This window comes from Streptomyces sp. NPDC079141 (assembly GCF_040686775.1).
Classification (GTDB): Bacteria; Actinomycetota; Actinomycetes; order Streptomycetales; family Streptomycetaceae; genus Streptomyces.
This window is the reverse complement of record NZ_JBFBLP010000002.1, coordinates 891,327-990,266: the sequence shown is the minus strand read 5'-3', so window position 1 is coordinate 990,266 and position 98,940 is coordinate 891,327. Positions and strand designations below refer to the sequence as shown.

At 71.5% G+C, this 98,940-nt stretch carries 92 protein-coding genes, 3 pseudogenes and 1 riboswitch (1 of these 96 cut by a window edge); of the genes and pseudogenes, 50 read left to right on the top strand and 45 right to left on the bottom strand.

All coding sequences use genetic code 11. The features are described from left to right. Window positions 1-368: 368 nt before the first annotated feature. A complete protein-coding gene (locus AB0Q90_RS09635; RefSeq protein WP_363164743.1) occupies window positions 369-1,019 on the bottom strand; it encodes a DNA-3-methyladenine glycosylase in 651 nt (216 codons plus the stop codon). A 138-nt stretch (window positions 1,020-1,157) separates the two neighbouring features. Between AB0Q90_RS09635 and AB0Q90_RS09630 the strand changes: the two genes are divergently transcribed. From AB0Q90_RS09630 to AB0Q90_RS09620, 3 genes are all read left to right on the top strand, one after another. Then, on the top strand, window positions 1,158-1,940 hold the full coding sequence (locus AB0Q90_RS09630) for a sporulation protein (RefSeq protein ID WP_363164744.1): 783 nt from the start codon (window positions 1,158-1,160) through the stop codon (window positions 1,938-1,940). A 41-nt stretch (window positions 1,941-1,981) separates the two neighbouring features. Further along, entirely contained in the window at window positions 1,982-2,521 is a 540-nt protein-coding gene (locus AB0Q90_RS09625) for a YbhB/YbcL family Raf kinase inhibitor-like protein (RefSeq protein ID WP_363164745.1), read from the top strand. A gap of 145 nt (window positions 2,522-2,666) precedes the next feature. Then, complete coding sequence (locus tag AB0Q90_RS09620; RefSeq protein ID WP_363164746.1) at window positions 2,667-3,173, top strand: HNH endonuclease; 507 nt, start codon at window positions 2,667-2,669, stop codon at window positions 3,171-3,173. Window positions 3,174-3,238: 65 nt separating this feature from the next. Here AB0Q90_RS09620 and AB0Q90_RS09615 read toward each other — a convergent pair whose 3' ends face one another. The 3 genes from AB0Q90_RS09615 to AB0Q90_RS09605 form a co-directional block, all read right to left on the bottom strand. Next, complete coding sequence (locus AB0Q90_RS09615) at window positions 3,239-4,183, bottom strand: SPFH domain-containing protein (protein ID WP_363164747.1); 945 nt, start codon at window positions 4,181-4,183, stop codon at window positions 3,239-3,241. A 156-nt stretch (window positions 4,184-4,339) separates the two neighbouring features. Beyond that, window positions 4,340-4,771 (bottom strand): NfeD family protein, encoded by a 432-nt coding sequence (locus AB0Q90_RS09610; protein ID WP_363164748.1) that lies wholly within the window; start codon window positions 4,769-4,771, stop codon window positions 4,340-4,342. A gap of 108 nt (window positions 4,772-4,879) precedes the next feature. After that, window positions 4,880-5,671, bottom strand: coding sequence for an ABC transporter ATP-binding protein (locus tag AB0Q90_RS09605; protein ID WP_363164749.1), 792 nt, complete (start codon window positions 5,669-5,671; stop codon window positions 4,880-4,882). Between the two features lie 138 nt (window positions 5,672-5,809). Here AB0Q90_RS09605 and AB0Q90_RS09600 point away from each other — a divergent pair, with 138 nt between their 5' ends. Beyond that, window positions 5,810-6,622: a hypothetical protein gene (locus AB0Q90_RS09600; protein WP_363164750.1), complete on the top strand. Its 813-nt coding sequence runs from the start codon at window positions 5,810-5,812 to the stop codon at window positions 6,620-6,622. A gap of 306 nt (window positions 6,623-6,928) precedes the next feature. On the opposite strand, the gene AB0Q90_RS09595 is transcribed toward AB0Q90_RS09600, so the two are convergent. From AB0Q90_RS09595 to AB0Q90_RS09580, 4 genes are all read right to left on the bottom strand, one after another. Further along, window positions 6,929-7,168 (bottom strand): chaplin family protein, encoded by a 240-nt coding sequence (locus AB0Q90_RS09595; protein WP_363164751.1) that lies wholly within the window; start codon window positions 7,166-7,168, stop codon window positions 6,929-6,931. A gap of 189 nt (window positions 7,169-7,357) precedes the next feature. Beyond that, window positions 7,358-7,606 carry a chaplin ChpE gene (chpE, locus tag AB0Q90_RS09590; protein ID WP_363164752.1) on the bottom strand — a complete coding sequence of 83 codons (249 nt, stop codon included), beginning with the start codon at window positions 7,604-7,606 and terminating at the stop codon, window positions 7,358-7,360. 156 nt (window positions 7,607-7,762) lie between these two features. Continuing rightward, window positions 7,763-8,404 carry a response regulator transcription factor gene (locus AB0Q90_RS09585; protein ID WP_363164753.1) on the bottom strand — a complete coding sequence of 214 codons (642 nt, stop codon included), beginning with the start codon at window positions 8,402-8,404 and terminating at the stop codon, window positions 7,763-7,765. Next, window positions 8,397-9,542 carry a GAF domain-containing sensor histidine kinase gene (locus AB0Q90_RS09580; RefSeq protein WP_363164754.1) on the bottom strand — a complete coding sequence of 382 codons (1,146 nt, stop codon included), beginning with the start codon at window positions 9,540-9,542 and terminating at the stop codon, window positions 8,397-8,399. Before AB0Q90_RS09580 ends, AB0Q90_RS09585 begins: the two co-directional genes overlap by 8 nt. A gap of 188 nt (window positions 9,543-9,730) precedes the next feature. Between AB0Q90_RS09580 and AB0Q90_RS09575 the strand changes: the two genes are divergently transcribed. The 3 genes from AB0Q90_RS09575 to AB0Q90_RS09565 all read left to right on the top strand — a co-directional run bounded on the left by AB0Q90_RS09575 (window position 9,731) and on the right by AB0Q90_RS09565 (window position 12,520). Further along, window positions 9,731-10,426, top strand: a complete 696-nt coding sequence (locus AB0Q90_RS09575; RefSeq protein ID WP_363164755.1) for an SDR family NAD(P)-dependent oxidoreductase — start codon at window positions 9,731-9,733, stop codon at window positions 10,424-10,426. Further along, a complete protein-coding gene (locus AB0Q90_RS09570) occupies window positions 10,423-11,499 on the top strand; it encodes an S-adenosylmethionine:tRNA ribosyltransferase-isomerase (RefSeq protein ID WP_363164756.1) in 1,077 nt (358 codons plus the stop codon). The genes AB0Q90_RS09575 and AB0Q90_RS09570 overlap by 4 nt, the downstream gene beginning before the upstream one ends. A gap of 298 nt (window positions 11,500-11,797) precedes the next feature. After that, on the top strand, window positions 11,798-12,520 hold the full coding sequence (locus AB0Q90_RS09565) for a transglycosylase SLT domain-containing protein (protein ID WP_363164757.1): 723 nt from the start codon (window positions 11,798-11,800) through the stop codon (window positions 12,518-12,520). 81 nt (window positions 12,521-12,601) lie between these two features. On the opposite strand, the gene AB0Q90_RS09560 is transcribed toward AB0Q90_RS09565, so the two are convergent. Next, window positions 12,602-15,109 (bottom strand): FHA domain-containing protein, encoded by a 2,508-nt coding sequence (locus AB0Q90_RS09560; RefSeq protein ID WP_363164758.1) that lies wholly within the window; start codon window positions 15,107-15,109, stop codon window positions 12,602-12,604. 250 nt (window positions 15,110-15,359) lie between these two features. Here AB0Q90_RS09560 and AB0Q90_RS09555 point away from each other — a divergent pair, with 250 nt between their 5' ends. After that, window positions 15,360-17,732 (top strand): streptophobe family protein, encoded by a 2,373-nt coding sequence (locus AB0Q90_RS09555; protein WP_363164759.1) that lies wholly within the window; start codon window positions 15,360-15,362, stop codon window positions 17,730-17,732. A 124-nt stretch (window positions 17,733-17,856) separates the two neighbouring features. Then, window positions 17,857-19,065 carry a phosphoserine phosphatase SerB gene (serB, locus tag AB0Q90_RS09550; protein ID WP_363164760.1) on the top strand — a complete coding sequence of 403 codons (1,209 nt, stop codon included), beginning with the start codon at window positions 17,857-17,859 and terminating at the stop codon, window positions 19,063-19,065. Between the two features lie 565 nt (window positions 19,066-19,630). Here the strand turns inward: serB and AB0Q90_RS09545 are convergent. From AB0Q90_RS09545 to AB0Q90_RS09530, 4 genes are all read right to left on the bottom strand, one after another. Next, window positions 19,631-20,149 carry a histidine phosphatase family protein gene (locus AB0Q90_RS09545; RefSeq protein WP_363164761.1) on the bottom strand — a complete coding sequence of 173 codons (519 nt, stop codon included), beginning with the start codon at window positions 20,147-20,149 and terminating at the stop codon, window positions 19,631-19,633. A gap of 65 nt (window positions 20,150-20,214) precedes the next feature. Next, window positions 20,215-20,421 carry a hypothetical protein gene (locus AB0Q90_RS09540; RefSeq protein ID WP_363164762.1) on the bottom strand — a complete coding sequence of 69 codons (207 nt, stop codon included), beginning with the start codon at window positions 20,419-20,421 and terminating at the stop codon, window positions 20,215-20,217. A gap of 180 nt (window positions 20,422-20,601) precedes the next feature. Continuing rightward, window positions 20,602-20,721: an SGM_5486 family transporter-associated protein gene (locus AB0Q90_RS09535; RefSeq protein WP_284048361.1), complete on the bottom strand. Its 120-nt coding sequence runs from the start codon at window positions 20,719-20,721 to the stop codon at window positions 20,602-20,604. Window positions 20,722-20,818: 97 nt separating this feature from the next. Further along, the gene (locus AB0Q90_RS09530) at window positions 20,819-22,084 is read right to left on the bottom strand and encodes a CynX/NimT family MFS transporter (protein ID WP_363164763.1); all 1,266 of its coding nucleotides are present in this window, start codon (window positions 22,082-22,084) and stop codon (window positions 20,819-20,821) included. An 82-nt stretch (window positions 22,085-22,166) separates the two neighbouring features. Between AB0Q90_RS09530 and AB0Q90_RS09525 the strand changes: the two genes are divergently transcribed. Further along, on the top strand, window positions 22,167-22,856 hold the full coding sequence (locus tag AB0Q90_RS09525; RefSeq protein WP_363164764.1) for a FadR/GntR family transcriptional regulator: 690 nt from the start codon (window positions 22,167-22,169) through the stop codon (window positions 22,854-22,856). On the opposite strand, the gene AB0Q90_RS09520 is transcribed toward AB0Q90_RS09525, so the two are convergent. The 3 genes from AB0Q90_RS09520 to fabG all read right to left on the bottom strand — a co-directional run bounded on the left by AB0Q90_RS09520 (window position 22,837) and on the right by fabG (window position 24,802). Further along, the gene (locus tag AB0Q90_RS09520) at window positions 22,837-23,175 is read right to left on the bottom strand and encodes a hypothetical protein (protein ID WP_363164765.1); all 339 of its coding nucleotides are present in this window, start codon (window positions 23,173-23,175) and stop codon (window positions 22,837-22,839) included. The two genes, AB0Q90_RS09525 and AB0Q90_RS09520, sit on opposite strands and share 20 nt — an antisense overlap. Window positions 23,176-23,324: 149 nt before the next feature. After that, on the bottom strand, window positions 23,325-24,092 hold the full coding sequence (fabI, locus tag AB0Q90_RS09515) for an enoyl-ACP reductase FabI (protein ID WP_363164766.1): 768 nt from the start codon (window positions 24,090-24,092) through the stop codon (window positions 23,325-23,327). 5 nt (window positions 24,093-24,097) lie between these two features. Beyond that, window positions 24,098-24,802 carry a 3-oxoacyl-[acyl-carrier-protein] reductase gene (gene fabG / locus AB0Q90_RS09510; protein ID WP_363164767.1) on the bottom strand — a complete coding sequence of 235 codons (705 nt, stop codon included), beginning with the start codon at window positions 24,800-24,802 and terminating at the stop codon, window positions 24,098-24,100. A gap of 244 nt (window positions 24,803-25,046) precedes the next feature. Between fabG and AB0Q90_RS09505 the strand changes: the two genes are divergently transcribed. The 3 genes from AB0Q90_RS09505 to tyrS are packed head-to-tail and all read left to right on the top strand — an operon-like array spanning window position 25,047 to window position 29,273. After that, entirely contained in the window at window positions 25,047-26,570 is a 1,524-nt protein-coding gene (locus AB0Q90_RS09505; protein ID WP_363164768.1) for a TldD/PmbA family protein, read from the top strand. Beyond that, entirely contained in the window at window positions 26,567-27,961 is a 1,395-nt protein-coding gene (locus AB0Q90_RS09500) for a metallopeptidase TldD-related protein (RefSeq protein ID WP_363164769.1), read from the top strand. The genes AB0Q90_RS09505 and AB0Q90_RS09500 overlap by 4 nt, the downstream gene beginning before the upstream one ends. Window positions 27,962-28,004: 43 nt before the next feature. Beyond that, a complete protein-coding gene (tyrS, locus tag AB0Q90_RS09495; RefSeq protein ID WP_363164770.1) occupies window positions 28,005-29,273 on the top strand; it encodes a tyrosine--tRNA ligase in 1,269 nt (422 codons plus the stop codon). A gap of 58 nt (window positions 29,274-29,331) precedes the next feature. Here the strand turns inward: tyrS and AB0Q90_RS09490 are convergent, their stop codons facing one another. Beyond that, a complete protein-coding gene (locus tag AB0Q90_RS09490) occupies window positions 29,332-29,610 on the bottom strand; it encodes a GlsB/YeaQ/YmgE family stress response membrane protein (protein ID WP_363164771.1) in 279 nt (92 codons plus the stop codon). A gap of 245 nt (window positions 29,611-29,855) precedes the next feature. Here AB0Q90_RS09490 and AB0Q90_RS09485 point away from each other — a divergent pair, with 245 nt between their 5' ends. Next, window positions 29,856-30,251: a DUF3099 domain-containing protein gene (locus tag AB0Q90_RS09485; RefSeq protein ID WP_363164772.1), complete on the top strand. Its 396-nt coding sequence runs from the start codon at window positions 29,856-29,858 to the stop codon at window positions 30,249-30,251. A gap of 223 nt (window positions 30,252-30,474) precedes the next feature. Next, window positions 30,475-30,693 (top strand): hypothetical protein, encoded by a 219-nt coding sequence (locus tag AB0Q90_RS09480; protein ID WP_363164773.1) that lies wholly within the window; start codon window positions 30,475-30,477, stop codon window positions 30,691-30,693. Here AB0Q90_RS09480 and moaA read toward each other — a convergent pair. The 3 genes from moaA to AB0Q90_RS09465 form a co-directional block, all read right to left on the bottom strand. After that, on the bottom strand, window positions 30,690-31,679 hold the full coding sequence (gene moaA / locus AB0Q90_RS09475; RefSeq protein WP_363164774.1) for a GTP 3',8-cyclase MoaA: 990 nt from the start codon (window positions 31,677-31,679) through the stop codon (window positions 30,690-30,692). The genes AB0Q90_RS09480 and moaA overlap by 4 nt on opposite strands. 146 nt (window positions 31,680-31,825) lie before the next feature. Then, window positions 31,826-33,448: a cation acetate symporter gene (locus AB0Q90_RS09470; protein ID WP_363164775.1), complete on the bottom strand. Its 1,623-nt coding sequence runs from the start codon at window positions 33,446-33,448 to the stop codon at window positions 31,826-31,828. Beyond that, window positions 33,445-33,801 carry a DUF485 domain-containing protein gene (locus AB0Q90_RS09465; protein ID WP_363164776.1) on the bottom strand — a complete coding sequence of 119 codons (357 nt, stop codon included), beginning with the start codon at window positions 33,799-33,801 and terminating at the stop codon, window positions 33,445-33,447. Before AB0Q90_RS09465 ends, AB0Q90_RS09470 begins: the two co-directional genes overlap by 4 nt. Before the next feature lie 332 nt (window positions 33,802-34,133). Between AB0Q90_RS09465 and AB0Q90_RS09460 the strand changes: the two genes are divergently transcribed. The 5 genes from AB0Q90_RS09460 to AB0Q90_RS09440 all read left to right on the top strand — a co-directional run bounded on the left by AB0Q90_RS09460 (window position 34,134) and on the right by AB0Q90_RS09440 (window position 40,197). Continuing rightward, window positions 34,134-35,663, top strand: a complete 1,530-nt coding sequence (locus AB0Q90_RS09460; protein WP_363164777.1) for a S8 family serine peptidase — start codon at window positions 34,134-34,136, stop codon at window positions 35,661-35,663. A gap of 25 nt (window positions 35,664-35,688) precedes the next feature. Further along, entirely contained in the window at window positions 35,689-37,197 is a 1,509-nt protein-coding gene (locus AB0Q90_RS09455; RefSeq protein WP_363164778.1) for a S8 family serine peptidase, read from the top strand. Window positions 37,198-37,276: 79 nt separating this feature from the next. Continuing rightward, window positions 37,277-37,792, top strand: a complete 516-nt coding sequence (locus tag AB0Q90_RS09450) for a hypothetical protein (RefSeq protein ID WP_363164779.1) — start codon at window positions 37,277-37,279, stop codon at window positions 37,790-37,792. A gap of 7 nt (window positions 37,793-37,799) precedes the next feature. Further along, the gene (locus tag AB0Q90_RS09445; protein ID WP_363164780.1) at window positions 37,800-39,095 is read left to right on the top strand and encodes a CoA transferase; all 1,296 of its coding nucleotides are present in this window, start codon (window positions 37,800-37,802) and stop codon (window positions 39,093-39,095) included. 100 nt (window positions 39,096-39,195) lie between these two features. Then, a complete protein-coding gene (locus AB0Q90_RS09440) occupies window positions 39,196-40,197 on the top strand; it encodes a CopD family protein (RefSeq protein ID WP_363164781.1) in 1,002 nt (333 codons plus the stop codon). A 20-nt stretch (window positions 40,198-40,217) separates the two neighbouring features. On the opposite strand, the gene AB0Q90_RS09435 is transcribed toward AB0Q90_RS09440, so the two are convergent. Genes AB0Q90_RS09435 through AB0Q90_RS09425 form a run of 3 tightly spaced genes read right to left on the bottom strand, consistent with a single transcriptional unit; the run spans window position 40,218 to window position 42,828 of the window. Continuing rightward, window positions 40,218-41,261 carry a zinc-dependent alcohol dehydrogenase family protein gene (locus tag AB0Q90_RS09435; protein WP_363164782.1) on the bottom strand — a complete coding sequence of 348 codons (1,044 nt, stop codon included), beginning with the start codon at window positions 41,259-41,261 and terminating at the stop codon, window positions 40,218-40,220. Between the two features lie 35 nt (window positions 41,262-41,296). Further along, complete coding sequence (locus AB0Q90_RS09430) at window positions 41,297-41,971, bottom strand: lysoplasmalogenase (protein ID WP_363164783.1); 675 nt, start codon at window positions 41,969-41,971, stop codon at window positions 41,297-41,299. Then, a complete protein-coding gene (locus AB0Q90_RS09425; RefSeq protein WP_363164784.1) occupies window positions 41,968-42,828 on the bottom strand; it encodes a sterol desaturase family protein in 861 nt (286 codons plus the stop codon). Before AB0Q90_RS09425 ends, AB0Q90_RS09430 begins: the two co-directional genes overlap by 4 nt. Before the next feature lie 222 nt (window positions 42,829-43,050). On the opposite strand from AB0Q90_RS09425, the gene AB0Q90_RS09420 reads away from it, so the two are divergent. From AB0Q90_RS09420 to AB0Q90_RS09400, 5 genes are all read left to right on the top strand, one after another. Then, window positions 43,051-44,034 (top strand): DEDDh family exonuclease, encoded by a 984-nt coding sequence (locus tag AB0Q90_RS09420; protein ID WP_363164785.1) that lies wholly within the window; start codon window positions 43,051-43,053, stop codon window positions 44,032-44,034. A 79-nt stretch (window positions 44,035-44,113) separates the two neighbouring features. Next, window positions 44,114-44,347: a hypothetical protein gene (locus tag AB0Q90_RS09415; protein WP_363164786.1), complete on the top strand. Its 234-nt coding sequence runs from the start codon at window positions 44,114-44,116 to the stop codon at window positions 44,345-44,347. Window positions 44,348-44,395: 48 nt separating this feature from the next. After that, window positions 44,396-45,190 carry an SURF1 family protein gene (locus AB0Q90_RS09410; protein WP_363164787.1) on the top strand — a complete coding sequence of 265 codons (795 nt, stop codon included), beginning with the start codon at window positions 44,396-44,398 and terminating at the stop codon, window positions 45,188-45,190. 47 nt (window positions 45,191-45,237) lie between these two features. Next, the gene (locus AB0Q90_RS09405; RefSeq protein ID WP_363164788.1) at window positions 45,238-47,022 is read left to right on the top strand and encodes a glycoside hydrolase family 15 protein; all 1,785 of its coding nucleotides are present in this window, start codon (window positions 45,238-45,240) and stop codon (window positions 47,020-47,022) included. A 5-nt stretch (window positions 47,023-47,027) separates the two neighbouring features. After that, window positions 47,028-47,783, top strand: a complete 756-nt coding sequence (locus AB0Q90_RS09400; RefSeq protein ID WP_363164789.1) for an SDR family oxidoreductase — start codon at window positions 47,028-47,030, stop codon at window positions 47,781-47,783. Window positions 47,784-47,873: 90 nt separating this feature from the next. Here AB0Q90_RS09400 and amaP read toward each other — a convergent pair whose 3' ends face one another. From amaP to AB0Q90_RS09375, 5 genes are read right to left on the bottom strand one after another with little or no spacing between them, the layout of a single operon-like run. Continuing rightward, window positions 47,874-48,461: an alkaline shock response membrane anchor protein AmaP gene (gene amaP / locus AB0Q90_RS09395; protein ID WP_363164790.1), complete on the bottom strand. Its 588-nt coding sequence runs from the start codon at window positions 48,459-48,461 to the stop codon at window positions 47,874-47,876. Continuing rightward, entirely contained in the window at window positions 48,458-49,138 is a 681-nt protein-coding gene (locus AB0Q90_RS09390) for a DUF6286 domain-containing protein (RefSeq protein ID WP_363164791.1), read from the bottom strand. The genes amaP and AB0Q90_RS09390 overlap by 4 nt, the downstream gene beginning before the upstream one ends. Beyond that, a complete protein-coding gene (locus tag AB0Q90_RS09385; protein WP_363164792.1) occupies window positions 49,135-49,500 on the bottom strand; it encodes a hypothetical protein in 366 nt (121 codons plus the stop codon). Before AB0Q90_RS09385 ends, AB0Q90_RS09390 begins: the two co-directional genes overlap by 4 nt. Window positions 49,501-49,505: 5 nt before the next feature. After that, window positions 49,506-49,697, bottom strand: coding sequence for a hypothetical protein (locus AB0Q90_RS09380; protein WP_363164793.1), 192 nt, complete (start codon window positions 49,695-49,697; stop codon window positions 49,506-49,508). Between the two features lie 20 nt (window positions 49,698-49,717). Then, complete coding sequence (locus AB0Q90_RS09375) at window positions 49,718-50,188, bottom strand: Asp23/Gls24 family envelope stress response protein (RefSeq protein ID WP_363164794.1); 471 nt, start codon at window positions 50,186-50,188, stop codon at window positions 49,718-49,720. A gap of 88 nt (window positions 50,189-50,276) precedes the next feature. Here AB0Q90_RS09375 and AB0Q90_RS09370 point away from each other — a divergent pair, with 88 nt between their 5' ends. Then, window positions 50,277-50,999: a nucleopolyhedrovirus P10 family protein gene (locus AB0Q90_RS09370; RefSeq protein WP_363164795.1), complete on the top strand. Its 723-nt coding sequence runs from the start codon at window positions 50,277-50,279 to the stop codon at window positions 50,997-50,999. Window positions 51,000-51,017: 18 nt separating this feature from the next. Here the strand turns inward: AB0Q90_RS09370 and AB0Q90_RS09365 are convergent, their stop codons facing one another. The 3 genes from AB0Q90_RS09365 to AB0Q90_RS09355 form a co-directional block, all read right to left on the bottom strand. After that, window positions 51,018-51,809, bottom strand: a complete 792-nt coding sequence (locus tag AB0Q90_RS09365) for an enoyl-CoA hydratase/isomerase family protein (protein ID WP_363164796.1) — start codon at window positions 51,807-51,809, stop codon at window positions 51,018-51,020. A gap of 107 nt (window positions 51,810-51,916) precedes the next feature. Then, window positions 51,917-52,138 (bottom strand): helix-turn-helix domain-containing protein, encoded by a 222-nt coding sequence (locus AB0Q90_RS09360; RefSeq protein WP_004002281.1) that lies wholly within the window; start codon window positions 52,136-52,138, stop codon window positions 51,917-51,919. 335 nt (window positions 52,139-52,473) lie between these two features. Next, a complete protein-coding gene (locus tag AB0Q90_RS09355; protein WP_363164797.1) occupies window positions 52,474-54,072 on the bottom strand; it encodes an ABC-F family ATP-binding cassette domain-containing protein in 1,599 nt (532 codons plus the stop codon). 270 nt (window positions 54,073-54,342) lie between these two features. Here AB0Q90_RS09355 and AB0Q90_RS09350 point away from each other — a divergent pair. Both AB0Q90_RS09350 and AB0Q90_RS09345 read left to right on the top strand, forming a co-directional pair. Then, window positions 54,343-54,480: pseudogene (locus AB0Q90_RS09350) on the top strand (neutral zinc metallopeptidase); the annotation flags it as partial. 127 nt (window positions 54,481-54,607) lie between these two features. Further along, window positions 54,608-55,021, top strand: coding sequence for a VOC family protein (locus AB0Q90_RS09345; RefSeq protein ID WP_363164798.1), 414 nt, complete (start codon window positions 54,608-54,610; stop codon window positions 55,019-55,021). Here the strand turns inward: AB0Q90_RS09345 and AB0Q90_RS09340 are convergent. The 3 genes from AB0Q90_RS09340 to AB0Q90_RS09330 all read right to left on the bottom strand — a co-directional run bounded on the left by AB0Q90_RS09340 (window position 55,018) and on the right by AB0Q90_RS09330 (window position 58,574). Further along, window positions 55,018-56,427 carry a hypothetical protein gene (locus tag AB0Q90_RS09340; protein ID WP_363164799.1) on the bottom strand — a complete coding sequence of 470 codons (1,410 nt, stop codon included), beginning with the start codon at window positions 56,425-56,427 and terminating at the stop codon, window positions 55,018-55,020. The two genes, AB0Q90_RS09345 and AB0Q90_RS09340, sit on opposite strands and share 4 nt — an antisense overlap. A gap of 160 nt (window positions 56,428-56,587) precedes the next feature. Further along, window positions 56,588-57,715, bottom strand: a complete 1,128-nt coding sequence (locus tag AB0Q90_RS09335) for an alpha/beta fold hydrolase (RefSeq protein WP_363164800.1) — start codon at window positions 57,713-57,715, stop codon at window positions 56,588-56,590. A 127-nt stretch (window positions 57,716-57,842) separates the two neighbouring features. Beyond that, window positions 57,843-58,574 carry a class II aldolase/adducin family protein gene (locus AB0Q90_RS09330; RefSeq protein ID WP_363164801.1) on the bottom strand — a complete coding sequence of 244 codons (732 nt, stop codon included), beginning with the start codon at window positions 58,572-58,574 and terminating at the stop codon, window positions 57,843-57,845. A 196-nt stretch (window positions 58,575-58,770) separates the two neighbouring features. On the opposite strand from AB0Q90_RS09330, the gene AB0Q90_RS09325 reads away from it, so the two are divergent. From AB0Q90_RS09325 to AB0Q90_RS09315, 3 genes are all read left to right on the top strand, one after another. Next, window positions 58,771-59,523, top strand: a complete 753-nt coding sequence (locus AB0Q90_RS09325; protein WP_363164802.1) for a lysozyme — start codon at window positions 58,771-58,773, stop codon at window positions 59,521-59,523. A gap of 154 nt (window positions 59,524-59,677) precedes the next feature. Continuing rightward, window positions 59,678-60,910: an inorganic phosphate transporter gene (locus tag AB0Q90_RS09320; RefSeq protein ID WP_363164803.1), complete on the top strand. Its 1,233-nt coding sequence runs from the start codon at window positions 59,678-59,680 to the stop codon at window positions 60,908-60,910. A gap of 28 nt (window positions 60,911-60,938) precedes the next feature. After that, entirely contained in the window at window positions 60,939-61,160 is a 222-nt protein-coding gene (locus AB0Q90_RS09315; RefSeq protein ID WP_363164804.1) for a hypothetical protein, read from the top strand. 8 nt (window positions 61,161-61,168) lie between these two features. On the opposite strand, the gene AB0Q90_RS09310 is transcribed toward AB0Q90_RS09315, so the two are convergent. Together AB0Q90_RS09310 and AB0Q90_RS09305 are read right to left on the bottom strand one after the other, a co-directional pair. Continuing rightward, entirely contained in the window at window positions 61,169-65,419 is a 4,251-nt protein-coding gene (locus tag AB0Q90_RS09310) for a serine protease (RefSeq protein ID WP_363164805.1), read from the bottom strand. Then, window positions 65,403-65,747 carry a CU044_2847 family protein gene (locus AB0Q90_RS09305; protein WP_363164855.1) on the bottom strand — a complete coding sequence of 115 codons (345 nt, stop codon included), beginning with the start codon at window positions 65,745-65,747 and terminating at the stop codon, window positions 65,403-65,405. Before AB0Q90_RS09305 ends, AB0Q90_RS09310 begins: the two co-directional genes overlap by 17 nt. A 223-nt stretch (window positions 65,748-65,970) precedes the next feature. Next, a riboswitch (cobalamin riboswitch) is annotated at window positions 65,971-66,111 on the top strand. Between the two features lie 103 nt (window positions 66,112-66,214). On the opposite strand from AB0Q90_RS09305, the gene AB0Q90_RS09300 reads away from it, so the two are divergent. The 8 genes and pseudogenes from AB0Q90_RS09300 (at window position 66,215) to cobI (ending at window position 77,389) form a co-directional block, all read left to right on the top strand. Next, a complete protein-coding gene (locus AB0Q90_RS09300; protein WP_363164806.1) occupies window positions 66,215-67,156 on the top strand; it encodes a cobalamin biosynthesis protein in 942 nt (313 codons plus the stop codon). Next, window positions 67,153-68,664: a cobyric acid synthase gene (locus tag AB0Q90_RS09295; protein ID WP_363164807.1), complete on the top strand. Its 1,512-nt coding sequence runs from the start codon at window positions 67,153-67,155 to the stop codon at window positions 68,662-68,664. Before AB0Q90_RS09300 ends, AB0Q90_RS09295 begins: the two co-directional genes overlap by 4 nt. Beyond that, entirely contained in the window at window positions 68,661-72,314 is a 3,654-nt protein-coding gene (gene cobN, locus AB0Q90_RS09290; protein WP_363164808.1) for a cobaltochelatase subunit CobN, read from the top strand. Before AB0Q90_RS09295 ends, cobN begins: the two co-directional genes overlap by 4 nt. After that, entirely contained in the window at window positions 72,311-74,302 is a 1,992-nt protein-coding gene (locus tag AB0Q90_RS09285; RefSeq protein ID WP_363164809.1) for a putative cobaltochelatase, read from the top strand. The genes cobN and AB0Q90_RS09285 overlap by 4 nt, the downstream gene beginning before the upstream one ends. After that, entirely contained in the window at window positions 74,302-74,901 is a 600-nt protein-coding gene (gene cobO, locus AB0Q90_RS09280) for a cob(I)yrinic acid a,c-diamide adenosyltransferase (protein WP_363164810.1), read from the top strand. Before AB0Q90_RS09285 ends, cobO begins: the two co-directional genes overlap by 1 nt. Next, window positions 74,895-75,741: pseudogene (locus AB0Q90_RS09275) on the top strand (cobyrinate a,c-diamide synthase); the annotation flags it as partial. The gene cobO and the pseudogene AB0Q90_RS09275, both read left to right, overlap by 7 nt. A 261-nt stretch (window positions 75,742-76,002) precedes the next feature. After that, window positions 76,003-76,658, top strand: a pseudogene (locus AB0Q90_RS09270) (cobyrinic acid a,c-diamide synthase); the annotation flags it as partial. After that, window positions 76,643-77,389: a precorrin-2 C(20)-methyltransferase gene (cobI, locus tag AB0Q90_RS09265; protein ID WP_363164811.1), complete on the top strand. Its 747-nt coding sequence runs from the start codon at window positions 76,643-76,645 to the stop codon at window positions 77,387-77,389. The pseudogene AB0Q90_RS09270 and the gene cobI, both read left to right, overlap by 16 nt. Window positions 77,390-77,406: 17 nt before the next feature. Here cobI and AB0Q90_RS09260 read toward each other — a convergent pair whose 3' ends face one another. Further along, the gene (locus AB0Q90_RS09260) at window positions 77,407-78,135 is read right to left on the bottom strand and encodes a ZIP family metal transporter (RefSeq protein ID WP_363164812.1); all 729 of its coding nucleotides are present in this window, start codon (window positions 78,133-78,135) and stop codon (window positions 77,407-77,409) included. Window positions 78,136-78,215: 80 nt separating this feature from the next. On the opposite strand from AB0Q90_RS09260, the gene cobM reads away from it, so the two are divergent. From cobM to cobC, 6 genes are read left to right on the top strand one after another with little or no spacing between them, the layout of a single operon-like run. After that, window positions 78,216-79,034 (top strand): precorrin-4 C(11)-methyltransferase, encoded by an 819-nt coding sequence (gene cobM, locus AB0Q90_RS09255; RefSeq protein WP_363164813.1) that lies wholly within the window; start codon window positions 78,216-78,218, stop codon window positions 79,032-79,034. Beyond that, the gene (gene cbiE / locus AB0Q90_RS09250; protein ID WP_363164814.1) at window positions 79,031-80,263 is read left to right on the top strand and encodes a precorrin-6y C5,15-methyltransferase (decarboxylating) subunit CbiE; all 1,233 of its coding nucleotides are present in this window, start codon (window positions 79,031-79,033) and stop codon (window positions 80,261-80,263) included. The genes cobM and cbiE overlap by 4 nt, the downstream gene beginning before the upstream one ends. After that, a complete protein-coding gene (gene cobJ / locus AB0Q90_RS09245) occupies window positions 80,260-81,942 on the top strand; it encodes a precorrin-3B C(17)-methyltransferase (protein ID WP_363164815.1) in 1,683 nt (560 codons plus the stop codon). Before cbiE ends, cobJ begins: the two co-directional genes overlap by 4 nt. After that, window positions 81,939-82,526 (top strand): precorrin-8X methylmutase, encoded by a 588-nt coding sequence (locus AB0Q90_RS09240; protein ID WP_363164816.1) that lies wholly within the window; start codon window positions 81,939-81,941, stop codon window positions 82,524-82,526. The genes cobJ and AB0Q90_RS09240 overlap by 4 nt, the downstream gene beginning before the upstream one ends. Beyond that, window positions 82,523-83,446 (top strand): sirohydrochlorin chelatase, encoded by a 924-nt coding sequence (locus AB0Q90_RS09235; protein ID WP_363164817.1) that lies wholly within the window; start codon window positions 82,523-82,525, stop codon window positions 83,444-83,446. The genes AB0Q90_RS09240 and AB0Q90_RS09235 overlap by 4 nt, the downstream gene beginning before the upstream one ends. Beyond that, window positions 83,436-84,497, top strand: a complete 1,062-nt coding sequence (gene cobC, locus AB0Q90_RS09230) for an Rv2231c family pyridoxal phosphate-dependent protein CobC (RefSeq protein WP_363164818.1) — start codon at window positions 83,436-83,438, stop codon at window positions 84,495-84,497. The genes AB0Q90_RS09235 and cobC overlap by 11 nt, the downstream gene beginning before the upstream one ends. A 230-nt stretch (window positions 84,498-84,727) precedes the next feature. Here cobC and AB0Q90_RS09225 read toward each other — a convergent pair whose 3' ends face one another. After that, window positions 84,728-88,294 carry a serine/threonine-protein kinase gene (locus tag AB0Q90_RS09225; protein ID WP_363164819.1) on the bottom strand — a complete coding sequence of 1,189 codons (3,567 nt, stop codon included), beginning with the start codon at window positions 88,292-88,294 and terminating at the stop codon, window positions 84,728-84,730. Between the two features lie 23 nt (window positions 88,295-88,317). Beyond that, entirely contained in the window at window positions 88,318-89,211 is an 894-nt protein-coding gene (locus tag AB0Q90_RS09220) for a serine/threonine-protein kinase (protein WP_363164820.1), read from the bottom strand. Window positions 89,212-89,347: 136 nt separating this feature from the next. Here AB0Q90_RS09220 and AB0Q90_RS09215 point away from each other — a divergent pair, with 136 nt between their 5' ends. Both AB0Q90_RS09215 and AB0Q90_RS09210 read left to right on the top strand, forming a co-directional pair. Beyond that, complete coding sequence (locus tag AB0Q90_RS09215) at window positions 89,348-89,701, top strand: hypothetical protein (protein ID WP_363164821.1); 354 nt, start codon at window positions 89,348-89,350, stop codon at window positions 89,699-89,701. 48 nt (window positions 89,702-89,749) lie between these two features. Next, entirely contained in the window at window positions 89,750-90,439 is a 690-nt protein-coding gene (locus AB0Q90_RS09210; RefSeq protein ID WP_363164822.1) for a hypothetical protein, read from the top strand. Window position 90,440: 1 nt separating this feature from the next. Here the strand turns inward: AB0Q90_RS09210 and AB0Q90_RS09205 are convergent, their stop codons facing one another. From AB0Q90_RS09205 to AB0Q90_RS09180, 6 genes are all read right to left on the bottom strand, one after another. Further along, a complete protein-coding gene (locus AB0Q90_RS09205; RefSeq protein WP_363164823.1) occupies window positions 90,441-91,340 on the bottom strand; it encodes an SCO1860 family LAETG-anchored protein in 900 nt (299 codons plus the stop codon). Window positions 91,341-91,573: 233 nt separating this feature from the next. Beyond that, window positions 91,574-92,665 (bottom strand): amidohydrolase family protein, encoded by a 1,092-nt coding sequence (locus AB0Q90_RS09200; protein ID WP_363164824.1) that lies wholly within the window; start codon window positions 92,663-92,665, stop codon window positions 91,574-91,576. A 30-nt stretch (window positions 92,666-92,695) separates the two neighbouring features. Further along, window positions 92,696-93,487, bottom strand: coding sequence for a PIG-L deacetylase family protein (locus AB0Q90_RS09195; protein WP_363164825.1), 792 nt, complete (start codon window positions 93,485-93,487; stop codon window positions 92,696-92,698). Window positions 93,488-93,529: 42 nt separating this feature from the next. Beyond that, the gene (locus AB0Q90_RS09190; RefSeq protein WP_363164826.1) at window positions 93,530-94,351 is read right to left on the bottom strand and encodes an amino acid ABC transporter ATP-binding protein; all 822 of its coding nucleotides are present in this window, start codon (window positions 94,349-94,351) and stop codon (window positions 93,530-93,532) included. Next, the gene (locus AB0Q90_RS09185; RefSeq protein WP_363164827.1) at window positions 94,348-95,181 is read right to left on the bottom strand and encodes an amino acid ABC transporter permease; all 834 of its coding nucleotides are present in this window, start codon (window positions 95,179-95,181) and stop codon (window positions 94,348-94,350) included. The genes AB0Q90_RS09190 and AB0Q90_RS09185 overlap by 4 nt, the downstream gene beginning before the upstream one ends. Before the next feature lie 4 nt (window positions 95,182-95,185). Beyond that, window positions 95,186-96,034 (bottom strand): basic amino acid ABC transporter substrate-binding protein, encoded by an 849-nt coding sequence (locus tag AB0Q90_RS09180; RefSeq protein WP_363164828.1) that lies wholly within the window; start codon window positions 96,032-96,034, stop codon window positions 95,186-95,188. 166 nt (window positions 96,035-96,200) lie between these two features. Here AB0Q90_RS09180 and AB0Q90_RS09175 point away from each other — a divergent pair, with 166 nt between their 5' ends. The 3 genes from AB0Q90_RS09175 to ectB all read left to right on the top strand — a co-directional run. Continuing rightward, window positions 96,201-97,295 (top strand): aminotransferase class V-fold PLP-dependent enzyme, encoded by a 1,095-nt coding sequence (locus tag AB0Q90_RS09175; protein WP_363164829.1) that lies wholly within the window; start codon window positions 96,201-96,203, stop codon window positions 97,293-97,295. Window positions 97,296-97,956: 661 nt separating this feature from the next. Next, window positions 97,957-98,463, top strand: coding sequence for a diaminobutyrate acetyltransferase (gene ectA, locus AB0Q90_RS09170; RefSeq protein WP_363164830.1), 507 nt, complete (start codon window positions 97,957-97,959; stop codon window positions 98,461-98,463). A gap of 42 nt (window positions 98,464-98,505) precedes the next feature. Beyond that, a protein-coding gene (gene ectB / locus AB0Q90_RS09165; RefSeq protein ID WP_363164831.1) for a diaminobutyrate--2-oxoglutarate transaminase crosses the window boundary here: on the top strand, window positions 98,506-98,940 show its start. It continues 837 nt past the right edge of the window; the window shows 435 of its 1,272 coding nt (coding positions 1-435); it begins with the start codon at window positions 98,506-98,508; its stop codon lies off the right edge, out of view.

Genomic DNA, 98,940 nt, shown 5'->3' with positions numbered 1-98,940 from the left:
TGCGTTTCCGACTCTATCAGATCTTTTCTCGATCCGATTTCCTCGGTGCTTTCCAGGTTCTCGCTTTCGCGTTTCCCTTTCCGGCGGTTCCGACTCTATCAGATCCTTTCGGGCCTGATTCCCTGTCGGCGGGATTCGCCGGAAGACTTTGGGCTTTCGCTCGTCGGCCTTTCGACATTCACTACGCTAGCCGATTCCCCGTCCAGCTCATAATCGAGCTCTGCGGTTCTGAATTCAGGCATGCGGGCACACCGAATTCGACCCCGCCAAGGGGATGTCGTAGGTAGTGGGTTGGCCGCTCCGGCTGCTGGCGATTGCCGTACCCGGTTCAGCGGCTCGGGCTACGTTACGCGCCTCCCCATGGCGAGTCAACTTGGGCGGCGCCTCGGGGCATGGGCCCTATAAGGGCTGACTGTCGGGTCGTTGGCGACCCAGAAGCGCCAGGGGTGGATGTCGCCGTTGCCCCCGTCGCCGGCCACGCCGGTGCGTGGTCCGTTTCGTACCTGGTCAGATGTGGCCGGGGTGCCGGCCAGCATCCTCAACGGTGTCTCGCCGGAGGCGCAGGCGTCCGTGCCGTCCAGGGCCCGGTCCACGCCGAGGGCGGTCGCCAGGCGAGCCGGTCCTTTGGCCAGTTCCTTGTCATTTCGGGCCGAGAGTCGACGTTTGCGAGCGAGCTCGGCACCCTCGATGATCTCTCCGCCGCGCAGCAGGACCGCGCTCGCGGTGCCGTCGGGACCGCACACCAGGTTCATGCAGTGCCACATGCCGTACGTGAAGTAGACGTACACGTGTCCGGGCGGACCGAACATCACGTCGTTGCGGGGCGTGCGGCCGCGATAGGCGTGGGAGCCGGGATCGTTCTGGCCGTCGTAGGCCTCCACCTCTGTGAGGCGGAGGGAGATCGGACCGTCCGGGGTGGAGCGAACGAGGATGCGGCCGAGGAGGTCGGGGGCGACTTCCAGTACGGGCCGGTCGAAGAAGCTCCTGGAAAGAGGCGTACGGTCGGGGGTCGCGATCATGCCGTCCGAGGGTAGTGCAGACGGGTGGCGGTCACGGGGTGGTCAGCGGGCTCGCACCTTGCGAGGGTGAGGGCGCGGAACCGGCCACGGCCGGATCGCGTTTGTAGGGATCAAGAGTGCACTCGTAGAGGGAGAGACATGGCGTTCAAGAAGCTGCTCGCGAGTCTGGGTTCCGGTGGTGCCTCGGTCGAGACCGTGCTGACCGAGGTCAACGTCGTGCCGGGCGGTGTGGTGCAGGGTGAGGTGCGGATCCAGGGTGGGTCCGTCAACCAGCAGATCGAGGGGCTGTCGGTCGGTCTGCAGGCAAAGGTCGAGGTCGAGAGCGGCGACCAGGAGTACAAGCAGGACATCGAGTTCGCCAAGGTGCGGCTCGGTGGCGCCTTCGAGCTCCAGGCCAATGCGGTGCACGCGGTGCCGTTCGGCATTGAGATCCCGTGGGAGACGCCGATCACGATGATCGACGGGCAGTCGCTGCGCGGGATGGACATCGGGGTGACCACGGAGCTGGAGATCGCCCGTGCGGTGGACTCCGGTGACCTGGACCCGATCAATGTGCACCCGCTGCCGGCGCAGAAGGCGATCCTGGACGCGTTCGTCCAGCTGGGCTTCCGGTTCAAGAACGCGGACATGGAGCGCGGTCACATCCGGGGTACGCGGCAGAAGCTGCCCTTCTACCAGGAGATCGAGTTCCTGCCGCCGCAGCAGTACCGGGGTATCAACCAGGTCGAGTTGAGCTTCGTCGCGGACCAGGACGCGATGGACGTCGTTCTGGAGATGGACAAGAAGCCCGGTCTGTTCAGTGAGGGCAGTGACACCTACCGGTCCTTCAAGGTGGGGCTCAACGACTTCCAGGGCACCGACTGGACCGCGTACCTGAACCAGTGGCTGTCCGAAGTCGGCAGCAAGCGCAACTGGTTCTAGGCTCGGAACCCACTGAACCGTCCGATCAGGAGGTACCCGAGGTGACCGAGCTCAAGAGGCGGCCGCTCCCCCACGACTTCCATCCGCCCGTGCCGTCGTTCGCGGTGACGAGCGAGGACGTCGAGGAGGGGACGACCCTCAAGGACGCTCAGGTCCACGCGGCCGGCAACACCTCGCCGCAGCTGCGGTGGGAGGGCTTCCCGCCCGAGACCAAGAGCTTCGCCGTGACCTGCTACGACCCGGACGCCCCTACGGGGAGCGGGTTCTGGCACTGGGTCGTGTTCGACATTCCGGCCTCGGTGACCGAGTTGCCGGTGGGTGCGGGCAGCGGCAAGTTCGAGGGGCTGCCCGAGGGTGCGGTGCAGGCGCGCAACGACTACGGGTCGAAGGACTTCGGCGGTGCGGCGCCGCCGGCCGGGGACGGGCCGCACCGGTATGTGTTCACGGTGTACGCCGTGGACCAGGAGAAGCTCGGTCCGGACGCGGACGCCTCGCCCGCCGCCGTGGGCTTCAATCTGCGGTTCCGCACGATCGCGCGCGCCCAGCTGATCGGTGAGTACGAGGTGCCCGCCGAAGACTGACGTTCACGGAACGTTTGCCCGCCTCTGGTCTTGGAAGTGATCAGAGGCGGGCATTTTTTATTTCGTTGTCCATCTCGGCGTGCCCGGCCAGAGTTGATCCCAGCCCGCCATGGGGTGGGCCGGTGCACACAGGAGGTGGGCTGGTATGCGGGACACGCTGGTACTGAACGCGAGCTTCGAGCCGCTGTCGACGGTGACGTTGAACCGTGCCGTCGTTCTGGTGCTTCAGGACAAGGCCGTTGTCGAGCAGTCCCACCCCGAGCTGCGCATGCGCGGAGCCGCGGTCGACATACCGGCGCCCCGGGTGATCCGGCTGTGCAGGTACGTACGGGTGCCCTTCCGAAGACAAGCGCCGTGGTCGAGGCGGGGTGTCCTGGTACGTGACCGGCACAGGTGCGCGTACTGCGGCAGGCGGGCGACGACCGTGGACCACGTGGTGCCGCGGTCGCAGGGTGGTCGGGACACCTGGCTGAACACGGTGGCCTCGTGCGCGGAGGACAACCACCGCAAGGCCAATCGGACCCCGGACGAGGCGGGGATGCCGTTGCTGCGGGAGCCGTTCGAGCCGACTCCGGCGGACGCGATGCTGTTGTCGTTGGGTCACGAGGACTTCCGGGCGCTGCCGGAGTGGCTGGGCCGTTCCGCCGCCTAGTCGATGCGTGAGGGGGTCCGCCTTCGGAAGAAGGCGGACCCCTTTGTCGTACGGCCGTGTCGGCGTCAGTCGATGCTCGGCTTCTCCCGGCGTTCCGTGCCGCTGCCGGAGTTGCCTCCGCCCGAACCGCCGCCCAGGGGGCCGAAGTTGCCCATGGCGCCGGAGAGGCCCTTGAGGGCGTCGCCGATCTCGCTGGGCACGATCCAGAGCTTGTTGGCGTCGCCCTCGGCGATCTTCGGGAGCATCTGGAGGTACTGGTAGGAGAGAAGCTTCTGGTCGGGGTCGCCGGCGTGGATCGCCTCGAATACCGTGCGGACGGCCTGGGCCTCGCCCTCGGCACGCAGGGCGGCGGCCTTGGCCTCACCTTCGGCGCGCAGGATCTGGGACTGCTTCTCGCCTTCCGCGGTGAGGATGGCGGCCTGGCGCGTACCTTCGGCGGTGAGGATCGCGGCGCGCTTGTCGCGGTCGGCGCGCATCTGCTTCTCCATCGAGTCCTGGATGGAGGTGGGCGGCTCGATCGCCTTGAGCTCGACACGGTTGACGCGGATGCCCCACTTGCCGGTGGCCTCGTCGAGGACGCCGCGCAGGGCCGCGTTGATCTCCTCGCGGGAGGTCAGGGTGCGTTCCAGGTCCATGCCGCCGATGATGTTGCGCAGCGTGGTGACGGTGAGCTGCTCGATCGCCTGGATGTAGCTGGCGACTTCGTAGGTGGCGGCCCGGGCGTCGGTCACCTGGTAGTAGATGACGGTGTCGATGTTGACGACCAGGTTGTCCTGGGTGATCACCGGCTGCGGCGGGAACGGCACGACCTGTTCGCGCAGGTCGATGCGGTTGCGGATGGTGTCGATGAACGGGACGACGATGTTGAGGCCCGCGTTCAGTGTCCGCGTGTAGCGGCCGAAGCGCTCGACGATGGCGGCGCTGGCCTGTGGGATGACTTGGATCGTCTTGATCAGGGCGATGAAGACCAACACCACCAGAATGATCAAGACGATGATGACCGGTTCCATCGTCGGCTCCCCGTACCCTTCTCCGCCTCGGCGCTGTCGCAGATCCTGCGGATCCTAATTGGTGCAGATCTTATGCTTGTTGAAGATCTTGCCGGTCGAGTCTGACAGACCGTCGCGTGGCCCGTGGGGTGTTCTCCCCAGTTGCGTCGTGCGAGGTCACATGACGATCGCCGTGGCTCCCTCGATGTCCACGACGTCCACTTCCTGCCCTACCTCGTAGGCGCGTTCGCCGTCGAGGGAGCGGGCCGACCAGACCTCCCCGGCGAGCTTGATCCGGCCACCGGTGGCGTCGACCCGTTCCAGTACGACCGCCTGCTTGCCCTTCAACGCCTCGACACCGGAGACGAGTTGGGGCCGCTCGTTGCGGTGCCGTGCGGCGACGGGCCGTACGGCGGCGGCCAGGGCCACGGAGACGGCGACGAAGACGACGACCTGGAGGACGATGCCGCCGCCGAGGCCGGCCACGCCCGCGGCGGCCACCGCGCCCAGGGCGAGCATGCCGAGTTCGGGCATGGCGGTGATCACGAGCGGAATTCCGAGCGCGGCCGCGCCGATGAGCCACCACACCCATGCGTCGATGTCGTTCACATGGTCATGGTAGGACCGCACAACCTGCCGCCGACAGGGCGCAGATCAGGTTGACACGGCCTTCTTACCCGTGATTTCGCGGGGAGTTCACGTATGCGGCGCGTGAGGTCAGGACAGCGGGAGGCCCTGGGCGGTCCAGCGCTCGCCGACCTGCTCGACGACGAGCGGGAGGCCGAAGCAGTGAGAGAGGTTGCGGGAGGTGAGTTCGAGCTCCAGCGGGCCGGCGGCGAGCACCTTGCCCTGACGGATCATCAGGACGTGGGTGAAGCCGGGGGCGATTTCCTCGACATGGTGGGTCACCATGATCATCGAGGGGGCGATGGGGTCGCGGGCGAGACGGCCGAGGCGGCGTACGAGGTCCTCACGGCCGCCGAGGTCGAGACCGGCGGCGGGTTCGTCGAGGAGGAGCAGCTCGGGGTCGGTCATCAGGGCGCGGGCGATGAGGGTGCGCTTGCGCTCGCCCTCGGAGAGCGTGCCGAACCTGCGCTCCAGGAAGTCGCTCATGCCGAGGCGGTCGAGAAAGGCGCGGGCGCGCTGCTCGTCGACCTCGTCGTAGTCCTCGTGCCAGGTCGCCGTCATGCCGTACGCGGCCGTCAGCACGGTCTCCAGGACGGTCTGGCGCTTGGGGAGCTTGTCGGCCATGGCGATGCCGGCCATGCCGATGCGCGGGCGCAGGTCGAAGACGTCGACCTTGCCGAGGGTGTCGCCGAGGATGGTGGCGGTGCCCTTGCTGGGGAAGAGGTAGCTGGACGCGACATTGAGGAGGGTGGTCTTGCCGGCGCCGTTGGGGCCGAGGATCACCCAGCGCTCGCCCTCCTTGACCGACCAGGAGACCTGGTCCACCAGAGCCCGGCCCTCACGGACCACGGATACGTCCTGAAGCTCCAGAACATCGCTCATGAGCGCGTTGTCTCCCCTTGCAGTGTGACCGGTCTCGGCGTCTCGGCTGGCGCGTGCTCCTGTGGGCGCAGCCCTCAAGGAAATCTACGCCACCGGTCGCCCGCTCCATTCCATCGGTCCGGTCCTTAGGGTGGGGGCATGCTCTCGGAACCACGTTCAGGACGCCTTGCCTCTTGGGGAAATGCCCTCTTGGCCGGACTTGTCTCTCCGGATGACGCCGTACTCGCGATCGTCGGCGACGACGCCGTGCACCGGGTGGAGGGCCTGCCGGGCGAGTCCGCGCCCGTCGGGCTGACTCTGGCCCTGGGACGGCTGCGGACGCTCGGCGCGACCGGGCTGCGGGTCGCGCTGCCCGCGCCGGGGCATCCGCTGGGGCTGAGCGGGCCGCCGGAGTTCAACGCGCGGGCGCTGGACGCCGAGGAGGCGGTGATCTGTCACGGCACCGCGTTCGGGCTGGTGCCGGAGGTGTACGAGGCCGGGCCCGACGGCGATGTGCATGTCGAGGTGGTGTGGCATGTGCTGCCGGTGCGGGAGGCGCCGCCCGCGGATGTGCCGTCACTGGGCGAGGCGGAACGGGAGCTCGCGGAGGCCTTGCGGGAGGCGACGGAGGTGCTGTCGCGGTTGGACGTCGCCGGGTCGGGGCCGGTGGCCGAGGCGGCGATCGACGCGTATCGGGCGCGGGCCGAGCAATTGGGCGGTGGTCGGGCGGCGGACGGGAGGGAGATTCTGGCACCGGGGTATCCGCCGCGGGCGGTGCGGGTGCTGGAGCTGGCGCAGCGGGTGGGAGTGCTGGTCGCCGTGGCGTATGAGAGCGGGCACGGGGGTGCGGTGAGCGCGAGTGAGATGTCCGCGCGGGCGGTGGCTCTGCGGCCGGTTGAGCGGACGGCTCGGCGGGCGCAGGTCGCCGCGTACAACTCCGTTGTGGAGGAGCGGGAGCGGGGGGTGCGGTGAGCGGGGTTCGACGGTGACCGGGGTTGGGGCTGCTGGGGTGGGTTGCGCAGCCCGGCGCTGACGGGGTGCCGCCTCTCTTTGGCAGCGGGGCCGCCCCAGGCGGCACTCATGCCCGCAGGATCAGCGGCTGTATCGGCACCGCCTGCCGGGGTGGGCATGGGGCAGCGCCCCGAAGGGGCGCGGGGAACTGCGCGACCAGCCCCCACCGGCCCGCAGCCGAAGGGCCGCCGCGTCTGTCGCACGCATGCCAAGGGCCCCGCGAGTCATCGTTGACTTGCGGGGCCCTTGGCCGGCTCGGACCCGACGTCAGTCGTTCGCGCCCGTGTTGCCGAACGCCGGGTTCAGGCCGGCGATGCCGTTGACCGTGTTGCCGACGACGTTGACGGGGACGTGGACGGGAACCTGGATGAGGTTGCCCGAGCCGACGCCCGGCGACTTCACGGCCGCGCCGTCGGCACCCGCGTCAGCGACAGCGGCACCGGCGGAAGCGCCAGCGGCGGCGCCGGCGACGGCGAGGGCCACGGCGGCCTTCTTGGCGATGTTCATGGGAAGCGTTCCTCCTGCGTTTGCGTGTCCGACCCGGCCGCGGGTCTTAGGCTGATCAACGCCCGGCACGTCATGAACGGCACGGAACACCGCCGTGAACTGCCCGTTCGGATCATTGAGCGGACAAGCTGACCGGCCCCCCGGGAAGACCCGGAAGGCCGGAGGTCACCACCGCCGGTGCGGCGCAGCTCAGTGGTTGACGCCGAGGTTGCCGAACGCCGGGTTCAGCACGCCGATGACGTTCACGCTGTTGCCGACCGCGTTCACCGGGATGTGCACCGGGGCCTGGACGACGTTGCCCGAACCGACGCCCGGGGAGCCCACGGCCTTGCCGTCGGCAAAGGAGCCGCCGTCGGTGGCCGAGGCCATGCCGGCACCGGCGGCGACCAGCCCGCCGGCCACCATCGTCACGGCCGCTACCTTCTTCAGGTTCTTCACTTCTGAGCCCTCCTTGCGATTGCCGCGACAGGCGCCGCAGCACGCCTTGGAGAACGGCGGAGATCCATGAAGGGTGCGCCATCCGGGGGACATTCCCACGACGGTATGAATCTCAGTCCGGAGCGGAACCCTCCGTATTGCCGTGCGGAGGGCCTTTCACCCGGTCACGCCATGGCGTACGGCCCACAGTGCCGCCTGGGTGCGGTCCGCCAGGTCGAGTTTCATCAGGATGTTCGAGACGTGCGTCTTGACCGTCTTCTCGGACAGCACGAGCGCGCGGGCGATCTCCCGGTTGGAGCGGCCGTCGGCTATCAGACCGAGCACCTCGCGCTCCCGTTCCGTCAGGGAGCCGGCTCTGCCCTGGCCGGAGCCGGTGTCCTCCTGGGACAGCAGGGCGCCCGCGACCTCGGGCTGGAGCAGGATGTGCCCGGCGTGGACCGAGCGGATGGCGCCGGCCAGCGCGTCGGGGTCGACGTCCTTGTAGACGTAACCGGCGGCGCCCGCCCGCAGCGCCGGGACCACCGTGCGCTGCTCGGTGAAGCTGGTGACGATCAGCACGCGCGCGGGGTTGTTCAGCTCGCGGAGCTTGCGCAGGGCGTCGACGCCGTCCATGCCCGGCATCTTGACGTCCATGAGGACGACGTCGGGCTTCAGTTCCTCGGCGCGGGCGACTCCTTCGGCGCCGTCGGCGGCCTCGCCGACGACCTCGATGTCGTCCTGCACCTCAAGGAAGGTCCGCAGGCCCCGGCGGACCACCTGGTGGTCGTCGACCAGCAGCACCTTGATTGGGTCAGCCACCGGGGACCTCCATCTCGATCGTGGTGCCCTTGCCGGGCGCCGATTCCACCGTCAGTGTGCCGCCGACCCCGCTCGCCCGGTCCCGCATGGAGACCAGGCCCAGGTGACGGCCGGCCCTGCGCACGGACTGCGGGTCGAAACCGCCGCCGTCGTCCATGACCCGCAGCACGGCACCGCTGCCGCGCCGGTCCAGGGTCACGTCGACGGCCTGCCCGCCCGAGTGGCGCAAGGCGTTGTGCAGGGCCTCCTGGGCGACGCGCAGCAGCGCTTCCTCCTGGGCCGCGGGCAGGGCGCGTATGCCGTTGCCGGCGAAGGTCACGCGCGCGCTGTGGGCGCGGTCGAGCACCTGGACGTGGGTGCGCAGGGTGGCGACGAGGCCGTCCTCGTCGAGCGCGGCGGGGCGCAGCTCGACGACGGCGGCGCGCAGTTCGTCGGCGGCCTCCGCGGCGAGCACGGCCACCTGCTGCAGTTCGCCCTTGGCGCGGGAGGGGTCGCGGTCGACGAGGCGGGCGGCGGCCTGTGCGGTCAGGCGCAGGGAGAACAGTTTCTGGCTGACTGCGTCGTGCAGTTCGTGGGCGAGGCGCGAGCGTTCCTCGGCGATGGTCAGTTCGCGGCTGCGTTCGTACAGGCGGGCGTTGGTCAGGGCGATGGCCGCGTGCTGGGCGAGGATGGAGAGCAGTTCCTCGTCCTCCTCGGTGAAGCCGCAGGCGCCCTGTGGCTTGGCGCAGTTCTTGTTGGCGAGGAACAGCGCGCCGATGACCTCGTCGCCGTCGCGGATCGGCAGGCCCAGGAAGTCGGACATGTCCGGGTGGGCGGAGGGCCAGCCCTCGAAGCGGGGGTCCTTGCGGACGTCGGCGAGGCGCTCCGGCCTGGCCTGGTGGAGCATCGCCGCGAGGATGCCGTGCTGGCGCGGGAGGGGGCCGATGGCCTTCCACTGCGCGTCGCTGACACCGTCGACCACGAACTGGGCGAAGCCGCCGTGGTCGTCCGGGACGCCGAGCGCGGCGTACTGGGCGTCCAGCAGTTCGCGGGCCGAGGCGACGATCGTCTTGAGGACGTCGCGCACCTCCAGATGCCTGCTCATGGCCAGCAGCGCGGAGCTCACCGCGGCGAGGCCGGACCCGGGACCTTGACTCATGTCCTCACGGTACCGGCGGGGTGTGACAGCGCGGATCGGACCTGTGACGGCGGCCGCCTACGTCTGTGGGCCTAGGGCCGCGGTCCCCGGCCGAAAGGCCCCGCCCTGTTGCGGCTCGCGTCCGAGGCGGTGCGGGCGGGCCCGTTCCTACGTTGAAGGCACTTCGATCTGTGACGAGGGGACATGTCATGCCGGTAGCGATCATCACGGGGGCCTCGAAGGGTCTGGGGCGGGCGCTCGCCGAGGCGCTGGCCGCGCGCGGCTGGGATCTGGTGCTCGACGCGAGGACCGCGGAGGTGTTGAAGGAGACCGCGGCGGCCGTCGCCGTGCACGGCACGCGCGTGGAGGCGCTGCCGGGCGATGTCATGGACGCCGGGCACCGGTCCGGTCTTGTGGCGGCCGCCCGGCGGCTCGGCGGTGTCGATCTGCTGGTGAACAACGCGAGCGCGCTGGGCGCCGAGCCGCTCGTACGGCTGGAGGAGCTGCCGCTGGAGGGGCTGCGGCGGGCACTGGAGGTGAATGTGGTGGCGCCGGTGGCCCTGGTCCAGGAGGCGCTGCCGCTGCTGCGGGCGTCCGCGGCGGGCACGGTCGTCACGGTCAGCTCGGACGCCGCCGCCGAGGCCTACGAGACGTGGGGCGGCTACGGGGCGTCCAAGGCGGCCCTGGACCATGTCGCGGCGGTGCTCGGTGAGGAGGAGCCCGGGCTGCGGGTCTGGGCGGTGGACCCGGGGGACATGGCCACCGATCTGTACGCGGCGGCCGTACCGGACGACGACGAACCGCGGCCGGTGCCGGCCGGGGTGGTGCCGGGGTTCCTGCGGCTGCTGGAGGAGCGGCCGGCGAGCGGGCGCTACAGCGCGCCCTCTTTGGTGGAGGGGCGATGACGCTGGCGGTACAGGTGCCGGAGGAGCTGTCGGCGCGGGTGCCGGCCGAGCAGCGGGGGCCGGGGCTGGACCGGGATGCCGTACGGCTGCTCGTGTCGCGGGGTGCCGAGGTGTCGCATCACGCGTTCGTGGAGCTGCCGGGGCTGCTCCGGGCCGGGGATCTGCTGGTGGTCAACACCTCGCAGACGCTGGCGGCCGCGGTGGACGGGGAGGTCGGGCACGCGCGCGTGGTGGTGCATTTCTCCACGCGCGGGGACGACGGGCGCTGGGTGGTCGAGCTGCGGGATCCCGATGGCAGGGGCACCACACGCGCGCGTGCGGGCGGGCCTGCGGGGACGGAGGTGCGGCTGCCGGGGGGTTCGGTGCTGGTTCTGGAGGAGGCCGCAAGCGACCGGCTGTGGTGGGCCCGGGTGTCCGGCGGGGAGGTCCTCGGGCTGCTCCGGAAGCACGGGCGGCCCATTCGCTACTCCTATACGGAGCGCGACCAGCCGCTGTCCGTCTACCAGACGGTGTTCGCGCTGCCGTCGCCCGACGGGGCGGGCAGTGCGGAGATGCCGAGTGCCGCGCGGCCCTTCACCGCGCGGATGGTGGCGGAGCTGGTGAGCCGTGGGGTGCAGTTCGCGCCGGTCACGCTGCACACGGGGGTGGCCTCGGCCGAGGCGCACGAGCCGCCGTATCCGGAGCGGTACGCGGTGCCGGAGGCGTCGGCGCGGCTGATCAGCGCGGTGCGGGCGGGCGACGGGCGGGTGATCGCGGTGGGGACGACGGCGGTACGGGCCGTGGAGTCGGCGGCGGGCGCCGACGGGGTCGTACGCGCGCGTGCGGGGTGGACGGATCTCGTGGTCACTCCGGAGCGCGGGGTGCGGGTGGTGGACGGGCTGCTGACCGGGCTGCACGAGCCGGAGGCCTCGCATCTGCTGATGCTGGAGGCGGTCGCGGGGCGGGCGGCGATCGACCGCGGGTACGAGGAGGCTCTGCGCGGGCTCTACCTGTGGCACGAGTTCGGGGACGTGCATCTCCTCCTGCCGACGGACAACCCTCACTCAGAGCATTGCTCCCGCAACTGCTGGTGAGACTGTTACCCGGCCGATGTGAGGCCGCGCATAGGACCCAGATCACGTACGAAGGTGCATAGGAGATAAAGGTCCCCTGTGTGAGCGGGAAAGACCTTCCCGTCTGTCCTGATTTGCCCTTCCCCGATCAACTACCCGGGATCGTACGTCACATCTTTGCCTGGCAATTTTGCGGCCGCTAAGAATGGCTGCCGTCGCTCAGCGCCGCGGGTTCCGCCCGCGGCGTTTGTGCCGGAAGCACCCGTGTCCCCCGCCGGACAGCGAGCGACCTCCGCGCTATTCGAAGAGGTCCATCCGCATGCCCAAGAACACCTCCACCCCTGGTCATCGCCTTGCCCTGACCAAGCGGCACAAGATCGCGATCGCGGGTGTCGCCACGCTCGGCGCCGCCGCCCTCGCGTTCTCCGCGGTTCCGGGCAACGCTCAGACGACCACGGCCGAGGCTCCCGCGGGCACGGTGGCGTACAGCTCCGAGAAGATCCAGGACGTCAAGGCCGGCATCACCGACCAGCTTGCGGGTGCCAGCCTCAAGGCCGAGGCCGTAGCGGCCAAGAAGAAGGCCGAGGCCGAGGCGGCGGCGAAGAAGAAGGCCGCTGCCGAGGCCGCCAAGAAGAAGGCCGAGGCGGAGCGCAAGGCGAAGGAGGCCGCGAGCCGGTCCGCCGCCCGCGCCCAGGTCAAGCCGGTCGCCGCGAAGACCTACGCCAACAACCTCGACGGCTGGATCAAGCACGCGCTCGACATCATGGACGAGCACAACATCCCGGGCACCTACAACGGCCTGTACCGCAACATCATGCGGGAGTCCTCGGGCAACCCGAACGCCATCAACAACTGGGACATCAACGCCATCAACGGCACCCCGTCGATCGGTCTGCTCCAGATCATCAAGCCGACCTTCGACGCGTACCACGTCCCCGGCACCGCCTGGAGCCAGTACGACCCGGTCGCCAACCTCACCGCCGCCGCCAACTACGCGGCCGACCGGTACGGCTCGATCGACAACGTCAACAGCGCGTACTGAGGCCGGCGCGGACCTCTGTACGGAACGCCGAAGGGCGGCACCTCCTGACGGGTGCCGCCCTTCGGCGTCGTACGGGGACCGCTACTTGCGCATGACCTCGGGCTCGTGGCGGCGCAGGAAGCGGGCCACGAAGATGCCGCAGATCACGCCGAGGACGATCAGGGCGGCCATGTCCATGCCCCAGGCGCCGACGGTGTGCTCCCACAGCGGGTCGTCGCTGTCGCCCTTGGCGGGCGGGCTGATCTTGTTGAAGTCGAGCGTGGCGCCCGCGGCGGCGACCGCCCAGCGCGACGGCATCAGGTACGACAGCTCGTTGACGCCGACCGAGTTGGCCAGCGGGAACAGACAGCCGGTGAAGACGACCTGGACGATCGCGAACATGACCAGCAGCGGCATGGTCTTCTCGGCGGTCTTCACCAGGGCCGAGATGATCAGGCCGAACATCATCGCGGTGAAGCCCAGCGCCATGATCGGAATGCACAGCTCCAGCAGGATCTGGCTGCCGAGGATCAGGCCCTCGTCCGGGATGGTGCGGCTGGAGAAGCCGATGACGCCGACCATCAGGCCCTGCAGCACGGTGATCAGGCCGAGCACGAACACCTTGGACATCAGGTACGCGGACCGGGACAGGCCGGTCGCGCGCTCCCGCTCGTAGATGACCCGTTCCTTGATCAGCTCACGGACGGAGTTCGCGGCGCCGGCGAAGCAGGCACCCACCGCGAGGATCAGCAGGACCGTGAGGGCCGTGCCGTTGGCGACGGGCTTGCCGGTGTTCGGGTTGATCTCCGTGTTGACCAGGAGGTCCTTGCCGGAGTCGATGAGCAGGCTCACCGAGCCGAGGACGAGCGGCAGGATGATCGACAGGGCCAGGAAGCCCTTGTCGGACGCGATGACCGAGACATAGCGGCGCACCAGCGTGCCGAACTGACTCATCCAGCCCTGCGGCTTGGGCGGCTTCATCGCCTGCATCGGCGGCATCTGTACGGACTGCGGCGCAACGGCGTCGATGTCCGCGGCGTACATCTGGTAGTGCTGCGAGCCCTTCCAGCGGCCCGCCCAGTCGTAGTCGCGGTAGTTCTCGAAGGCGGAGAAGACATCGGCCCAGGTGTCGTAGCCGAAGAAGTTCAGTGCCTCCTCCGGCGGGCCGAAGTAGGCGACCGCGCCGCCCGGCGCCATCACGAGCAGCTTGTCGCAGATCGCGAGCTCGGCCACCGAGTGGGTGACCACGAGGACCGTACGGCCGTCGTCGGCGAGGCCGCGCAGCAGCTGCATGACGTCGCGGTCCATGCCCGGGTCGAGGCCGGAGGTCGGCTCGTCCAGGAAGATCAGCGACGGCTTGGTCAGCAGCTCAAGGGCGACCGAGACACGCTTGCGCTGGCCACCGGAGAGGGAGGTGACCTTCTTCTCCTTGTGGATGTCCAGCTTCAGCTCGCGCAGGACCTCGTCGATGCGGGCCTCGCGCTCGGCGCCGGTGGTGTCGGCCGGGAAGCGGAGCTTGGCCGCGTACTTGAGGGCCTTCTTGACGGTCAGTTCCTTGTGCAGGATGTCGTCCTGCGGAACCAGACCGATGCGCTGACGCAGCTCGGCGAACTGCTTGTACAGGTTCCGGTTGTCGTAGAGGACGTCGCCCTGGTTGGCGGGGCGGTAGCCGGTGAGCGCCTTGAGCAGGGTCGACTTGCCGGAGCCGGAGGGGCCGATGACCGCGATCAGCGACTTCTCCGGGACGCCGAAGGAGACGTCCTTGAGGATCTGCTTGCCGCCGTCGACCGTGACGGTCAGATGGCGGGCCGAGAAGGAGACCTCACCGGTGTCGACGAACTCCTCAAGACGGTCGCCGACGATACGGAACGTCGAGTGACCGACACCGACGATGTCCGCCGGTCCGAGCAGCTGCGAGCCGCCCTTGGCGATCGGCTGACCGTTGACGTACGTGCCGTTGTGCGAGCCCAGGTCGCGGATCTCCATGCGACCGTCGGGCGTCGAGTGGAACTCGGCGTGGTGCCGGGAGACCTGGAGGTCGGAGACGACCAGCTCGTTCTCCAGGGCACGGCCGATGCGCATCACGCGGCCGATGGAGAACTGGTGGAACGTGGTGGGGCTGCGGTCGCCGTAGACCGGCGGCGCCCCCGCGCCGACGCCGGGACCCTGCTGCTGCGGGATGTTCGGCGCGCCCTGCTGGGGCTGCTGCCAACCGGCCTGCGGGGCCTGCTGCTGCGGCGTCTGGGCCCAGCCCGGGTTGGCGCCCTGGGCGGCGTACGGTTGCTGCGGCTGGGCCTGCGGCACGGCCACGCCCTGCGCGGCGCCGGACAGGTTCAGCCGCGGTCCGTCGGTCGCGTTGCCCAGGTGTACGGACGTGCCGGCGCCGAGCTCCATCTGGTGGATCCGCTGGCCCTGCACGAACGTGCCGTTGGTGCTGCCATGGTCCTCGATGGCCCAACTGCGGCCGCTCCAGCTGATCGTGGCGTGGCGCCAGGAGACCCTGGCGTCGTCCAGCACGACGTCTCCCTGCGGATCGCGTCCGAGGGTGTATGTCCTGGACGGATCGAGCGTCCAGGTTTGTCCGTTGAATTCCAGTACGAGTTCCGGCACTCCATGCCCCACTGAGTAGTCCCCCGAGTTACCCCCATCACAGGGAGTCTAGGGATGTCGAACATCGTCGGGAACTATTTCAGGCTCGGCCCCCTGACCGAAAGTCGGGCCTTGTGAAGACCACGCGCATACGCATCGACTGGTTCCGTTGACGGGGGTTGAAACCGACCCGGAGAGTGGTAATCCACGCGAGGGGGACATGCGCGGCGACTTCGCCGCGTCGCGGATCTGGGGGATCGGGGGATCTGCCATGAGTGCGTCCATGAACGTCGAGACCGCGGACCACGGCACGAAGGTGCCGTGGGGGGACGTCCTGCTCTCCGCCATAGCGGCGGTGAGTTGGGCGCTGATCGGCATGGCGGGCACGGCGGCGCTCGGCCTGCATCTGCTGGAGGCGGACTCGGCGGGCTCGTTGGGGCCCATGACCGCGGCGGTCGTGGCGCTCGGGGCGGGCGGTTCGGTGACGCCGTCGGGCGACGTGTCCGCGTTCGGGCTGACGGGCGCGGAGGCGGCGACCGCCATCGAGATCACGCCATTGGGGGTGAGCCTGGTCGGCGCGCTGCTGCTGTCCTGGTTCTTCCTACGGTCCCTGCGGGCGGCGGGAGTTGTGATCTCACCGGCCGAACTCCTCGCGCGCGCGGGTGCGGTGGTCGCGCTGTTCGTGGCGATGCTGGGCGGCCTTGCCTGGGCGGGCCACGATGTCATCACGATCGACGGCGGCGCCCTCGGGCTCGACGACCTGCCCGGCGGCGGGGGCGGGGGCGGCGGCATCGAGATCCCCGGGCTCGGGGACGTCGGGGACATCGGCGGGCTGCTGCCCGACCAGATCGGCGACCTGATCGACGCGGAGGCGGCGGTGGGTTTCACCGTCGACACGGCGCCGACCCTGCTCGGTGGCATGGGCTGGTCGGCCGGGATCCTGCTGATCGCGCTGCTGGCCTCGCGGCGCACTCCGCTGCCGCGCGGCTGGGAGGCCGTGCACCGCGTCGTACGGCCGGCCGTCTCCGCGCTCGTCACCGTGCTGCTGCTGGCGGTCGTGGCGGGGCTCGCGGCAGCGGCGTACGCGGCGATCGGCGACGACAACCCGAAGCGGATCGGGGGCGCCGCGCTGCTCGGGGCGCCGAACGGGGTGTGGCTGGGTATCCCGGTCGGCCTGTTCGTGCCCTGGGACGGCGAGGCCACGGGTCCGCTCGCGCAGTTCCTGCCCGATCCCGTCGACGACCTGCTGGTCGACTCCGACGACGCCCTCACTCTGGGGCGCCTGGCCGAGCTGGACAGCCGCGTGTGGCTGCTCGGCATCGCGGCGGCGGTGATGATGCTGCTGGCGGGGGTGCTGACGGCTGTGCGGACGCCGGTGGGCAGGCCGGTGGGGGCGCTGGCGGGGACGGCGGTGGGTGGGGATGACGGTGGGTGGAAGGGGGCGGCTCGTGCCGGTGGCACCGGTGGTGCGGGTGGTGCGGGTGTTCGGGGCTCTCGTGCGCTCGGATTTGTTGGGCAGTGTGCGCTGCGGCTGGGGGTCGCGACGGCGTTGACGCTGCCGCTGCTGGCGTGGCTGACGGAGGTGTCCGTGGACGCCTCGCTGTCCGTCCTCGGCGTCGACGCGTTCGGGGCCGGAATCGAACTGCAGGGCCGACTCGGCATGGCGCTGCTCCTCGGGGCGGCCTGGGGCGCGGGGGCGGGCGCCGCGGGCGCGCTGCTCGCCCGGGCGACCGGGGCTGCGGGGCAGCAGGCGGCGCCGTTGGCATTGTTGGCACTGGGTGACGGGGCGGCCGGGGTGTCGGTGGCGGCGGGTGGCGGGTATGCGGGGCAGGCTGGTGCCGCGTATCCAGGGCAGGCAGGTGCCGGGGATCGGTGGGAAGCGGGGGCGCGGCCTCCGGGGCAGACGTATCCGGGGCAGGCGGAAACCGCGTATCCGGGGCCGGCGAGTGCCGGGGATCGGTGGGAGGCGGGGGCGGGGCCTCCGGGGCAGGCGCATCCCGGGCAGCCGGGCGCCGCGTACCCAGGGCAGGCAGGTGCCGGGCGTACCGGGCAAGCGGATGCCGGGCGTACCGGGCAAGCGAGCGGCGGTCAGCAGCAGGAAGCGGGGGCGGCAGGGCCGTATGCGCACGGCACGCCCTCGTACCGGCCGCCGAATCCTGCGACGAATCCGTATCTGAGGGTGCCGGACGAGCTCCGGCAGCCGAGGGAGCCGGAGGACGCTCGGCCTTCGGATGCGGGTCCGCCGCCTGGGGGTGGGCAGGCGCCGGGCGGCGTTTCATCTCCCGGGCGCGCCCAGCGTCCGGGCGGCTCGCAAGGGCCGGGCGGAGCTCCCGAGCCCGGAGGCAGGCAACCGGGAGGCCGGGTCCCACCACCGGGCTACACACAGCCCCCCGGCGCGGTCCCGCCGCCCGAGCCGCCGTCCCGCGACGAGTCGGATCAGGACGACGACGGCCCTCCGCCCGACGACATGTACGGCGCGCCCACCGTCGTTCGGCCGATCGAGCCGCCGCCGAGGTCGCCTCAGCGGCCTCCGCGGCCGCGGCCCGAGGACCGCAGGTCCGGTGGCACGGGCGAGGGGCCGCCGCCTCCGCCTCCGCCGCCTCCTCCGCCGCCGCCGCCGAGGGGGCCCAAGGGGCGCGGGTGACCCGTGGGGCGAGCCGTGATCGTTGTGTAAGGTCCGGGCCATCGAGGCGACACCCAGTGTTCCCTGTCCGCTAGGCGGACCACCGGGGCGGAAGGCACTGGGTGCCGGATACGGTGGAACCATCATGAGCGCTTCGCAGACCTCTGACGTCCCGACCCTTCTCGTCAAGATCTTCGGGAAGGACAGGCCTGGCATCACGGCCGGACTCTTCGACACCCTCGCCGCCTTCTCCGTCGACGTGGTCGACATCGAGCAGGTCGTGACCCGTGGCCGGATCGTGCTGTGCGCGCTCGTGACCGAGCCGGCGCGCGGGCTGGAGGGCGAGCTGCGGGCGACCGTCCACAGCTGGGCGGAGTCCATGAAGATGCAGGCCGAGATCATCTCCGGCCTCGGCGACAACCGTCCGCGCGGTCTGGGCCGGTCCCTGGTCACCGTGCTCGGCCACCCGCTCACCGCGGAGGCGACCTCCGCGATCGCCTCGAAGATCACCAAGGCCGGCGGCAACATCGACCGTATCTTCCGGCTCGCCAAGTACCCGGTCACGGCAGTGGAGTTCGCGGTCTCCGGCGTGGAGACGGAGCCGCTGCGCACCGCCCTGGTGACGGACGCGGCGAAGCTCGGTGTCGACGTCGCGGTCGTCGCGGCCGGGCTGCACCGGCGGGCCCAGCGGCTGGTCGTGATGGATGTGGACTCCACACTCATCCAGGACGAGGTGATCGAGCTCTTCGCCGCGCACGCCGGGTGCGAGGACGAGGTCGCCGAGGTGACGGCGGCGGCGATGCGCGGGGAGCTGGACTTCGAGCAGTCGCTGCACGCGCGCGTGGCGCTGCTGAAGGGGCTGGACGCCTCCGTCGTGGACAAGGTACGCAGCGAGGTGCGGCTGACGCCGGGCGCGCGCACGCTGGTGCGTACGCTGAAGCGGCTCGGCTACCAAGTCGGCGTCGTCTCGGGTGGGTTCACCCAGGTCACCGACGATCTGCAGGAGCGGCTCGGGCTGGACTTCGCCCAGGCCAACACCCTGGAGATCATCGACGGGAAGCTGACGGGCAAGGTCACCGGCGAGATCGTGGACCGGGCGGGCAAGGCGCGGCTGCTGCGCCGGTTCGCCGCCGAGGCGGGCGTACCGCTGGCGCAGACGGTGGCGATCGGCGACGGCGCCAACGACCTGGACATGCTGAACGCGGCCGGACTCGGCGTCGCGTTCAACGCCAAGCCGGTCGTGCGGGAGGCCGCACACACCGCGGTGAACGTGCCCTTCCTCGACACGGTCCTCTATCTGCTGGGCGTCACCCGCGAAGAGGTCGAGGCCGCGGACATGCACGACGAGGACTGAGGGCCGGGGCCCGTACGACGAGGGCTCAGGGCCGGGGCCCGCACGACGAGGACTGAGGGCCGAGGCCCGCACGACAAGGGCTCAGGACCGAGGCCCGCACGAAGGAAGAGGCCGGCCCAGGGCCCGCACGACGCGGGCTGACGGCCGGAGCCTGCACGACGAAGGCAGCGGGCCGAAGCCCGGCCTGCGGGTTGCCCTGTGAGTGGGGTTGCGGCGCTGTCCCGCGGGCCGAGCCGTGGACCGCACCTGTCGTTCGGGGCGCGGGCGGCCCGAGCTGTGGGCCGAGGCGCACGGCCCGACCTGTGGGCCAGGGCGCGCGCCTGCCCCGCGGCTCAGATCACGTGCTTGCAGCGCGGCCCAAATCGCGACCGGTGAGCCGGTCGCGTGCCCGCCCCGCAGCCAGCCCGAATCGCCACCCCGCCCCGCAGCCACCCCGCCCCGCGAGTCAGATCACCACGCGCGGCCATGCACCGTATGGACCACCCCGGTCGCCCCAAGCCACCCCCGAGCCAAGAGGCCCGTTGCCAGGACGGCGACGGGCCTCTCTCGTTCGGGTCGGGTCGGGTCAGTCCGACGGTGCCCAGTAGTCGCGCAGGCTTGCCACGCCGGGTTCCAGGGTCTTCCAGGAGCCGGTGAAGGTCAGGACGGCGAAGGCGGCGGCCGGGAAGCCGCGGCGGGTCATCCGCTCGCGGGCGCCGTCCTCGGCCGAGCCGGAGAGGACCTCGGCGAGGCCCTGGACACCGGGGTTGTGGCCGATCAGAACGGCGTTCTGCACGTCGTCGGGGGTCTCGTTGAGCACGGCGATCAGCTCGCCGGGAGAGGCCTCGTAGATCCGCTCCTCGTAGACGGTTTTCGGCCGGTGCTCGAACTCGTGGACGGCGAGCTTCCAGGTCTCACGGGTCCGGGTCGCGGTCGAGCACAGTGCCAGGTCGAAGGGGACACCGGTGTCGGCGAGCTTGCGTCCGGCGACGGCTGCGTCCATGCGGCCCCGCTCAGCGAGCGGCCGCTCGTGGTCGGTCACCTGTGGCCAGTCGGCTTTCGCATGCCGGAAGAGGACAATCCTGCGGGGTTCTGCGACGCTCATGCGTCCCAGCTTCGCATGAAACACGCCATGGGGCGCAGGGAGTTGACGGGCAGCTCCACAGGTGTTCAGCGGCCCAGCAGCTGCTGGACGCGCTCGAAGAGCTGGGCGAACGCGGGGTCGGCCGTCGCGGCGTGCGCCTCGGCCGGGTTGAGTATCAGGGCCAGCAGCGCGACGAAGGCGAGCGCGGGCAGGGCGAGGGCCCACCAGGGCAGCCTGATGTCGACGCCGCCCCGGGACGCCGGGCGGGGCGGGGTGTGCGTAGGGGCCGACATGGGTGCCTCCGCGGGTCTTCGAGTGGGCCGTTTTCCTGCTCCGTGGTCCGCGTCTCGCGGTCACATCTCGAAGCTACGGAATCCGCGGCCCTCAACCCATCCGGTGATCCACCCAGTTGACCCTGACACTCGCCCCCTAGGGGATGGTGGTGCTAGCCCCACCACGGCCCCGAGGCACGGTCACGGCGAGGCGATCGTCGCGATGACGGCGATGATCACGAAGATGGCGAGGAACGAGCCGAAGACGAGCAGCATCTTCTTCTGGCCGTTCTGCGGGTTCGGGTCGAGCACTGGCGACATACGGCAAGTCTCGCACCCGCCGCACCGGCCCGGCCCGCCGGGGTACGGCTGCCCGGCCCGCCGGGGTAGGGCTCGCCCGCGAGGCCGCGGGCGGCGCTCAGCGGGCCGCCTCCTCCTCGACCGTGCGGTTGCGCCCGGCCAGGAAGCCGACGGCCATCTGCGGGAGCATCAGGCCGGTCATGAGCGCGATCGGCAGGCCCCAGCCGCCGCTGTGCTGGTAGAGCACGCCCACCAGGAGCGGGCCGGGGATGGAGATCAGATAGCCGGTGCTCTGCGCGAAGGCCGACAGCTGGGCGACGCCCGCGCCGGTCCTGGCCCGCATCCCGACCATCGTGAGGGCCAGCGGGAAGGCGCAGTTGGAGACGCCGAGCAGCACGGCCCAGGCCCAGGCGCCGCCGGCGGGCGCAAAGTACAGGCCCGCGTAGCCCGCGAGGCCGCAGACGCCGAGCGTCAGCACGATGGGGCCCTGGTGCGGCAGCCGGGTGGCCACGCGCGGGATGACGAAGGCCAGCGGCACGCCCATCACCATCGTCACGGCGAGCAGCAGCCCGGCCGTGGACGCGGGCACGCCCGCGTCGCGGAAGATCTGCGCCATCCAGCCCATCGTGATGTAGGCGGCGGTCGCCTGGAGCCCGAAGAAGACGGCGAGCGCCCAGGCGGTGCGGCTGCGGGTGATGCGCAGGGCGGGCGGTTCCTCGCGCGCGGGTGCCGGTTCGGCCGACCCCGCCCCCCGGTCCCGTACGAGCGGAATCCACGGCAGTACGGCCGCCGCGGCCAGGGCCGCCCACACGGCGAGCCCGGTCTGCCAGTTCCCGCCGAGCAGGTCCGTCATCGGCACGGTGACGGCCGCCGCGGTCGACGTGCCGAGGGCGAGGGCCATGGAGTACAGGCCGGTCATCGAGCCCACCCGGTCGGGGAACCAGCGCTTGACGATGACCGGCATCAGGACGTTGCTGACCGCGATGCCCATCAGCGCGAGGGCGCTGGCGGCCAGGAAGGCCGGCGTGCTGCCCGCGTACGGGCGGATCAGCAGCCCGGCCGTGATCGCGACCATGCCCGCGCAGACCACGGCGGACGGTCCGAAGCGGCGCGCCAGCCGGGGTGCCGTGACGCCGAAGACGGCGAAGCAGAGCGGGGGCACGGAGGTGAGCAGCCCGGCCATGCTGCCGCTCATGCCGAGGCCGTCGCGCACCTCTTCGAGGAGGGCACCGAGGCTGGTGATGGCGGGACGGAGGTTGAGGGCGGACAGCACGATGCCGAGGACGACCAGACGCACGGCCCACGCGCGCGTGGGTGCGGGTCCGCTTGCGGCCGAACTGCTGACGGTCGGGGACGTCGTCGTCCGGGTTTCCTCGCTCACCATGGGCACCATCATAGAATCATGGGATGATTGGTTGTCCATCCCCTGGCGCCCTACGGCCGCCCGTCCCGTGCGAAGGTGTGCCATGCCCCTGAGCCACCCGCGCCGCTCTGCGCTGTCCGAGCAGGTCATCGCCGCGCTGCGGAACCAGATCACCTCGGGCGAGTGGCCGGTCGGCTCGCGCATCCCCACCGAGCCCGAGCTGGTCGAGCAGCTGGGCGTGGCCCGCAACACGGTCCGTGAGGCCGTCCGCGCCCTGGCGCACAACGGCCTGCTGGACATCCGCCAGGGCTCCGGCACCTACGTCGTGGCGACCAGTGAGCTGGCCGGGGTGATGCACCGTCGCTTCGCCGACGCCGACCCCCGGCACATCGCCGAGCTGCGTTCCGCACTGGAGTCGGCCGCCGCGAAGCTGGCCGCCGAGCGGCGCACCGAGAAGGACCTCAAGCAGCTGGACGCGCTGCTGGTGCGGCGCGAGGAGGCCTGGGCGTCGGGTGACGCGGAGCGGTTCGTGGCGGCGGACGCCACCTTCCACCTGGCGGTGGTCGCCGCGTCCCACAACGACGCGATGACGGCGATGTACGCGGACCTGGGCGAGGTGCTGCGGGACTGGCTGCGCGAGGACGTCGGCGAGGAGCTGACCCCGGAGACGTACATGGACCACACGCGGCTGGTCGACGCGATCCGGGCGGGCGACTCGGCAGCGGCGGCCGAGGAGGCGGCCGGTTATCCGTTCCAGTGCCGTCCCGGGCGGTTCACGCCTTCTGGTGGCTGACCCACACCGAGCGGACTTCCTTCCAACAGCGGCCGGTGAGCCGTACGGTCGCGGCCGGCCCGGTGTCGACCGGGGAGCTGTCGGTGTCGAGGTCCCACCAGCGGTCGCACTCGATGTGCAGCCGTACGCGGTCGACGTCGGCGTGGGGGTTGTGGCAGTAGGCGATCACATGGGAGCCCTGGACGTTCGTGCGGCACTCCGCTCCGAACGGCTCGGCTTCGTGTGCCTCCCCGCGCGCGTGCGGGGTCGCCTCGTACGGCAGGGTCAGCACGAGGGCGACGGCGACGGTCGCTGGGGCGAGGCTGCGGGGCAGACGCACAAGGGGACCTCCTCGGCCGTGCTGGGGAGGGAACGGCGCGATGAACGCCTAGTCCAGAGTGCGCAGTTGTCGGCCGCCCCTGCCCGGCCGAGTGGGCCGAACGGGTGAGGGCCCGCGTCCCGAAGGACACGGGCCCTCACCGGGGGATGTCAGGCGCCGATGGCGTGCAGACCGCCGTCGACGTGGATGATCTCGCCCGTGGTCTTCGGGAACCAGTCGCTCAGCAGGGCGACGATGCCGCGGCCGGCCGGCTCCGGGTCCTTCAGGTCCCACTCCAGCGGGGAGCGGGAGTCCCACACGGAGGCCAGGTCGCTGAAGCCCGGGATGGACTTGGCGGCCATGGAGCCGATCGGGCCCGCGGAGATCAGGTTGCAGCGGATGTTCTGCTTGCCCAGGTCACGGGCCATGTAACGGCTGGTGGCCTCCAGGGCGGCCTTGGCCGGGCCCATCCAGTCGTACTGCGGCCACGCGTACTGCGCGTCGAAGGTCAGGCCGACGACCGAGCCGCCGTTCTGCATCAGCGGCAGGCAGGCCATGGTGAGCGACTTCAGGGAGTACGCCGAGACGTGCATGGCCGTGGCCACCGACTCGAACGGCGTGTTGAGGAAGTTGCCGCCGAGCGCGTCCTGCGGCGCGAAGCCGATGGAGTGCACGACGCCGTCGAGGCCGCCGAGCTCCTCGCCGACGACGTCGGCCAGCCGCCCGAGGTGCTCCTCGTTGGTCACGTCCAGCTCGATGACCTTGGTGGGCTTGGGGAGCTTCCGGGCGATGCGCTCGGTCAGCGTGGGCCGCGGGAACGCGGTGAGGATGATCTCGGCGCCCTGCTCCTGGGCCAGCTTGGCGGCGTGGAAGGCGATGGAGGACTCCATCAGCACACCGGTGATCAGGACGCGCTTGCCCTCAAGAATTCCGCTCATGGTGATCAGTGACCCATTCCCAGTCCGCCGTCAACGGGAATGACGGCTCCAGTGATGTACGAGGCGTCGTCCGAGGCGAGGAACCGCACCGTCGCGGCGATCTCCTCCGGCTGCGCGTATCGGCCGAGCGGGACCTGCGACACGATGTTCGCGCGCTGCTCGTCGGTGAGCGCCTTGGTCATGTCGGTGTCGACGAAGCCGGGCGCGACGACGTTGAAGGTGATGTTGCGCGAGCCCAGCTCACGGGCGAGGGAACGCGCGAAGCCGACCAGGGCGGCCTTGGAGGCGGCGTAGTTCGCCTGCCCCGCGGAGCCGAGCAGCCCGACGACGGAGGAGATGAGGACGACACGGCCCTTCTTGGCGCGCAGCATGCCGCGGTTGGCACGCTTGACGACACGGAAGGCGCCGGTGAGGTTGGTGTCGATGACCGAGGTGAAGTCCTCCTCGGACATACGCATCAGGAGCTGGTCCTTGGTGACACCCGCGTTGGCGATCAGCACCTCGACCGGGCCGTGCTCGGCCTCGATCTCCTTGTAGGCCTGCTCCACCTGCTCGGGGTCGGTGATGTCGCACTTGACGGCGAGGAAGCCGGCCGGCGGCTCTCCCGAGCGGTACGTGATCGCGACCTTGTCGCCGGCGTCGGCAAACGCACGGGCGATGGCGAGGCCAATGCCCCGGTTGCCTCCGGTGACGAGAACCGAGCGGCTCAACGGATCACCCTTTCGATAGCGGTCTCTGACACCCGCCCGAACACCTGGATGACAGGCGGCTTCCTCGAAAACCTATCGGTCCCGGGGCGTCCGCGGACAATCGAGCACCGACAGTGGCTCGGGGTCGTCCCTGTCGGGTCCCTACAGAACTCGCCCGCGGTCCGGCCGCAAACGTGTGGTCCGCGCCCCGCCGACCGCGACATGATCGGAGCGACCACGGTTACGGCGACAGGAAGAGACCCAGGTGCCTCATACCATCGACGAGTCCTTCACGGCACTCCCCCTACGCGCCCTCGCGGACGCCGCTCTCGCACGCGCGCGTGCGCTCGGCGCGGAGCATGCCGACTTCCGGTTCGAGCGGGTGCGCAGCGCGTCCTGGCGGCTGCGGGACGCCAAGCCCTCCGGGTCGTCGGACACCACCGACCTCGGGTACGCGGTGCGTGTGGTGCACGGCGGCACCTGGGGATTCGCCTCCGGCGTGGATCTGAGCATGGACGCCGCCGCCAAGGTGGCGAGCCAGGCCGTGGCGATGGCGAAGCTGTCCGCGCAGGTCATCAAGGCCGCCGGGTCGGACGAGCGGGTCGAGCTGGCCGACGAGGCGGTGCACGCCGACAAGACGTGGATCTCGTCGTACGAGATCGATCCGTTCACCGTGCCCGACGAGGAGAAGTCGGGGCTGCTCGCCGAGTGGAGCACGCGGCTGCTGGCAGCGGACGGAGTGAACCACGTCGACGCCTCGCTGCTGACCGTGCACGAGAACAAGTTCTACGCCGACACCGCCGGGACCGTGACCACGCAGCAGCGGGTGCGGCTGCACCCGTCACTGACCGCGGTGTCGGTCGACGAGTCCAGCGGCGAGTTCGACTCGATGCGGACCCTCGCGCCGCCCGTCGGACGCGGCTGGGAGTACCTGACGGGCACCGGCTGGGACTGGGACGGCGAGCTCGCGCGGATCCCCGAGCTGCTCGCCGAGAAGATGCGCGCGCCGAGCGTCGAGGCGGGCGTGTACGACCTCGTCGTCGACCCGTCCAACCTGTGGCTGACCATCCACGAGTCCATCGGCCACGCCACCGAGCTGGACCGCGCGCTCGGCTACGAGGCCGCCTACGCCGGCACCTCCTTCGCCACCTTCGACCAGCTGGGCAAGCTGCGGTACGGCTCCGAGCTGATGAACGTCACCGGTGACCGCACCGCCGAGCACGGCCTGGCGACCGTCGGCTACGACGACGAGGGCGTCGCGGGCCAGTCCTGGGACCTGGTCAAGGACGGCACGCTCGTCGGCTACCAGCTCGACCGGCGCATCGCGAAGCTGACCGGTTTCGAGCGGTCCAACGGCTGCGCGTTCGCCGACTCCCCCGGGCACGTGCCCGTGCAGCGCATGGCCAATGTCTCGTTGCGGCCGGATCCGGCCGGGATGTCGACCGAGGACCTGATCGGCGGGGTCGACCGCGGGATCTACGTCGTCGGGGACCGGTCCTGGTCCATCGACATGCAGCGCTACAACTTCCAGTTCACCGGGCAGCGGTTCTTCAGGATCGAGAACGGGCGGATCACCGGCCAGCTGCGGGACGTCGCCTACCAGGCCACGACCACCGACTTCTGGGGCTCCATGGCGGCCGTGGGCGGCCCGCAGACCTATGTCCTGGGCGGCGCCTTCAACTGTGGCAAGGCCCAGCCGGGCCAGGTGGCCGCGGTGTCGCACGGCTGCCCGTCCGCCCTCTTCAGGGGAGTCAACATTCTGAACACCACGCAGGAGGCCGGTCGATGAGCGCCCGTACCAACAAGCCGCACGAGATCGTCGAGCGCGCCCTGGAGCTGTCCCGCGCGGACGGCTGTGTCGTCATCGCCGACGAGCACTCCACCGCCAACCTCCGCTGGGCAGGCAACGCCCTGACCACCAACGGCGTCACGCGCGGGCGCACGCTCACGGTCGTCGCCACCGTCGACGGCAAGGAGGGCACGGCCTCCGGCGTCGTGTCGCGCTCCGCGGTGACCGCGGACGAGCTGGAGCCCCTGGTGCGGGCCGCGGAGGCCGCCGCGCGCGGAGCCGCGCCCGCCGAGGACGCCCGGCCGCTGGTCACCGGCGTACCGGCGTCGCCGGACTTCACGGACGCGCCGGCCGAGACCTCGTCCGCGGTGTTCGCCGACTTCGCGCCGGCGCTGGGCGAGTCGTTCGCACGCGCGCGTGCGGGCGGACGCGAGCTGTACGGCTTCGCCAACCATGAGCTGGTCTCGTCCTATGTGGGGACGTCGACGGGCCTGCGTCTGCGGCACGACCAGCCCAACGGCACGCTGGAGCTGAACGCCAAGTCCCCGGACCGTACGCGCTCGGCGTGGGCGGGCACTTCCACGCGCGACTTCAAGGACGTCGACCCGGCGGCGCTGGACGCGGAGCTGGCCGTACGGCTGGGCTGGGCCGCGCGGAAGGTGGCGCTGCCCGCGGGCCGGTACGAGACGCTGCTGCCGCCGACCGCCGTCGCGGACCTGCTGATCTACCAGATGTGGTCGGCGTCGGGCCGGGACGCGGTCGAGGGCCGGACGGTGTTCTCCAAGCCGGGCGGCGGCACCCGGGTCGGTGAGAAGCTGACCGATCTGCCGCTGACCCTGCGCAGCGACCCGAACGAGCCGGGCCTGGAGGCCGCGCCCTTCGTGCTGGCGCACTCCTCCGGCGGTGACTCGTCGGTCTTCGACAACGGTCTGCCGCTCGCCGCCACCGAGTGGATCAGCGAGGGCGAGGTGCGGCACCTGCTGACCAGCCGGCACACCGCGGAGCTGACCGGGCTGCCGGTGGCGCCCGGCATCGACAACCTGATCCTGGACGGCGGCGAGGACCGCTCCCTGGAGGAGATGGTCGCCGACACCGAGCGCGGGCTGCTGCTGACCTGCCTGTGGTACATCCGCGAGGTCGACCCGGCGACGCTGCTGCTCACCGGCCTGACCCGGGACGGCGTCTATCTCGTCGAGAACGGCGAGGTCACGGGCGAGGTGAACAACTTCCGGTTCAACGAGTCGCCGGTTGACCTGCTGGGCCGGGCCACCGAGGCCGGGCGCACGGAAAAGACGCTGCCCCGGGAGTGGAGCGACTGGTTCACTAGGGCTGCGATGCCGGCCCTGAGGGTGCCGGACTTCAATATGAGCTCTGTCAGTCAGGGCGTATAACCTCGTACCTGAATACGAGCCCTCCGAAGGAGATACGAGAACCGTGACGGACATCGTCGACGAGCTGAAGTGGCGCGGGCTGTGGGCCCTGTCCACTGACGAGGACGCTTTGCGCAAGGCGCTCGCGGACGGTCCCGTCACGTTCTATTGCGGTTTCGACCCGACCGCGGCCAGCCTGCACGTCGGTCACCTGGTGCAGGTCCTCACGATGCGCCGGCTCCAGCAGGCGGGCCTGCGTCCGCTGGCCCTGGTCGGCGGGGCCACCGGCCAGATCGGCGACCCGCGCCCGACGGCCGAGCGCACGCTGAACGACCCGGAGACGGTCGCGAACTGGGTGACCCGGCTGCGCGCGCAGATCGAGCCGTACCTGTCCTTCGAGGGCGACAACGCCGCGGTCATGGTCAACAACCTGGACTGGACGGCCGGCATGTCGGCCATCGAGTTCCTGCGGGACATCGGCAAGCACTTCCGCGTCAACAAGATGCTGACCAAGGACTCCGTCGCCCGGCGCCTGGAGTCCCAGGAGGGCATCAGCTACACGGAGTTCAGCTACCAGCTGCTCCAGGGCATGGACTTCCTTGAGCTGTACCGCCGCTACGGCTGCACGCTCCAGCAGGGCGGCAGCGACCAGTGGGGCAACCTCACGGCGGGCCTGGACCTGATCCACAAGCTGGAGCCCCATGCTTCGGTGCACTGTCTGGCGACGCCGCTGATGGTCAAGGCCGACGGCACCAAGTTCGGCAAGACCGAGGGCGGCGCCGTCTGGCTCGACCCCGAGATGACGACGCCGTACGCGTTCTACCAGTTCTGGCTGAACGTGGACGACCGGGACATCTCGACGTACATGCGCATCCTGTCCTTCCGGTCCCGCGCGGAGCTGGAGGAGCTGGAGAAGCAGACGGAGGAGCGGCCGCAGGCCCGTGCGGCGCAGCGGGCGCTGGCCGAGGAGCTGACGACGCTGGTGCACGGCGCCGACCAGACGGCCGCCGTGATCGCCGCGAGCCGGGCCCTCTTCGGGCAGGGCGAGCTGGCGGAGCTGGACGAGCGGACGCTGACCGCGGCGCTCTCCGAGGTGCCGCACATCCAGGTCGCCGAGCTGGTTGCGGCGGTCGACCTGTTCGCCGAGGTCGGGCTGGTGGCGAGCAAGTCCGCGGCGCGGCGGACGGTGAAGGAGGGCGGCGCCTACGTGAACAACGTGAAGGTCGCCACCGAGGACGCCGTCCCGGCCAAGGAGGACCTGCTCCACGGGCGCTGGCTGGTGCTGCGCCGGGGCAAGAAGAACCTGGCCGCGGTCGAGGTCACCGGCGCCTAGGCGCGCCGAAGGGGGCGGCTCTCCACAGGGAGGGCCGCCCCCTTCGTCGTACGCACTGTCAGGTGCTCTGCTTCTTCTTGCCCAGTGTCGCCATGTACAGCATGTCGCCGACGGCCACGACGATGATCGCGGCGATGAGCTGGAACGCGTGCCGGCTCCAGTCGATCCCGGCGGTCGACTCGACTCCTGCCGCCCGGGCGATGGAGTTGCCGACGATGGCGCCGATCATGCCGAAGATGGTGGTCAGCCAGAGCGGGCTGTGCTGCTTGCCCGGGAGGATCGCCTTGGCGATGAGGCCCAGCACGAATCCGACGATGATCGCCCACAACCAGCCCATGGCTGCCTCCTTGTACGGCTCGACGTGAGCACTAGGGTCAGTCTCGGCGCGCCCCGGGTACGCCGCATGTCGGGTGCGGCCGTACTGGGGACGGCGCAGGCCGGTCACCCGCGCGGAAGGTGCCCCGGTCTCGTAGGCGACGCAGGCCAGGCGTAACGTGGAGGGTGTCCGGGCCCGGTCCCCCGAGCGGGGGCGGTCCGGGTGCGGGCAGGGGAGAGTCCGATGCGGGCGGATGGTGGAATGTGATGCGGAAGCAGCACGGAGGCGGTAACGCCCAGGTATTCCGGATCACCGGAGCCCGGGCGGGACTCCACGACGATGTGCGCGGGCGGCAGCGCCGGTACGTCATTTCGATGTCGATCCGCACGCTGTCGGTGATTCTCGCGGCGACGCTGTGGAACGTCGAACGGCACGTCGCCGTAGTGGCCTTGGTACTCGGCCTGGTGCTGCCGTACATCGCGGTGGTGATCGCCAACGCCGGGCGGGAGAACGCGCCGTCGCTGCCGTCGACGTTCGTGACCACGCCGACGCCTCCGATGCTCCCGCCGCGGGCGGAGGAACCCTTCCCGGAACCCGTCCCGGAAGATGCCGCGACCGACCCCGGACGGGGTTCGGACGGGAAGTCGCGGGAGCATATGTGAGCTCGGCGGATGCCGGGCAAACGGATTCCACCTCCGCACCAAGCTCAAGAAAAGCTCAGATCAATAGTGTTGTTCCGGTGCCGGGCGGCGGGTGACCCATGACATACTTCGTAGGCGCTCCGCATCCCCCGTCGGAGCGACGGACCGACGCCGGGCAGCTCCCCCCGTGGCTGCTCGGCGTCGCCTTGTTTTGACCTCTGCGGACCTCTGCGAGACGAACCCCGTGACTGACGAGACACCTATCTGTTCCGCCAAGGGCTGCCGCGCCGACGCGGTGTGGGTGCTTGCCTGGAACAACCCCAAGATCCATACGCCGGAACGGCGCAAGACGTGGCTCGCGTGCGAGGAGCATCGGGAGCATCTGTCCCAGTTCCTGGGGGTTCGGGGGTTCCTGAAGGACGTGGTGAAGTTCGAGGACTGGGAAGCGCCGGAAGAGGCCTAGCCGCCGATCGCCGACATCGGTCGGTCCGGCTGGACGAAACTCGGGTCGTCCAGGCCCGCGCCCGCCTTCTTGCCCCACATCGCCAGGCGCCATATGCGGGCGATCTCCTCGTCGGGGGCGCCGGAGCGCAGGGCCGCGCGCAGGTCGGTCTCCTCGGTGGCGAACAGACAGGTGCGGACCTGGCCGTCGGCCGTGAGGCGGGTGCGGTCGCAGGCCGAGCAGAACGGGCGGGTGACCGAGGCGATGACACCCACGCGGTGCGGGCCGCTGTCGACGATCCAGCGCTCGGCGGGTGCGGAGCCGCGCTTCTCGGAGCCCTCCTCGGTCAGCTCGAAGCGGGTGCGCAGGGAGGCCAGGATGTCCCCGGCGGTGATCATGCCCTCGCGCTTCCAGCCGTGCTGGGCGTCCAGCGGCATCTGCTCGATGAAGCGCAGTTCGTAGTCGTGCTCGACGGCCCAGGCCAGCAGGTCGGGCGCCTCGTCCTCGTTCAGGCCGGGCATCAGGACCGAGTTGACCTTGACCGGGGTCAGGCCCGCCTCGCGGGCCGCGTAAAGGCCCTCGATGACGTCCTTGTGGCGGTCGCGGCGGGTGAGGGTCTTGAAGACGTCCGGGCGCAGGGTGTCCAGGGAGACGTTGACCCGGTCCAGACCTGCGGCCTTCAGGGCCGTCGCGGTGCGCTTGAGGCCGATGCCGTTGGTGGTCAGCGACATCTGCGGGCGCGGTTCGAGGGCGGCGACGCGCTCCACGATGCCGACCAGGCCGGGGCGCAGCAGCGGCTCGCCGCCGGTGAAGCGGACCTCCTCGATACCGAGGGAGGTGACCGCGATGTCGATCAGGCGGACGATCTCGTCGTCGGTGAGCAGGTCGGGCTTGGCCAGCCACTGCAGGCCTTCCTCGGGCATGCAGTAGGTACAGCGCAGGTTGCACCGGTCGGTCAGTGAGACCCTCAGGTCGGTGGCAACCCGGCCGTAGGTGTCGATGAGCACGTGGGCCCCCTCCCTCGTAGCGGATCAACAGTTTTCCGACACCTGTGAGCCTACGCGAACGCACTGACAACGACAGAGCCCGATCCCACGAGGTAAGACGCGGCCGCGTCGTAGGGATCTACGACGCGGCCGCTCGGGGGGCGTGCTCAGTGGGCGCCGGTGCCGGTCAGGGACCGGACCTCCAGCTCGGCGAACTTGCCCTTGTCCGGCTCCTCCTTGGAGAGGTAGGTGCCGAGGATGCCCAGCAGGAAGCCGACCGGGATCGAGATGATGCCGGGGTTCTCCAGCGGGAACCAGTGGAAGTCGACGTCCGGGAACATCGAGGTCGGCTTGCCGGAGACGACCGGCGAGAACAGCACCAGGCCGACCGCGGTGGTCAGACCGCCGTAGATCGACCACAGCGCGCCCTGGGTGGTGAACCGCTTCCAGAAGAGGCTGTAGAGGATGGTCGGCAGGTTGGCGGAGGCGGCGACCGCGAAGGCCAGGGCGACGAGGCCGGCGACGTTCAGGTCGCGGGCCAGGGCGCCGAGCGCGATGGAGACGACGCCGATGCCGACGGTCGCCCAGCGGGCCGCGCTGACCTCCTGCTTCTCGGTGGCCTGGCCCTTCTTGATGACGTTGGCGTAGATGTCGTGGGCGAACGACGAGGACGAGGCCAGCGTCAGGCCCGCGACCACCGCGAGGATGGTGGCGAAGGCGACCGCGGAGATCGTGGCGAGCAGGATGGCGCCCCAGTTGGAGTCGACGCCGCCCAGATGGAGCGCGAGCAGTGGCGCTGCCGTATTGCCCGCCTTGTTGGAGTTGGTGATCTCCTCCGGTGTGATCAGCGCGGCGGCGCCGAAGCCGAGCGCGAGGGTCATCAGGTAGAAGGAGCCGATCAGGCCGATCGCCCAGATCACGGACTTACGGGCGGCCTTGGCCGTGGGCACCGTGTAGAAGCGGATCAGGATGTGCGGCAGACCGGCGGTGCCCAGGATCAGGGCGATGCCGAGCGAGATGAAGTCCAGCTTGCTGGTGCCGGTGGCGCCGTACTTCAGGCCGGGCTCCAGGAAGGCCGTGCCCTTGCCGCTCTGGTCGGAGGCGGCGCCGAGCAGGTCGGAGACGTTGAAGTCGAACTTCAGCAGGACCAGGAAGGTCAGCAGCAGGGCGCCGCTCATCAGCAGCACGGCCTTGACCATCTGCACCCAGGTGGTGCCCTTCATGCCGCCGATGGTGACGTACATGATCATCAGTACGCCGACCAGCGCGACGATGCCGACCTTGCCCGCGTCGCTGGAGATGCCGAGCAGCAGGGAGACCAGGACGCCCGCGCCGGCCATCTGTGCCAGCAGGTAGAAGATCGACACGACGATCGTGGAGGTACCGGCCGCGGTGCGGACCGGGCGCTGGCGCATGCGGTAGGCGAGGACGTCGCCCATCGTGTAGCGGCCGGAGTTGCGCAGTGGCTCGGCGACCAGGAGCAGGGCTACGAGCCAGGCGACCAGGAAGCCGACGGAGTACAGGAAGCCGTCGTAGCCGAACAGGGCGATGGCGCCCGCGATACCGAGGAAGGAAGCGGCGGACATGTAGTCGCCGGAGACGGCGAGGCCGTTCTGGAAGCCGGTGAACTGGCGTCCGCCCGCGTAGAAGTCGGCGGCGTCCTTGGTCTGCCGGCCCGCCCACACGGTGATGACAAGGGTCGCGACGACGAACACCGCGAACAGGCTGATGATCAGCGTGCGGTGCTCGCTCGCCGCGTCGGCCGCAAGAAACGTCTGTGTGGTGTTCACGCGCCGCCCTCCATCCGGGACTTGATCGCCTCGGCCTTGGGGTCGAGCTTGGCGGCGGCGTGCCGCGCGTACCACCAGGCGATGAGGAACGTGGTGAGGAACTGGGCGAGGCCGAGGGCCAGCGCCACATTGATGTTGCCGAACAGCTTGGTGCCCATGAAATCGCCGGCGTAGATCGACAGCAGGACGTACAGCAGGTACCAGGTGACGAAGGCGACGGTCAGCGGAAAGGCGAAGGAGCGGTAGGAGCGGCGCAGTTCACCGAACTCCGCGCTCTCCTGCACCTCGGTGAACTCCTCGGTGGTGGGGAGTTTGTACTGCTCCTTCGAGGGGGGCGGTGCGTCGGTGGCCACGGAGTCTCCTCGCGTTGCGGGCGCTGTTGCGACGGTGGACGGGGACGAAGGCGGATCGGAGTTCGGGGACGGGCTCGGTACGACGGACATGTGACGGCTCTGTTCCTCGCGGTGGTCAGGGGGCTCGATCGTGCTCGGGCCCCCTGTCCAAGGTCACGGCGCCACGCGAGGACCGGTTCAACTCGGTCTGCTTCTTTCCGAAGTCACCCCCGGTAAGTCATTGCTGGCCAGGGAGATCGGGAGATAGCTTCACCCTGCACGCCCGTCATGTACCTGCCCGAGCACTACCTGTGTCTCGGGCCGGTTTCGTTTCCGGATGATGTGGAGATCCCATGGCTCATCTGCCTTCCAGACGTCGGCTCGCGCTGGCCGTCCCCGTCGTGCTGTCGCTGACCGCCTCCCTGGGCTTCCTGCCGGCCGCCGCAACGGCCGCGCCGCTCGCGGAGTCCACCGCGCAGACGGCGGACGCGCCGAAGCTGTCGTACGTCGTCAACACGACGACGGACCACCGCACCATCGAGTCGGTGAAGAAGGCGATCGCCGCGGCCGGCGGGACCGTCGTGGTGACGTACGACAAGATCGGTGTGATCGTCGTCCACTCGACGAACCCGGACTTCGGCAAGCAGATGCGTGCGGTACGCGGGGTCCAGTCGGCGGGTGCGACGCGTACGGCGCCGCTGACCGCCGCGGGGACCACGGAGCAGGACGCGGCGCAGTTCCTCACCAAGGAGCAGGTCGCGAAGACTCAGAACGCTTCCGCCGCGGTCCCCGACAGCGAGCCCCTTGAGGCCGACCAGTGGGACCTGCGGGCGATCGGCGCCGACAAGGCCGCGAAGATCAACCCGGGCAGCAGCAAGGTGACCGTCGCGGTGATCGACACCGGCGTCGACGACACCCACCCGGACCTCACCGCGAACTTCTCCAAGTCCCAGTCGGCCAACTGCGTCGGCGGCGTCGCGGACACCAGTGAGGGCGCCTGGCGGCCGTACACCGCGGACGACTACCACGGCACGCACGTGGCCGGTGAGATCGCCGCGGCCCGCAACGGCATCGGTGTCGCGGGCGTGGCGCCCGGCGTCAAGGTCTCCTCGATCAAGGTGAGCGATCCGGACACCAGCCTCTTCTTCCCGGAGAGCGTGGTGTGCGCGTTCGTGTTCGCCGCCGACCACGGCGTCGAGATCACGAACAACAGCTACTACGTCGACCCGTGGCTGTACAACTGCATGGACGACCCCGACCAGAAGGCGATCGTCGACGCGGTCAACCGGGCCCAGCTGTACGCCCAGAAGAAGGGCCTGATCCACCTGGCCTCGGCGGGCAACTCCAACCACGACCTGGACTCGGACGCGATCGTCGACACCAGCAGCCCCGACGACACCACGCCCGTCGAGCGCACGATCGACCCGCACGAGTGCTACGACGTGCCCACGCAGCTGCCCGGAGTCGTCACGGTCAGCGCGACGGGCGTGAAGAACCTCAAGTCGTACTACTCCTCCTACGGCAACGGCGTCGTCGACGTCGCGGCGCCGGGCGGCGACCGGCTGTACCAGATACCGGACACGCCCTCGATGAACGGCCGCATCCTGTCGACCATGCCGAACGGGCAGTACGCCTTCCTGCAGGGCACCTCGATGGCCTCGCCGCACGCCGCGGGCGTGGCGGCGCTGCTGAAGTCCAAGCACCCGTGGGCGACCGGGGCCCAGATCCAGGCCATGCTCAAGGCGCAGGCGGACAACCCGGGTTGCCCCGAGTCCTACGACCAGAACGGCGACGGCACCCAGGACGCGGTGTGCGAGGGCGGCACGCGCGTGAACGGCTTCTACGGCTACGGCATCGTCAACGCGCTGCGCGCGGTGAAGTGACCGACGGACTGGAGACACTGACACCATGACAGCGCCCTACCCGCGCTATCGTCGTGCGCTGGCCGTCCCCGCCGGGATGGCCATGGCGACGGCGCTGGCGTTCCTGCCGAACGTGTCGGCGTCCGCCGCGGACGCCCCCGAGGCCCAGGCCTCCTCCCTCAGCTATGTCGTCAACGTCCAGCCGGGGCACGGTCCCTCGCCCCGGGTGGAGCGGGCCATTGCCGAGGCCGGCGGCACGATCGTGACCTCGTACGACCGGATCGGCGTGGTCGTGGTCCACTCGGCGAACCCCGACTTCGCCAAGGTCATGCGCACGGTGCCCGGCGTGGACTCGGCCGGCAACACCCGCAACGCGCCGCTGCCCGCCCAGTCGACGACCGACATGGGCACGCCGAAGGTGCTCAGCGCCGCCGACGCGGCGGCCGTCGAGGACGTCGCCGGGCAGGACCCGCTGGAGCCGCTCCAGTGGGACCTGCCCGCCATCAAGGCGGACCGGGCGCACAAGACGTCGCTGGGCAGCCGGGACGTCACCGTCGCGGTGATCGACACCGGGGTCGACGACACGCACCCCGACCTCGCGGCGAACTTCGACCGCGAGGCCTCGGTCAACTGCGTGACGGGCAAGCCGGACACCACCGAGGGCGCCTGGCGTCCCGGGGCGACGGAGAGCCCGCACGGCACGCACGTGGCCGGGGAGATCGCCGCCGCCAAGAACGGCGTCGGCATGACGGGGGTCGCGCCCGGCGTGAAGGTCTCCGGCATCAAGGTCTCCACGACCGCCGGTTACTTCTACACGGAGGCCGTGGTGTGCGGCTTCGTGTGGGCGGCCGAGCACGGCGTCGACGTGACGAACAACAGCTATTACACCGACCCGTGGTACTTCAACTGCAAGAACGACCCGGACCAGAAGGCGCTCGTCGACGCCATCACCCGGGCCTCGCGGTACGCGGAGAAGAAGGGCACGGTCAACGTCGCGGCGGCCGGCAACGAGAACTACGACCTCGCCGCCGACGAGATCACCGACCCGGTCTCCCCGAACGACGCCACGCCCACGGACCGGGTCATCGACCCGTCCGAGTGCCTCGACATCCCGACCCAGCTGCCGGGCGTCGTGACGGTGGCGTCGACCGGCGCCAAGGGCCTCAAGTCCTCGTTCTCCAACCACGGTCTGGGCGTGATCGACCTCGCCGCACCCGGCGGCGACGCGACCCGCTACCAGACCCCGGCCCCGCCGGCCACCAGCGGCCTGATCCTGGGCACGCTGCCGGGCGGCAAGTACGGCTACATGGCCGGTACGTCGATGGCGTCGCCGCATGTCGCGGGCGTCGCCGCCCTCATCAAGTCGACGCACCCGTACCTCCCGCCGACCGCGGTCAAGGCCCTGCTGTACGCGCAGGCCGACGCGACCGCGTGCACGGACCCCTACGACATCGACGGCGACGGCAAGGTCGACGCGGTGTGCGAGGGCTCGAAGAACCGGAACGGGTTCTACGGGTGGGGCATGGCGGACGCGCTGGACGCCGTGACGAAGTAGCGGCAGCGGTACGCGCGCGTGGAGGGGCCGGACGGATCCGTCGTCCGGCCCTTTCGCGTGGTGCGGGAGGATCTGCGGCATGGATGTGTACGAGGATCCCGCGACGTGGACGCCCGAACCGGTGCGGGCGCGGTGGAAGTTGGCCCTGCGGTTCGTCGGGACCGTGCTGTTCGTGCCGCTGTTCTGCGTGTTCTGGCTGGCGGCTGCCGTCGTCCTCTCGGTCGTGGACACCGTCGCAGAGGCGGTCGGAGCCACCGGCACAGGCCGCGCCTTCGCGCGCATCAGCCACCTGCCGTCCTGGTGCGTCAGCTGGCCGGAACTGCGGTACGAGGGCGACACCGCGTACTACAAGGCACGGGTCGAAAGGGTGGTCGGCGACTGGACCGCCAAGGCTTTGGCCCCGCGCAACCTCAAGAAGTACCGGCGGCTGGTCGAGTGCGAGATACCCCTGCGCGACTACCGGGGCGTCGGCGGCTGGTACGTCGCCGAGGTCGCCGTCGCCCAGGGCTGGGAGCTGCGTCCGACGGACGTGCGCAACGAGGTGCGGCTGTGGTGGTCGGCCGCCAGTCATGTTGATTCGGTCAATACTGCATAGTTCAGTCATGACTGAAATCAAGTTGGCCTGGGCCGCACAAGCACGCCTCCCCGTACGAGAGTTGGCACGCGCGTGCGTGGGTGACTGCGCGCGGGCAGCCGCCGAGCTCGGGGCGCGGCGGGCCGGGCTGCATGCGGTGCCGGAGGTGCGCGTGGACGACGGTGCCGTGGGCACGGCGTTCGTGAGTGAGCGGCATCTGTTGATCAATGGTCGCGCTCCGGTCAACTTCGCACCCCTGTCACGGTTCTGGCGGACGGCGGACGGATGGGTGCGGACGCATGCCAACTATCCGCATCACCGGGAGCGGTTGCTCAAGGTGCTGGGGCGGTCGGACTCCCTCGAAGCCGTGTTCGCCGAGCGGTCCGCCCTGGAGGTCGAGGAGGCCGTGTACGCGGCGGGCGGCCTCGCCGTGGCGCTGCGGACGCCCGAGGAGTGGGCGGCGCATCCGCAGGCGGTCGCGGTGGCCCAGCGACCGCTGGTCGAGCGCGAGCGCTTGGACACGGCACGCGCGCGCGTGCTCGCGCCGCTCGACGGAACGCCTCTGCTGCCGGCGGCGGGCGTACGCGTCCTGGACCTGACCCGCGTCATCGCGGGCCCGGTCGCCACCCGCACGCTCGCCCTGCTGGGCGCGGACGTACTGCGCGTCGACCCGCCCGGGACCCCCGAACTGCCGGACCAGCACGCGGACACGGGGTTCGGGAAGCGATCCGCGACGCTGGACCTGCGGACGGACCGGCGCACCTTCGAGGAGCTGCTGGCGGGCGCGGACGTGGTCGTCACCGGCTACCGGCCCGGCGCCCTGGACCGGTTCGGGCTCTCCCCCGAGGCGCTGGCGGAGCGTCGGCCCGGCCTGGTGGTCGCGCAGTTGTCGGCGTGGGGCGCGTACGGGCCGTGGCGCGAGCGGCGCGGCTTCGACAGCCTGGTGCAGGTGGCCACCGGGATCGCCGCCACGGAGGGATCGCGGGAGCGGCCGGGCGCGCTGCCCGCGCAGGCACTCGACCACGGAACCGGCTATCTGCTCGCGGCGGCAGTGCTGCGGGAGCTGACCGAACAGTGCGACGCCGGCGGCAGCAGGGCCGTACGGCTGGCGCTGGCGCGGACCGCGCACTGGCTGACGACCGGGATCGCGGCGAGTGACGCGAGCGGGCCGGCGTACGAGGGCCCCGAGCCCTGGCTGGCCGAGACCGACAGCGCCCTCGGCCGGCTGCGCTACGCCCTGCCGCCGGTGTCCTTCGCGGGCGGACCGGTGGACTGGGCTCGGCCGCCCGGAGTCTGCGGTGCGGATTCCGCGCGGTGGGCCTGAGTTCCGGGGCGCCCGAAAACGTACCCATGGGCGGAATGCCGTACCGCCAGTTGTTTTCCTGGACTTGCCCGGTTCTGGGGCAGTTGGTGAAGATCTTGGGGTGACCTTGATAAGACCGCCGTCCGGGACGGCCGACGCGGGCGGGCCCGTGCCGCGGCCCGGTGTCCGCCGGGCCGTCGCCGTCCTCGTCCTGGTGGCGCTCGGGGCGCTGATTCCGCTGCTCGGTCCGTCGGCCGCGCTGCACGACACCGGAGAGGCCGCCGCGCCCGGCGTCGGCGGCATCGCGCTGCTGCGGACGACGCTGTTCGCGGCGCTGTGCGTGCCGGTGGGCGAACTGTTCGTGAACCGGCTGGCCCGTGCCGTACCCGGCACTCCCCCGGCCGCGCCCCCCAGTTGGGCACCGCACGCGGCCGTCGCCGGTTTCGTCGCCGCCCTCGGGCTCGCCTCCGTCGTCTCGACCGGCAACCTGGTGCCGGACAGCCTCGCCGACCTCGACGTCGGCGGCCTGTACGAGACCCGGGACGGCAAGCTCGCGCTGCTGGAGCTCAACGCCTTCGCGGCGGCGGGCCTGTGCGCGCTCTCGCGGCGCCCCGGCACCCAGGTCTGGCCGCTGGCCGCGGTGGTCGTGGCCGAGGCGCTGCGGGCGCATCCGACGACCGAGCACAGCCCGCTCCTCGGCTCCGGGCTGACGCTCGTGCACCTGACCTGTGCGGCACTGTGGGCGGGCGGACTGCTGCACGTCCTGCGGAGTCTGCGGGGTGACGCACCGACGGGCGCTGCCCTGCTGGGCCTCTACGCGCGCGTGGCGGCCGTTCTGCTGGCCGCCATCACGGCGACGGGGGTGTGCAGTTCGCTGCGCCGCATGCCGGCGGAGACGATCCTGGAGCAGCTGACGACGACGGCGTACGGGCGGGTGCTGCTGGCCAAGGTGCTGCTCGTGGCCGCCGTCGCCGCGCTGGCCCTGTGGGCACGGTTCCGGCTGCGCCGCGCGGCGGACCCGCTGACCGCCTGCTCCCCCGCGCGCGTGGAGGTCGTCGCGCTGGGGGCGGTGGTGGCGGTGTCGGGACTGCTGACGGCGCTGCCGGTGCCGATCAGGTGGTGAGTCGGTAAGGCCTCAGGGGCTCAGACGGTGACGAGCACCTTGAGGGCCGTGCGCTGGTCCATCGCCTTGTAGCCCTCGGGCACGCCCTCCAGGCCGACGGTCAGGTCGAAGACGGGCGAGGGGTCGATACGGCCCTCCAGGACGTCCGGCAGCAGCTCCGGGATGTAGGCCCGGACCGGGGCGACGCCGCCGCGCAGCGCGATGTTCCGGTCGAACATGACACCGAGGTCGAGTCCGGTGCCGCTGCCGTGCGGGACGCCGACGAACCCGATGGCGCCGCCGTCGCGGGCGATGTTCACGGCCGTACGCATGGACTGCTCGGTGCCGACCGCCTCGACGACGCCGTGCGCGCCCTGGCCGCGGGTGAGTTCACGGACGGCCTCGACGGCGGCCTCGCCGCGCTCGGCGACGACGTCGGTGGCGCCGAAGCGGCGTGCGATGTCGGTGCGGACCTGGTGGCGGCCGAGCGCGATGATCCGCTCGGCGCCGAGCCGCTTGGCGGCCAGGACGGCGCACAGGCCGACGGCTCCGTCGCCGACGACGGCGACCGTGGCGCCCGGCCGGGCGCCCGCGCCGAGGGCGGCGTGGTGGCCGGTGCCCATGACGTCGGAGAGGGTCAGCAGCGCGGTCAGCAGCCGCTCGTCGGAGACGGCGTCCTTGGGCAGCGGGACGAGGGTGCCGTCGGCGAAAGGCACACGCACGGCCTCGCCCTGGCCGCCGTCGTAGCCGACGGAGCCCCAGAAGCCGCCGTGCTCGCAGGAGGTGGTCAGGCCCTCCCGGCAGTAGTCGCAGACGCCGTCGGACCACATGAAGGGCGCGACGACCAGGTCACCCGTGCGCACGCCGGACACCTCGGAGCCGGTCTCCTCGACGACGCCGAGGAACTCGTGCCCGATGCGTTGCCCGGGCTGCCGGGCCGCCTCGCCGCGGTACGCCCACAGGTCGCTGCCGCAGATGCAGGCGCGCAGCACCCGGACCACGGCGTCGGTGGGCAGCTGGACCACCGGATCGGGTACGTCCGCCACACGCATGTCGAACGGGGCGTGGATGGTGGTGGCGCGCATGGCGAGGATCCTTCTCCTGCGGTGTCGTGATGCGCTCAGGGGGTGGTCGAGCGCACCTCACCGTACGTCGCCGCAGGGCCAGGGCGCGCTTCGAGGGCCCTGAGTGTGCCGAAGACGATCAGGATCTGCGCCGCGATGTAGGTGAGCATGATCCAGAAATCGGGCCGGGGCAGCTGGGGCCAGTCGGCGACCCCGGTCGCGATCAGCATGTCGGAGAGCACGAAGAGCGCGCCCCCGAGTCCGGCGACCCGGCCGAACCGGCTGCCGACGCCGTACGCCATGGCGGTGAGCAGAAGGCTGTAGGCGGCGACCGGAATGCGGAGGTCTGCGGGCAGGTCCGGCCAGAGGAACGGAAGGGTGTTGGCCAGCACGACGCAGTAGACGACCAGCAGGAAGGAGTGGTGGGCGTCGGCCCGGCCGTGCTTCCTGGCCAGCGCGAGGTAGCAGACGTGCCCGGCCGCGAAGGAGGCCATCCCGGCGAGGAACGCGGGCTCCGCGTCGAACAGGAGCAGGGTGTCGCCGCCCCAGCCGAAGAGGAGCGCCACGACAAGGAGCCGGGGCGCCCCGGACAGGGCGGCGTAGGCGGCGAGCAAGGGCATCAGGAGCGGCTTGGCGACGGTGTGGCCGGGCTCGTGGTCCGCCACGAGGGAGCCGAGGTCGACGAGGGCGGCCAGGGCGAGGGCGAGGAGGAGGGCGCGTCTGGTGGTCACGCCGACACGGTCTCCTTCACGGGTTCGGCAGCGGGCTGCCAGCCCGGCCCGCGGAAGAGGTGCCCGGCCCGCGCGCGCCAACTCCCCGCCTTCTTGATGTCCTTGACGATCGCGACGTATTCATGAGTGGCGACCTTGATCGGGTTGAACGTATCAATGTTCTTGGTCAACCCGTAGACGGGCCGTTCGGTCTCGGCGACGAAGGAGCGGAAGAGCCGGTCCCAGACGATGAGGATGCCGCCGAAGTTGCGGTCCAGGTAGCCGCCCTGGGAGGCGTGGTGGACGCGGTGGTGGGAGGGCGTGTTGAACACGAACTCGAACCAGCGCGGCATCCTGTCGATGCGCTCGGTGTGGATCCAGAACTGGTAGACGAGGTTCGCCGAGGAGCAGAACGCGAGGGCCGCCGGGTGCACACCGCAGGCGATGAGCGGGACGTAGAACGGCCAGACGGTCAGGGACGTCCAGGGCTGGCGCAGCGCGGTGGTGAGGTTGAACTTCCGGCTGGAGTGGTGGACGACGTGGCAGGCCCACAGGATGCGGATGACGTGGTGGCCGCGGTGGGACCAGTAGTAGAAGAAGTCCTGCGCGAGGAGCATCAGCGGCACGGTCCACCACAGGACGGGCACCCGCAGGGGAGTGAGCTCGTAGATCGCCGTGTAGATCGCGACGATGGGGATCTTCCACAGGAGGTCGAAGACGAGACTGCCGAGCCCCATGCCGACGCTGGTCGCGGCGTCCTTCGTCTCATAGCCCGCCGCCTCCTCGTCGGGATGGAGCCGGACGCTGATCATCTCGATCACGGTGAGCAGGACGAAGGCGGGTATCGACCACAGCACGACATCGGGCAGGTTCGGCATGGTGGCACCGTAGAACCGCTGGTCGGCTGCGGCTAGACGTTGTTACTCACAAGTATTACCGGCGGTACGCGCTTACTTGTTGGTGATCTCCGCCAAACGCTCCGCCGGGATGGCGCGGTGGGGCCGGCAGTCGAACGGACAGGCGCGGCAGGGTACCTGACGGAGCACCGGCCCGGGCCCGCGGGACAGGGCTGTCAGTCCTGGCCCGTATCCTCAGGGACCATGCTCGATGACCACACGACCGCAGCGCCCTCCCCGACCGGGTGGCCGACCGCGTATCCGAAGGGATACGCGGTCGTTGACGTGGAGACCACCGGACTGGCCCGGGACGACCGGATAATCTCCGCGGCCGTCTACCGGCTGGACGCACGCGGCGAGGTCGAGGACCACTGGTACACGACGGTCAACCCCGAGCGCGACCCGGGCCCGGTGTGGATCCACGGTCTGACGAGCGACGTGCTGGAGGGTGCGCCCCTCTTCGCGGACATCGCCGAGGAGTTCTCCGCCCGCCTGGCGGACCGGGTGCTCGTCGCGCACAACGCCGTCTTCGACTGGCAGATGATCGCCCGCGAGTACGCGCGCGCGGAGCGCGAGGCCCCGGTGCGGCAGCGGCTGTGCACCATCGCGCTCTCCAAGGAGCTGGGCCTGCCGCTGCCCAACCACAAGCTGGAGTCGCTGGCGGCGCACTTCGGTGTCGTGCAGCAGCGGGCGCACCACGCGCTGGACGACGCGCGCGTGCTGGCGGAGGCGTTCCGGCCGAGCCTGCACGCCGCGGCCGCACAGAGCGTCCGGCTGCCGCTGCACGAGTGCCGGCCGCTGACCGAGTGGACGGACCGCGCCGTGCCCCGGCAGCAGGGGAGCTACGGCAGCTACCGGCCGACCAGTTGGCGCCCGTCCCGCAAAAGGCCCGCATGCCCCTATCCCAACCCGGGCCGGTACGAAGAGGGCAAAAGACTCAAGCAGGGCATGCGGGTCGCGTTCTCCGGCGACACCTCCATCGAGCGCGACCTCCTGGAGGACCGCGCGACCGAGGCCGGGCTCCATGTCGCCGGCAGCATCTCCCGGCTGACCAGCCTGCTCGTCACCAACGACCCCGACTCCGGCACGTCCAAGGTGGTCAAGGCCCGGCAGTACGGCACGCCGGTGGTCGACGAGGCGGCCTTCGGGCAGCTCCTCAGGGATGTCGAGCCGGCGTCGGAGGGATGACCGTACGGACGGGTGATTGCGCCGCGACTCGCCCGCCTCCGCCTCGCCCGCACCGCGCGGACGCCTCACCCTGTGGCGCATGGCGAACTGCGAAGTATGCGGCAACAACTACGGCATGACCTTCGAGGTGCACGCGCAGGGCGCGGTGCACGTCTTCGACTGCTTCTCCTGCGCGATCCACCGCATGGCTCCCATCTGCGAGCACTGTCGTGTGCAGATCATCGGCCAGGGCGTCGAGGTCGAGGGCCACTGGTACTGCGGCGCCCACTGCGCCCGCGCGGAGGGAAAGGTGGGCATCGTCGACCGCGTCTGACCACACCCCTGTGCGAACACCCCACGGTCCGAGTTGTACGGTCGTGGGGTGTACCGCTTCCTGTTGTCCCGGCAGTGGGTGATCCTCACGCTGGTCGCCCTCCTCCTCATCCCCACGATGATCAGGCTGGGCATCTGGCAGATGCACCGCTACGAGGAGCGCACCGACCGCAACCAGCTGGTCTCCGACGCGCTCTCCGCCGACCCGGTACCCGTGGAGACGCTCACCGCCCCCGGGCACACCGTCACCACCGACGAGCGGTACCGCACCGTCACCGCCAAGGGGCACTTCGACACCGACGACGAGGTCGTCGTCCGGCGTCGCACCAACTCCGACGACGAGGTCGGCTTCCACGTCCTGACCCCGTTCGTCCTCACCGACGGCAAGGTCCTGCTGGTCAACCGGGGCTGGATCCCCGCGGACGGCCCGAGCCAGACCGCGTTCCCGAAGGTCCCCGCACCGCCGAGCGGTGAGATCACCGTCACCGGCCGGCTGATGCCCGACGAGACGACCGAGGCCAGCGGCATCAAGAACCTCGAAGGCCTGCCCGACCGCCAGATCATGCTGATCAACAGCGAGCAGGAGGCGGACCGCCTGGACGCCCGTGTGCTCGGCGGCTACATCGTGCAGACGGAGCCCGAACCCAAGGGCGACACCCCGGAGCAGCTCGGCAAGCCCGGCAACGAGGACGCCGCGCTGAACTACGCGTACGCCATCCAGTGGTGGCTGTTCGCGGCGGGCGTCCCGGTCGGCTGGATGGTGCTGGTCCGGCGCGAGCTGCGCGACCGGCGTGAGCGGGCGGCCGAGAAAACGGCGGCGGAGGCCGAACCCGCCGCGGTGTGACCCGTACGGCCGGATTGCCCTGTCGTCCGCCCGGGAACCCGCTCCCCGTGCACCCCCGCATCGAGGACTACGCGCTCGTCGGCGACGAACAGACCGCTGCCCTGATCGGCACGGACGGCTCCGTCGACTGGCTGTGCCTGCCCCGCTTCGACTCGGCCGCCTGCTTCGCCAAGCTGCTCGGCGACGAGGAGAACGGCCACTGGCGGATCGCCCCCACGGGCGCCGACCGCTGCACCCGGCGCGCCTACCGGACCGACACCCTCGTCCTGGACACCGAGTGGGAGACCGACGAGGGCGCCGTGCGCGTCACCGATCTGATGCCGCAACGGGACCGCGCCCCCGACCTCGTCCGGATCGTCGAGGGCCTGCGCGGCGAGGTGACCGTCCGCAGCCTGCTCCGGCTGCGCTTCGACTACGGCTCGATCACCCCGTGGATGCGCCGCGCGGACGGCCACCGGGTCGCCGTCGCGGGCCCGGACTCGGTGTGGCTGCGCAGCGAACCGGAGGTGCGCACCTGGGGCGAGGACCACTGCACGTACTCGGAGTTCACCGTCTCCGCGGGCGAACAGGTGGCGTTCGTCCTCACCTGGCATCCCTCGCACGAGCCGCGCCCGCCGCTCGTCGACCCCTACGAGTCGCTGCACGCCAGCGTCGCGGACTGGCGGGCCTGGGTCTCCCGCTGCCGCTACGACGGCCCGCACCGGGACGCCGTGATCCGCTCCCTGATCACCCTCAAGGCCCTCACCTACTCCCCCACCGGTGGCATCGTCGCCTCGGCCACCACCTCGCTCCCCGAGGAGCTGGGCGGGGTGCGCAACTGGGACTACCGCTATTGCTGGCTGCGCGACTCCACCCTCACCCTCGGCGCACTCCTGGCGGCCGGATACCAGGAGGAGGCCGAGGCCTGGCGCAACTGGCTGCTCCGCGCGGTCGCGGGCGACCCGGCCGACCTGCAGATCATGTACGGCCTGGCGGGCGAACGGCGGCTGCCGGAGGCCGAGCTGCCGTGGCTGTCCGGCTTCGCCGGCACCGGCCCCGTACGGACCGGCAACGACGCGGTGAAGCAGCTCCAGCTCGACGTGTACGGCGAGGTCATGGACTCGCTGTCGCTGGCGCGGAGTTCGGGCCTGCCCTCCCGGCCGCACATGTGGGCACTCCAGGTCGCCCTCATGGACTTCCTGTGCACGGCGTGGCGGCAGCCGGACGAGGGGCTGTGGGAGGTGCGCGGGGGCCGCCGTCAGTTCGTCCACTCCAAGGTGATGGTGTGGGTGGCCGCGGACCGGGCGGTGCGCGCCGTGGAGGGCAACCCGGACCTGGACGGCGACCTGGACGCCTGGCGTGCCCTGCGCGACGAGGTGCACCGCGAGGTGTGCGAGCGCGGCTACGACCCCGAGCGGAACACCTTCACCCAGTACTACGGTTCGCGCGAGCTCGACGCCTCGCTGCTGCTCGTCCCGCGCGTCGGCTTCCTGCCGCCGGACGACCCGCGGGTGGTCGGCACGGTCGACGCGATCCGCGACGAGCTGGGCCACGGCGGCTTCCTGCGCCGCTACAGCGCCGAGGAGACGGTCGTCGACGGGCTGCCGGGCGGCGAGGGCACCTTCCTGGTCTGCTCGTTCTGGCTCGCGGACGCCCTGCACATGACGGGCCGTACGAAGGAGGCCCGGGAGCTGTTCGAACGGCTCGTCGGGCTCGGCAACGACGTGGGCCTGCTGTCCGAGGAGTACGACCCGGTGCCGGGCCGGCAGCTCGGCAACTTTCCGCAGGCGTTCAGCCATATCGGCCTGGTGAACACGGCCCTCGCCCTGTTCGGGGAGGAGGGGGCAGGATAGGGGCCATGGATCTTGGACTGAAGGACCGGGTGTACGTCGTCACCGGCGCCACGCGCGGGCTGGGCAACGCCACCGCGCGCGAGCTCGTCGCCGACGGCGCGAAGGTGGTCGTGACCGGCAGGGACGAGAAGCGTGCCGCCGCGGCGGCGGCCGAGCTGGGGCCGGATGCGGTCGGGGTGGCCGTCGACAACGCCGATCCCGAGGCGCCGGCCCGGCTGATCGCCGCCGCGCGGGAGCGGTTCGGCGGCTTCGACGGCATCCTCATCAGCGTCGGCGGGCCGCCGGCCGGGTTCGCCGCCGACAACACGGACGAGCAGTGGCAGGGCGCGTTCGAGTCCGTGTTCCTCGGCGCGGTGCGGCTCGCGCGCGCGGCAGCGGCGGAACTTGAGGAGGGCGGCGTCATCGGGTTCGTGCTCTCGGCGTCGGTGCACGAGCCGATTCCGGGGCTGACGATCTCGAACGGGCTGCGGCCCGGGCTCGCCGGGTTCGCCAAGTCCCTTGCGGACGAGCTGGGGCCGCGGGGGATCCGGGTCGTGGGGGTGCTGCCTTCGCGGATCGACACGGATCGCGTGCGCGAGCTGGACGGGATGTCGGCGGACCCGGAGGCCACGAGGGCTGCGAACGAGTCCCGTATTCCGTTGCGGCGGTACGGGACCCCGGAGGAGTTCGGGCGGGTGTCGGCGTTCTTGCTGTCTCCGGCCGCATCCTATTTGACGGGGGTCATGTTGCCTGTGGACGGCGGGATGCGTCACGGGTTCTGAGCACCATTGCCGAGTGCGGGTGTGCGGGGGCTGATCGCGCCCACGCGGCGGAGCCGCATATCGACACAGCCCCGCGCCCCTGAGGGCGCTTCAACTGACCCTTTCTGCACGGTGCTTGGCGCCCTTCAGCCTGACCTCTGCCGGTAGTGACTCCAGGCCCGCCGACTGGCGGGCGTGGGTCAGGGCCTGGTCCGTGAGGTCAGTCAGTGCCGTCCCGGGGTCCACATGCGGTTCCAGCAGGAGGCGTACGCGGACCTCGGGGGCCGCCCGCCGGCCGGTCAGCCGGGCCTGTGCCCGCTGCACTCCGTCCATCCCGGCCGCCTCACCCGCGAGTACGCCCTCCAGAGCCCGGCCCCGCAGCAGCGCGCCCTCGCCGTCGCCGGTGTCGACCAGGACCTCGGAGAGCCGGCGGCGGCGCAGGACCGCGGTCAGCCACCACAGGGCGAGCAGGACGAGGGCGGCCAGTACGGCGAGGACGGTAGGCCACCACCAGCCGTCGCCCTCCCAGCGCGTCCGCTCGGAGTCGTTGAGCAGCACGTCGTCCCGGCCGTCGTGGATCCACCACGAGGGAGCCGGGGCCCCGAGCCCCACCGCGAGCACCGCGCCGCCGATGACGAGCAGCACCAGGCCGATGATGCCGAGCAGCACCCGGTTGACGGTCCTCAGCACCGTGCTCACCCCTTCTTTCCGGGCCGCCGCACATGCACCGACAGCGCGGGCGGCCGGCTCAGGCCCAGTCCGCGGATCGCGTCGGCGAGCGTGGCGTCCAGGTCGGCGCGTACGTCGTCCAGGTCGCGGAAGTGGGAGAGCGCGCGGACGTCGGCGCGGGCCCGCCCCATGCGCACCCGCACCGACTGCACACCGGCGATCTCCATGGCCCGGTCGCGCAGCACCAGGGCGGCGGCGTCCCGGTCGAGCCCGGCGCGTACGTCGGGGTGGGTGCGGCGCATCGGCAGCAGGGAGCGCAGGCCGGGGGTGGTGGCCAGGACGATCAGCCACAGGCCGAGGGCCGCGGCGACACCGGCGCCGACGAGCACCCAGGTGTCGTCCAGGGGCCGTTCGGCGAGCTGCCGGGCCAGGTCACGGCGCCAGGCCATGGCGGGCCGGTCGGCGCGCACGGCGGCGATGTCGTACAGGAACAGGCCGGCGACGGCCAGGAGCAGCAGCGCGACGAGGGCGGCCGGGACGCGGCGGGCCGACCAGAAGCGGCCGTTCGAGCCGCCCTCCCCTTCGAGTACGGGCGGGGGGTCGTAGGCCGCGGCCGAAGCGGACTGGTCGAGCGTGTCCGTACCGGCCGCCTGTTCAACGACCGGCAGCCATTGTGTGGTGCCGTCGGAGCCCTGGGGCTCGCTCATCGCGTCCTCCCCTGTGCCACGTGCGCCGGGTGCAGCCGCTCGACCTGTACGGCGACCTCCGGCACCTCCATGCCCACCAACGCGCCTACCCGTTCGGTGACATGGCGACGCACGGCGGCGCAGCGGGCGCCGATGTCGGTGGGGTAGTCGAGTTCGAGGTGGACGCGGACGCGGGCCGTTTCATGGTGGACGACCACGTTGGCGTGCGGGGGTGACACCTCGGCGGGCAGGGGGGCGAGGGCCTCGCGGGCCGCCTGGGAGGCGATCTTCGCCACGACGCGGTCGGCGATCCGGGTGGCTCCGCGCTCACCGGGCGGAACGACGGTCAGGGGTCTGCGGAGGGCACCGGGATCGACGGTCACCTAGGTCACCGCCGGTCGTTCCGGTCGCCGCGGGTGCGGAAGAAGTCGCCCGGCTCCAGGTCCCCCTCCAGGAACCGGCCGACGACGAAACCGATGGCGCCCAGGGCAGCCACCAGCAGAAAGGCGCCGAACCCGCCGAAGTATCCGGCGAAGCCCAGTGCCATGCCGGCGATCATGCCGACAACGGCCATGCTCATGGTGCGCTCCCCTCACCGGGTCACTGGATCCGGGGTTCGGCTTCCTCTTCCTCTTCCTCGGGCAGCTTCACGTCGCTCACCGCGATGTTGACCTCGACGACCTCCAGGCCGGTCATCCGCTCCACCGCCGAGACGACGTTCTCCCGCACGGCCCGCGCCACGTCGGCGATGGACACGCCGTAGTCGACGACGATCTCCAGGTCGAGCGCGGTCTGCACCTCGCCGACCTCGGCCTTCACACCGCGGGTGACGGACTTCGAGCCGCCCGGCACCCGGTCCCGCACCGCGCCGAAGGTGCGGCTGAGCCCGCTGCCCATCGTGTGCACGCCGACGACGTCGCGCGCGGCCAGGCCGGCGATCTTCTCCACGACGCCGTCGGCGATGGTGGTCCGGCCCCGGGTCGCCGGGTCGCCGCCACCGCGCCTGACGGCCTTGCGGGTGGGTACGGCCGGCTCCTGCTCGGCCTCGGGCTTCTGTGTCGTGTCACTCATCGCCGTACGTCCCTTTCGGTTCGTCGTCCTTCGACCACGGTAAGTGCGGTTGCTCCGTCGCGCCCCAGGGATGCGGCAGGCTGGAGGAATGACGGCAGACGGATGGACGCGGACTGTGCGGCATCAGCTGGGGCTCGGCAGGCTGCTGCCGCTGGGCGGGCCGCGTGACGGTGCCTGGATCTCCGAGTGGGCGGCCGCGGGGGTGCTGCGCCGGGCGGCGGACGGTGTGCCAGGGGTACGGCTGGATGCGCTGCGGATCGCGCTCACCGACCCGTCGGACGCGCACGAACCCGTCGTACCGCCGCCGCCGAGCGCGCTGCCGCCCGGGCCCTTGCGGGTGACGGCGGACTTCGCGGCGACTGCGGCGGAGCCGCTGCCGACGACGGCCGCCCAGCTGCGGGAGGCGCTCGCGGACGCGGCGGACCGGGGGCTGGGGCTGACGGTCACGGACGTGGATCTACAGGTGACGGCCCTGCTGGAGGAGGCTGCGGAGGCCGTTCCGGTACGGCCGCAGGAGCCGCGGCGGGCCGGGAAGCCCGCGGACGCCGACGAGGCCCGCGTCGCCAAGGCCGCGCTCGGGGTTCCGGGCGTGGTCGGGCTGACGGGGGCGCTGGGCGGACTGGCCCGGCCGGTGCACATCGAGGAGCGGGGCGGCCGGGGTGCCGCCCTGCCGGGCCGTCATGTGCGAGTGGAGATCGCGGTGGACGCGGACCACCGGGCCGTGGTGGTGGCCCGTGCGGTCCGCGCGAAGGTGACGAAGGCGCTGCCGGATCACCCGACGGTGGCCGTACTGGTGACCGCCGTCGAGTGAGTGCTCAGGGGTGGGTGTTCACTCCCCCAGGCCGGCCAGGTCCCGCAGACGGCGCGCCTGGGCCGCGCGCTCGGCGACGCGCTGGTCCTCGTACGTGCGGTCCGACGCGCCGCGCAGCAGGGCCTTGGTCTCGATGACGGCGTCGCGCGGCGCGGCCAGGAGGGCGCCGCTGAGGTCCCGTACCGCGTCGTCGAGCTGGTCCGCGGGCACGGCGACGTTCACCAGGCCGGTGTTCACGGCCTCCTCGGCCATGACGAAGCGCCCGGTGGCGCAGATCTCCAGCGCCCGGGCGTATCCGACGAGTCCGACCAGGGGGTGCGTGCCCGTCAGGTCCGGCACCAGGCCGAGGCTGGTCTCGCGCATGGCGAACTGCACGTCGTCCGCGACGACGCGCAGGTCACAGGCGATTGCGAGTTGGAAGCCCGCCCCGATGGCATGCCCCTGCACGGCGGCGATGGACACGAGGTCGCTACGCCGCCACCAGGTGAACGCCTCCTGGTACTCGGCGATGGTCGCATCGAGGTCGGCGTCGCTGCCGCGCGCGAGATCGATGAACGACGGCTCGCCGTCGAAGCCCTCCGGCGTGAACGCCTGCCGGTCGAGCCCGGCCGAGAAGGACTTGCCCTCGGCACGCAGCACGACCACCCGGACGCTTCCGGGCAGCAGCCGACCGGCCTCGGTCAGCGCCCGCCACAGAGCGGGGCTCTGCGCGTTGCGCTTGTCGGGGTTGGTCAGCGTCACCGTGGCGATGGCGTCGTCAACGGTGAGCCGTACGCCGTCCTTGTCGAGTACCGGGTCGAGCGAAGCCATGGGTGCCTCCGATGCTGTGCGGTCAGCTAAGTGACTGCACAGTAACCACCCGGCCGATCAGCGGACCGACCGGGTGGCCACCATCGAAGCCGATGGGCCGCCCGGGCTCAGGACGATGCGGCCTTCTTGCCCCGCGTCGCCCCGCCACGCCCACGAAGCGTGACGCCCGACTCGCTGAGCATCCGGTGTACGAAGCCATACGAGCGGCCGGTCTCTTCGGCCAGCGCCCGGATGCTCGCACCGGAGTCGTACTTCTTCTTCAGGTCTGCCGCGAGCTTGTCGCGCGCGGCGCCGGTAACCCGGCTGCCCTTCTTCAGAGTCTCGGCCACCCGTGCCTCCTCATGGGAAGTGCGCTCTGGTCCCCTCATGATCACCCCTCCGGGGCTTCATGGCCACCCATTCGGCAAGGTCCGTAAGACACGGTTTTGACGACAGGAGCAGGTCCGCACATGCGGAATCAAGGGTTCCGCACAGTCGCATCCGTACCGCCGAACGGGTTCTTTCACGAAGTGCCAGGTCAGGGACGCACCACGGCCGAGCCCTTGTCGACAAAGGGCTCGGCCGTGAAATGGATGTAGGACGCACGCCGGTACGAGGAGATCTCACACAGATGATGGATCACGGATCGGCCGAATGATCCATACGCAGTGGATCAACCATTCGATCAAGCCAGGGCGACGAGATCCGCGTAGTCCGCGCCCCACAGGTCCTCGACGCCGTCCGGCAGCAGAATGATCCGCTCCGGCTGGAGCGCCTCGACGGCACCCTCGTCGTGGGTGACCAGGACGACCGCGCCCTTGTAGGTGCGCAGCGCGCCGAGGATCTCCTCGCGGCTGGCGGGGTCGAGGTTGTTGGTCGGCTCGTCTAGGAGCAGCACGTTCGCCGAGCTGACCACCAGGGTGGCCAGCGCCAGCCGGGTCTTCTCGCCACCCGACAGGACACGGGCCGGCTTGTCCACGTCGTCGCCGGAGAACAGGAACGAGCCCAGCACCTTGCGGACCTCGACGAGGTCCATGTCGGGCGCCGCCGAGCGCATGTTCTCCAGGACCGTGCGGTCGGCGTCCAGGGTCTCGTGCTCCTGGGCGTAGTAGCCGATCTTCAGGCCGTGGCCGGGGACGACCCCGCCGGTGTCGGGCTGCTCGACGCCCGCCAGGAGCCTCAACAGGGTGGTCTTTCCGGCGCCGTTGAGACCGAGGATGACCACCCTCGACCCCTTGTCGATGGCCAGGTCCACATCGGTGAAGATCTCCAGCGAGCCGTACGACTTCGACAGGCCCTCGGCGGTCAGCGGGGTCTTGCCGCAGGGCGCGGGCTCGGGGAAGCGGAGCTTGGCGACCTTGTCCTGCACCCGCACCGCTTCGAGGCCGGCGAGCAGCTTGTCGGCCCGCCTGGCCATGTTCTGCGCGGCGACCGTCTTGGTGGCCTTGGCGCGCATCTTGTCGGCCTGCGAGTGAAGGGCCGCGGCCTTCTTCTCGGCGTTCTGCCGCTCGCGCTTGCGGCGCTTCTCGTCGGCCTCGCGCTGCTGCTGGTAGAGCTTCCAGCCCATGTTGTAGACGTCGATCTGGGAGCGGTTGGCGTCCAGGTAGAAGACCTTGTTGACGACCGTCTCGACCAGGTCGACGTCGTGGCTGATGACGATGAAGCCGCCGCGGTAGGTCTTGAGGTAGTCGCGCAGCCAGATGATCGAGTCGGCGTCGAGGTGGTTCGTCGGCTCGTCGAGCAGCAGCGTGTCCGCGTCCGAGAACAGGATCCGGGCCAGCTCGATACGGCGGCGCTGACCGCCGGAGAGCGTGTGCAGGGGCTGGCCCAGCACCCGGTCGGGGAGGTTGAGCGCGGCGGCGATGGTGGCGGCCTCGGCCTCGGCGGCGTAACCGCCCTTGGTGAGGAACTCCGTCTCCTGGCGCTCGTACTGCTTGAGCGCCTTCTCGCGGGTGGCGCCCTGGCCGTTGGCGATGCGCTGCTCGTTGTCGCGCATCTTGCGGATCAGGACGTCCAGGCCGCGCGCGGACAGGATGCGGTCGCGGGCGAGCACGTCGAGGTCGCCGGTGCGCGGGTCCTGCGGCAGATAGCCGACCTCGCCGGAGCGGGTGATGGTGCCGCCGGCGGGGATGCCCTCGCCGGCCAGGCACTTGGTGAGGGTGGTCTTGCCGGCGCCGTTGCGGCCGACCAGGCCGATGCGGTCGCCCTTGGCGACACGGAAGGTGGCGGACTCGATAAGGACGCGCGCACCGGCGCGCAGCTCGATACCGGAGGCGGAGATCACGGACAGACTCCAGGGCGGGTTGGTGGCGGGATGGGCGGCTGAGGACGTTCCCGCCGTCTAATGCGCGAGGAGAATGGCCATGCGGCCAGTCTAACGGGGGCGTGCAAGCAGTTTTCGGCCGCCGGGGGCCTCGCCGCCGGGGGGCCTGTGGTGCGGGGTGATCCGGCCCACGTCGTCCACCGCGATGAGCTGGGACGTCCGGGCCGTCCCCCCGCGGGGCCGGGAGACGGGGAGCGTCGTCCCTCGTGACGCACGGCACGTTCCGGCGTGAAATTCGGTGCCTCCGGCCGGCCGTTCGCGCAGGCGTACGCGGTGGCGCACGAGTACGGGCACCATGTGCAGGACCTGACGGGGACCCTGAGCCGGTCGCAGGACGGGCGGACGGGGGCGAACAGCAACGCGGTACGAGGGCTTCGAGACCGGCGACATGGCACGGTGCACACCTTCCGCTGAGACGCCGGGGCGTTGTCAGTGGCGGCTGCAAGACTGGCGACAGGTGGGAATTCCGGCAGTTGACCACGAGGGAGTGATCGGCATGGCAGGGACGGACGGCGGGCGCCCCAGCATCTGCCCGACGCTGTTGTACGCGGACGCGCGGGCGGCGATCAAGCAGCTCACGGAGGCCTTGGGGTTCACCGAACTGACGGTGTACGAGGGCGAGGACGGCTCGGTGTTCCACGCCGAGCTGGCCCAGGGCAACGGCGCGATCATGCTCGGTTCCAAGGGCCGCGGCGGCGTCTTCGACACGGCGATGAAGGGCGCGGGCCCCGCGGGGGTGTACGTCGTCGTGGACGACGTCGACGCACATCACCGGCGCGCCGTGGAGCACGGCGTGGAGATCCTGATGCCCCCGACGGACCAGGACTACGGCTCCCGGGACTACATGGCCCGGGACGCCGAGGGCAACATCTGGAGCTTCGGCACGTACGCGCCGGAGATCGGCGGCTAGATCCCGCCCGTGTGCACCTGGAAGGCGGCGCGGCGTACCGCCTTGGCCAGGGCCGGGTCGGGGTGGGCCGCGGCGAGCGCCACCAGGACCTGCACCGTGCGCGGGTGGCCGACGGCGCGGACCTCGTCCAGGAGGGCGGGCACGGTCGGCTGCACCGCGGACTCCAGGTGCCGGACGAGCATGGGGGCCTCGCCGTGGTCGGCGACCGCGGCGGCGGTGTCGACCCAGAGCCAGGTGGCCTCTTCCCGGGTGAGCACCTCGTGGGCGTCCTCGGGGTCGATCCCGTCGTGCTCGGCCAGCCACAGCAGGGCGTACGGCCGCAGCGTGCCGTCGTCGACGACGGCACGTACGTCGGGCTCGGCGGGCGCACCGACGACGCGCAGCGCCTCGAAGGCGAGTCCCCGCAGCAGGGCGTCCTCGCCGCGGGCGGCGTTGATCAGCTCGGTGACGGCGCTGCCGACAGGGCGGGCGGCGAGCCAGGCGCGGTACTCGGCGCGGGCGGCGTTGGGGCGGAGCTGGGCGCAGCCGCGGAGCATGCCCTCGGCGGCCTGCTCGATGTTCCCGGCGGGGCTCTGCGCGGCGACGCAGATCTGCTCCAGCTTGACCCAGACCGCCCAGTTTCCGAGCGGGGTGAGCGTGGCCTGGCCGTCGCCGTAGGTCAGGGCGCCGACGGAGGCGAGGGCGTGCAGGGCCCAGTCGAGGAGGGGGGCGAGGGGGGTGTCCTCGGTCTCCGCTTCCGCCGCTCCCTGAACGGGCTCGGGCTGCGGCCCGTATGGGATCTCGCAGCGCTCGGTGCGCAGTTCGGTGACTCGCTGCTCCAGCAGGTCGAGGAGTTGCGCCACGGGCACGGGTCCGGCGGACAGCTGGAGGAAGGAGAGCACCTGGGGCATGGCCGAGACGACCTCGGCGACGCCGGCGGGCTCGTGGTCGGCGGGCTCCGGATGGGCGAGCGACCAGGCGTCGAAGAGGGCGACCCAGCCGCGCAGTACGGCGCTGTCGTCGCGGTTCCAGGCGCGCAGCCGCCAGCCGGGGCGGGCGCTGTCGCCGTGCACCTCGATCAGACCGGCGAGGCGTGCGGTGTCCCAGTCGGCGCGAACCTGAGCCGTGGTCAGACCCAGGTCGGCGGCTGCCCGTTCGGCGGTCGCGTCGGAGAGGGTGCCCTTGCCGTCGGCGCTCGCGCCGTCGCGGCCGGGGCGCAGGGCGGCGTCGGCCCAGCGGGCGACACGGGCCGCGGCGGCCAGGCCGGAGCGCGCCATTCCGGCCAGTTCCGCGGGGGCCGGCGTGCCCTCCGGGGGGCGGGGTGCGGGGCGGCGCGGGCGCCGCTGGTTCACAGCTCTGGGGGCGGCGGCCAGGGGTCGCGGGCGGACGAGTCGAAGCCTGGAGTCGCGCGGGATACGGGACGTCACGGGTGCAGTCTTCCGGTTGACGGTCCGAAAACCCAAACGGAATGTCACGAGGGGCGACGGGGATGGCCAACGCACGGGGTTCCGCGGACGGCCGGGAACCGATAACAGGCCAGTCGTACGGGGTTAAACGGAACCTATGGGACCGGGGCGGGAGGGAAGCTCACATGAGGGGGGTCAGGAATCGGCGCAGGGACTCCTCGTAGGCCCTGGGGTCGGCGTTCCACATGGCTCCGTGCGGGGCGTGCTTGACCGTGTGCAGGGAGACCAGTCGGGAGCGGGCGTCGGCCAGGCGGCGGGAGAGGGCCCAGGGGGCGACCGTGTCGTCGGGGCCGTGGAAGATCAGGGTCGGCACGGTGAGCCGGTCGGGGAGGCCGTCGGGGGCGGCGTGCTCGCCGTAGAGGCCGGTGCGGCCCTGTGCGGCGCGGACCGCGAGCGGGAGCAGGGGGCCCGGGGCGCGGCGGGCGGTGGCCAGGGCCCGCAGTGTGGTCTCCCAGCTGAGGACCGGGGAGTCCAGGACGAGGCCCGAGACACGGTCGCGCAGGCCGGAGTGTGCGGCGGCGCGCAGGGCCATCGTCGCGCCGGTGGACCAGCCGAGCAGGACGACCTGTTCGGCGCCGTAGCGGACGGCGTAGCGGATCGCCGCGTCCAGGTCGCGCCACTCGGTCTCGCCGAGGTGGTTCAGGCCGTCCGGGGAGCGGGGTGCGCCGAGGTCGCCGCGGTAGGCGAGGGCGAGCACCGGGAAGTGGCGGTCGGTGAGGAACCCCATGAGGTTCATGGCGAGTTCGCGGGTGGCGCCGAGGCCGTGCACGGCGATGACCCAGGTGGTGCGGGTCCCGGGCACGAACCATGCGGGCAGCGGGCCGAGTTCGCCGGGGATGTCGACGTCGGCGTGGTCCAGGCCGAGGGCGCTGTCCGGGTTGCCGACGTAGAGGTTCGGGGTGAACCAGACGCGGTCGCCGGGGGCGAGGCTGCCGTGCGTGACGCGTTCCAGGCGGCGTACGACGGTGTCGGCGGTGTGGGTCGCCGTGCCGAGGACGGGGCCGACGACCGCGTGGGAGCCGTCGCCGGCGAGGCCGTAGGTGCCGGGGCGCAGGGCGGCCAGGTCGCGGGTGAGCGTGACCTGGCCCGCGGCCGTGCCGTGCACGGTGAGCCGGGGTTCGCCGGGCAGTGGCCGGCCCGCCGGCACCTTGAGCGCGGCGTCGCTGGCGAACCGGCCGGCGGCAACGCTGGCTGCGCCGGCGGCGAGGGCCACGGTGACGGCAGCGGCCGTCGCTTTGACTGTGCGCACGGATCCAGTGTCCTGGCGGACCCGGCCACCGGCCAGTGGGAGGGCCGGCGGGGGTGACGGCGAAGACGGGAGACGGCCCGGCGCCGCCGGGGTGGCGTGGGGTGGCGCAACGCTGTGGCGCAAGGGGTCAGCCCCGCTGGCCGTATCCCCGCAGCTTCTCGCCCGCCTCTGTCAGCTGGTTCTCGGACAGCAGTGACGGGGACAGGCCCGGGACGGAGGACGCCGTGAGCCAGACGTGGCACATCCACTCCAGCTGGGCCGTCCGGTCGTAGGCCTGGGAGAGGGTCGCGCCGTGGGCGATCGTGCCGTGGTTCTGGAGGAGGCAGGCGGTGCGGCCGGCGAGGGCCCGCAGCATGTTCTCGGCCAACTCCTCCGTGCCGTAGGTCGCATAACGGGCGACTCGGACGGGGCCGCCGAGGGCGCCGGTCATGTAGTGGATCGCCGGCAGCTCGGGGACGAGGGTGGAGACGGCCGTGGCGTGCACGGCGTGGGTGTGGACGACGGCCCGGGCGTCGGTGGCGCCGTAGACGGCCAGATGCATGGGCAGTTCGCTGGTGGGCCGGAGCGTGCCGAGCACCTGACGGCCCGCCAGATCGACGCCGGTCACGTCCTCCGGTGCGAGCCGGTCGTAGGGCACTCCCGACGGTGTGACCAGGACCGTGTCGCCGACGCGCACCGAGACATTGCCGGAGGTGCCGACGACCAGTCCGTCGGACACGGTCCGGCGGGCCGTAGCGACGAGCTCCTCCCAGGCGCGCGCCTCCTCGGGGCGCACACTCCTTCGCCACGGCTCCCGCACTTCCTGTGCGTGCTCCCGCGCATCCCCCGCGTCCCGCCGGTCCCCTCGCTGCTCAGCCATGCGGCGATCCTGCCAGGCCCGCCCCCGAACGGCCCTCGGGCGAGGGCACTTTAGGACGGAAGCCGGACCTCCGGAAGAGCGCATATCCGCAGATATCACCCTCTCCAGGCGCTTGGCCGGAGATCGACGAGCATTCCTTCACCTTCCAGTACTCTCTGGGGGATTTGTCGTGCACGTCGCCATTCCGGGGGGAAATATGGCTCGTGATCGCAAACCGTCCCGTCACCGTTCCCGCTTGATCGCGGTCTCCGTGGCGGCGCTCACCCTTGGGGCAACCGCCCTGGTCGAGACTCCGGCCGCGGCAGCCGGCAAGCCCAAGGGTCATGACGTCTCGTCCCATCAGAAGAACGTCGACTGGCAGCGGGCGAAGTCCAAGGGCGCCAGGTTCGTCTACGTCAAGGCGACCGAGTCCCACACCTACCGCAACCCGTACTTCAACCAGCAGTACAACGGCTCCCGCAACGCGGGCCTGGTCCGCGGGGCCTACCACTTCGCGCTGCCGAACAAGTCGTCGGGCAGGACCCAGGCGCAGCACTTCGTGCGCAACGGCGGCGGCTGGAGCGCGGACGGCTGGACTCTGCCGCCCGCTCTCGACATCGAGTACAACCCGTACGACAAGAAGCACAAGTGCTACGGCCTGAGCAGGACGAAGATGGTCAAGTGGATCAGGTCGTTCAGCAACGAGGTGCAGCGGCTGACCGGCCGCCACCCGGTGATCTACACGACCACCCACTGGTGGAACACCTGCACCGGCGGCAGCGGCGCCTTCGCGTCCGACCACGCGCTGTGGATCGCCCGCTACAACTCGACGAGCGCGGGCACCCTGCCGGCCGGCTGGGGGATGTGGACCTTCTGGCAGTACGACAACGGCAGCGGCAGCCTGCCGGGTGACCAGAATCTCTTCAACGGGTCGATGACCCAGCTCAGGAAGTTTGCCCGAGGCTCCTAACCCTTGGGGCGCCTGGGCCGTGCGCGGCCGCGCGGACCGAGTGGAGGAGCAACCCCCTCATCCGGACACCGTGCGGCCCGTCTCAGTTCACCTTCCGTTCATCCAGGTTACCTACGTTCGTCCAGCCAATGACCTCGAACGATTGCCTGGGTAAATGGAAAACTTCTCGCTGATCCTCGCGATTGTGGTGGTAACCGCACTCGCGTTCGATTTCACGAACGGTTTTCACGACACCGCCAACGCGATGGCCACGACCATCTCGACCGGTGCGCTCAAGCCCAAGGTCGCGGTGGCCATGTCCGCCGTCCTCAACCTTGTGGGTGCCTTCCTCTCCGTGGAGGTCGCCAACACGATCTCCAAGGGTCTCGTCGACGAGACCGGCATACGTCCCGAGGTCATATTCGCCGCCCTGGTGGGCGCGATCCTCTGGAACCTGCTGACCTGGCTGGTCGGACTTCCCTCCAGCTCCTCGCACGCCCTCATGGGCGGTCTGATCGGCGCCACCATCGCCTCGGCCGGCTTCGGCGCGGTCCACGGCGACGCGCTCGTCACCAAGGTTCTGATCCCGGCCATCGCCGCCCCGCTGGTCGCGGGCATCGCCGCGATGCTCGGTACGAAGCTGACGTACTCCCTCGGCAAGAAGGCCGACGGCAAGGCGTCCGAGAAGGGCTACCGCGCCGGCCAGATCGCCTCCGCCGGCCTGGTCTCCCTGGCCCACGGCACCAACGACGCGCAGAAGACCATGGGCATCATCACCCTCGCCCTGGTCGCCGGCGGCACCCTCGCCCCCGACTCCGACCCGCCCATGTGGGTCATCCTCTCCGCGGGCATGGCGATCGCGCTCGGCACCTACCTCGGCGGCTGGCGCATCATCCGCACCATGGGCAAGGGCCTGACCGACCTCCAGCCGCAGCAGGGCTTCGCCGCCCAGACCAGTGCGGCCACGGTCATCCTGGCCTCCTCGCACCTCGGCTTCTCCCTCTCCACCACGCACTCCGTCTCCGGCGCGGTGATGGGTGCCGGCCTCGGCCGCAAGGGCGGCGTCGTCCGCTGGTCGACGGCCACCCGGATGTTCGTCGCGTGGGGTCTGACGCTGCCGGCCGCCGCACTGGTCGGCGCGCTCGCCGAGTACGTCACCGGCCTCGGTGACTGGGGCACGGCGCTCGTCGCGGTCTTCCTGATCGGCTCCAGCGCCACGATCTGGAAGCTGTCCCGGCGTGAGGTCGTCGACCACACCAACGTCAACGAGACCGAGGAGCCGGCCGGTGTCGTCACCACGGCGATGGCCGCCGTCACCCCGCCGCCGGCGGGTGCGGTGACCGAGGACCTCACGGCCACGATCCCGGCCCCGGCGGCCGAGCCCGCGCCCTCGCAGGCGACGGTCTGACCCCCCACCCGGTTAAGGAAGAAGAAGTATGAAGATCGACTGGGCGGCTCTCGGCTCCGTCTTCGGCGTCAGCCTCGTGGTCACCGTGGCCCTGGTGGGCCTGTTCACCCTCGGCATCGCGGGCCTGTCGCGGCGCGAGCGGGCGGTGGCGCAGGGAGGCTCCGCGGGGCTTGCGGTCACCGGCGCGTACGCGTGCTTCGCGGCGTGCGCGGCGGCTGTGACGTACGGGATCTATCTGATCGTGGCGTGACACCTGCTCTACGACATGGCGCTCTGCCCGGGTTCCCCCGGGCAGAGCGCTTTCGTGTGAGCCGCCGGGGGCAGGTTCTCGCGCAGGGCGGGTGGGTCGTAGGTGCCGATGGCGCGGCAGAGGCCTTCGGCAAGGGCCGACTGCTCCAGGGGGATCTCCCACGTGCCCCATTCGGTGCCGTTGCGGAGGGTGTCGTCGCTGAGATGCCAGGCGCCTTCGGGGCGCGGGGCGGAGAGCGTGGCGATGAGCCGGTCGTGGTGTTCGGACCAGAGGTCGGCCTCGGTGGGCGAGGACTCGGCGTCCGTCAGCACGAGACGGCCGCCCTTCTCGAACAGGGCGACCCGCGCGAGATAGCCCGGGTCGAGCTGCCTGACGTGGCCTGAACCGGGGTCCCACACGAAGACGCCCTCTCTCACCGCTACCGCCACACGCCCGCCGTCGTCCCGGTAGAGCACGCTCCCTGCGCTGGAGTCGCTTCCGTCGCCGAAGTCCTCGTACGGGCCTTCCGAGCCGTCGACCAGGCTCCATGTCCTGGCCGTTCCGTTGTTCTGAAGCGCCAGCGCTTCGTGCCCCTTGCCGGGAGACACGGCAAGGGCGACGCAGTAACGCGGGTTCTCGTCGTCCTTCTCGTCGCAGTCCGCGCCCTTGGAGCGGGTCAGGCGCCCCTTGGAGCCGTCCAGTCGTTGCACCCCGTTCCGGCCCAGCAGCAGGAAGTCTCCACTGCCCACCGGCTGCACGTCCCGCACGACCGACGTCGACGTATCGGACAGATCGCGTGCGTGCTCCACACGCGTCAGCTTCTCGGATGTCAGGTGGTACAGCGTCCACCCCCAGTCCCCCCAGACCACCGCCCGCCGACCGTTCCCGCTCACCGTGAGCGAGGGCCAGGAGTCCTTCGGCAGGTCCTTCGACGTCAGGGTCCGCGACGCCGGCCCAGGTCCTCCGAGGAACGAGAGCGTGTGACGCTGTGCCGACGAGTCGTTGTCCGACTCGGACACCAACGCGGCCGACTCCCGACCGGACGAGGAGAACGAAACGGAAGCTCCACCGTCCCCGCCCCGGGACAGTGGCAGGGCGGCCGACGCGCGCACCTCGATCAGCCTGCCCTGGGTCAGGGCCAGCAGCCGTGGCCCGTCCGCTCCGGCCGTCGCAAACAGATAGGGCGTCTCACTCGCCCCCGCGGACAAGGCGTCAGGGATGGGCGCGACGTACCGTCGCCCGCTGACCCGGTCGCACCAGACTCCCAACGACCCGTGTTCCTGCACCAGGAAACGGCCCGTCTCCTCCTCGGAGTTCGGAGCCTGGAAGTCCCCGCCCCCGTCGAGTCTCGTACCGGTCGCCGGCTCCCGGTAACTGCCGTCCGTCCGGTCGGCCTCGATGGTTCCCAGATATCTGCCGCCCGGGCCGATCGTGGCGTCATTCAGACCGTCCCGCTTCCAGACCAGGTCGCCCGTGCCCAGTTGACTGATACGTACGGCGTACCTGTTGAGGAGCTCGTCTCCGGCCGTGTTCCTGATCACGGTGATCAGGGAACCGGAGGCCCCCTTTCCGGCGGGCAGCGCGGCACCGTGCAGACAGCCCTCGGACTGCCACCCGTCCGACGGCACGCTCTGTTGCCGCTTGCCCTCGATGTCGTACAGATGGACGTACGACTTCAGCCGCGCCTTGGCGAAGCACATGCCCGCCCCGCCGACCACATGCAGGAGATGACGACCGTCGGCAGAGAAGTCGAGGATGTCGGAGGTCGAGGAGACGTCTTCCTCCGGCTCCCACCGCCAGTGACGCAACGGCTCGTCCAGGGCTTTCGTGCTCCACACCTTGATGTGCCCCTCGGGTCCCGACACGCTCACCCGGCTCCCGTCGTCGCTCACCGCCACCTGGTTGGCGTGCTCGGGAATGCCCTGGATCTCGTGCTTGGTCCGCGCCGCCCCGAACAGGCCCGTGACCAGATAGGCGCGCAGTACGTTGTCGTCGTCCCGGTGCAGCAGCGCCACGCGGCTCCCGTCCGCGGAGGCGGCCGCGTTCACCACCCGGCCTTCCAGGAAGTCCCCGTCGACCAACGAGACCGAGGACATCGGCGCGTACATCGACATCAACGCCTTGCGCGTCCCGTCCGTGCTCGCGGTCCGATACGCCCGCAGCGCCATCACCGCCGCCGCCACCGGATCCTCGTGGCGCTTCTCCTCCGCCGCGGCGGCCAGTCTGTCGGCCACTTCTTCCGTGGCCTTCAACTCGGCCTGACTGTCAGCCTCCCGCACGAAGTAGGTGAGCAGCCCCGCAACCAGAGCCAGCACCGCCACCACCGCGGCCACGGCCCGCCCCCGGCGCACCACCCTCCGCTGCTGCCGCCGGCTCAGCTCGATGAACTCCACTTCCGCGGCGGTCAGTTCCTCCGCATGTGCCGCCGCCCGCTGCCGGGCCGTCGCGAACTCCTGCCCCCGCAGCAGCAGATCAGGGTGCCGCTCCCCCTCCTCCCAGTCCCGCATCCGCGCCCGTACCCGTTCCTGCCAGACGCGGAAGCCGCGGGTCTCCTCCAACCACTCGCGCAGCGTGGGCCATTGCCGCACGAGCGACTCGTGGGCGAGGGCGACCGTCTCGCGCCCCCTGCTGTCGCGGGCGATGACGAGGAGGCGGGTGGAGGCCAGGGACTGGGCCGCGGTGCGCTGCTCCGGCGGCAGGGCGTCGTAGGCGCGGGCCACTCGGGCGAAGCCCTGGCCGCCGTCGGGCAGGACGAGTTGCTCGAACAGGCGGCGGGCCACCTCGGGGCTCGGACCGTCCGGCGCCGCGCAGACCTCCTTCAGCTGCTGGTCCGCGTAGGCGGCCAACGCACCGTCCACTCCCCCGAGTTCCCGGTACGCCGCATGCGTGAGGCGTCCGCGGTCGCGCCGCTCCCACAGCCGGGACAGGACGAACTCCACCAGCGGCAGGGCCCCCGCCCCGGTGCCCGCGTCCGTCACGATGCGTTCGGCGAGGCCGGGTTCGAAGTCGACGCCGGGGACGGACTCCAGGGGCCGCCGGACGATCTCGGCGAGCTGCTGCCGGGTCATGGGCGCGAGCATCTGGACGGTGACGCTGAGGCGTTCGGCGTCGCCGCCCGCCACGAGGTCCTCCAGGGAGGCCGAGCGCAAGGTGGTCAGGACGCGCAGGTGGCGGCCGTCCGGGTGACGGGCGGACGCCATGGTGAGGAGGGTGCCCAGGAGTTCGCGGGCGCGGGCGGGCTCCGCACCGACCGTCTCCTCGAACTGGTCGAGGACGATGACGTGGCCTGCCGGGCCGGAGCGCTCCAGGAGGCGGGCGCCGATCAGCACCGCGGTCTCCTCGGTGAGCCGCTCGCCGGTGGTGCGCGTGAGATCGGGAAACCGGTCCCGCAGGGCGGCCAGCAGGACGCGCACCGGTGCGGCTCCCGGCTGGCCGACGAAGTCGGTCACCGTGTACCCGGCCGCCCGCAGCAACGGCAGCGCCCCTGCGCGCACGAGGGAGGACTTGCCGACCCCGGACGCCCCCGCCACCGGTACGAAGGGCTGGGTGCGCACGGCGCGGACGATCCGCTCGGTGTCCGCCGCCCGCGCGAAGAACACGCCCGCGTCCTGCTCCCGGAAGGGCTCCAGGCCACGGAACGGCGACGGCCGCAGAGCGGGGTCCAGGCCCAGGAGCAGGGCGGCGGGGATGAGGTACGCGGTGGTCGCGCCGGTGCCGACCTCCGCGGCGACCGTCATGCCGACCACTCCGCCCTGGTCGCTGTCCCAGACCGGCCCGCCGCTGAAGCCGCGGCCGACGGGCGGGCCGCCGGGTACCGGGCGCGCCTCCATCGAGGCCCAACCCTTGCCGACCGCGGCGCGGAGCCGACCGTCGACCCAGACGCCGTGGTCGTCGGTGCGCTGCGGGAAGCCGACGACACGGAAGGCGTGGTCCCAGACCGCCGCACCGCCCGCGAAGCGCACCGGGGCGGTGCCGGGCACCGACTCCTCCAGCGTCAGCAGCGCCATGTCGCCGCCGCCGTCGGGCGCCACCGGGCGCCAGTGCGTGACCGTCGCCCGCAGCCGGTCCGAGGGCGGACTCAGGAGCGGGAAGTCCACGGTCACCGCGGCGACGGGGGGCGTCTCGTCGGTGTCGGGCGTGCCCAGCGCGCTCGCCACGACATGCGCGCAGGTGCACAGCGTTCGTTCGGCGACGAGGAACCCGCAGCCGGCGACCTGGCCGTCGGCGCTCCAGAAGCGCGCGATGGCCCCCGGGAGTTCGTCGTCAGGAGCGGCCGTCATCGGCACGCTGTCCCGGAATGACCGTGTCGTCCTGGGGCGCCCAGCGCATGCTCACCTTGAAGTTGGCCTCCGTCGACCCCTTCGCCACCACGACGCCCGCCTCGGCGCTGAGCGTGATGCCGAACTCGACGGTCACCTCCGCGGGCGGTCTCGCCAGGCTTCTGGCGTCGTCCAGGACCGCGCCGAGGGCGGGGCGCACCCGGCCGAGTGCCTGTTGGAGGGTCTCGGCGGCACCGGCCACCACGCCCCCGCGCGAGACGCGCTGCACTCCGGCCGGGCCGTCGCCGGCCACCTCCAGGAGCACGATCTGCCCGTCGTCCAGCAGCATCTCGCCCACGTACGCCACTGTGCGTCCCCTCCCGCGTCCGTTGCACCCCGTATGGGGCATAGGGGCTATTGCAGGGGTCACCGTGCGTGTTCACAAGCGGGATCGGGGATTGCCGCCCGGCAGAGGGGAATTCAGGGCAAGCAGCCCTCTTTGGGCGGCCTGCCGTGCTAGCGGTGTGGAACTCAGCACACTCCCCCTTCGCAGGTCAACGGCAAGTTGACGGCCCTTCCGGGCCCGTGGTGGACTGCCGGAGCCAGCTACGGCGGCAGGAGAGGAAGCCGGTGTGAATCCGGCGCGGTCCCGCCACTGTCACCGGGGTAGACAGCCCTGGGAGCCAGGAACTCTCACCGCCGATCTCGTCGAGCCAGGGCGCGGACACCCTGAGTGAGGACATATCGCCATGCGCGGCTGCCGATTGAGAGCCTGCCCCAACCGAGCTCTGCCCGACCCCACGGCCGGCTGAGCCGATGCGGGCCGATCGCGTCTTCGCGTACGGCGCCGCCGCCGGCCTCCTCGGTGACCTGCTCCTCGGCGATCCGCGCCGCGGGCATCCGGTCGCCGTGTTCGGGCGGGCCGCCGGCGCCGTGGAACGCGTGCTGTGGCGGGACCACCGGGGCTGGGGCGCGCTGCACACCGCCGTGTGCGCCGGAGGAGCCGTCGCGCTGGGCGCCGTTGCCGCTCGTGCCGTACGCCGCTCCCCTGCCGCCTCCGTCGCACTGACCGGCGCCGCCACCTGGGCGGTCGTCGGGGGGACTTCGCTCGCCCGGGAGGCCCGGGTCATCGGCCGTGCCCTCGAAGCGGGGGACGTCGAGGCCGCGCGGGCACGGCTGCCGCATCTGTGCGGGCGGGATCCGCAGGCGCTGGACGCGGACGGAATCGCGCGCGCGGTCGTGGAGTCCGTCGCCGAGAACACCTCCGACGCCGTCGTGGGGGCGCTCGTGTGGGGAGCCGCCGGCGGGGTGCCGGGGCTTGTGGGGTTCCGGGCCGTCAACACCCTCGACGCCATGGTGGGGCACAAGTCCGAGCGTCATCGGCGCTACGGCTGGGCGTCCGCCCGGCTCGACGACGTCGCCGGGTGGCCCGGAGCGCGGCTCACCGCCGTGCTCGCGGTGGTCGCCGGGGGCGATCCCCGTGGTGGCGTACGCGCCTGGCGTGCCGACGCCGCGAAGCACCCGAGCCCCAACGCCGGGCCAGTGGAGGCCTCGTTCGCGGGGGCGCTCGGGGTCCGGCTCGGCGGGACGTTGTCGTACGGCGGGCGCATCGAGCACCGGCCGGTGCTGAACGGGGAGGGACGTGCAGTGGAAGTCGGGGACATCGAGCGGGCCGTTCGGCTGTCCCGGCGGGTGAGCTGGCTGGCGCTCGGCGTCAGTGTCGCCGCACGCCGGATCGTCAAGGGACGGCGGTCATGACCGGCGGCGGGCTTCTCGTCGCCGGCACCACCTCCGATGCCGGCAAGAGTGTCGTCACCGCCGGAATCTGCCGGTGGCTGGTGCGGCAAGGGGTCAAGGTCGCGCCGTTCAAGGCGCAGAACATGTCCCTCAATTCGTTCGTCACGCGCGAAGGCGCCGAGATCGGGCGGGCGCAGGCCATGCAGGCCCAGGCCTGCCGGGTCGAGCCGACCGCGCTGATGAATCCCGTGCTGCTCAAGCCGGGCGGCGAGCAGAGCAGCCAGGTCGTGCTGCTCGGGAAGCCGGTCGGTGAGCTCAGCGCTCGCGGGTACCACGGCGGGCGGCAGCAGAAGCTCCTCGGGACCGTGCTCGACTGCCTCGCCGAGTTGCGGGGCACGTATGACGCGGTGATCTGCGAAGGGGCCGGGAGTCCGGCCGAGATCAATCTGCGGCGGACCGACATCGTGAACATGGGGATCGCGCGCAACGCGCAGCTCCCCGTACTCGTCGTGGGCGACATCGACCGCGGTGGCGTCTTCGCCTCCTTCTTCGGGACCGTCGCCCTCCTCTCGCCCGAGGACCAGGCGCTCGTCGCCGGGTTCCTCGTCAACAAATTCCGGGGCGATGTGTCGCTGCTCGAACCCGGGCTCGACATGCTCCACGGCCTCACCGGGCGGCACACCTACGGCGTCCTGCCCTTCCGGCACGGGCTCGGCATCGACGAGGAGGACGGGCTGCGCGTCTCCCTGCGGGGAGCGGTGCGGGAGTCCCAGGTCTCCTCCCCCGTCGGCGAGGACGTGCTGCGGGTCGCCGTCTGTGCCGTGCCCCTGATGTCCAACTTCACCGATGTCGACGCCCTCGCCGCCGAGCCGGGTGTGGTCGTGCGGTTCGTGGACCGGCCGGAGGAGCTGGCCGACGCGGATCTCGTCATCGTCCCGGGGACCCGTGGGACGGTTCGCGCGCTGGAGTGGCTGCGGGAGCGGGGGCTCGCGGAGGCTCTCGTGCGCAGGGCCGCCGAGCAGCGGCCGGTCCTCGGCATCTGCGGCGGCTTCCAGATCCTCGGCGAGCACATCGAGGACGACGTCGAGAGCCGGCGCGGGCATGTCGACGGCCTCGGAGTACTGCCCGTGCGGGTGCGGTTCGCCCGCGAGAAGACCCTCACCCGGCCGGTGGGCGAAGCCCTGGGCGAGCCGGTCGAGGGCTACGAGATCCACCACGGGGTCGCCGAAATAACCGACGGCGCCTCCTTCCTGGACGGCTGCCGGGTCGGCCAGACCTGGGGCACGCACTGGCACGGCTCGCTGGAGTCGGACGGTTTCCGGCGCGCCTTTCTGCGGGAGGTGGCGGCCGCCGCGGGCCGCCGCTTCGTGCCGGCCGCCGACACGTCGTTCGCCGCGCTGCGCGAGGAGCAGCTCGACCGGCTCGGCGATCTGATCGAACAGCACGCGGACACGGACGCGCTCTGGCGGCTCATCGAGTCGGGCGCGCCACAAGGACTGCCTTTCATTCCACCGGGAGCGCCCGCATGAGCACTGTGTTGTTGTTGTCGACCGCCGACACGGATCTGCTGGCGGCCCGGGCCGCCTCCGGTGCCGACTACCGGATCGGCAACCCGACCCGCGTGGACGTCGTGAGCGAGCTGCCCGCGCTGATCGAGGGCGCGGACATCGCCGTCGTACGACTGCTGGGTGGCAAGCGGGCCTGGGAGGACGGGCTCGCCGAGCTCAAGGCATCCGGTATCCCCACTGTGCTGCTGGGCGGCGAGGCCGTGCCGGACGCGGAGCTGATGGCCGAGTCGTCGGTCCCGGCCGGTGTGGTGGCCGAGGCGCTGAAGTACCTGGTCGAGGGCGGGCCCGCCAACCTCACCGAGCTCGCCCGGTTCCTCTCCGACACCGTGCTGCTGACGGGCGAGGGGTTCGTCGAGCCGCAGAAGATGCCGCAGTGGGGCATCCATGGCGACCGGGAAATCCGGGCGGACCGTCCGACGGTGGGCGTGGTCTTCTACCGGGCCCATGAGCTGAGCGGCAACACCGCCTTCGTGGACACCCTGTGCGACGCGATCGAGGCACGCGGCGCGAACGCCCTTCCGGTGTACTGCGGTTCACTGCGCGACGCCGACCTCGACCTGTTCCTGGTCCTCGACTCGGCCGACGTGCTGGTCGCCACCGTCCTCGCCGCCGGCGGAACGCACGCCTCGCAGGCCTCGGCCGGCGGTGACGAGGAGGCCTGGGACATCGGCGCGCTCGCCCGGCTCGACATCCCTGTCCTGCAAGGGCTCTGTCTGACCTCCTCGCACACGGCCTGGGACGAGTCCGACGCCGCCCTCTCCCCCATGGACGCGGCGATGCAGGTCGCGATCCCGGAGTTCGACGGACGCCTCATCACGGTCCCCTTCTCCTTCAAGGAGCAGGGCCCGGACGACGTCCCGGTGTACGTCGCCGACCCCGAGCGGGCCGGGCGCGTCGCCGGAATCGCCGTACGGCACGCGCAGTTGAAGCACAAGCCGAACGCCGAGAAGAAGCTGGCGCTGGTCTTCACCGCCTACCCGACCAAGCACTCGCGGGTCGGCAACGCGGTGGGTCTCGACACCCCGGCCTCGGCGGTGCGGGTGCTGGACGCGCTGCGCGACGCCGGGTACGTCGTCGAGGGGCATCCCGACAACGGCGACGAGCTGATCCATCGGCTCATCAACGCCGGTGGCCACGACGTCGAATGGCTCACCGAGGAGCAGCTGGCCGCAGCGCCCGCGCGGGTGCCGCTGGCCGACTACCGGGCGTGGTTCGACAAGCTGGACCCGGAGCTGCGGGACGCCATGCTGGAGGCGTGGGGTGAGCCGCCGGGCAGTCTGTACGTCGACGGGGACGACATCGTGCTCGCCTCCCTCCAGTTCGGGAACGTCGTCGTGATGATCCAGCCGCCGCGCGGCTTCGGCGAGAACCCGATCGCGATCTACCACGACCCGGACATGCCGCCGTCCCACCACTACATGGCGGCCTACCGCTGGCTGGAGAACAGCTTCGGCGCCGACGCCATCGTGCACATGGGCAAGCACGGCACGATGGAGTGGCTGCCCGGCAAGGGCCTCGGGCTCAGCGGCGGCTGCGCGCCGGACGCCGTCCTCGGTGATCTGCCGCTGATCTACCCGTTCATCGTCAACGACCCCGGCGAGGGCACCCAGGCCAAGCGCCGCGGCCACGCCACCGTCGTCGACCACCTCGTGCCGCCGATGGCCCGCGCCGACACCTACGGCGACCTGGCCAAGCTGGAGCAGCTCCTCGACGAGTACGCGCTCGTCTCCGACCTGGACCCGGCCAAGGCGCCGGCCGTTCGCGCCCAGATCTGGACGCTGGTCAAGGCCGCCGAGCTGCACCACGACCTGCATGTCGACGAGCAGCCGGAGGACGGCGACTTCGACGAGTTCGTCATGCACATCGACGGCTATCTGTGCGAGATCAAGGACGTGCAGATCCGCGACGGGCTCCACATCCTGGGCGGCGGGCCGGAAGGCGAGCCGCGGGTGAACCTGGTGCTGGCCGTGCTGCGCGCCTCGCAGGTGTGGGGCGGGCAGGCCAACGCCCTGCCGGGTCTGCGGGCGTGCCTCGCGGCCCATTTCGGGCTGGTCGAGAAGGAGTTGCTGGCCGAGCCGGGCGCTCCGGTGAAGGTGCCGGTGGAGCTCACCGAGCTGGTCGAGGGGCCGTCGCGCACGGCCGCCGACGCGATCGACCTGCTGGAGCAGCTGTGCCGGCGGATCGCGGAGGGCATGGAGGCACGCAACTGGGCCACGGCCGCGAGCGCGCCGCTCGTGCGTGAGGTCATCGGCACCGAACTGGCCGACGCCGTGGCGGTGTTGGAGTTCGCCTGCAACGAGGTCGTACCCCGGCTGGCCCGCACCACGGACGAGATCGGGCACATCCTCAAGGCGCTCGACGGCGGTTACGTCCCGGCCGGGCCCTCCGGTTCGCCCACGCGCGGTCTGGTCAACGTGCTGCCGACCGGCCGGAACTTCTACTCCGTCGACCCCAAGGCGATTCCCTCCCGGCTCAGTTGGGAGGTCGGGCAGTCCCTCGCCGACTCGCTCGTGCAGCGGTACCTCCAGGACACCGGCGAGTACCCGAAGTCCGTCGGCCTCACGGTCTGGGGCACCTCGGCGATGCGCACCCAGGGCGACGACATCGCCGAGATCCTCGCGCTGCTGGGCTGCCGGCCGGTGTGGGACGACGCGTCGCGGCGGGTGACCGGCTTCGAGGTCGTGCCGCTGGATGAGCTGGGGCGGCCGCGCATCGACGTGACCGTCCGTATCTCCGGGTTCTTCCGGGACGCGTTCCCGCACGTGGTCGGGCTGATCGACGACGCGGTGCGGAAGGTCGCCGAGCTGGACGAGCCGGCCGACGCCAACTTCGTGAAGGCGCACGCCGACGAGGACACCGCCGAGCACGGTGACCGGCGGCGGGCGACGGCCCGTATCTTCGGGTCGAAGCCGGGGGCGTACGGCGCGGGTCTGCTGCCGCTGATCGACGCGCGGAACTGGCGGAGCGACGCGGACCTGGCCGAGGTGTACGCGGTGTGGGGCGGTTACGCCTACGGGCGCGGACTCGACGGGCGGGCGGCGCGCGGGGACATGGAGACGGCGTTCAGGCGGATCAACGTCGCCGCGAAGAACGTCGACACGCGTGAGCACGACCTCGTCGACGCCGACGACTACTTCCAGTACCACGGCGGCATGGTCGCCATGGTGCGCCACCTGACGGGCGCCTCCCCCGAGGCGTACGTCGGCGACTCCGCCACCCCCGACCAGGTGAAGACCCGCACCCTGGGCGAGGAGACCCACCGCGTCTTCCGCGCCCGCGTGGTCAACCCGCGCTGGATGGCGGCGATGCGCAGGCACGGCTACAAGGGCGCCTTCGAGATGGCGGCGACCGTGGACTACCTGTTCGGGTACGACGCCACGGCGGGCGTGGTCGACGACTGGATGTACGAGAAGCTCAGCGCGGAGTACGTCTTCGACCCGGAGAACCGGGACTTCATGAAGCAGTCCAACCCCTGGGCGCTGCGCGGTATCACCGAGCGGCTGCTGGAGGCGGCGGACCGCGGCTTGTGGGCCGAGCCGGATGCGGACACTCTGGAGCGGCTGCGCGCCACCTACCTGGAGCTCGAAGGCGACTTGGAGGGCGACCAGTGACAACCCCCTTCCCTTTTACGGCCGTTGTCGGCCAGGACGACCTGCGGCTGGCGCTGCTGCTGAACGCCGTGTCGCCGGCCGTCGGCGGTGTGCTGGTGCGCGGCGAGAAGGGCACCGCCAAGTCGACGGCCGTGCGGGCGCTTTCGGCGCTGCTGCCCGAGGTGTCCGTGGTGCCCGGGTGCCGGTTCTCCTGTGATCCGGCGAAGCCGGACCCCGGCTGTCCGGACGGGCCGCACGAGGCGGGTCCGGGGGCCGGGCGGCCCGCGCGGATGGTCGAGCTGCCGGTGGGCGCCTCCGAGGACCGGCTGGTGGGTGCCCTCGACATCGAGCGGGCGCTGGCCGAGGGCGTGAAGGCCTTCGAGCCGGGGCTCCTCGCGGACGCGCACCGCGGCATCCTCTACGTCGACGAGGTCAACCTTCTCCACGACCATCTCGTCGACCTGCTGCTGGACGCGGCCGCGATGGGCGCCTCGTACGTCGAACGCGAGGGTGTCTCCGTACGGCATGCCGCGCGTTTCCTGCTCGTCGGGACCATGAACCCGGAGGAGGGCGAGCTCCGGCCGCAGCTCCTTGACCGGTTCGGGCTGACCGTCGAGGTCGCGGCCTCGCGTGAGCCCGACCAGCGGGTGGAGGTCGTGCGGCGGCGGCTCGCCTACGACGACGACCCGGCCGGCTTCGCCGCGCGGTGGGCCGAGGACGAGTCCGCCGTACGGGCGCGGATCGTGGCGGCGCGGGAGCTGCTGCCGTCGGTGCGGCTGGGCGACGGGGCGCTGCGGCAGATCGCGGCGACCTGTGCGGCGTTCGAGGTGGACGGCATGCGGGCCGACATCGTGATGGCGCGTACGGCGACCGCGCTGGCCGCGTGGGCCGGGCGGACGGAGGTGCTGGCCGAGGACGTACGGCAGGCCGCGCTGCTGGCGCTGCCGCACCGGCGGCGGCGCAATCCCTTTGACGCGCCGGGACTTGACGAGGACAAGCTGGATCAGACGCTGGAGGAGTTCTCCGGCGAGGGCGACGAGGATCCCGACCCGGACGGGCCCGGTGGGGGTGGCGGGCAGCCGTCGCCGGACGACGCCGGGCCGGAGGGCGGGGACACGGGTGCGCGGCCCGAGGCCGGTGAGGGCGGGGAGCCGCAGCCTTCCGGTGCGGGCTCGGGCGAGCAGTCCGCCGTGCGGGCCTCGGAGCCGTTTCGGGCGAAGGTGCTGAGTGTGCCGGGCATCGGTGAGGGTGCTGCCGGGCGGCGGTCGCGGGCGCGTACCGAGCACGGGCGGACGACGGGTGCGCGGCGGCCGCGGGGAGCGCTGACCAAGCTGCACCTGGCGGCGACCGTGCAGGCGGCGGCTCCGCATCAGCGGGCGCGCGGGCGGTCCGGGCCGGGGCTTGTGCTGCGCCGGGACGATCTGCGGCAGGCGACGCGGGAGGGGCGCGAGGGGAACCTCGTGCTGTTCGTCGTGGACGCCTCCGGGTCGATGGCGGCGCGGCAGCGGATGAGTGCCGTGAAGGGGGCCGTGCTGTCGTTGCTGCTCGACGCGTATCAGCGGCGGGACAAGGTGGGGCTGGTGACGTTCCGGGGGTCTGCCGCGGAGGTCGCGTTGCCGCCCACGTCGTCGGTGGATGCGGCCGCGGCGCGGCTGGAGTCCCTGCCCACGGGTGGGCGTACGCCGTTGGCCGCGGGGCTGCTCAAGGCGCATGACGTGCTGCGCGTCGAGCGGCTGCGGGATCCCGCGCGGCGGGCGCTGGTTGTCGTGGTGACGGACGGGCGGGCCACCGGTGGGCCGGAGCCGGTCGCGCTCGCCGGGCGGGCCGCGCGGCTGTTCGCCGCCGAGGGGATCGCTTCCGTGGTCGTCGACTGCGAGTCCGGGCCCGTGCGGCTGGGGCTCGCGGGGCAGCTCGCGGGTGAACTGGGCGGGACGGCGGTGACGTTGGACGAGCTGCGGGCGGACTCCATCGCCGGGCTGGTGAAGGACGTACAGAGGAGGGCCGCGTAATGCCTCAGGGACAGCCGAGTGTGGTGCCCGACGACGGGCTGACGACTCGTCAGCGGCGGAATCGGCCGCTGGTGGTCGTGCATACCGGGATCGGGAAGGGCAAGTCGACCGCTGCCTTCGGGCTGGCGCTGCGTGCCTGGAATCAGGGGTGGCCCATCGGGGTGTTCCAGTTCGTCAAGTCGGCGAAGTGGAAGGTCGGCGAGGAGAACGCGCTGCGGGTGCTGGGGGCGTCCGGGGAGGGCGGGTCCGTCGACTGGCACAAGATGGGTGAGGGGTGGTCCTGGGTGCAGCGGGACTCCCAGATGGACAACGAGGAGAAGGCCCGCGAGGGCTGGGAGCAGGTCAAGCGGGACCTGGCGGCCGAGACGTACAAGCTGTACGTGCTCGACGAGTTCGCGTACCCGATGCACTGGGGGTGGGTCGACACCGACGAGGTCGTCGACGTGCTGCGGAATCGTCCGGGGACCCAGCATGTCGTGATCACCGGGCGGAACGCGCCCGAGAAGCTCGTCGACTTCGCCGACCTGGTGACCGACATGTCCAAGGTGAAGCATCCGATGGACGCCGGGCAGAAGGGGCAGAGGGGCATCGAGTGGTGACTGCTTCCGTCCCTCGGCTGGTCATTGCCGCGCCTTCCTCGGGCAGCGGCAAGACCACCGTTGCCACGGGGTTGATGGCCGCGTTCGCCGCGCGGGGGTTTGCCGTGTCTCCGCACAAGGTGGGGCCGGACTACATCGATCCCGGGTATCACGCGCTCGCGACCGGGCGGGTGGGGCGGAATCTGGACGCGTATCTGTGCGGGCCGGAGCTGGTCGGGCCGCTGTTCGTGCACGGGGCGCGTGGGTGTGACATCGCCGTCGTCGAGGGGGTGATGGGGATGTACGACGGGGCCGCGGGGGAAGGTGAGCTGGCGTCGACGGCTCATGTGGCGAAGTTGCTGCGGGCGCCGGTGGTGTTGGTGGTCGACGCGTCCTCGCAGGCGCGGTCGGTGGCGGCGTTGGTGCACGGGTTTGTGTCGTGGGATCCGGAGGTTCGGGTCGGGGGCGTGATTCTCAACAAGGTCGCGTCGGATCGGCACGAGGAGTTGTTGCGGGAGGCGTTGGAGTCGGTCGGGGTGCCGGTGATGGGGGTGTTGCGGCGGGCTCCGCAGGTGGATACGCCGTCGCGGCATCTGGGGCTGGTGCCGGTTGCCGAGCGGCGGGCTGCGGCGGTGGAGGCCGTTGCCGCGATGGCTTCGCAGGTTGCCGGTGGGTGTGATCTGGAGGCGTTGGTTTCGCTGGCGCGGAGTGCGGGGGTGTTGTCGTGTGCGGGTTGGGATGCGGCTGAGGTCCTGGCTTCTTCGCCCCCGCCGCCCCTACCCGTCCCGTCCCGGGGGGCTGCGCCCCCGGACCCCCGCTTCGGCCCTGAACGGGCCTCGTCCTCAAACGCCGGACGGGCTGGAAGTACTGCCCCCGCGGGTGGGTGGGGGATCGGGACGGGGATGGCCTCGTCCTCAGACTCCGGACAGGCTGAAAATACAGCCCCCGCGGGTGGGTGGGAGATCGGGACGGTGACCGCCTCGTCCTCAAACACCGGACAGGCTGAAAACACTGCCCCCGCGGGTGGGTGGGGGATCGGGACGGGGATGGCCTCGTCCTCAAGCTCCGGACAGGCTGAAAACACCGCCCCCGCGGGTGGGCCGGGGATCGGCACGGGGATGACCTCGTCCTCAGACTCCGGACGGGCTGGAAGTGCCGACCGGCGGCGCCGCAACAGGCCCGTCGTCGCTTTCGCCGGTGGGTCCGCCTTCACCTTCTCCTACGCCGAGCACAGTGAGTTGCTCGCCGCAGCCGGGGCCGAAGTCGTCACGTTCGACCCGCTGCGGGACGAGCAACTGCCGGACGGAACACGTGGGTTGGTCATCGGTGGGGGCTTTCCCGAGGTGTATGCCGCTGAGCTGTCCGCCAACGAGCCCCTGCGCAAGGCTGTCGCTGCCCTCGCGGAGTCCGGTGCCCCCGTCGCCGCCGAATGCGCCGGGCTGCTCTATCTCTGTCGTGAGCTCGACGGGCAGCCCATGTGCGGGGTGCTCGACGCGACCGCTCGGATGAGTGAGCGGCTCACGCTCGGGTATCGGGACGCCGTTGCGCTCAGTGACAGTTCGCTCGTGGCCGCCGGGGAGCGCATGCGGGGGCACGAGTTTCATCGGACCGTCGTCGAGCCGGGCGCCGGGGCGGCTCCCGCGTGGGGGGTGCGCGCCCCTCAGCGGCGTGTCGAAGGTTTCGTACAACTAGGTGTGCACGCGAGTTATCTGCACACGCACTGGGCGTCCGCGCCCGGTGTAGCCCGTCGGTTCGTGGAGAGGTGCCGGACGTCATGAGCAGCAGCAGGTTGGTCGGGGTCGGTGTGGGGCCCGGGGATCCGGAGCTGGTGACCGTCAAGGGCGTCAACGCTCTGCGGGCCGCCGATGTCGTCGTGGTGCCCGTCATGGACACCGGGGAGCGGGGGCGGGCCGAGGCCACGGTCCTGCACTACGTGCCGGAGGAGAAGGTCGTACGGGTCGTGTTCGCGCTCAATGAGCGGACCGACCGGGGGCGGCGTGAGGCCGCCTGGGACGCGGCGGGGGCGCGGGTTGCGCAGCTGCTCCGCGAGCGCTCCGTCGTCGCCTTCGCCACCATCGGCGATCCCAACGTGTACTCCACCTTCACCTATCTCGCCCAGACGATCGGTGAGCTGGTGCCGGGGACCGTGGTGGAGACCGTGCCCGGGATCACCGCGATGCAGGATCTCGCCTCCCGGTCGGGGGCCGTGCTGACGGAGGGGACGGAGCCGCTGACGCTGGTTCCGGTCACTGCCGGGGCCGCCGTGCTCAAGGAGGCGCTCGCCGGGCCGGGGACCGTCGTCGCCTACAAGTTCGGGCGGCAGGCCGGTGAGGTGGCCGAGGCGCTGCGGGAGAGCGGGCGGCTCGACGACGCCGTGTGGGGGGCCGCGCTCGGGCTGCCCGAGGAGTCGATCCGGCCCGCGGCCGAGCTCGACGGCACTCCGCTGCCGTACCTCTCCACGCTCATCGCGCCCGCGCGGCGCGAGGGCGGGCGGGGCGGCAAGCTGTGAGTCCCGCGAGAGGCGGGTCAGCCGGACACGCCCACCACCAGCCAGATGAAGCCCGCCCCCGCGACCGTGCACAGCAGGGTCGAGCGGGCCGGGTGCTCGTGGTGGGCCTCGGGCAGGATCTCGGCCGCCGCGAGATACAGCAGCGCGCCGCCGAAGAGGCCGAGGTAGCCGCCGAGCAGGTGTTCCGGGATGGTGAACAGCAGCGTGGAGGCCGCGCCCAGCACCGGGGCCGCCGCGTCCGCGAACAGCATCGCGAGGGCTCTGCGGCGGGCGTTCCCGTACAGGCTTGTGATCGTGTACGTGTTGAAGCCGTCCGCGAAGTCGTGGGCGATCACCGCGAGAGCGACGGCTGTGCCCATGCTGTCGCCCACCTGGAACGCCGCGCCGATCGCCACTCCGTCCATCGCGCTGTGGCCGACCATCGCCGCGGCTGCCGTCAGGCCGACCTCGGGGGCCCGGCCGTTCTTCTCCTCGGCGCCGTGGGCGGCCTGACGGGCTGCCAGCAGGCGTTCCACCAGATGGGCCATCAGGAAGCCGGCCACGAAGAGGAGGAGGGCGGCGGGTACGCCGTAGATCTCCTCGCCGGCTACCTCCAGCGCCTCCGGCAGCAGGTCCAGGCCGACCACGCCCAGCATCAGGCCGCCGGCCAGGCCCAGCACGAGATGGCGGCGGTCCGTGACGCGCTGCGCCGTCCAGCCGCCGGCCAGCGTCATCAGGAACGCGCCGAGCGCGACGAAGACCGCCATGTGCTCTTCGTATCCGATCGGCGCCGCTGCGCGCACATTCACATCCCCCGATGAAGTTCCGTACGAGAGGACCCGAACCCATGGCCGACGCCCCCACCGGCAAGGTGACCTTCGTCGGTGCCGGCCCCGGCGCCGCCGACCTGCTGACGTTCCGTGCCGCGCGTGCCATCGCGGAGGCCGACGTCGTGATCTGGGCGGCCAGCCTGGTCCAGGCGGAGGTCCTCCAGCATGCGCGCGAGGACGCGGAGATCCTCGACTCGGCGACCATGTCGCTGGAGGACGTGGTCGGTGTGTACGAGCGGGCGCGGCGGGAGGGGCTGCGCGTCGCCCGTATCCACTCCGGCGATCCCGCCCTGTGGGGCGGCACCCAGGAGCAGCTCGACCGGTGTGCCGAGCTCGGTATCGCCACCGAGATCGTGCCCGGCGTCTCCGCGTTCTCCGCGGTCGCCGCGCTCGCGCAGCGCGAGCTGACGATTCCCGAGGTGGCGCAGTCCGTCGTGCTGACCCGGCTCGGCGGCGGGAAGACGCCGATGCCGCCCGGGGAGGAGGTGCGGGAGTTCGCCAAGCACGGCACCACGATGGCGATCTTCCTGTCGGCCGCCCGCAGCGGGCAGTTGGTGCGGGAGCTGCTGGAGGGCGGCTATCCGACCGACACTCCCGTCGTGGTGGCGTACCAGGCGACCTGGCCGGAGGAACTGCTCGTGCGGTGCACGATCGGCACCCTGGAGGAGACGGTCAAGGAGCACAAGCTCTGGAAGCACACGCTGTTCCTGGTCGGCCCGGCGCTCGACGCGCACGGCACTCGCTCGCACCTGTACCACCCCGGCCATTTCCACGGCTACCGCAAGGCCGACCCGCAGGCCCGCAGGGCGCTGCGCGAGCGGGGTGCGAGTACGTGATCACGGTCTTCGGTACGGGGACGGGGGCGCCGGTTCCCGCCGAGGTGCTGGCCGGGGCCCGGCTGGTCGTGGGCGGGCGGCGGCATCTGGACGCCGCCGCGGTGCCGGAGGACGCCGAGCGGGTCGTGCTCGGGCCGCTGGCGCCCGCGCTCGATGTGATCGAACGGCATCTGGACAAGCAGGGCCGGGTCGTCGTGCTGGCCTCGGGCGACCCCGGGTTCTTCGGGATCGTGCGGGCGCTGGCCGAGCGGTTCGGGTCGGAGCGGCTCGATGTGCGGGCGGGGGTGTCCTCCGTGGCCGCCGCGTTCGCGCGGGTCGGGCTGCCGTGGGACGACGCCGTCGTCGTCAGTGCGCACGGGCGGGAGCTGCGGACGGCCGTCAACGTGTGCCGGGCGCGGCCGAAGGTGGCCGTGCTGACGGGTCCGGGGTCCGGTCCTGCGGAACTGGGGGCGGCCCTCAGGTCCGATGCGCGGGTCCTCGTCGTCGCCTCCGCGCTGGGCACCGCGCAGGAGCGGGTCGAGCGGGTCACGCCGGCCGAGGCCGCGGTCCGGGACTGGGGTACGGCGGTGAGTGTCGTCCTGAGCCTGGACGAGACGCGGCTGCTGGGGCCGGTGCGTACGGTCGCCGGTCCGCCGGCCGGGCCCGCCGGATGGGCCCTGGACGAGACCGAGTTCGCCCACCGCGACTCGATGATCACCAAGTTCGAGGTGCGGGCGCTGGCCCTGGCCCGGCTCGGTCCGCGCCTCGGCGAGCTGGTGTGGGACATCGGCGCGGGCTCGGGGTCCGTGGCGGTGGAGTGCGCGCGGCTCGGCGCCGCCGTCACCGCGGTGGAGAAGACCCGGGACGGGGTGGAGCGCATCCGCGCCAACGCCGCCGCGCACGGCGTGGACGTACGGGCGGTGCACGGGGCGGCGCCGACGGTGCTGTCCGATCTCGACGATCCCGACGCGGTGTTCATCGGGGGCGGGGGGCGCGAGCTGCCCGCGCTCGTGACCGCGTGCGCGCGGCGGGCCCGGCGGACCGTGGTGGTCGCCATGGCCGCGCTCGACCGGGTGCCGGCGGCGCGTGCCGCGCTGGTCGGCTCCGGGTTCGACTGCGACGGGGTGCTGTTGCAGTCGTCGCGGCTGGCGCCGCTGCCCGGGGATGTGTCCCGGCTGGCGGCGACCAACCCCGTTTTCCTGTTGTGGGGAGTCAGAAGCCCCGTCTCTCATGAAGGAGTTGCTCTGTGATCGGCCTCATTTCCGCCACCGCGGCGGGGGCGGCTGCGCGGGACCGGCTGGCTGCGGCGTGGCCGGAGCGGACGCGTGTGTACGAGGGTCCCGTGGGGGACGCCGTGCGGGCCGCGTTCGCGGAGTGCGAGCAGCTCGTGTGTTTCCTGGCCACGGGGGCGGTGGTGCGGCTGGTCGCGCCGCTGCTCGGCGACAAGGCGTCCGACCCGGGTGTGGTGTGCGTCGACGAGGGCGGGCGGTTCGCCGTGTCGCTGCTCGGCGGGCACGGCGGCGGCGCCAATGAACTCGCCCGCGAGGTGGGCGAGTTGCTGGCCGCCGAGCCGGTCGTGACCACGGCGACGGACGCGGTCGGCATCCCCGGTCTGGACACCCTCGGGCTGCCCTACGAGGGTGATGTCGCCGGGGTGAGCCGGGCCCTGCTGGACGGGGAGCCGGTGGCGCTGGCCACGGAGGTGGCGTGGCCGTTGCCGCCGCTGCCGCTCGCGGCCGAGGGGGACCGGCGGGTCCGGGTGACCGATCGTGCGGGTGAACCCGCCGACGGTGAGGTGCTGTTGCGCCCGCCCACGCTCGTCGTCGGCGTCGGCGCCTCCAAGGGCGCGCCCGTCGAGGAGGTGCTGGGGCTGATCGAGGGGACCCTGCGGGAGGCGGGACTGTCTCCTCGTAGCGTCGCCGAACTCGCCACTGTGGACGCCAAGTCGGAGGAGGCGGGGATCGTCGGGGCCGCTGGGCGTCTCGGGGTGCCGGTGGTGACGTACTCGGCCGAGGAGCTGGCGGGCGTCGAGGTGCCCAACCCGTCGGACGCGCCGCTCGCCGCCGTGGGAACGCCGTCCGTGGCGGAGGCCGCCGCGCTGATCGGCGGGGGCGAACTCCTCGTGCCCAAGCGGAAGTCGGCCGCTCAGCCCGCCATGGCCACCTGTGCCGTCGTACGGCGTGCCGGGCGCGGGCGGCTCGCGGTGGTCGGGCTCGGGCCCGGTGCCCGGGATCTGCTGACGCCGCGCGCGAAGGCGGAGTTGCGGCGCGCTTCGGTGCTCGTCGGGCTCGACCAGTACGTCGACCAGATCCGCGATCTGCTGCGGCCCGGCACCCGGGTCCTGGAGTCGGGGCTCGGCGCGGAGGAGGAGCGGGCGCGGACAGCTGTCGCGGAGGCCCGCAAGGGGCTGGCCGTCGCGCTCATCGGCAGCGGTGACGCGGGCGTGTACGCCATGGCCTCGCCCGCGCTCGCCGAGGCCTCCGACGACATCGACGTGATCGGGGTGCCCGGCGTGACGGCCGCGCTCGCCGCCGGGGCGATCCTCGGTGCGCCGCTGGGCCACGACCATGTGTCGATCAGCCTGTCCGACCTGCACACGCCGTGGGAGGTCATCGAGCGGCGGGTGCGGGCGGCGGCCGAGGCGGACATCGTGGTCACCTTCTACAACCCCCGTTCGCGGGGCCGTGACTGGCAGCTGCCCAAGGCGCTGGCGATCCTCGCCGAGCACCGGGAGCCGGCCACGCCGGTCGGTGTCGTGCGCAACGCGTCCCGCCCCGACGAATCCAGCCGGCTCACCTCGCTGGCCGCACTCGACCCGGCGACGGTCGACATGATGACGGTCGTGACCGTGGGCAACACGGCGACCCGGAACATCGCGGGGCGCATGGTGACGCCGCGTGGCTACCGCTGGCAGGAGGGGGTCGAGTGAACCGCGTCGTCCATCCGATCGAGGTGGAGTCCTACCGGCGGCTGCGCGCCCGGCTGGACACCTCGCACTTTCCGCCGCTGACCCGGGCGGTGGTGGAGCGGGTCATCCACTCCGCCGCCGATCTGGAGTACGCGAGCGATCTCGTCATGGACGAGGGCGAGTTGGCGAAGGCGCACCTCGCGCTGCATGCCGGCGCGCCCGTCGTCGTGGACGTGGAGATGGTCGCGGCCGGGATCACCCGGCGGGAGACCGTCTGCCGGCTGAAGGACGCGGTGGCCGGGCCGGGTCTGACCCGTTCGGCGCATGCGATCCGGCTGGCGTACGACCGGGTCGGTCCAGGCGCTCTGTGGGTGATCGGCAACGCGCCGACCGCCCTGGAGGAGCTGCTGACCCTCGATGCCGCCCCGGCCCTCGTCATCGGCCTGCCCGTCGGCTTCGTCGGCGCGGTCGAGTCCAAGGCCGCGTTGCGCGAGAGCGGGCTGCCCGCCGTGAGCAACGTGTCCGAGAAGGGCGGGTCGGCGGTTGCCTCCGCCGCGCTCAACGCCCTGCTGTACCACCCCGTTCCGTCTGAGGAGAACCCGTGACCACCCCGCCGCCCGCCCTGCTCATCGCCGGCCATGGCACCCGGGACGATGCCGGAGCCGAGGCGTTCCGCGACTTCGTCCGGGAACTCGGCGCCCGCCACCCCGAGCTGCCCGTCGCGGGCGGCTTCATCGAGCTGTCCCCGCCGCCGCTGGGCGATGCCGTCACCGAACTGGTGGAGCGGGGCGTACGCCGGTTCGCCGCCGTTCCGCTGATGCTGGTGTCCGCCGGGCACGCCAAGGGGGACATCCCCGCGGCGCTGGCCCGCGAGAAGGAGCGGCACCCCGGGATCTCGTACACCTACGGCCGTCCGCTGGGCCCGCACCCGTCGCTGCTGCGCGTGCTGGAGCGACGGCTGGACGAGGCGCTGGGCTCCGCCGAGCGCACGCCCGGCGACCGCTCGGACGTGACCGTGCTGCTCGTCGGGCGCGGCTCCACCGACCCGGACGCCAATGCCGAGGTGTACAAGGCGGCGCGGCTGCTGTGGGAGGGCCGCGGCTACGCGGGCGTGGAGACGGCGTTCGTGTCGCTGGCGGCGCCGGACGTGCCGAGCGGCCTGGACAGGTGCGTCAAGCTGGGCGCACGTCGGATCGTGGTACTCCCCTACTTCCTGTTCACGGGCATCCTCCCGGACCGGGTGCGGCAGCAGACCGAGGGCTGGGCGGCCGCGCACCCCGAGGTCGAGGTGCGGTCCGCCGATGTGATCGGTCCGGAGCCGGAGCTGCTGGACCTGGTGATGGAGCGGTACGAGGAGGCCATCAAGGGCGATCTGCGGATGAACTGCGACTCGTGTGTGTACCGGATCGCGCTGCCCGGCTTCGAGGACAAGGTCGGGCTGCCGCAGCAGCCGCACTTCCACCCGGACGACGACGGTCATCACCACCACCATCACGGAGGGCACGCACACTCCCATGCGCACTGAGGGCCACGATCTGCGGCACCACGGGGACGCCGAGGTCCGTGACGACGGTTCGACGCTGGTCGACCTGGCGGTCAACGTCCGCGCGGACACGCCTCCGGTGTGGCTGCGGGAGCGGATCGCCGGGTCGCTGGCCGGGCTCGCGGCCTACCCGGACGGGCGGGCCGCGCGGGCGGCGGTGGCGGCCCGGCACGGGCTGCCGGTGGAGCGGGTGCTGCTGACGGCGGGTGCCGCGGAGGCGTTCGTGCTGCTCGCGCGCGCCCTGAAGGTGCGTCAACCCGTGGTGGTGCACCCGCAGTTCACGGAGCCGGAGGCCGCGCTGCGGGACGCCGGGCACACCGTCGACCGGGTGCTGCTGCGGGCGGAGGACGGGTTCCGGCTGGATCCGGCGGCCGTTCCCGAGGACGCCGACCTGGTCGTGATCGGCAACCCGACGAACCCGACGTCGGTACTGCACCCGGCCGCCACGATCGCCGAACTCGCCCGCCCGGGGCGGACGTTGGTGGTGGACGAGGCGTTCATGGACGCGGTGCCGGGCGAGCGGGAGGCGCTGGCCGGGCGCACGGACGTGCCCGGCCTTGTCGTGCTGCGCAGCCTGACCAAGACCTGGGGTCTTGCCGGGCTGCGCATCGGCTACGTCCTGGCGGCGCCGGAGACGATCGCGGACCTGGAGCGGGCCCAGCCCCTGTGGCCGGTGTCCTCCCCCGCACTCGCCGCGGCGCAGGCCTGCGTCGAGCCACAGGCACTGGCCGAGGCCGCCCACGCCGCCCACCGCATCGCCGCCGACCGCGCCCATCTCGTGGCCGGTCTCGGCGCGTTCGCTGCGCGGGGGGTGCGGGTCGCGGAACCGGCCGAGGGCCCCTTCGTCCTGGTACGGCTGCCGGACGCGGCCGCAGTCCGGGGGCGGCTGCGCGAGCTGGGATTCGCGGTACGGCGCGGGGACACCTTCCCGGGCCTCGACGAGGAGTGGCTGCGGCTGGCTGTACGGGACCGGGGGACGGTCAGCTCGTTCCTTACGGCGCTGGATCGGGCCTTGGGGTCGGGGCGGGGCTGAGCGGGGCCTTCCCCGGCCCGACGGGCAGTGGCTACGGCCGGCCCGTTCGGGACCGGGCAACCGTACCGCCTTCACGGCGCCGGATCGTCGCTGAGTCACGGCCCCGGCCGACCGTTCGGGGCCGGGCGACGGTCCGCTCCGTCCTCACCGCGCCGGATCGGGCACTGGGGTCGGGGCGGGGCTGAGCAGGGCCCCTTCCCCGGGGCCGGACGACGGGGCTTCCACCTCTCTTACGGCGCCGGATCGGGCGCCGAGTCCGGGACGTCGTCGGTGGGATCGTCCTCGATGTCCCAGCGGTGATGGCCCGGGCCCTCGGGGTCGGCGTGCCAGGCCGCTGCGCGGCCCTGGTTCCAGCGCTGTGCGGCCCACTCCGACCAGTGCTCGGTCTGCTCCGGGGCGACCGCGCGTGCCGATGCCTCCAGTTCGGCCCAGGTGTGCTGGGCCGTCGTGGTGTCGCCGCGCTTGACCTGCGTCTCCATCAGGAACATCAGGGTGCGCAGCCACATCTCGGCGAAGTGCGGGCCGTCGTCCCCGATGTCCTGCGCGTGGTCGCTGAGGAGGGCGTGGAAGCCGTCCGCCGCGGCTCGGTAGGCGTGCTCGGCGGCGGCATCCCGGTCGGCCTGTGCGGCGAACATCCCCTTCCGGAACGCCGACTCCGAGTGCAGGAGTCGGGCGAGGAATCCGCCGTGCGTCTCCCTGACCCAGTCGAGGATGCCCACGCACTCCGTCAGATGACCCCAGGCGGAGGTGTCGGTGCCCCTGGCCTGGATCACGTCGGAGGTCTCCTTCAGGCTGTCGCCGATGGCGAACAGCAGGGCGTGGACCTCCGCCCCGGCGGAGGCGGAGAGGCAGACGCGGATCCTTTCCAGTTTGCGGGCCCCCTGCTCGATGACGGCAGACCTCGGCGTGCCGCTTGCCAGGTGCAGGTCGGTCGGGGTCTCCCGGCCGCGGTCCGCCGTCCGAAGGTGTTGCAGCGCCTCGTCCAGCAGTCGCTCCGCCTCCGGGAGACGGCCAAGCTGGATAAGGTCCTCGGCGAGGTTGGCGGCGGTACGGCCGGCTGCGTCGTGCAGACCGCGGCCCTCTTCGGCCAGCCGGCGGTAGATCGACACGGCGGCCTCGCCCGAGGTGACGGCCAGCGACAGGTCACCGAAGTTGCCCGCGGCCACCGCCACCCGCAGTGCGCCCTCGGCGAACTGGTCCTCAAGGAGCGTGCCTTGCGCCACGGCGGCCTCGATGTCGACCATGTTGTCGACTTCCATGCGCAGGGACTCCTCGTGCCGGTGCTCGTCGTAGTACAGGTTGGCGAGCAGATAGCGGGTGAGGATCCGGATGTGGGCGTGATTGCGGTTGTCCGTCACGTCCACCAGGCCGAGCGCCCTCGCACACAACTGCCGTGCCGTTTCCCGGTCTCCGGCCCGTCGGCGCAGGATCGCGATCTCACGGCACATGGCTGCCTCGGCGGTGCGGCCGAGGGGCGAGTCCGGGAAGTCCGGGTGCTCGGTGAGGTCGAGTCCCTTGGCGTAGTACTCCTCCGCCGTGCTGGTCCGCCCGGCCTTGAGGTGGGCGATCCCCGTTTTGCGGTAGGTCTCCACCAGTTCGACGCCCCAGCGGTCCAGGCCTTCGAGTTCCGTCAGCTGAACCCACCGGGCAAGCCCTGCCGTGGCCGCTTCGAGGGCCCGCTCGGGGGAGTCGTCCCACAGCACTGCCGAGGCGTGGTCGCAGGCCTGGGCGAGATCGTGGACGAGGGAGGCCCTGCCGTCCGTGCGCACCGCGGACTCCAGATGCCGGCGCGCGCTGGTGAAGGCGTCGGCCGCCCTGGCCTTGTTCCCCAGCCATTCGTGGATCTGCCCCGTGAAGAACTCCGTCTCCGCGAGCGGGCCGAGCAGGTCGCCGCGTCCGCGGGCCACCAGTTGCCGGAGGATCTCGTGTGCCCGGGACGCGCGGCGCAGGGCGGGAGCGGGATCGACGACGCGCTGCTGGGCGAGCGAGAACCAGATCTCCGCGCGCCGGGCCGGATCCAGGTCGACCACCGGGTCCTTGCTGTCGAGCAGCCCTTCGACCTGCCGGAAGCGGGCCTGGGCTTCCTCGTCCCGGTCCAGGTCCTTCAGGGAGTAGGCCAGGTTGAGGGCGGTCATGACCGCTCCGGACAGGTCCCCTACGGCGACGGCCGTGTCGAAGGATTCCTGGGCGAGTTGCAGTCGCTCCTCCGGGTCGGTGACACTGCGCGCCTTGCTGGTGAGTGCCACGGACAGCAGTGAGCGGGATTCCGGCGACTCCGGCAGCCGGCGGACCACGGCGAGCGCCTGCTCGCTGATCCGTGCGGACTCCGCCGACTCGCCCACGTTGTACAGGTGGTTGGCCAGCGAGGACAGCACGTCGCCCAGCTCAAGTGTGGGCTCGTCGCCCAACAGCGCCACGCACTCGTGGTACTTGGCGATCGCTCCCCGGGCGTCGCCCAGCCGGGTCAGCACGCGGGCCGCGGACAGCAGGGCCTGGCGGGCCAGTTCGGCGCGTTCCGGGGTGAGGGGCGCCGGCGCCTCGACGACCATGCGGTGTGCCTCGTTGATGGCGTTGAGTTCCTGGAGCAGCCGGGACTTCATGCCCCCTTCGGTGCCGGGCCAGAACGGGAGGGTCTGCGCGTAGGGCCGCCCGGTGAGTTCGCTGGCGTTCAGCAACAGGTCCCGTCCGCTCCACCAGAACGCGCCTCCGGGCATCCGGCGGTCCTCCAGCCGGAAGTCCGACACCTCCTGCCGCGGCCGTGGCGGCGCGGTCAGGGAGACCGGCGTGCCCGTCTCCTCGGCGGCGATCTCCAGCAGCCGTTCCGCGAGTCGGTCCATCTCCTGCGGGCGCTGTTCGGGATCCGGGTGGAAGCACGCGGCGAGTACGTCGACGAGCGGGCGCGGCAGGATGAGCGACTGCGGCCGCAGCGGGGCCTGCACGGTGGCTTGCAGCACGTACGGGGCGACGGTGCCCGACTGCCAGGTCCGCTCGCCCACCAGCATCTCCAGCAGTGTGACCGCCCAGCTCCAGACGTCCGTGGCCGCGCTGAGCGCACGCCCCTCGGCCTGTTCGGGTGAGGCGTACGGCAGGGAGCGGCGGCCGATGGCGGGGGCGTCCGGTCCGGTGCCCAGGCCCAGGTCGCGCCTCATCTCCTCCAGGGTGGCGGCCAGTTCCTCGGTGTGCTCCTCCAACTTCGTGTCGGGGCCGACCATTTCGGTCAGCCAGGCCTTCAGCCGGCGGTCGTGCAGTTCGGCGCGGGACCAGGCGTGGCTGGAGACCCCGAAGTCGGTCAGCTTCGCCGTACCGTCGTCGGTGCGCAGGATGTTGGAGGGCTTCACGTCGAGGTGCAGGGTGCCCGACGCGTGGGCGGCGTCCAGCGCCCACGCGGTCTGGGCGGCGATGGTGAGCACCGCCGACAGCGTCGCGGCCCGGTCGTCCGGGGGCCGGCTCCGGCCGAGGAGCCACTCGGCGAGGGAGCCGCCGGGCACGTACTCACCGAAGATGGCGAGGTGCCGGCTGCCCAGCCGGGTGAAGTGGCAGGCCGTGATGTACGGGTGTTCCGGCAGCCCGACCCAGCGCTGGGCCTCCTGGAGGGCGAGTGCGGAGTCCGCGGCGGTCCGGGTGCGGATGTGCTTCACCGCGTACCGTTCCTCGGTGCGCACGTCGCGGACCAGGTCCACGGTGCTCACTCCGCGCCCGAGTCGGCGTTCTACGACGAAGCCGTCCAGTACGTCGTCGGCATGAGATTGTCGGTTGGTCATGTCCGCCCCCGTCATGTACGCCCCCTGGTTGGTCATGTCCGCCCCCCTTTCACCGGGCGTCAGCCGAACGCCGCCAGCGCGCCGCGCAGGTCGGCCGCGGACAGGGTGGGCGGCACCAGGTCCGCCCGCAGTGTCTCGTCCACCAGGTCGGCCAGGGCCTTGGGCATCGGCCTGCCCCGGTCGGCGAGCGGGACCAGCGGGGTTTCGAGCACGGCCAGCCATGGGTCCCTGTCCGGCGGGAGATCGCGCGGTGCCCGGCCGGTCAGGGCGAGGTAGAGCGAGGCGGCGACCCCCCAGACGTCGACGCCGCGTGTCGCCCGCTTGTAGTCCACGGCCTGCGCCCGGGGCATGAAGGCCGGGGTGCCGCCCCAGTCCCTGGTGCGGGTGATGCTGGTGAGGCCGGCCGCCTCGCAGGCCTTGGCGAGCGTGAAGTCCGAGAGCTTGGCCGTCGTGCGGTCCACCTGCTGCGCGAGGAGGATGTTCGACGGCTTCACGTCCCGGTGCACGATGCCGTGGACCGTGACCGCTTCCCCCTGGGCATCCACGGTGGCCAGCGGTGCCTGGTGGGCGTAGGCCAGTCCGTCGAGCAGGTCCAGGAACAGCGGGACCGCCTCCGCGACCGGCAGCGGGCCGTGCCGGGCGACCCGGTCCTCCAGGCTGCCGAGGCCGCAGTACTCCATGACCAGGCAGGGCCGTCCGCCGGACTCCCCGGTGCGGTGCACGCGCACCACGTTGGGGTGCACCAGGGCGAGACAGATCCCGGTCTCGCGGCTGAAGAGCGCCGCGGCGTACGGATCGGGTTCGTCACCCTCCACCCTCATGATCTTGACGGCCCGGATCTCGCCCGCTTCCGGGTCGACCCCCGAGTAGACGTCCGCCCAGCTGCCGCTTCCGATCTTCGTCAGCTCGCCCCAGTTCTCGAAACCGGGCAGCCCGGCTACGTGTTCCGGCATCGGTCCCCCGTTTGTGCGCTTGTGACGTGCCTCATGTTCTTCCCGTACCATCGCCTCATATGCACTACCGCCCGGACGGTTACGGCACGCGAGTTGGTGGGATGACCTCCTGTGCGGCCGGCGGAGGGGGAAGTTGATGGCGGATCCGTTCAGCACATTCCTCAACACGTCCAACGCGATCCGTCACCAGCAGAACGTGACGAGTTCGGGCCGGGTCTCCGGCGCGTACTCCGACGAACGGCGCCGGGCGCTCCTGGAACTGCTGCACCATCTGTCGGACCAGGCCGAGGAACATGCGCAGGAGCTGCCCAGCCCGGAGGCGGTCCGCGACGTCATCACGGAGGCGACGGCGGAGGCGGCGAAGGAGTCGCCGAACTTCACGCTCCTCGGCGCGCTGCTGGAGGCGGTCCGTATCGGTGTCGGGAACGTGTCCCCGATGATCGCCGTCACCTCCGCTCTCCAGGCGCTCGTAGCGGACCTGCGGGGCTGAACGCCCGCCCATTGAACGACCGCGGACTGCCGAAAAGGGGGACGGCTGTTGCTCGACTACGTGGTGGCGTGTGGCGGAGGGGCCCTGGTGGGGCTGGTGGAGCTGTTCTCCCGCTATCGGGACCGCCCGTCGGCGCTGCTGTGGGTGGTCAGCGCGTGGATGTACGTCGCGATCAACGCGGCCGCCTCGGGCGGTGTCCTGCTGCTCGTCCACACCTTCGACCTGACCTTCGGCGCGTCGGAACCGGGCACGGTGGAGACCACTCAGGTGCTCGTCGCCTTCTTCGGGGCGCCGACGGTGCTGCGCAGTTCGCTGTTCACCATTCGCGTCAGCGGCCAGGACGTCGGCATCGGCCCGTCGTCGATCCTCAGCACGCTGCTGTCCGTCGCGGACCGCGGGGTCGACCGGGCCCGGGGCCGGGACCGCTCCCGGCAGGTCGTGCAGATCATGCGCGGTGTCTCGTACGAGAAGGCGCGGCTGGCTCTGCCCTCCTTCTGCCTGGCCCTGCTCCAGAACAGCCCGCAGGAGGAGCAGCAGAAGCTCGCGGTGGCGAACGAGTCGCTCGCCGAGAGCGAGATGTCGGACGCCCAGAAGGCCTACGGGCTGGGCCTGCTCCTCGTCAACCTCGTGGGCCTGGGCCTGCTGCGCGAGGCGGTGGAGGCGATGGGCGACGAGATACGGACCGACCCGGACCGCACCGAGTCGCCGCGCCGTCCGCCGCCCGCGCAGCCGGTCTGACTCACCCGCGCCGGCGCGCCAGCACCACCGCTCCCCCGCCCGCAACAAGCAGCGCGATCGCCCCGCCGGCGAGGTACGGCGTCGTCGAGCTGCCGCCGGTCTCGGCGAGCCCCGCCTCGGCCGGGGCACCCTGCGGCTCGACCTCGGAGGCGGGTTCCTGGCCCGGTGCCGCGGCGGGCGCTTCGGGTGCCTCGCAGGTGGCCTTCGCCAGGGTGACGGTGCCGGTCACCTCGGCCACGTTCAGCTTCAACGGGTTGACGGAGACGGTGAGTTCGAGGGCGGTGGCGGCTGCCGTGCGGGAGGTGGTCTCGGTCTTCGACAGGTCCAGGCGGACCTCGCCGACGCCGGGCACCTCGACATGGGTGGGGCCGCCCGCGGTGAGCGTGACCTTCTTGCCGAGTGCGGTCACCGAGCCGAGCAGGTTGGCGGAGGCCTCCGGTGTCTTCCCGGCCTCGCAGGTCGCCTTCGAGGTGACGCCCTCGACCTCGACGAGCGACAGCAGCGGCAGGCCGGGGACATGGATCTCGGCGTGCGCGAGGTTGGTGTACCCCTCGGCCCGGGTGTCGGTGACCGTGGCCTTCGCCGAGGCCACGTCCGCGCGCAGCACGCTGAACGGCTGTCCGCCGTCGACGCCGTCCAACTGGGCCGTCAGCGCGGTCTTTTCGGCGCTCTGCGGGGCCTGGACCTCGTTGAGGGAGACCGCGAGCGGGACGTTCACGGTCTTGTTGAGCAGGGACACGTCGAGCCCGGTGCGCAGCACGACGGCGCTCGCGCTGCCCTGCTCACCGGTCGCTTGGGCGGGGCCGGCGGCGGCCAGCGCCGTGGGTCCGGCGGCCAGGGCCGTGGCCGCCGCGACGGAGGCGAAACGGCGTGCGGGCATGCGGAAGTTGTTGCCGTTCAAGGTGGTGGGACCCCCAGAGAGACTTGCTTGGGACCCGGACAGAATTACGCACTCAGAGTGAACAGTCAGCGTTCCGGCGCCACTTCACTCCATCGTGGGTTTTCCGTGAACCTTTTCGATTCGCGCGGCACGGGTGTTCCACCCGTTCACCGCCGCACCGGTGCAAGTCCGCAGCCGGGGGTCGCGCGAGCCGGAGTGCAGAACGATCCGTCACCCCGGCCGGTCACGCTCCGTCAACCGACGACGCGTCCCGCGAGGACGATCCTGCGCGGTGCCGCGAGGACGCGTACGTCGGCCCGGGGGTCCGTCTCGTAGACGACCAGGTCCGCCGGGGCGCCCTCGTCGAGGCCTGGGCGACCCAGCCAGGCGTGGGCCGCCCAGGTCGTCGCCGCGAGGGCGTCCCGGGCCGGAAGGCCGGCGGTGACCAGCTCGGCGACCTCGGCGGCGACCAGGCCGTGCGGCAGCGTGCCCCCGGCGTCGGTGCCGACGAAGACCGGGATGCCGGCGTCGTAGGCGGCGCGGACGGTGTCGTAGCGGCGTTCGTGGAGTCGGCGCATATGGGTCGACCAGCGGGGGAACCTGCTCTCGCCGCCGTCGGCGAGCTTGGGGAAGGTGGCGATGTTGACCAGGGTCGGGACGATCGCGACGCCCCGTTCGGCGAACAGCGGGATCAGGTCCTCGGTCAGGCCCGTGGCGTGCTCGATGCAGTCGATGCCGGACTCCACCAGGTCCCGCAGGGAGCTCTCGGCGAAGCAGTGGGCGGTGACGCGGGCGCCCAGGCGGTGGGCCTCGGCGATGGCCGCCCGGGCCGCCTCCCGCGGCCAGCTGGGGGCCAGGTCGCCCAGGTCGCGGTCGATCCAGTCGCCGACCAGCTTCACCCAGCCGTCGCCGCGCCGGGCCTCCTGGGCGACGTACGCGACCAGGTCCTCGGGCTCGATCTCGTGGGCGTAGCCACGGATGTAGCGGCGGGTGCGGGCGATGTGCCGGCCCGCGCGGATGATCTTCGGCAGGTCGTCGCGGTCGTCGACCCAGCGGGTGTCGGAGGGCGAGCCCGCGTCGCGGATGAGCAGGGTGCCGGCCTCGCGGTCGGCGAGCGCCTGCTTCTCGGCCACGTCCTTCTCGACCGGGCCGTGCGCGCCGAGGCCGACATGGCAGTGGGCGTCGACCAGGCCGGGCAGCGCCCAGCCCGTCACCGTGCGCACGTCCCGGGCGCCGACGGGACGGTCGTAGGAGATCCGGCCGTCGACGACCCACAGTTCGTCGCGGATGTCGTCGGGTCCGACCAGGACCCGGCCCCTGACATGCAGCACCGCTCGATCGCTCATGGACGGCACCTTAGCCAGCCCGCTCCCGGGTCACTGTTCCCAGGGCGGGGGTCCCTCGAAGGCCAGCATGTACACGTCGAAGAGGACCGCGGCCTCCACCCCGAGGGCGGGTCCCGCCTGCTTGGCGGCCCAGGTGAGGAAGGGGCGGGGTTCGAAGGACTGTGCGCCGAGGCCCTTGGTGTACTCGGCGTGGGCGGCCAGGGAGGCGATGCCCCGCTCCAGCGGCTCGCCCGTGACGTCCACGCCGTGGGTGGGCCGCTCCGCGCCGGCGAAGCACACGAAGCGGACGCCGCCCCAGGGTTCGAGGCCCTCGTCGGCGAGTTCGGGGAAGATCCACCGGTTGCCCGCGTCCCGGGCCGCGTCGAGCGCGGCGAGGCCCACCACGCGGTGGTCGGCCTGGTTGACCATTCCGGCGACCATACGGATCGTGTAGGCGCCCGTGACGAGCACCTCCGGGCGGTGGCGGCGGATCGCGCGCACGATGTCGCGGCGCAGGTCCGGGCCGTACTCCACGGTGCCGTCGCGGTGGTCGAGGAACTCGACCGTGTGCACGCCCACTTCACGCGCCCCGGCCCGCTCCTCGGCCTCGCGCAGCGGGCCCGCCCGGTCCGGGTGGAGTCCGTCGATGCCCGCCTCGCCGCGGGTGGCCAGGAGGTAGGTGACGTGCTTGCCCCGGGCCGTCCAGCGGGCCACGGCGGACGCCGTCCCGTACTCGATGTCGTCCGGGTGCGCCGCCACGGCCAGGCAGCGCTCCCAGTCCTCCGGCAGCACGGGCAGCGGGGCTGCGGCCCCGAAGCCCGGCGCGTCGTCGAGAGTCGTCATGCCCGAATGATGACGTTCCCGGGCTATCGGCAACAGAGGAACTCATGTCCCCTTTTGACCGCCCCCGCCCACCTGGTCCGACGTCTCCTCCTCCACCTCGGCCATCGCCGGGTCGAGGAGGCGGGAGAGGAAGTGCCGGGTGCGTTCGTGCCGGGGGTTGCCGATGACCTGCTCGGGGCTGCCGTCCTCGACGATCACGCCGCCGTCCATGAAGACGACCCGGTCGGCGACCTCGCGGGCGAAGGTCATCTCGTGGGTGACGACCATCATGGTCATGCCCTCGTTCGCCAGCATGCGCATGACCGCCAGGACGTCCCCGACCAGCTCCGGGTCGAGGGCCGAGGTCGGCTCGTCGAACAGCATCACCTCGGGGCCCATGGCGAGCGCCCGGGCGATGGCGACGCGCTGCTGCTGGCCGCCGGAGAGGGAGGCCGGGTAGGCGCCCGCCTTCTCCGCGAGGCCCACCCGCTCCAGGTTCTCGGCGGCGACCTTCGCGGCCTGCTGCTTGCCGCGCCGCAGCACCCGGCGCTGCGGCAGCGTCAGGTTCTCGGTCACCGTCAGGTGCGGGAAGAGGTTGAACTGCTGGAAGACCATGCCGATACGGCGGCGTACGGCGTCGATGTCGACGTCGGGGTCGGTGAGTTCCGTGCCGCCGACGAACACCTGGCCCTTGGTGGGCCCTTCGAGCAGGTTGACGCAGCGCAGCAGGGTCGACTTGCCGGAGCCGGACGGGCCGATGACGCACACGACCTCGCCCTGGCCGATCTCCAGGTCGATACCGCGCAGGACGTGGTTGTCGCCGAACGACTTGTGCAGGTCCCGGACCTGGATCTCCGGACGCGCCGCACGGGACGTCTCGCTCACTTCACGGCCTCCTGGGACTTGGCTTCCATACGGCGTACGACGAAGCCGAGCGGGATCGTGACCAGCAGATAACACAGGCCGGCGACGAGGATCGGCGTGGAGTTGGCGGTCGTGCTCGCCAGGTCCCGGCCGAACTTGGACAGTTCGCGCTCCTCCAGGGTGACGCCGAGGAACAGCACCAGCGAGGAGTCCTTGAAGAGGATGACGAACTCGTTGGTCAGCGGCGGCAGGATGATCCGGAACGCCTGCGGGATGATGATCGAGACCATCGCGCGGGCGGGCGAGAAGCCCAGTGAACGGGCCGCCTCCATCTGCCCCTTGGGCACCGCCTGGATGCCCGCGCGCACGGTCTCCGCGATGTACGCGGCCGCCACCAGGCCGAGCGCGAGGCCGCCCTTGCCGTAGGTCCCGCCGGGGATCTCCGAGCCCGGGAAGGCCAGCGGGACAGCCACGCCGATGAAGATGAAGATCAGCAGGGCGGGCAGCCCGCGGAAGATCTCGATGTAGACGCCGGCCAGCCAGCGGTAGGGCCCCACGGACGACAGCCGCATCAGCGCGATCACCACACCGAGGACCAGTCCGATGGCGAAGCCGGTCAGGGTGTACAGGACGGTGTTCTTCAGCGCCAGCGTGATGACGTCCGGGAACATCTCCCGGGCGATGTCCTTCTGCGCGAACTGGTTCTGCAGCCGGTCCCAGTCGGCCACGAGCGCGAAGGCGACCACGGCCATGACGAAGACGGCGTACTGGACGCCCCGCAACAGCTTGCGCTTCTGACGCCGGGTCAGGCCCTTTTTCTTCGGCTGGAGTTGTACGTCGGTATCGGTCATGGGGTCAGGAGGCGGCCGGAGAGGCGGCGGCGGCCTCGTCGTACGGGCCGATCCACTTCTCGTACAGCTCCTTGTAGGTGCCGTCGGCCTTGGCGTCCGCGAGCGCCTTGTTGATGGCCTCGCGCAGCTCGGTGTTGCCCTTCTTCACCGTGAAGCCGTACTGCTCACCGGTGTTGATCTGCTCGGCGACCTCGAAGGCGTCGGCGTTGGCCTTGTCCTTCAGCCAGCCCTGGACGACCGGGTAGTCGATGACCACGGCGTCGACCTGGCCGGTGCGCAGGCCGTTGAGGACGGCGTCGGAGGACTCGAAGGAGACCGGGTTCAGGCCCTGGCTCGTGGCGAACTCCTCGCCGGTGGTCTGCGCCTGGGCGCCGACCTTCTTGCCCTTGGCGTCGGCGAGGGAGCCGATCCCGCTGTCCTTGTCGACGAGCAGGGCCTGGGTGGCCTCGAAGTACGGGTCCGAGAAGTCGACGTTCTTCTTGCGCTCCTCGGTGATGGTCATGCCGGCCGCGGCGAGGTCGCACTGACCGGCGTTGAGGGATCCGCCGGTCTTGAAGTTCTCGAACGGCTGGTCGACGATCTCCTGCTTCACGCCGAGGTCGTCGGCGACGAGGTCGATCAGGGCGACGTCGAAGCCCTGCACCTTGCCGTCGATCTCCGACTGGAAGGGCGGGTAGGGCAGGTGGGTGCAGGTGGTGAGCCGGCCCGCCTTGACGAGCTCGACACCGCCGGCGGCGGTCTTCGTACCGCTGTCGCCGTCGTCGTCGGAGGAGCAGCCGGCCACGAGCACCAGCCCGGCCGTCGCGGTGGTGGCGGCCAGCATGCGGGTCCGGTGCCCGAGGGTCGTCTTCACGGGTGAGCCTCCTGTGCGGGAACTATGAGTTCCGATTATAAGGAGAAGTTTGAGGTCCTCAAATCAAACCCATGGTTGGGGGCCTGTGCGACCTAAGAAGTGGGCGGTCGGATGCGGACGGTTACCCTCGATCCGTCGACCGTCGTGTGAGTGAAGAGAGCGCCCCGTGACCCACCCCTTCCTGGACCTCGCCCCGCTGGGCGCAGCGCAGTTCGCCTCGATCGAGGCCCGGGTGGCGCGGCTGCTGGACACCGAGCAGGACGTTGTGATCATGCAGGGCGAGGCGCTGCTGCCGCTGGAGGGCGCGATCCGGGCCACCGCCGGTCCCGGCACGACCGCGCTGAACGTGATCACCGGCCCGTACGGGCAGACCTTCGGCGACTGGCTGCGGGACTGCGGCGCGAGGGTGATCGATCTGGCGGTGCCGTTCCACACGGCGGTGACGGCCGACCAGATCCGCGAGGCCTTCGCCGAGCACCCGGAGATCGACTTCGTGTCGCTGGTGCACGCCGAGGCGGCGACCGGCAACACGAACCCCGTCGCGGAGATCGGCGAGGTCGTACGGGCGCACGGCGCCCTGTTCTACCTGGACGCGGTGGCCTCGATCGGCGCGGAGCCGGTGCTGCCGGACGCGTGGGGCGTCGACCTGTGCGTGATCGGGGCGCAGAAGGCGATGGGCGGTCCGGCGGGTGTCTCGGCGGTCTCGGTGAGCGAGCGGGCGTGGACGCGGATGGCGGCGAACCCGCGGGCGCCGCGTCGCTCGTACCTGTCCCTGCTGGACTGGAAGGAGCGCTGGATCGACGGCGGCCGCCGGGCCCTGCTGCACGCACCGGCCCAGCTGGAGATGCTGGCGCTGGACGCGTGCGTGGCGCGGATCGAGGCGGAGGGGCTGGACACGGTGATGGGCCGCCACGCGTCGGCCGCGGCGGCGACGCGGGCGGGTGCGGTGGCGCTGGGCGGGGGCCTTGAGCCGTACGTGTACGAGGCGGCGGAGGCGGCGCCAGTGGCGACGACGCTGCGGACGCCGGCGGGGGTGGTGGCGTCGGAGCTGGTCGCCGCGGCTCTGGCCACCGACCCCACACTGCCGCTGGCCGCGGGCGGGGGTGCGCTGGCCAAGGAGATGATCCGGGTCAACCACTACGGAACCGACGCCACGGCGCCGACCGTCGGGCGCTGCCTGACGGCACTGGGGGCCGCGCTGGCGGAGCGGGGGCTGGATGTGGATCCGGACGGGGCGGGGCGGGCGGCGGGCGGGCAGTAGTCGGGGGCATGGGAGCGGGCGGCCGGGCGGTAGCCGCGGGGGCGGGGAGCGGGCCGGGCGGTAGCCGCGGGGCCGCGGAGCGGGGAGCGGGCCGGGCGGTAGCCGCGGGGCCGCGGAGCGGGGAGCAGGCCGGGCGGTAGCCGCGGGCTGCGGCCTCGGGTTTCTCGCCCCCGCCGCCCCTACCCATTCCCGTCCCCAGGGGCTGCCGCCCCTTCGACCCCGCCCAGGGGCTCCGCCCCTTGAACCCCCCGCGGCTCCGCCCCTTGAACCCCCCGGGGCTTCGCCCCTTGCAACCCCCCGCGGCTCCGCCGCCGGCCCGGAGATCGGGCACCCCTACATCCCGCGCGAGCGTATCGCCGGGGTTATCGGAACCTGAATTCAACGCAATTCCGGAATTCCATTTCAGGGCAGCTCCCCGTTTTCTTCTGCCCGGTTTCTCGGAGGTTAAACGCAAAGATTTCGCGAACGCCAACCGGAGTAATTCGGACAGGTCTCGTGCGGATTACATGGCTGTGACGCGTTACACATGGCGCCCGGTTTGTGGCGTATGTGCGGGGCAAATCGGGGTGTTTCTTCCCTCGCGCGGATAACATGCGGGGCCCGCGCACGTAACCCCGTACGGCCATGCATTTTTGAATTTCGCTCGGTAAGTTCAATTCGCATGACTGCCGCACAAGCAGACCTGCAAATCGACCGGCCGACGGTGGCAGACGGCGCCGCGCTGTGGCGGATCGCCAGAGACTCCAAGGCCCTCGACCTGAACTCGTCCTACAGCTATCTGCTGTGGTGCCGCGACTTCGCCGGTACCTCGGCGGTGGCGCGCGACGAGGACGGGGAGCCGGTCGGCTTCGTCACCGGATACGTACGGCCGGACCAGCCCCGCACCCTGCTCGTCTGGCAGGTGGCGGTGGACGACGCCCACCGAGGGCGCGGTGTCGCCGCCGCCCTGCTCGACGGGCTCGTCGCACGGATCGGTGCCGAGCAACCCCTCCGCACCGTCGAGACCACCATCACCCCCGGCAACACCGCCTCCGAGCGGCTGTTCACCGCGTTCGCCGAGCGGCACGACGCCGCCCTGGAGCGCGAGGTGCTGTTCGAGGCCGGCCTGTTCCCCGACGGGCCGCACGATTCCGAAGTCCTGTACCGCATCAGTCCCCTCACCTGCTGATCAACCGCTGATCGACCCCCACGCAACGAGGAGCGATTCGTCGTGACCATCACCCAGCCCGACCTCAGCGTCTTCCAGACCCTGGAGTCCGAGGTGCGCAGCTACTGCCGCGGCTGGCCCACCGTCTTCGACCGTGCGCGCGGCAGCCGTATGCATGACGAGGACGGCCACGAGTACCTGGACTTCTTCGCCGGGGCCGGCTCACTGAACTACGGGCACAACAACCCCGTCCTGAAACGGGCGTTGATCGACTACCTGGAGCGGGACGGCGTCACGCACGGGCTCGACATGTCGACCAGTGCGAAGAGGGCCTTCCTGCAGACCTTCCAGGACCTGGTGCTGCGGCCGCGTGATCTGCCGTACAAGGTCATGTTCCCGGGGCCGACCGGGACGAACGCCGTGGAGTCCGCGCTCAAGCTGGCGCGGAAGGTGAAGGGGCGCGAGGCGATCGTGTCGTTCACCAACGCCTTCCACGGG

Coding starts and splice junctions, on each gene's coding strand:
- AB0Q90_RS09420 (WP_363164785.1), top strand. CDS start 43,051: ATGCTCGATGACCACACGACCGCAGCGCCCTCCCCGACCGGGTGGCCG.
- AB0Q90_RS09600 (WP_363164750.1), top strand. CDS start 5,810: ATGCTCTCGGAACCACGTTCAGGACGCCTTGCCTCTTGGGGAAATGCC.
- AB0Q90_RS09295 (WP_363164807.1), top strand. CDS start 67,153: ATGACCGGCGGCGGGCTTCTCGTCGCCGGCACCACCTCCGATGCCGGC.
- AB0Q90_RS09540 (WP_363164762.1), bottom strand. CDS start 20,421: ATGTCGGCCCCTACGCACACCCCGCCCCGCCCGGCGTCCCGGGGCGGC.
- AB0Q90_RS09375 (WP_363164794.1), bottom strand. CDS start 50,188: ATGAGTGACACGACACAGAAGCCCGAGGCCGAGCAGGAGCCGGCCGTA.
- AB0Q90_RS09185 (WP_363164827.1), bottom strand. CDS start 95,181: ATGACCGATACCGACGTACAACTCCAGCCGAAGAAAAAGGGCCTGACC.
- AB0Q90_RS09365 (WP_363164796.1), bottom strand. CDS start 51,809: ATGGCTTCGCTCGACCCGGTACTCGACAAGGACGGCGTACGGCTCACC.
- AB0Q90_RS09575 (WP_363164755.1), top strand. CDS start 9,731: ATGCCGGTAGCGATCATCACGGGGGCCTCGAAGGGTCTGGGGCGGGCG.
- cobO (WP_363164810.1), top strand. CDS start 74,302: ATGCCTCAGGGACAGCCGAGTGTGGTGCCCGACGACGGGCTGACGACT.
- AB0Q90_RS09500 (WP_363164769.1), top strand. CDS start 26,567: ATGAGCGCCCGTACCAACAAGCCGCACGAGATCGTCGAGCGCGCCCTG.
- AB0Q90_RS09485 (WP_363164772.1), top strand. CDS start 29,856: ATGCGGAAGCAGCACGGAGGCGGTAACGCCCAGGTATTCCGGATCACC.
- AB0Q90_RS09325 (WP_363164802.1), top strand. CDS start 58,771: ATGGCTCGTGATCGCAAACCGTCCCGTCACCGTTCCCGCTTGATCGCG.
- AB0Q90_RS09630 (WP_363164744.1), top strand. CDS start 1,158: ATGGCGTTCAAGAAGCTGCTCGCGAGTCTGGGTTCCGGTGGTGCCTCG.
- AB0Q90_RS09565 (WP_363164757.1), top strand. CDS start 11,798: ATGCCCAAGAACACCTCCACCCCTGGTCATCGCCTTGCCCTGACCAAG.
- AB0Q90_RS09300 (WP_363164806.1), top strand. CDS start 66,215: ATGCGGGCCGATCGCGTCTTCGCGTACGGCGCCGCCGCCGGCCTCCTC.
- AB0Q90_RS09380 (WP_363164793.1), bottom strand. CDS start 49,697: ATGAGCATGGCCGTTGTCGGCATGATCGCCGGCATGGCACTGGGCTTC.
- AB0Q90_RS09390 (WP_363164791.1), bottom strand. CDS start 49,138: ATGAGCGAGCCCCAGGGCTCCGACGGCACCACACAATGGCTGCCGGTC.
- AB0Q90_RS09445 (WP_363164780.1), top strand. CDS start 37,800: ATGACTGAAATCAAGTTGGCCTGGGCCGCACAAGCACGCCTCCCCGTA.
- AB0Q90_RS09315 (WP_363164804.1), top strand. CDS start 60,939: ATGAAGATCGACTGGGCGGCTCTCGGCTCCGTCTTCGGCGTCAGCCTC.
- AB0Q90_RS09450 (WP_363164779.1), top strand. CDS start 37,277: ATGGATGTGTACGAGGATCCCGCGACGTGGACGCCCGAACCGGTGCGG.
- AB0Q90_RS09555 (WP_363164759.1), top strand. CDS start 15,360: ATGAGTGCGTCCATGAACGTCGAGACCGCGGACCACGGCACGAAGGTG.
- AB0Q90_RS09615 (WP_363164747.1), bottom strand. CDS start 4,183: ATGGAACCGGTCATCATCGTCTTGATCATTCTGGTGGTGTTGGTCTTC.
- AB0Q90_RS09570 (WP_363164756.1), top strand. CDS start 10,423: ATGACGCTGGCGGTACAGGTGCCGGAGGAGCTGTCGGCGCGGGTGCCG.
- AB0Q90_RS09595 (WP_363164751.1), bottom strand. CDS start 7,168: ATGAACATCGCCAAGAAGGCCGCCGTGGCCCTCGCCGTCGCCGGCGCC.
- AB0Q90_RS09605 (WP_363164749.1), bottom strand. CDS start 5,671: ATGAGCGATGTTCTGGAGCTTCAGGACGTATCCGTGGTCCGTGAGGGC.
- AB0Q90_RS09225 (WP_363164819.1), bottom strand. CDS start 88,294: ATGACCAACCAGGGGGCGTACATGACGGGGGCGGACATGACCAACCGA.
- AB0Q90_RS09635 (WP_363164743.1), bottom strand. CDS start 1,019: ATGATCGCGACCCCCGACCGTACGCCTCTTTCCAGGAGCTTCTTCGAC.
- AB0Q90_RS09260 (WP_363164812.1), bottom strand. CDS start 78,135: ATGGCGGTCTTCGTCGCGCTCGGCGCGTTCCTGATGACGCTGGCCGGC.
- cobN (WP_363164808.1), top strand. CDS start 68,661: ATGAGCACTGTGTTGTTGTTGTCGACCGCCGACACGGATCTGCTGGCG.
- AB0Q90_RS09460 (WP_363164777.1), top strand. CDS start 34,134: ATGGCTCATCTGCCTTCCAGACGTCGGCTCGCGCTGGCCGTCCCCGTC.
- AB0Q90_RS09345 (WP_363164798.1), top strand. CDS start 54,608: ATGGCAGGGACGGACGGCGGGCGCCCCAGCATCTGCCCGACGCTGTTG.
- AB0Q90_RS09435 (WP_363164782.1), bottom strand. CDS start 41,261: ATGCGCGCCACCACCATCCACGCCCCGTTCGACATGCGTGTGGCGGAC.
- fabI (WP_363164766.1), bottom strand. CDS start 24,092: ATGAGCGGAATTCTTGAGGGCAAGCGCGTCCTGATCACCGGTGTGCTG.
- AB0Q90_RS09400 (WP_363164789.1), top strand. CDS start 47,028: ATGGATCTTGGACTGAAGGACCGGGTGTACGTCGTCACCGGCGCCACG.
- AB0Q90_RS09455 (WP_363164778.1), top strand. CDS start 35,689: ATGACAGCGCCCTACCCGCGCTATCGTCGTGCGCTGGCCGTCCCCGCC.
- AB0Q90_RS09370 (WP_363164795.1), top strand. CDS start 50,277: ATGACGGCAGACGGATGGACGCGGACTGTGCGGCATCAGCTGGGGCTC.
- AB0Q90_RS09545 (WP_363164761.1), bottom strand. CDS start 20,149: ATGAGCGTCGCAGAACCCCGCAGGATTGTCCTCTTCCGGCATGCGAAA.
- AB0Q90_RS09620 (WP_363164746.1), top strand. CDS start 2,667: ATGCGGGACACGCTGGTACTGAACGCGAGCTTCGAGCCGCTGTCGACG.
- AB0Q90_RS09530 (WP_363164763.1), bottom strand. CDS start 22,084: ATGGTGAGCGAGGAAACCCGGACGACGACGTCCCCGACCGTCAGCAGT.
- AB0Q90_RS09415 (WP_363164786.1), top strand. CDS start 44,114: ATGGCGAACTGCGAAGTATGCGGCAACAACTACGGCATGACCTTCGAG.
- AB0Q90_RS09425 (WP_363164784.1), bottom strand. CDS start 42,828: ATGCCGAACCTGCCCGATGTCGTGCTGTGGTCGATACCCGCCTTCGTC.
- AB0Q90_RS09200 (WP_363164824.1), bottom strand. CDS start 92,665: ATGAGCGATCGAGCGGTGCTGCATGTCAGGGGCCGGGTCCTGGTCGGA.
- AB0Q90_RS09215 (WP_363164821.1), top strand. CDS start 89,348: ATGGCGGATCCGTTCAGCACATTCCTCAACACGTCCAACGCGATCCGT.
- AB0Q90_RS09580 (WP_363164754.1), bottom strand. CDS start 9,542: ATGAGTCAAGGTCCCGGGTCCGGCCTCGCCGCGGTGAGCTCCGCGCTG.
- ectA (WP_363164830.1), top strand. CDS start 97,957: ATGACTGCCGCACAAGCAGACCTGCAAATCGACCGGCCGACGGTGGCA.
- AB0Q90_RS09220 (WP_363164820.1), bottom strand. CDS start 89,211: ATGCCGGAACACGTAGCCGGGCTGCCCGGTTTCGAGAACTGGGGCGAG.
- cobC (WP_363164818.1), top strand. CDS start 83,436: ATGCGCACTGAGGGCCACGATCTGCGGCACCACGGGGACGCCGAGGTC.
- cobM (WP_363164813.1), top strand. CDS start 78,216: ATGGCCGACGCCCCCACCGGCAAGGTGACCTTCGTCGGTGCCGGCCCC.
- AB0Q90_RS09490 (WP_363164771.1), bottom strand. CDS start 29,610: ATGGGCTGGTTGTGGGCGATCATCGTCGGATTCGTGCTGGGCCTCATC.
- AB0Q90_RS09525 (WP_363164764.1), top strand. CDS start 22,167: ATGCCCCTGAGCCACCCGCGCCGCTCTGCGCTGTCCGAGCAGGTCATC.
- AB0Q90_RS09535 (WP_284048361.1), bottom strand. CDS start 20,721: ATGTCGCCAGTGCTCGACCCGAACCCGCAGAACGGCCAGAAGAAGATG.
- serB (WP_363164760.1), top strand. CDS start 17,857: ATGAGCGCTTCGCAGACCTCTGACGTCCCGACCCTTCTCGTCAAGATC.
- AB0Q90_RS09310 (WP_363164805.1), bottom strand. CDS start 65,419: ATGACGGCCGCTCCTGACGACGAACTCCCGGGGGCCATCGCGCGCTTC.
- AB0Q90_RS09320 (WP_363164803.1), top strand. CDS start 59,678: ATGGAAAACTTCTCGCTGATCCTCGCGATTGTGGTGGTAACCGCACTC.
- AB0Q90_RS09330 (WP_363164801.1), bottom strand. CDS start 58,574: ATGGCTGAGCAGCGAGGGGACCGGCGGGACGCGGGGGATGCGCGGGAG.
- AB0Q90_RS09305 (WP_363164855.1), bottom strand. CDS start 65,747: ATGCTGCTGGACGACGGGCAGATCGTGCTCCTGGAGGTGGCCGGCGAC.
- AB0Q90_RS09195 (WP_363164825.1), bottom strand. CDS start 93,487: ATGACGACTCTCGACGACGCGCCGGGCTTCGGGGCCGCAGCCCCGCTG.